Annotated in this window: 84 protein-coding genes, 1 tRNA gene and 2 pseudogenes (1 of these 87 running past the window's edge); 42 read left to right on the forward strand and 45 right to left on the reverse strand. The window is 34.4% G+C overall.

Translation table 11 applies throughout. The features are described from left to right. Nucleotides 1-101: 101 nt before the first annotated feature. From H600_RS0117300 to H600_RS0117320, 5 genes are all read right to left on the reverse strand, one after another. Nucleotides 102-1,637 (reverse strand): sialate O-acetylesterase, encoded by a 1,536-nt coding sequence (locus tag H600_RS0117300; RefSeq protein ID WP_026729967.1) that lies wholly within the window; start codon nucleotides 1,635-1,637, stop codon nucleotides 102-104. Nucleotides 1,638-1,949: 312 nt separating this feature from the next. Then, nucleotides 1,950-3,893: a RagB/SusD family nutrient uptake outer membrane protein gene (locus tag H600_RS0117305; protein WP_026729968.1), complete on the reverse strand. Its 1,944-nt coding sequence runs from the start codon at nucleotides 3,891-3,893 to the stop codon at nucleotides 1,950-1,952. A gap of 19 nt (nucleotides 3,894-3,912) precedes the next feature. Then, nucleotides 3,913-7,050, reverse strand: coding sequence for a SusC/RagA family TonB-linked outer membrane protein (locus H600_RS0117310; RefSeq protein WP_026729969.1), 3,138 nt, complete (start codon nucleotides 7,048-7,050; stop codon nucleotides 3,913-3,915). 449 nt (nucleotides 7,051-7,499) lie between these two features. Beyond that, the gene (locus H600_RS0117315; RefSeq protein ID WP_026729970.1) at nucleotides 7,500-9,599 is read right to left on the reverse strand and encodes a RagB/SusD family nutrient uptake outer membrane protein; all 2,100 of its coding nucleotides are present in this window, start codon (nucleotides 9,597-9,599) and stop codon (nucleotides 7,500-7,502) included. A 41-nt stretch (nucleotides 9,600-9,640) separates the two neighbouring features. After that, entirely contained in the window at nucleotides 9,641-12,796 is a 3,156-nt protein-coding gene (locus H600_RS0117320; protein ID WP_026729971.1) for a SusC/RagA family TonB-linked outer membrane protein, read from the reverse strand. A gap of 450 nt (nucleotides 12,797-13,246) precedes the next feature. Between H600_RS0117320 and H600_RS0117325 the strand changes: the two genes are divergently transcribed. From H600_RS0117325 to H600_RS0117340, 4 genes are read left to right on the forward strand one after another with little or no spacing between them, the layout of a single operon-like run. Further along, nucleotides 13,247-16,045: a glycosyl hydrolase gene (locus H600_RS0117325; RefSeq protein WP_026729972.1), complete on the forward strand. Its 2,799-nt coding sequence runs from the start codon at nucleotides 13,247-13,249 to the stop codon at nucleotides 16,043-16,045. A gap of 22 nt (nucleotides 16,046-16,067) precedes the next feature. Continuing rightward, complete coding sequence (locus H600_RS0117330) at nucleotides 16,068-17,192, forward strand: glycoside hydrolase family 88/105 protein (protein ID WP_026729973.1); 1,125 nt, start codon at nucleotides 16,068-16,070, stop codon at nucleotides 17,190-17,192. Next, a complete protein-coding gene (locus H600_RS0117335) occupies nucleotides 17,192-20,158 on the forward strand; it encodes a glycoside hydrolase family 2 protein (RefSeq protein ID WP_026729974.1) in 2,967 nt (988 codons plus the stop codon). Before H600_RS0117330 ends, H600_RS0117335 begins: the two co-directional genes overlap by 1 nt. Next, nucleotides 20,142-21,947, forward strand: coding sequence for an alpha/beta hydrolase fold domain-containing protein (locus tag H600_RS0117340; protein WP_026729975.1), 1,806 nt, complete (start codon nucleotides 20,142-20,144; stop codon nucleotides 21,945-21,947). The genes H600_RS0117335 and H600_RS0117340 overlap by 17 nt, the downstream gene beginning before the upstream one ends. Nucleotides 21,948-22,445: 498 nt before the next feature. Here H600_RS0117340 and H600_RS0117345 read toward each other — a convergent pair whose 3' ends face one another. The 9 genes from H600_RS0117345 to H600_RS0117385 all read right to left on the reverse strand — a co-directional run bounded on the left by H600_RS0117345 (nucleotide 22,446) and on the right by H600_RS0117385 (nucleotide 34,705). Further along, nucleotides 22,446-23,360: a PorP/SprF family type IX secretion system membrane protein gene (locus H600_RS0117345; RefSeq protein ID WP_035108737.1), complete on the reverse strand. Its 915-nt coding sequence runs from the start codon at nucleotides 23,358-23,360 to the stop codon at nucleotides 22,446-22,448. A 397-nt stretch (nucleotides 23,361-23,757) separates the two neighbouring features. After that, complete coding sequence (locus tag H600_RS0117350) at nucleotides 23,758-24,501, reverse strand: rhamnogalacturonan acetylesterase (RefSeq protein WP_035108738.1); 744 nt, start codon at nucleotides 24,499-24,501, stop codon at nucleotides 23,758-23,760. Between the two features lie 104 nt (nucleotides 24,502-24,605). Further along, entirely contained in the window at nucleotides 24,606-25,955 is a 1,350-nt protein-coding gene (locus H600_RS0117355) for a glycoside hydrolase family 28 protein (RefSeq protein WP_245176594.1), read from the reverse strand. Between the two features lie 22 nt (nucleotides 25,956-25,977). Next, nucleotides 25,978-27,978, reverse strand: coding sequence for a pectate lyase (pelA, locus tag H600_RS0117360; protein WP_026729979.1), 2,001 nt, complete (start codon nucleotides 27,976-27,978; stop codon nucleotides 25,978-25,980). Between the two features lie 213 nt (nucleotides 27,979-28,191). Beyond that, nucleotides 28,192-29,790 carry a glycoside hydrolase family 43 protein gene (locus tag H600_RS0117365; RefSeq protein WP_026729980.1) on the reverse strand — a complete coding sequence of 533 codons (1,599 nt, stop codon included), beginning with the start codon at nucleotides 29,788-29,790 and terminating at the stop codon, nucleotides 28,192-28,194. Nucleotides 29,791-29,867: 77 nt separating this feature from the next. Beyond that, the gene (locus H600_RS0117370; protein ID WP_425337379.1) at nucleotides 29,868-31,025 is read right to left on the reverse strand and encodes a glycoside hydrolase family 88/105 protein; all 1,158 of its coding nucleotides are present in this window, start codon (nucleotides 31,023-31,025) and stop codon (nucleotides 29,868-29,870) included. Nucleotides 31,026-31,147: 122 nt separating this feature from the next. Next, nucleotides 31,148-32,113: a DUF4861 family protein gene (locus H600_RS0117375; RefSeq protein WP_026729982.1), complete on the reverse strand. Its 966-nt coding sequence runs from the start codon at nucleotides 32,111-32,113 to the stop codon at nucleotides 31,148-31,150. A gap of 8 nt (nucleotides 32,114-32,121) precedes the next feature. Next, nucleotides 32,122-33,057, reverse strand: coding sequence for an alpha/beta hydrolase (locus tag H600_RS0117380; RefSeq protein ID WP_026729983.1), 936 nt, complete (start codon nucleotides 33,055-33,057; stop codon nucleotides 32,122-32,124). Between the two features lie 208 nt (nucleotides 33,058-33,265). Continuing rightward, nucleotides 33,266-34,705: a glycoside hydrolase family 28 protein gene (locus H600_RS0117385; RefSeq protein WP_026729984.1), complete on the reverse strand. Its 1,440-nt coding sequence runs from the start codon at nucleotides 34,703-34,705 to the stop codon at nucleotides 33,266-33,268. Between the two features lie 287 nt (nucleotides 34,706-34,992). On the opposite strand from H600_RS0117385, the gene H600_RS0117390 reads away from it, so the two are divergent. Next, on the forward strand, nucleotides 34,993-36,021 hold the full coding sequence (locus tag H600_RS0117390; protein ID WP_026729985.1) for a LacI family DNA-binding transcriptional regulator: 1,029 nt from the start codon (nucleotides 34,993-34,995) through the stop codon (nucleotides 36,019-36,021). Nucleotides 36,022-36,235: 214 nt separating this feature from the next. Here the strand turns inward: H600_RS0117390 and H600_RS0117395 are convergent, their stop codons facing one another. The 9 genes from H600_RS0117395 to H600_RS0117435 form a co-directional block, all read right to left on the reverse strand. After that, on the reverse strand, nucleotides 36,236-37,855 hold the full coding sequence (locus H600_RS0117395) for a UxaA family hydrolase (RefSeq protein ID WP_026729986.1): 1,620 nt from the start codon (nucleotides 37,853-37,855) through the stop codon (nucleotides 36,236-36,238). Nucleotides 37,856-37,873: 18 nt separating this feature from the next. Then, the gene (locus H600_RS0117400; protein WP_026729987.1) at nucleotides 37,874-39,322 is read right to left on the reverse strand and encodes a tagaturonate reductase; all 1,449 of its coding nucleotides are present in this window, start codon (nucleotides 39,320-39,322) and stop codon (nucleotides 37,874-37,876) included. 214 nt (nucleotides 39,323-39,536) lie between these two features. Continuing rightward, nucleotides 39,537-40,208, reverse strand: a complete 672-nt coding sequence (locus tag H600_RS0117405; RefSeq protein WP_026729988.1) for a bifunctional 4-hydroxy-2-oxoglutarate aldolase/2-dehydro-3-deoxy-phosphogluconate aldolase — start codon at nucleotides 40,206-40,208, stop codon at nucleotides 39,537-39,539. Nucleotides 40,209-40,216: 8 nt separating this feature from the next. Beyond that, on the reverse strand, nucleotides 40,217-41,239 hold the full coding sequence (locus tag H600_RS0117410; protein ID WP_026729989.1) for a sugar kinase: 1,023 nt from the start codon (nucleotides 41,237-41,239) through the stop codon (nucleotides 40,217-40,219). A gap of 175 nt (nucleotides 41,240-41,414) precedes the next feature. Beyond that, a complete protein-coding gene (gene uxaC / locus H600_RS0117415; RefSeq protein ID WP_026729990.1) occupies nucleotides 41,415-42,818 on the reverse strand; it encodes a glucuronate isomerase in 1,404 nt (467 codons plus the stop codon). Nucleotides 42,819-42,843: 25 nt separating this feature from the next. Then, nucleotides 42,844-43,635, reverse strand: a complete 792-nt coding sequence (locus tag H600_RS0117420; protein ID WP_026729991.1) for a gluconate 5-dehydrogenase — start codon at nucleotides 43,633-43,635, stop codon at nucleotides 42,844-42,846. A gap of 4 nt (nucleotides 43,636-43,639) precedes the next feature. Further along, nucleotides 43,640-44,479 (reverse strand): 5-dehydro-4-deoxy-D-glucuronate isomerase, encoded by an 840-nt coding sequence (gene kduI, locus H600_RS0117425; protein WP_026729992.1) that lies wholly within the window; start codon nucleotides 44,477-44,479, stop codon nucleotides 43,640-43,642. Nucleotides 44,480-44,578: 99 nt separating this feature from the next. Beyond that, entirely contained in the window at nucleotides 44,579-45,898 is a 1,320-nt protein-coding gene (locus H600_RS0117430) for an MFS transporter (RefSeq protein WP_245176595.1), read from the reverse strand. A 44-nt stretch (nucleotides 45,899-45,942) separates the two neighbouring features. Next, nucleotides 45,943-47,535 (reverse strand): MFS transporter, encoded by a 1,593-nt coding sequence (locus H600_RS0117435; RefSeq protein ID WP_026729994.1) that lies wholly within the window; start codon nucleotides 47,533-47,535, stop codon nucleotides 45,943-45,945. A 383-nt stretch (nucleotides 47,536-47,918) separates the two neighbouring features. On the opposite strand from H600_RS0117435, the gene H600_RS0117440 reads away from it, so the two are divergent. The 5 genes from H600_RS0117440 (at nucleotide 47,919) to H600_RS0117460 (ending at nucleotide 52,438) form a co-directional block, all read left to right on the forward strand. Continuing rightward, nucleotides 47,919-48,851: an alpha/beta hydrolase gene (locus H600_RS0117440; protein WP_026729995.1), complete on the forward strand. Its 933-nt coding sequence runs from the start codon at nucleotides 47,919-47,921 to the stop codon at nucleotides 48,849-48,851. Nucleotides 48,852-49,325: 474 nt separating this feature from the next. Continuing rightward, a complete protein-coding gene (locus H600_RS0117445) occupies nucleotides 49,326-49,640 on the forward strand; it encodes a response regulator (protein ID WP_026729996.1) in 315 nt (104 codons plus the stop codon). A gap of 25 nt (nucleotides 49,641-49,665) precedes the next feature. Beyond that, the gene (locus H600_RS22245; RefSeq protein WP_026729997.1) at nucleotides 49,666-50,226 is read left to right on the forward strand and encodes a 2'-5' RNA ligase family protein; all 561 of its coding nucleotides are present in this window, start codon (nucleotides 49,666-49,668) and stop codon (nucleotides 50,224-50,226) included. Nucleotides 50,227-50,506: 280 nt separating this feature from the next. Next, nucleotides 50,507-51,430: a helix-turn-helix domain-containing protein gene (locus tag H600_RS0117455; protein WP_026729998.1), complete on the forward strand. Its 924-nt coding sequence runs from the start codon at nucleotides 50,507-50,509 to the stop codon at nucleotides 51,428-51,430. Between the two features lie 243 nt (nucleotides 51,431-51,673). Next, on the forward strand, nucleotides 51,674-52,438 hold the full coding sequence (locus H600_RS0117460; RefSeq protein ID WP_026729999.1) for an SDR family oxidoreductase: 765 nt from the start codon (nucleotides 51,674-51,676) through the stop codon (nucleotides 52,436-52,438). Nucleotides 52,439-52,533: 95 nt separating this feature from the next. On the opposite strand, the gene H600_RS0117465 is transcribed toward H600_RS0117460, so the two are convergent. The 3 genes from H600_RS0117465 to H600_RS0117475 all read right to left on the reverse strand — a co-directional run bounded on the left by H600_RS0117465 (nucleotide 52,534) and on the right by H600_RS0117475 (nucleotide 54,845). Further along, complete coding sequence (locus tag H600_RS0117465) at nucleotides 52,534-53,007, reverse strand: hypothetical protein (protein WP_026730000.1); 474 nt, start codon at nucleotides 53,005-53,007, stop codon at nucleotides 52,534-52,536. Between the two features lie 102 nt (nucleotides 53,008-53,109). Further along, nucleotides 53,110-53,808, reverse strand: a complete 699-nt coding sequence (locus tag H600_RS0117470) for a LytR/AlgR family response regulator transcription factor (protein WP_026730001.1) — start codon at nucleotides 53,806-53,808, stop codon at nucleotides 53,110-53,112. Next, entirely contained in the window at nucleotides 53,808-54,845 is a 1,038-nt protein-coding gene (locus H600_RS0117475) for a sensor histidine kinase (RefSeq protein ID WP_026730002.1), read from the reverse strand. The genes H600_RS0117470 and H600_RS0117475 overlap by 1 nt, the downstream gene beginning before the upstream one ends. A gap of 163 nt (nucleotides 54,846-55,008) precedes the next feature. On the opposite strand from H600_RS0117475, the gene H600_RS0117480 reads away from it, so the two are divergent. The 4 genes from H600_RS0117480 (at nucleotide 55,009) to H600_RS0117495 (ending at nucleotide 62,409) form a co-directional block, all read left to right on the forward strand. Then, nucleotides 55,009-56,394: a TolC family protein gene (locus H600_RS0117480; protein ID WP_026730003.1), complete on the forward strand. Its 1,386-nt coding sequence runs from the start codon at nucleotides 55,009-55,011 to the stop codon at nucleotides 56,392-56,394. An 11-nt stretch (nucleotides 56,395-56,405) separates the two neighbouring features. Continuing rightward, on the forward strand, nucleotides 56,406-59,696 hold the full coding sequence (locus H600_RS0117485) for an efflux RND transporter permease subunit (protein ID WP_026730004.1): 3,291 nt from the start codon (nucleotides 56,406-56,408) through the stop codon (nucleotides 59,694-59,696). 176 nt (nucleotides 59,697-59,872) lie between these two features. After that, nucleotides 59,873-60,958 (forward strand): efflux RND transporter periplasmic adaptor subunit, encoded by a 1,086-nt coding sequence (locus H600_RS0117490; RefSeq protein ID WP_026730005.1) that lies wholly within the window; start codon nucleotides 59,873-59,875, stop codon nucleotides 60,956-60,958. Nucleotides 60,959-61,548: 590 nt separating this feature from the next. Next, nucleotides 61,549-62,409 (forward strand): hypothetical protein, encoded by an 861-nt coding sequence (locus H600_RS0117495; protein ID WP_026730006.1) that lies wholly within the window; start codon nucleotides 61,549-61,551, stop codon nucleotides 62,407-62,409. A gap of 24 nt (nucleotides 62,410-62,433) precedes the next feature. Here H600_RS0117495 and H600_RS0117500 read toward each other — a convergent pair whose 3' ends face one another. Beyond that, a complete protein-coding gene (locus H600_RS0117500; RefSeq protein WP_026730007.1) occupies nucleotides 62,434-62,874 on the reverse strand; it encodes a cupin domain-containing protein in 441 nt (146 codons plus the stop codon). A 216-nt stretch (nucleotides 62,875-63,090) separates the two neighbouring features. Here H600_RS0117500 and H600_RS0117505 point away from each other — a divergent pair, with 216 nt between their 5' ends. The 11 genes from H600_RS0117505 (at nucleotide 63,091) to H600_RS0117565 (ending at nucleotide 75,465) form a co-directional block, all read left to right on the forward strand. Continuing rightward, nucleotides 63,091-64,017, forward strand: a complete 927-nt coding sequence (locus tag H600_RS0117505; RefSeq protein WP_245176596.1) for an SMP-30/gluconolactonase/LRE family protein — start codon at nucleotides 63,091-63,093, stop codon at nucleotides 64,015-64,017. Between the two features lie 314 nt (nucleotides 64,018-64,331). After that, entirely contained in the window at nucleotides 64,332-64,925 is a 594-nt protein-coding gene (locus tag H600_RS0117510) for a TetR/AcrR family transcriptional regulator (RefSeq protein WP_026730009.1), read from the forward strand. Nucleotides 64,926-65,170: 245 nt separating this feature from the next. Beyond that, nucleotides 65,171-66,388 carry an efflux RND transporter periplasmic adaptor subunit gene (locus H600_RS0117515; RefSeq protein WP_026730010.1) on the forward strand — a complete coding sequence of 406 codons (1,218 nt, stop codon included), beginning with the start codon at nucleotides 65,171-65,173 and terminating at the stop codon, nucleotides 66,386-66,388. A gap of 11 nt (nucleotides 66,389-66,399) precedes the next feature. After that, the gene (locus H600_RS0117520; RefSeq protein ID WP_026730011.1) at nucleotides 66,400-69,564 is read left to right on the forward strand and encodes an efflux RND transporter permease subunit; all 3,165 of its coding nucleotides are present in this window, start codon (nucleotides 66,400-66,402) and stop codon (nucleotides 69,562-69,564) included. A 323-nt stretch (nucleotides 69,565-69,887) separates the two neighbouring features. Continuing rightward, nucleotides 69,888-71,306 carry a TolC family protein gene (locus tag H600_RS0117525; RefSeq protein ID WP_026730012.1) on the forward strand — a complete coding sequence of 473 codons (1,419 nt, stop codon included), beginning with the start codon at nucleotides 69,888-69,890 and terminating at the stop codon, nucleotides 71,304-71,306. 354 nt (nucleotides 71,307-71,660) lie between these two features. Then, entirely contained in the window at nucleotides 71,661-72,266 is a 606-nt protein-coding gene (locus tag H600_RS0117535) for a Crp/Fnr family transcriptional regulator (protein WP_026730014.1), read from the forward strand. A 65-nt stretch (nucleotides 72,267-72,331) separates the two neighbouring features. Next, nucleotides 72,332-73,063: a GNAT family N-acetyltransferase gene (locus tag H600_RS0117540; RefSeq protein ID WP_026730015.1), complete on the forward strand. Its 732-nt coding sequence runs from the start codon at nucleotides 72,332-72,334 to the stop codon at nucleotides 73,061-73,063. A 312-nt stretch (nucleotides 73,064-73,375) separates the two neighbouring features. Next, nucleotides 73,376-73,756 carry a DoxX family protein gene (locus H600_RS0117545; protein WP_026730016.1) on the forward strand — a complete coding sequence of 127 codons (381 nt, stop codon included), beginning with the start codon at nucleotides 73,376-73,378 and terminating at the stop codon, nucleotides 73,754-73,756. 298 nt (nucleotides 73,757-74,054) lie between these two features. Continuing rightward, nucleotides 74,055-74,426, forward strand: coding sequence for a VOC family protein (locus H600_RS0117555; RefSeq protein WP_026730018.1), 372 nt, complete (start codon nucleotides 74,055-74,057; stop codon nucleotides 74,424-74,426). Between the two features lie 27 nt (nucleotides 74,427-74,453). After that, complete coding sequence (locus H600_RS0117560; protein ID WP_026730019.1) at nucleotides 74,454-74,963, forward strand: DinB family protein; 510 nt, start codon at nucleotides 74,454-74,456, stop codon at nucleotides 74,961-74,963. Nucleotides 74,964-74,997: 34 nt separating this feature from the next. After that, nucleotides 74,998-75,465, forward strand: a complete 468-nt coding sequence (locus H600_RS0117565) for a hypothetical protein (RefSeq protein ID WP_026730020.1) — start codon at nucleotides 74,998-75,000, stop codon at nucleotides 75,463-75,465. 86 nt (nucleotides 75,466-75,551) lie between these two features. On the opposite strand, the gene H600_RS22765 is transcribed toward H600_RS0117565, so the two are convergent. After that, nucleotides 75,552-75,719, reverse strand: a complete 168-nt coding sequence (locus H600_RS22765) for a DUF1328 domain-containing protein (RefSeq protein WP_026730021.1) — start codon at nucleotides 75,717-75,719, stop codon at nucleotides 75,552-75,554. A 388-nt stretch (nucleotides 75,720-76,107) separates the two neighbouring features. On the opposite strand from H600_RS22765, the pseudogene H600_RS22250 reads away from it, so the two are divergent. The 8 genes and pseudogenes from H600_RS22250 to H600_RS0117610 all read left to right on the forward strand — a co-directional run bounded on the left by H600_RS22250 (nucleotide 76,108) and on the right by H600_RS0117610 (nucleotide 86,590). Further along, nucleotides 76,108-77,057: pseudogene (locus H600_RS22250) on the forward strand (glycoside hydrolase family 130 protein). After that, nucleotides 77,038-79,308: a glycosyltransferase gene (locus tag H600_RS0117580; protein WP_026730022.1), complete on the forward strand. Its 2,271-nt coding sequence runs from the start codon at nucleotides 77,038-77,040 to the stop codon at nucleotides 79,306-79,308. Before H600_RS22250 ends, H600_RS0117580 begins: the two are co-directional and overlap by 20 nt. 256 nt (nucleotides 79,309-79,564) lie before the next feature. Continuing rightward, on the forward strand, nucleotides 79,565-80,323 hold the full coding sequence (locus H600_RS0117585; protein WP_026730023.1) for an MlaE family ABC transporter permease: 759 nt from the start codon (nucleotides 79,565-79,567) through the stop codon (nucleotides 80,321-80,323). A 2-nt stretch (nucleotides 80,324-80,325) separates the two neighbouring features. Then, nucleotides 80,326-81,117, forward strand: coding sequence for an ABC transporter ATP-binding protein (locus H600_RS0117590; RefSeq protein ID WP_026730024.1), 792 nt, complete (start codon nucleotides 80,326-80,328; stop codon nucleotides 81,115-81,117). Between the two features lie 52 nt (nucleotides 81,118-81,169). Further along, entirely contained in the window at nucleotides 81,170-82,021 is an 852-nt protein-coding gene (locus H600_RS0117595; RefSeq protein WP_026730025.1) for an MlaD family protein, read from the forward strand. 12 nt (nucleotides 82,022-82,033) lie between these two features. Continuing rightward, complete coding sequence (locus H600_RS22255; RefSeq protein WP_035108740.1) at nucleotides 82,034-84,889, forward strand: AsmA family protein; 2,856 nt, start codon at nucleotides 82,034-82,036, stop codon at nucleotides 84,887-84,889. Then, complete coding sequence (locus H600_RS22260) at nucleotides 84,861-85,394, forward strand: low affinity iron permease family protein (RefSeq protein WP_035108741.1); 534 nt, start codon at nucleotides 84,861-84,863, stop codon at nucleotides 85,392-85,394. Before H600_RS22255 ends, H600_RS22260 begins: the two co-directional genes overlap by 29 nt. Further along, complete coding sequence (locus tag H600_RS0117610; protein WP_026730026.1) at nucleotides 85,391-86,590, forward strand: NAD(P)/FAD-dependent oxidoreductase; 1,200 nt, start codon at nucleotides 85,391-85,393, stop codon at nucleotides 86,588-86,590. Before H600_RS22260 ends, H600_RS0117610 begins: the two co-directional genes overlap by 4 nt. 55 nt (nucleotides 86,591-86,645) lie before the next feature. Here the strand turns inward: H600_RS0117610 and H600_RS0117615 are convergent, their stop codons facing one another. After that, nucleotides 86,646-87,656 (reverse strand): helix-turn-helix domain-containing protein, encoded by a 1,011-nt coding sequence (locus H600_RS0117615; RefSeq protein WP_026730027.1) that lies wholly within the window; start codon nucleotides 87,654-87,656, stop codon nucleotides 86,646-86,648. A gap of 193 nt (nucleotides 87,657-87,849) precedes the next feature. Here H600_RS0117615 and H600_RS0117620 point away from each other — a divergent pair, with 193 nt between their 5' ends. The 3 genes from H600_RS0117620 to H600_RS0117630 all read left to right on the forward strand — a co-directional run bounded on the left by H600_RS0117620 (nucleotide 87,850) and on the right by H600_RS0117630 (nucleotide 90,342). Continuing rightward, nucleotides 87,850-88,344, forward strand: coding sequence for a DNA-deoxyinosine glycosylase (locus tag H600_RS0117620; protein WP_026730028.1), 495 nt, complete (start codon nucleotides 87,850-87,852; stop codon nucleotides 88,342-88,344). Nucleotides 88,345-88,601: 257 nt separating this feature from the next. After that, entirely contained in the window at nucleotides 88,602-89,036 is a 435-nt protein-coding gene (locus H600_RS0117625) for a DUF6526 family protein (protein WP_026730029.1), read from the forward strand. Between the two features lie 385 nt (nucleotides 89,037-89,421). Further along, nucleotides 89,422-90,342 (forward strand): hypothetical protein, encoded by a 921-nt coding sequence (locus tag H600_RS0117630; protein WP_026730030.1) that lies wholly within the window; start codon nucleotides 89,422-89,424, stop codon nucleotides 90,340-90,342. 287 nt (nucleotides 90,343-90,629) lie between these two features. Here the strand turns inward: H600_RS0117630 and H600_RS0117635 are convergent, their stop codons facing one another. The 6 genes from H600_RS0117635 to H600_RS0117660 form a co-directional block, all read right to left on the reverse strand. Beyond that, entirely contained in the window at nucleotides 90,630-92,648 is a 2,019-nt protein-coding gene (locus tag H600_RS0117635) for a glycoside hydrolase family 97 protein (RefSeq protein WP_026730031.1), read from the reverse strand. A 26-nt stretch (nucleotides 92,649-92,674) separates the two neighbouring features. Continuing rightward, entirely contained in the window at nucleotides 92,675-93,919 is a 1,245-nt protein-coding gene (locus H600_RS0117640) for a glycoside hydrolase family 99 protein (protein ID WP_026730032.1), read from the reverse strand. A 173-nt stretch (nucleotides 93,920-94,092) separates the two neighbouring features. Then, nucleotides 94,093-95,595: a RagB/SusD family nutrient uptake outer membrane protein gene (locus H600_RS0117645; RefSeq protein ID WP_026730033.1), complete on the reverse strand. Its 1,503-nt coding sequence runs from the start codon at nucleotides 95,593-95,595 to the stop codon at nucleotides 94,093-94,095. A 24-nt stretch (nucleotides 95,596-95,619) separates the two neighbouring features. After that, nucleotides 95,620-98,619, reverse strand: a complete 3,000-nt coding sequence (locus tag H600_RS0117650; RefSeq protein WP_209320128.1) for a SusC/RagA family TonB-linked outer membrane protein — start codon at nucleotides 98,617-98,619, stop codon at nucleotides 95,620-95,622. Between the two features lie 123 nt (nucleotides 98,620-98,742). Next, nucleotides 98,743-99,825: a hypothetical protein gene (locus tag H600_RS0117655; RefSeq protein ID WP_026730035.1), complete on the reverse strand. Its 1,083-nt coding sequence runs from the start codon at nucleotides 99,823-99,825 to the stop codon at nucleotides 98,743-98,745. Between the two features lie 8 nt (nucleotides 99,826-99,833). Next, entirely contained in the window at nucleotides 99,834-100,355 is a 522-nt protein-coding gene (locus H600_RS0117660; protein WP_026730036.1) for a DUF5004 domain-containing protein, read from the reverse strand. Between the two features lie 483 nt (nucleotides 100,356-100,838). Between H600_RS0117660 and H600_RS0117665 the strand changes: the two genes are divergently transcribed. Then, nucleotides 100,839-102,437 (forward strand): DUF6377 domain-containing protein, encoded by a 1,599-nt coding sequence (locus tag H600_RS0117665; protein ID WP_026730037.1) that lies wholly within the window; start codon nucleotides 100,839-100,841, stop codon nucleotides 102,435-102,437. A gap of 320 nt (nucleotides 102,438-102,757) precedes the next feature. Here the strand turns inward: H600_RS0117665 and H600_RS0117670 are convergent, their stop codons facing one another. The 9 genes from H600_RS0117670 to H600_RS0117710 form a co-directional block, all read right to left on the reverse strand. Next, complete coding sequence (locus H600_RS0117670) at nucleotides 102,758-103,981, reverse strand: sterol desaturase family protein (RefSeq protein ID WP_026730038.1); 1,224 nt, start codon at nucleotides 103,979-103,981, stop codon at nucleotides 102,758-102,760. A 140-nt stretch (nucleotides 103,982-104,121) separates the two neighbouring features. Further along, entirely contained in the window at nucleotides 104,122-105,408 is a 1,287-nt protein-coding gene (locus H600_RS0117675) for a Glu/Leu/Phe/Val family dehydrogenase (protein WP_026730039.1), read from the reverse strand. A gap of 444 nt (nucleotides 105,409-105,852) precedes the next feature. Continuing rightward, nucleotides 105,853-106,707 (reverse strand): DMT family transporter, encoded by an 855-nt coding sequence (locus tag H600_RS0117680; protein WP_026730040.1) that lies wholly within the window; start codon nucleotides 106,705-106,707, stop codon nucleotides 105,853-105,855. Between the two features lie 129 nt (nucleotides 106,708-106,836). Beyond that, on the reverse strand, nucleotides 106,837-108,300 hold the full coding sequence (locus tag H600_RS0117685) for a sigma 54-interacting transcriptional regulator (RefSeq protein WP_026730041.1): 1,464 nt from the start codon (nucleotides 108,298-108,300) through the stop codon (nucleotides 106,837-106,839). A gap of 171 nt (nucleotides 108,301-108,471) precedes the next feature. Beyond that, nucleotides 108,472-109,590 carry a vWA domain-containing protein gene (locus H600_RS0117690; RefSeq protein WP_026730042.1) on the reverse strand — a complete coding sequence of 373 codons (1,119 nt, stop codon included), beginning with the start codon at nucleotides 109,588-109,590 and terminating at the stop codon, nucleotides 108,472-108,474. A 106-nt stretch (nucleotides 109,591-109,696) separates the two neighbouring features. Continuing rightward, entirely contained in the window at nucleotides 109,697-110,077 is a 381-nt protein-coding gene (locus tag H600_RS0117695; RefSeq protein ID WP_026730043.1) for a YchJ family protein, read from the reverse strand. Continuing rightward, on the reverse strand, nucleotides 110,064-110,300 hold the full coding sequence (locus H600_RS0117700) for a hypothetical protein (protein ID WP_026730044.1): 237 nt from the start codon (nucleotides 110,298-110,300) through the stop codon (nucleotides 110,064-110,066). Before H600_RS0117700 ends, H600_RS0117695 begins: the two co-directional genes overlap by 14 nt. 119 nt (nucleotides 110,301-110,419) lie before the next feature. Next, nucleotides 110,420-110,566 carry a hypothetical protein gene (locus H600_RS23060; RefSeq protein WP_167330310.1) on the reverse strand — a complete coding sequence of 49 codons (147 nt, stop codon included), beginning with the start codon at nucleotides 110,564-110,566 and terminating at the stop codon, nucleotides 110,420-110,422. Next, entirely contained in the window at nucleotides 110,553-111,119 is a 567-nt protein-coding gene (locus tag H600_RS0117710; protein ID WP_026730045.1) for a hypothetical protein, read from the reverse strand. Before H600_RS0117710 ends, H600_RS23060 begins: the two co-directional genes overlap by 14 nt. 85 nt (nucleotides 111,120-111,204) lie before the next feature. On the opposite strand from H600_RS0117710, the gene H600_RS0117715 reads away from it, so the two are divergent. From H600_RS0117715 to H600_RS0117735, 5 genes and pseudogenes are all read left to right on the forward strand, one after another. Further along, the gene (locus tag H600_RS0117715) at nucleotides 111,205-111,453 is read left to right on the forward strand and encodes a hypothetical protein (protein ID WP_026730046.1); all 249 of its coding nucleotides are present in this window, start codon (nucleotides 111,205-111,207) and stop codon (nucleotides 111,451-111,453) included. 247 nt (nucleotides 111,454-111,700) lie between these two features. Beyond that, on the forward strand, nucleotides 111,701-112,141 hold the full coding sequence (locus H600_RS0117720; RefSeq protein WP_026730047.1) for a KTSC domain-containing protein: 441 nt from the start codon (nucleotides 111,701-111,703) through the stop codon (nucleotides 112,139-112,141). A 260-nt stretch (nucleotides 112,142-112,401) separates the two neighbouring features. Continuing rightward, nucleotides 112,402-113,163 (forward strand): DUF4369 domain-containing protein, encoded by a 762-nt coding sequence (locus H600_RS0117725; protein ID WP_026730048.1) that lies wholly within the window; start codon nucleotides 112,402-112,404, stop codon nucleotides 113,161-113,163. A gap of 18 nt (nucleotides 113,164-113,181) precedes the next feature. Then, nucleotides 113,182-113,568 (forward strand): annotated as a pseudogene (locus tag H600_RS0117730) (peroxiredoxin family protein); the annotation flags it as partial. 387 nt (nucleotides 113,569-113,955) lie between these two features. Further along, nucleotides 113,956-114,036, forward strand: a tRNA-Tyr gene (locus H600_RS0117735). A gap of 144 nt (nucleotides 114,037-114,180) precedes the next feature. Here the strand turns inward: H600_RS0117735 and H600_RS0117740 are convergent. Next, nucleotides 114,181-115,343 carry the final stretch of a sensor histidine kinase gene (locus tag H600_RS0117740; RefSeq protein WP_026730050.1) on the reverse strand. The gene runs 1,285 nt beyond the window's last position, so only the last 1,163 of its 2,448 coding nucleotides appear in the window; the start codon falls outside the window, past its right edge — the gene reads right to left on this strand; it ends in the stop codon at nucleotides 114,181-114,183.

Here is a 115,343-nt window from a genome sequence, read left to right on the forward strand (position 1 = left end):
ACTAGAAACTCCGTATAGATTGTCGCAATTCTTTGTCGAATCCCGAGTGTGATTCCTCGTTCCTCGGAATGACAAACTATGCTTCTAATTCTATTACTAAATTAATTTTTCTTTCCATTTTCTGTTGACCAGTCATCTGTCCTGAAAGGCGATGCAGGCAAATTTTCGGCGTTGAATAAATTCGGTTCTGGAACGGCTTTCCATGCAAAACGAACTGCAATAGGCTCTTTTACTTTTTCAGAAGAAACTACAATTGTTTTGCCCTCAATTTTTGCTGTTGCAGGATAAAACACTTTGTCATTTCCTGCGATTTCAAATTCTTTCAAAGCTTCGTTGCTCTTTTTAAATCCGTTTTGAACATCATCAAAAAACAATTTGATTCGCTGTTTTTTGATTTCCATGTGATTGTACGTTGGTCCAGAAAATATCAATTTGCTTTCTCCATATGTTTTTGCTTTTGCCAGCAAAGCCAAACGATAACCAACAGTTTGTTTGTCAATTGGATGAATATTTGTAGCATTACCAACATCCGTTGTTACGACCATTCCCGAATTCGGAATCACTTTAGAAGCCATCAATTGTGCTTCTCGAATATCAGGATTTTGGCCTTTGTGCGGTGTAATCTGAACGTAATAAAATGGAAAATCACCTTGATTCCATTCGCTTCTCCAACTTTTTACCATTGCTGGAAAAAGACTTCTATATAAAAATGCTTTTTCCGCATTGCTTTCTCCTTGGTACCAAATTACACCTTTCATCGTATAATTTGTTACAGGGTGCAACATCGCATTGTACAATACATACGACGTTTTGTTTTCTTCTTTTTTAGGTTTTTTCAGTTGACTTTTAGAAATATCACCATTATTTGCAAGACGTTCTTTTGCTAAATCAGCATAATAATTTTCTAATTTTTCTTGAAACAATTTTTCATTTTTTGCATCCTGTTCCAAAATCGGAAGGAAATCCGTGTTTTGCTCTAAAATGGTTTGCGAAGTCCAAGCTTCAGCTTTTGTTCCGCCCCATGACGTCGAAATCAATCCAATTGGAACTTTTAAATTTTGATACAAATCTCTTCCAAAGAAATAAGCAACTGCCGAAAATGTTTTAATCGTCGATGGTGAACATTCAGCCCAATTTCCTGTTACATCTTCTAGTGGTTTTTGAGACGCTTTTGTCAATACGGTAAATAATCTGATAGCTGGAAAATTCGCATTTTGAACTTCTTCTTCGTAATTTTTAACGCCTGTTTTCCAAGTCCCTTCTTCTTTCCCAACAGGAAAATACATATTAGATTGTCCGGAACAAATCCAAACCTCACCAATCAAAATATTTTTAAGAACGATTTTATTTGAGGCTTCAATTACTATATCATAATTTTTTTCGCTTCCCGTAGGTGTACTAACTGCAGTTTTCCAAGTTCCATCAGTATTTGCAGTGACTTCTACGGGGAAATTTTGCCAACCTAATTGCAGTTTTATTTTTTCATTTGGAGAAGCCCATCCCCACAAATTTACTTTTGAATTTTGTTGCAAAACCATATTACTTCCAACCAAAGCAGGGAGTTTTACTTGAGCACTGGCCGTCAGTTTTAATCCTAAAACAATGAAAAATAACAACAGTTTCTTTAAATAAATCATGCGGAATATAATTATAATACCAAAACTTTAAAGATAAAGCACTAAAACGATATCGGTATCCTGTGCTTCCCTGTTTTACTAAAAATATAGAAAACAAAAAAGGCAGCAACAAGAGTTACTGCCTTCGTAAAATCAAAACCACTTAATTTTACCATTACCATATTAACGAAAACCAATATCCTTAAAATGATAATCAAATATATTTATTAAATAACTGAGAACTATCCTGTTGTACCCTGCTTGAACATAAAAAAAACCGTCTCAAAAATTGAGACGGTTTTTAACGTAAAAAAACAAAAAAATAAGTTTTTATTAGTACCCTGGATTTTGCATTGCATCTTTTTCTGCAGCAGTCAAAGGTCTTCCGTTTGCGTAAACTCCATCAAGGAAAGTTTGTGGAATAGGACGCAAATTATGAAACTCCTGAATGTTTGCCGCGGCTTCAATATTATACGCTTTTGCTCTTGCAACTAATGTTTTTGTACGGCTTAGATCTTCCCAACGGTGAAACTCTCCACACAATTCTCTAGTACGCTCATTCAATACCAAACATAACATTCTGTCATAATCTGTTCCATATCCTAATTTTGCAATTACTGCCATGTCTTCTGCAGGCAATGCATTAATACTGCTTATTGCCAAGCTTGTTGCTGTTGTTGTAACCGCAATATTATTTGACTCATAATAGGAGTTTTCAGGAATATATGAAATTGGAATTCCGGCCTGACCTGTTGTTGTATAAGCCGCTGAACCATCTGCGTAAGCTGCACGATTTTCACCCGATTTATACGCCGCACGCGCACGAACCGTATTAATATATGGCAATGCATCTGCAAATGTTGCTCCACCCGCTTTTGCTAAACGAATTTTAGCTTCAGCCGCCATTAAGTACGTTTCTCCAGAACGCGCTAATGTTATGTCACGAGATCCTTTTATATTACTCAAATCGATTCTGTTTCCGTCCATGTATTTGCTTAAAGAAGGGAATCTTACATCGGCCATTAAGCCCACTTTATCTGCGGCATATGCTACAAAAACACTTGGAATTGTTTTTCCTGTTTTTGGATAAATAATTACATCTGTATTTTTAGTTTTAGCAAAACGAGTATCGCTTGGACTATTCACTACATACATAATACCTAAATCACCATTTTTGTAAACAGCTCCAGATGCATTATTTACAATACTTTTTGTCTGGAAGCTTTTCCAGAATCGAGAATCGTTTATATGGTCAAAGGCATCATATACAAAGTATGTCGGTGCCAAACGGCTGAATGGTCTACCACCTGCAAGGTTACGTCTCATTTGGGGCAATTGATCGTAAGTTGAAAGGAAATACAAATGCTGCTGATTTCCTCCTGTAGTTAATGGACTTGCGTTGAACTGCGCTGACAAAATTAGCTCAGGAAGTTTTTCGTTAGCACCATCTGCAGTTGTATATGACCATAAATTATCATAATTAGCTGCTAATGGGTGGCGTGAAATTACTTCATCAGACAAAGCAACAACTTGCTGCAAATCGGCAGTTTTTGTTGTTCCGTTCCAACTATCATTAATTTCACTTGCACGTGTCAAATAAGCCTTTGCCAAATAATGAGCAGCGGCGTCTTTCGTGATTTTTGCAGGAGCTCCAGCGTTTCCAAGTAAATTGTAAGCTTGTTTAAAGTCTTCAATTACCTGATTTAAAACTTCCTGAGGAGACGCTCTTGTAAACTCTAATTCAACTGTAGAACTAGTTTTCAATTTTAACGGAACAGCTCCATATTGCCTAACCAGCTGCAGGTAACTAAAAGCTCTTAAAAAATATCCTTCGCCCAAAGCAGTCTTCTTGATTGCATCATTTGTTGAAACAATATTGGTTGCAGATTCAATTAATGTATTGGCATTTCCAATTCCGATATACAAATTATCCCAATGCGTATTTGCTGCAACAGTATTAGCATTAGAAACGGTTACAAACGCATTAAAACCAGAAGCATAAGAGTTCCAAACCCAGTTTGAAGGGTCGCCTCCCGCGTGAAATTCATCAGTTCCAGATTCGGTAGAACACAAAGGTACTTCACCTTGAAATTCTGCCGCAAATACTTGATAATAAGTTCCTACTGCCAAAGCCTGAATTCCAGCCTCGGTTTTGTAATACTCTTGACTGTATGCTGTTGTCAACTCTTCGTCTAGATAATCCTTACTGCATGAACTTCCTAAGGTCAGCGCCGCAACAAGCATTAAGTTGATATATAGTTTTTTATAATTTTTCATAATGATGTTTTTAAATTATTTAGAATTCTACATTTAACCCTAAAGTTATACCTCTGTTTGAAGCCGTTGTCTGCGTATCTAAATCAGTCCATTTTACTTTTGTGAAAATCATTCCAGGATTATTTGCCTGACAGTATAATCTCAATTTAGAAAGTCCTAAGCTTTGTACTAAATCTTTATCAAAACGGTATCCTAGTGAAATATTTCTCATTTTCAAGAATGAACCATTGCGATACCCTAAAATAGGGAAATAAGGATCAGCTGTACCAGCAGAATAAATAGGCTTTTGATATTCTGAATTTGTATTATTATCTGTATAATAATTGATTGATCTTTGGCTTCCTTTTGCACCTTCATTTTCTCCTCCTGTATCATATAAATACCCCATACGACCATACACGAAGAATGATAATTCGAAATTTTTGTAGCTGAAAGTATTGGTCATACCAAAAATATATTTTGGATCTTTTGAACCAATGATTACACGGTCATTAGTAGCATCAATTTTATAATCGCCATTTTGGTCAACAGGTCTTGCGTTACCAAAAGAGAAAATATTTGAACCCGCTGCAGCATTAAATTTAGCCATTTCAGCAGCATCTTCTGGTTTCCAGATTCCGTTTGATTCAAAACCATAAATTACGTTTTGAGAATCTCCAATAAACAAGTTATTATTGATGTCGTCAAATTTTCCGTTTTGAAGCGATACAATTTTATTTTGCTGATAGGAAGCACTGATAGTAGTACTCCACTCAAAATCTTTGGTTGTCACGTTAACTGTATTCAAAGTAAGCTCGACCCCTTTTCCTTCAGTTTCTCCAACGTTTTGGTAGGTATCTTTAACCCCAATAACGGTTGGCACACTGCTTTTTAATAATAAATCAGTCGTTTTGCTTGTAAAATAATCTAAAGCACCTGAAACTCTGTTGCTGAACAACGCAAAATCAATACCATAGTTAAACTGTGCTGTTTGCTCCCAACCTAAATCAACATTTCCTAAAGAAGTATTATTTACAACACCAGATCCGTTAGGATAAACAATACCAACTAATGGTGGTTGCGTTGCATAAGCAGGAACAGCAGCGTTCCCTGTCTCACCATAACCAACTCTTACTTTTAATTGATTGATCCAAGAAACATTTTCTAAGAATTTTTCTTTGTTTAAAACCCATGCAGCTGAAGCACTAGGGAAAAATGCCCATCTGTTTTCTGATGCTAATTGTGATGCTCCATCATAACGTCCTGAAGCGGTAAACAAATATTTATCAGCATAAGTATAATTTACTCTACCCATGTAAGACAACAAACCTGTATCTGTCAATCCAGAAGAATATCCAGCTAAAGTAACATTTGCAGGATTCAATGCATTCCATTTGTTTTCAGGATTTTTTATATCATTGGCAGACATTGAACTACTCTCATTATGATATTCAGTCTGGCTCATTAACAAGGTACCACCAATACTGTGATTCCCCCATGTTTTATTATAGAGAAGCAAGTTATCTAATGTATATGAAATAGTTTGTTCTTTAGCTAGAGAAGCAAAACTAGTTCCTGAACGTATAGCCGATTTACCATCTAAATAAACACCATCTCGGAATGATGTAAGATCAGGACCAAAATTAATACGGTATTTTAAACCATCCAGTTTTGATGAAATTGCTCCTAAATCAAATTGAGCATACAAGCTACCAAAAGCACGTAAAGTTATACGCTGATCTTGTGATAATTTATATTCATCAACCGGAGTTCTGATCGTTGAATCTCCACCAGGATTATCAATTCTGTTTCCATTAGCATCATAAGGAACTGCATAAGGAAGGTTTGTACGAGCTGTAGCATAAATTCCTGTTGAACTTGTTACCGCTGTTCTTCCAACGTTTGACTGTCCATATTCGTTTACTCCATAACTTGTATTAAGACTTACACCCATTGAAAACCATTTTGTTGGCGTAATATCAACATTTGCAGTACCGCTGTAACGCACAAAACTTTGACCAAATAAAGTTCCTGTATTATCTAAATATCCAAAAGAACCATAAGCTTTCATTTTTTCAGTACCACCGCTTACGCCAATTGTGTGTTGTTGCGTAATTCCGGTACGAGTTACAAATTTTGTCCAATCTGTAGTTGCAACTTTAGAGCCATCCCAAGTTGTAGTAAGATTACCATTTGCATCTCTCCATCCTTTTTCAACATTTGCCCAAGCGGATGGATCAGCAGAAGCTAGGAAAATCAACTTATCATTATCAATATTTGGAGCATCTCCTTTAGGGAAGGCAGATGGATTAGAGTAATATCTTCCCCAACGGCGAAATTCAATATATTCGCCAGCGGTCATCATCGGTGCATTTTCATGAATAGTTTCGGTCATTAACGAAGTATCATAGTTTAATGTAAATCTTCCGTTTTTACCTTTTTTAGTTGTTACGATAATAACTCCGTTTGCTCCGCGAGAACCATAAATAGCGGTTGCAGAAGCATCTTTTAAAACGTCGATTGTTTCAATATCAGTTGGATTCAAGAAATCGATACCTCCAGAATTCGGATCAGCACTAATTCTACCTGTAGTAGCATCTGTTACTAATCTTGTATTTAATGGAATACCATCAACAACATAAAGAGGAGCATTTGAAGCAGAAATAGAACGAGCTCCACGAATGGTAACATTCCCTACAGTTCCCGGACGCTCATTTGAACTAATATCAACACCTGCCGCTTTTCCTTGCATAGCCTGCACAGCATTAACAACCGGACGAGATCCAATTTCCTCAGCATTTACACTCACAATTGATCCGGTAAGATCCTTTTTCTTTTTGGTACCGTAACCTACTACGACTACCTCCTCAAGAGAATTATCCTCTTCTTTCAGTACTACATTGTAAACAGTAGCTGCGCCAACTGTGACTTCTTGTTTTTTAAAGCCTATAAAGCTATAAACAAGAACGTTTCCAGAAGCCGCATTAATGGAGTAACTTCCATCTAGATCTGTACTTACACCATTCTGGCTTCCTTTGATGAGTACATTGACACCAGGAATTGGCAATCCTGCTGCGTCTTTAATAGTACCTTTGACTACTTTGCTCTGTGCGTAACCAGATGCATGCATTAAAGCAAGCATGGCTATCAGCAACAGCACACTCAATTTGTTTTTCATAAAAGTTAAATTTGGTTAATTAATTAGTTACTCAAATTTATTTAGAAGAAAATTCGGCACTATCCTGTAGTGTCCTGTAAAGTAATTTAGTACCATTCTAATTTACAGAGTTTTACAAAATAGTTTTAAGTTTTTTTTAACCATAAAATCCTTCAAATGGTTGATTTTCAAAGGAAAATAAAGAATCACCTTCTAAATATGGATATCTGAATTAAACAATATTTTTTTTTCAGATACCCTAATTTTATTCAAAATTTTTTATCGAATATAAAACAAATATCTGAAATTTATGACAATTTGAATTAAAAAATGTAATCGATTGCATTTTTATTTTACAAAAACAAGCTGACACATACTTTTGACGACTATCATTTCTATCGTTTTGTGCTGAAAACAAAAAAAAACCGCCCCAAAAATGGGACGGCTTTCAAAAACAAAAATTAAAAAGTTTAGTAACCTGGATTCTGCCAAGCTGCTTTTTGTGCTGGCGATAAATTAGAACCATCGTCATTCAACAATCCATCAATAAATGTTTGAGGAATTGGGCGAAGCTCATGTTTATTTGCTTTAATATTCGTAGCTGCTTCAGCATTGAATGCTTTAGCACGTTTGATAAGCATTCCAGTACGAGAAAGCGTTTCCCAACGTTGCCATTCTCCTAAAAGTTCACGAGTAGACTCGTTAAGAATAAAGTTTATAGCGCGCTCTTTATCTGATGCAGCTCCGACTTTAGCAATAACAGCTTCGTCTTCTGCTGGTAAATTATTAGGGAAAGAAGTTAATCTTAAATCAGAAGCCGCAGTTGTAACCGCAAGTGTTGGATTAGACAAATAATAAGTATTCATATCTAAATTAGAAGCAGTGAAGGCTGTAGCTGAAGTTCCAGTATTCAAAGGATTAACTTTAAATGCTTGCGAACCATCATTATAGTAAGATCTGTTTTCTCCAGCTTTCCATTGTGCTCTCGCTCTTACTACGTTGATATCCTGCATTGCATTTCCATATTGGCTAAGACGAACATAGCATTCCGCACGTATTAAATACGTTTCAGCAAGACGAGCCATAATTACATCACGATGTGAATCACCTCTTTCAGCAGTACGAGATCCACAATCTGTTTTGTTGATACCCGCAAAGAAGTTACAAATTGGCTGATTCTTGAATGTAGGAGCTACATAAGTTCCGTTTTGATAAAGCACTAAAGAGTTTGGAACAAATTGTCCTTTTTTAACTGCCAAAGTACCTGAAGTAGGAGTTTGTCTTGCTCCTGTATTCCATTCTGGCAAACGTCCAGCAGCATCAGTCCATGTTGGAGCCTGAACACTAGCACCAAATTTTGCACCGTTATAAGTATTATCGTTTTTTGTATTTAAGATCATTACAATACCCGGATCTCCAACTTTTACTCCTGCATTTGCATTTACAACAGTATTAGCACCGTAAACAGTTCTAAAAGTTTTCCACATACGAGCATCATTTACGTGATCAAACACAGCATAAGTATATTCTGTAGGACGGCAACGTTGAAAATCCATACTTCCAATCCAAACACCACGTCTTACCCATCCTCCAGAGAAACTAGAAAATTGAGGAGCGAAATAGTTGTAAGTACGGTTCCCGAAACGACCTACCGTAGCCGCATCTCCATTATGGCCAGCAGCCATTAAGATTTCGTTTAACTGCTCATTTGGACAATCAATTCCAGTCCAGTTAGCATATAAATCGCTATAGTTAGCAGTCAAAGGACCACGAGCTGTAATTGCATAAGAACAAGCATCGATTGCTTCCTTAAGGTCTGCATCTTTGTAAGAAGCATTCCAAGCATCATTACGTTCAGAAGCACGGAACAATAAAGATTTCGCCAAAAAGTGTGCAGCAGTAGCTTTTGTCCAAGTAACCCCTTTTCCATAAGTAAAAACTTCACCTTCAAAAAGGCTGTAAGCACTACGGAAATCAGCTATTACTTGTTCCCAACATTTCTCTTCTGTGGCACGCTCATAGTTACGAACAACTCCTTCGATTGGTTTAGTTTGAAGAACAACACCTCCGTATTGCGCAACCAATTTATAATAGTTGAATCCTCTTAAAAAGTGAGCATGAGCCAAAATACGATTTCTAGTTTTTAGATCTGGAATTACTTTTTCAGCTTTAGCAATAATTGTATTTGCAGATGCAATACCATAGTACATTTCATCCCAAAGTGCATTTGGGTTTGTTGCATTTCCATTTGCCGCACCAGTTGCAGTTGATGCTCCTACTGGGCCAAAACGGTTATCATAGGTATTCCACATTTCATTCGTAAGGTCATTTGCATTTGTAAACTCATCTGTACCATACAATGTAGTTCCATAAGACCATTCAAAACCAAAATGCCAACGAATATTACCATAAAGAGATACTGTTAATGCCTCAAGACCTTCAGGCGTATCAAAATATGCTGTCGAATATGCATTTGTTTGTTCTTCGTCTAAGAAATCTTTCGAACATGATGAAAAGGTTACCCCTGCCATTATCAAAAGACCGATTCCGATATTTTTTATATTATTCATTTTGTTACTTTTAATGTTATAATTCAATTCGCCATAATTTATTAGAAACCAACCTCAACGCCCATTACAAAACTGCGATTGAAATATGTTCTCTCAGTATCAAAATCATACCAATTCAAAGATTGATAGATACTTCCTGGATTTACAGCTTGAACATAAAATTTCATGTTTGCCAATCCAATATTATTTGCAACATCTTTAGATAAATTGTACCCCAAAGAAATATTACGAATTTTTACGAAAGATGCTTTTTGGAAACCAAGAAGTCCAGAGAAAGGATCTTGTGAACCTGAAGTTGCCTGCCCCATAATTGGTTTTTGGAATTCTGCATCTGGATTATCTGGAGTCCAGTAATCAGTTTCACGTTGGTTAGCATGAGCTGTTAAAGCCTCGCCTCCTAAAGACGCAGTATATCCTGTACGCCCGATAATATTTATTCCTAAATCAAATCCTTTATAAGTAAAACTGTTGTTCCAACCTCCGGTCCAACGAGGATTATTATTTCCTACAACTACACGATCAGTACCGTCCATTCTGTAATCACCATTTTGATCTTTAGGTCTTACGTTACCAGGTGTAAATTTATAACCATTAGCATTCCATTTTGCCATCTCAGCAAGATCTTCTGGCGTATTTTGCCACAGACCATCATTATCATAACCGTAACGTACAGCAATAGATTGTCCAATAAACCATGAGTTACTTACCATGTCTTGTGCACCATTTGCTAATGAAACAATTTCATCTTTTTGGAATGCACCGTTTAAATTTGTCTCCCATGTAAATCCAGAAGCCGTTTGAATTGGAATAAGATTAAGCGTTACCTCAACACCATGGTTTTTTGTTTGACCAATATTCGAAACAATATATGGATAACCTGATACTGGCGGAATATCTACTCTCAGTAACAAATCTTTAGTATCTGATTTATAAGTATCGATAGTACCACTAATTCTGTTATTCAAGAAACTAAAATCAAGACCAAGGTTGTATTGAGTAGTTTTTTCCCATCCTAAGTTTTTATTAGGCATTCCAGTTTGATTAGCTGTATAATAAGGCTCATTTGTAGTAAAACCAATTGTATTGCTCATTCCATTAAAAGGAAGGAATATCTGGCTGATATTTCCTAAAGTTCCATAAGGATCAACAGAAGAGTTACCAGAAGTACCAAAACCTAAACGAAGTTTTAAGTTTTTAATCCAATCAACATCTTTCAAGAATGCCTCGTTGTTGATACGCCAAGCTAATGCAGCAGAAGGGAAAAAATCCCATTTGTGACCTTCAGATAATTGTGTAACTCCGTCCCAACGTCCTGATACTGTCAATAAATAACGATTATCATAACCATAATTTGCACGAGCCATATAAGAACTAATAGCACGTTCAGTTAGACCTGAACTCATACGAGCATTGTTAGCTGCATTTGTAACATCTACAGATCCCATTGCATTCCATAAAAATGAAGGTTTAGGGATATTATTAGCACTCATTGAAGAGTTTTCAATATTCCAAGATGATGCAGTCTGCAATAAAGTCATACCTACTTTATGCTTAGCAGCAAATGTACGATCGTAATTAATGATATTATCAACAGTCCATGAGAAATCACGACGGTTTTGAAGACGTGCAAAATTAACACCTGCACTACCATTTGAATTCACTTTTAGTGATGATGTTCCATCAATATAAGCACCTTCTCTCCAATGACGGAAATCAGGACCAAAATTCAGTTTATAAGTAAGTCCCTCTAATGATTTTGTCATTTTTCCAAAATCTAAATTAGCAGTAAAATTACCTAATATACGCATTGTTTGAGATTGCTGCGTACTTTTATTCCACTCATCCATGATCGTGTAAACACCTGATTCACCACCTGGATTAATAATCAAGTTACCGTTAGCATCATACGGAACAGCAATATTATAAATTTGTTTCGCAGCACCATAAATTGCATCTGGAGATGTACCACTTCTTGCACTTAAAGTTGACATACCGTAATCTTGCTCACTCCATGAAACATTGAAAGAGGCAGTCATTTTAAACCAATCTACTGGTGTAATATTAGAAGTCAATTTTGCAGTATATCGTTTGTACCATTGCCCTTTTTGAGTACCTTGATTATCTAAATAACCTACAGAACCATATGTGTTCACTTTTTCAGAACCTCCACTTGCGCTAATAACATGCTCTGTACTTACACCTCCTTGAGTTACATAATCAGTCCAGTCTGTGTTAGTTACTTTAGAAGCATCCCATGTACCACTAGCCCATCCTTTCAATACATTATCTCTTGAAGTTTGACCATCTAATGCACTGTCAAAAATCAATTTATCATTTGCTAGCGTAGGTGTTGCTGGATTAGCATATTTAGTTGGATCAAGATTGTATGCTGCCCAACGTCTGAAAGTAATGAAATCTGCTGCACTCATTGATGGTGATCTATCCACAATTTCAGAAGTACTTACTGTACCAGTATAATTCAAAGTAAATCTACCTGATTTTCCTTGTTTAGTTGTTACAATAATAACCCCGTTTGCTCCACGAGATCCGTAAATAGCTGTCGCTGAAGCATCTTTAAGAATATCCATAGATTCAATATCTCTTGGATTTAAAGTTTCAATGGCAGAAGCAGACATTAATGGCACACCATCAACAACATATAAAGGATCATTACTTGCAGTCAAAGATCGATTACCACGAATACGCACGGTACCAACACTTCCTGGACGCTCGTTTGTCGTTACATCAACCCCGGCAATTTTTCCTTGTAAAGCTTCAGTTGCGCTTGCAACAGGTCTATTCATTAATTTCTCAGCAGATATTGTTGAAACTGACCCCGTTACATCAGATTTTTTCTGAGTACCATAACCAACTACTACAATCTCATTAAGCTGAGATACTTCTTCTGCAAGCTTAACATTGATTTCTAATGACTGGCCAACTGTCTTTTCAACAGTTTTAGAACCGGTTGATGAGAAAACCAATACTTGTCCAGTATTAGCGCTGATAGAGTATTTTCCATCAAAATCAGTGCTAGTTCCCTGCTTTGTTCCTTTAATAAGTACATTTGCTCCTGGAATAGGTAACCCAGACGCATCAGTGATTGTACCTTTAACCACTTTGTTTTGCGCATAACCTGTTGTATGCAATAATGCAAACAAAGCGAAAATTAGCAAAAGACTAAGTCTATTTTTCATAAAAGTTAAATTTGGTTAATTAATTAGTTTATCCCAAATTTATTTAGAAGCAGGTGGCACAGCATCCTGTAGTATCCTGTTAACTTTCAGGTTCTTATACCGTATTTTATATTTTCTTTAACTCAAAAAAGCGCTCAACTCCTTGATTTACAAGGCCGAATAAGTGTAAAATTAACAAATATTATATCAAGAATTTTATTGAAATATTTTTTTGTAATTCATAGTAATTTAGACTTAAAAATACGAATTGAGAAAAAAATACGACAAATTATTACTCTTTTGATTTTTAATAAAATGACACAAAACAGGACGCTACAGGATAGCAAATTGAGATTCTGCCCTTACTTTTACCTTATTACAATTAGTAAAAAGTTACTATTATCTGTTTCCATAGTTATTATGAAGTAAGTAATTTAGTAACCGCTTTATAAAACTCACGAACTTTAACCAATGAAAATAACCAAATCAAATTGTCTTATTATATTATCCCTTTGCTGGATTTTTAGTTCTACGGCTCAGGAAAAAAATTCGCCTTGGCCAAAATCAAGTAATGCAAATCAGCCTTGGGCACGCTGGTGGTGGATGGGTAGCGCTGTTGACAAACCCAACCTAAAAAAAAGCCTGACTGATTTTCATAAAGCAGGAATTGGTGGTGTAGAAATTACTCCCATATATGGTGTAAAAGGTCAAGAAGCTAATTTCATCGATTACCTTTCTCCAAAATGGATGGATATGCTAGATTATACCATTCATGTGGCAGACAGTCTTCATATGCAGGTTGACATGGTTTTAGGAACAGGATGGCCTTATGGTGGATCTCATGTTACTGTCGCAAATGCTGCAACAAAACTGATTATTGAAAAATATCCGCTGAAAAGAGACGAAATATTTGACCGAAATATTTCTCTTGAAAACAAAAAGGAAAAAAATCCTGCTGAACTATTATATGTAGTAGCATATGGAAAAGATGGCTCGTACATCAATTTAACTGATCAACTTAAAAAAAATCAAACCAAAATAAAAGATAAAGGTATTGATGGAAACGCGGTTGAGATTCCAAACCAAACGGAACCGAATAAATTAAAATGGAAAGCCAAGAAAACTGATTATACCTTATATGCTGTTTTTAGTGGCAAAACTGGACAACAAGTAAAAAGAGCAGCGCCTGGCGGAAGCGGTTTTACATTAGACCACTATTCACAAGATGCTTTTAATGCTTATGTTGTACCATTTAACAATGCATTTAAAGGTCGCGAAGGAAAAATAAGAGCTGTTTTTAATGACAGTTATGAAGTTTACGGAACCGATTTTACACCAAAATTCTTCGAAGAATTTCAGAAATTAAGAGGATACGACTTAAAAAAAGAACTTCCCATATTATTGAATGAAACTGACGGCGAAATTGGCAATCGTATCAGAAGTGATTACCGCCAGACAATTGGTGATTTACTATTAAACAAATTTGATAAGCCATGGACGGAATGGGCGCATTCAAAAAACTTTAAAACTAAGCTTCAAGCACATGGTTCACCAGGAAATTTAATTGATTTGTATGCGGCGGCTGATATTCCAGAATGTGAAACTTTTGGTTCTATGCCATTTGCAATCCCAGGTTTTAGAAGAGAAAAAGAAGACATTCGCGAAGGCGATGCCGATCCAGTGATGCTGAAATTTTCATCTTCTGCTGCTCATATTTCTGGAAAAAATCTCGTTTCGTCTGAGACTTTTACTTGGTTGAGAGAACATTTCAAAACAGCACTTTCGCAATGTAAACCAGAAGCTGAAGATTTGATGCTAAGCGGAATAAATCATATTTTCTTGCATGGATCGACTTATTCTCCGGACAGGGCTGTGTGGCCTGGATGGCAATTTTATGCGTCAGTAAATTTTAATGCAAATAATAATATTTGGGAAGATGCCCCTTCTCTATTCTCTTATATTTCAAATTGTCAATCTTTATTGCAACAAGGAAAATCGGACAATGAACTTTTGCTTTATTGGCCAATTTTTGACACTTGGGACAAATACCAAAAAGGAACCTTATTTTTTGAATTCAAAATACACTCACTTCAAGAGTGGCTTCACCCGACAACTTTTTATGCTTCGACTAAAAACTTGATGAACAAAGGCTATGGTGTAGATTTTATCTCAGATAATTTTATTTATGAAGCTAAAGTTGTAAACGGAAGAATTAATCTTAACGGTACAACATTCAAAGCTTTGGTAATTCCGCCGGTAAAAAAAATGCCTCTTGCCACAATTCAAAAACTGATTGAATTGCAAAAATCGGGCGCTAAAATTATCTTTGAAGGACTTCCAGAGTCTGTTCCTGGTTTTAATGATTATAAAAAACAAGAACAAGAACTTCAAAATATTTTAACTGCAAATAGTGATTTGGTTAAGCCAACTTCGGATATTTTCAAAACTTTAGAAAATGCCCAAATTTATCCTGAAACACTGGTAAATACAGGTTTAAAATTTATTAGAAGAAATGTCGATGGAGAAAAAATATATTATCTAGTAAATCATACTCCTAAAACAATTGATGAATTTATTCCGATAGAAATTGGAAACAAAGAAGTTGTGATTTTAAATCCGCTGAATAGAGAATTTGGAAATGCAATTGTAAAAAAAGAAGCTAATAGAACCTTAGTTAAAGTTAAAATTGCACCGGGAGAATCTTATTTTCTAAAAACAGAAAATATCGCTTCGCAAAAAAAATGGAATTATTACGAACCAATTGCTGAAGCTGTTTCATTAAAAGGAAACTGGAAAATAAATTTTGATAAAGGAGGACCACAATTGCCACCAAGCGCAACAGTTTCTACTTTAGAATCTTGGACAAAACTAGGGCCAGAAGCCGAAGCTTTTTCAGGATCAGCGACTTATACCTTACAATTTGACAATCCAAATTCAAAAATTGAAAATTGGAGTTTAAACTTGGGCGATGTTCGCGAAAGCGCAAAAGTTTGGCTTAATGACGAGTTTATTGGTACGGCTTGGTCAGTTCCATATCAATTAAATCTTGGAAAATTAAAATCTGGAAAAAACACATTAAAAATTCAAGTAACCAATCTTTCTGCTAACCGCATTCGAAACAAAGAATTAAAAGGCGAAGAATGGAAGATTTTTTATGAAATCAATATGGTCGATAAAGATTATAAAAAATTCGACGCAACAAAATGGGCTCCAATGCCTTCTGGACTTTTAGGGCCAATCACGATTACACCATTAAAACAGCAAAACTAACTATTAACTAAGAATACAAAAAATGAAAAAATTATCTTTATTCTTCTCAATATGCTTTTTGTACACCTGTACAATCATCGCACAACAGCCATTTGACAAAAAATTAGTCTTAAAACAAATGATTTTGGCTAATGATTATTTCATGCAAAAATGGCCAGAAACAGGCAAAACAATCATTACGAATAAAGAACGCCCAAGCAACATTTGGACAAGAGGAGTTTATTATGAAGGATTAATGGCATTACACGAAATTTTTCCAAAAGAAGCGTATTATGACTATGCTTATTCTTGGTCAGAATTCCATAAATGGGGATTCAATGGAGGAAACACAACTCGCAATGCTGATAATTACTGTGCCGCTCAAACCTATATTGATTTGTACAATTTAGAACCAGATGCTAAAAAACTAAAAAACACAAAAGCAAACATAAATATGCTTTTGAATACGCCTCAATTAGACGATTGGTCTTGGATTGATGCTATTCAAATGGGAATGCCGGTTTTTGCCAAATTAGGTGTTTTAGAAAAAGACAATCGCTATTTCGAAAAAATGTATGAAATGTACATGTACTCAAGAAACAAACACGGCGACAATGGACTTTTCAATCCAAAAGAAGGTTTATGGTGGCGAGATGCTGATTTTGATCCACCTTACAAAGAGCCAAATGGAAAAAATTGCTATTGGAGCCGTGGAAATGGATGGGTTATTGGCGCTTTAGCAAAAGTTCTGACTATTATTCCTGAAAATGCACCACACAGAGAGCAATATGTAAAAGATTTAAAAGCAATGGCTGCGGCATTAGTTCCAATTCAAAGACCTGACGGATTCTGGAATGTAAGCTTGCATGATCCAACAAACTTTGGCGAAAAAGAAGCTTCTGGTACAGCATTATTCGTTTATGGAATGGCTTACGGAATCAATAGTGGTATTTTGAAAAAAGAAACCTATTTACCAGTTGTTCAAAAAGCATGGAACGCGCTAACTACTGAAAGTCTTCATGCTAATGGATTTTTAGGATTTTTACAATCAACTGGAAAAGAACCTAAAGATGGACAGCCATTATCTTACGACAAAATCCCTGATTTTGAAGACTATGGCTTAGGTTGCTTCTTATTGGCTGGTTCAGAAATCTATAAAATGAAATAATGAAAAAAGCACTCTTGTTCCTTGTTTTAATCCTCTTTAAAACGACAATATTTTCTCAGGAATTTAAGAGAGAAAAATACAATTTCAATTCCGATTGGAAACTAAAAACCGGAGACTCTCAAAATGCAGAGTCTCTTGGTTTTAATGACAATTCCTGGAAAAAAATCACGCTTCCACACGCCTACAATCAAGAAGAAGCTTTCGAAAAAGATATTGAACATCTCACTACTGGAATTGTTTGGTATCGCAAGAAATTCAAACTTCCAAAAGGAATTAAAGACAAAAAAATATTCTTAGAATTTGAAGGAATTCGACAAGCCGGAACTATCTATATCAACGGACAAAAAGTTGGATTGCATGAAAATGGGGTTATGGCTTTTGGTTTTGATATTTCAAATTTACTTAAGCCTTTTCCGCAAGAAAATATTGTTGCACTCAGAATCGACAACGACTGGAAATACAAAGAACTAGCAACCGGAGCTCCTTATCAATGGAATAACATTAACTTCAATGCCAATTATGGCGGTATTCCAAAAAATGTTTTTCTACATATTACCGATAAATTATACCAAACACTTCCACTCTATTCCAATCTAAAAACGACTGGAGTCTACATCTATCCTTCAAAAATTGATATTCAAGCAGAAAGTGCAGTGATAAATGCTGAATCCGAAATTCGCAATGAATTCGATACTCAAAAAACAATCCAATATAGTGTGATAATTGAAGATTTGGAAGGCAAAACAGTCGCCCTTTTTTCTGGAGAAAAAATCACAATTGCGCCCAATGAAACCAAGATCTTAAAAGCTAATGCTTTAGTAAACAAGCTACATTTTTGGAGCTGGGGTTATGGTTACTTATACACTGTAAAAACCATTTTAAAAGTTGATGGAAAAATCGTGGACGAAGTTTCAACTAAAACTGGTTTTAGAAAAACAGCTTTCGCCGAAGGTCAATTTTGGCTGAATGACAGAGTTTTACAAGTAAAAGGTTATGCACAAAGAACCAGCAACGAATGGCCAGCAATCGGCATGTCAGTTCCTGCGTGGTTAAGTGATTTCAGCAATAAATTAATTGTTGAAGGAAATGGAAATTTAGTTCGATGGATGCATGTTACGCCTTGGAAACAAGACATTGAATCCTGTGATCGAGTTGGATTATTACAAGCAATGCCAGCCGGGGATGCTGAAAAAGATGCACAGGGTGATACTTGGAAACAACGTGTAAACTTAATGCGTGATGCCATTATTTACAATAGAAATAATCCGAGTATTATTTTTTATGAAAGCGGCAACGAATCCATCAGCGAAGCGCACATGCACGAAATGAAAAGCCTAAGAGATACTTACGATCCTTTTGGCGGACGTGCAATTGGTTCTCGCGAAATGCTGGACAGCCAAGAGGCTGAATACGGTGGAGAAATGCTTTACATCAATAAAAGTGCACGAAAACCATTGTGGGCAACAGAATATTCCAGAGATGAAGGAATGCGTAAATACTGGGACGAATTTTCACCACCATTCCATAAAGAAGGTGACGGTCCGTTATACCGAGGAAATCCAGCATCTGACTACAATCATAATCAAGATCGACATGCCATTGAAAATATAGTTCGCTGGTACGATTATTATAGAGAAAGACCCGGAACTGGAAAACGAGTAAATTCTGGTGGCGTAAACATTATTTTTTCCGATTCAAACACACATCATCGAGGCGAATCAAATTACAGAACCAGCGGTGAAGTCGATGCTATGCGTATTCCAAAAGATGGTTATTGGTCCCATCAAGTAATGTGGGACGGCTGGGTTGATGTCGAAAAGCATCGCACGCATATTATGGGGCATTGGAACTATAATGACAAAGTTGTAAAAAATATTTATGTTGTTTCTACAGCCTCAAAAGTAGAACTTTTTGTCAACGGAATTTCGCAAGGTTTTGGAAAACAAAGCAACGAGTTTTTATTTACTTTTGAAAATATTGCTTGGAAATCAGGTACAATAAAAGCAATTGGATATAATAAAAACGGAACTATTTTAAGCCAAGATGAAAAAGCAACAACTGGAGATCCGTCTCAAATCAAACTCAAATTAATTTCACAACCACAAGGAATGCTTGCTGATGGTGCTGATGTAGCCTTAATTGAAGCTGAAGTATTGGATAAAAACGGTAATCGCTGTCCAATCAGTAATAACATGATTACGTTTTCTTTAAACGGCCCTGCAACTTGGCTGGGTGGTATTGCCCAAGGTCCAAAAAATTATATTCTTTCAAAAGAAATTCCAGTCGAAAATGGCATTAACCGAGTGATGATTCAATCTTTGGCAAAAGCTGATAAAATTACTGTTTCAGCTCACTCACAAGGATTAAAATCAGCTGAATTATCGTTTGAAACTAAGACTGTAAATACAATAAACGGTCTCTCTGAAGAGCTTCCAGGAAATAACCTTCCTTCTAATCTAGAACGCGGATCAACTCCGAAAACACCTTCTTATACACAAAAAAGAATTCCAGTAAATATTTTAAATTCAGTTTCACCATCAAACAATAATGATACGTACAAAAGTTACGACGACAACGAATTAACAGAATGGCGAAATGATGGCAATATCAATACAGGATCAATAACGTATACACTTTCTAAACCATCAATCGTTAACGAAACAGTTGTTAAATTTACAGGTTGGAGAACCAAGATTTATCCAATCAGAATTTTAGCTGACGGAAAAGAAGTTTTTAAAGGAAACACTACTCAGAGTTTAGGCTATGTCACGATTCCGCTAGAACCTGTTATGGCCGAAAAAATCACAATTGAATTAGTTGGTACTAATACAGAAAAAGATGGATTTTCAAAAATTGTTGAAGTAGATCCAACAAAAGAATTAGATTTATATAAAGATAAAACCTCGGTTGATGCAACCGGTCAATTACGCATCGTTGAAATAGAATTTTATGAAAAAATCAAATAATTCAAACCACTTAAAAGCGCTACTGCTTTTAATGTTTATAGTGACAACTCCAGCGCTTTCGCAGAAAAAAGAATTTCCGTTATGGGATAAAATTCCAGACGAAATTGTTTCTAAAGAATATTTAGAATTGGTTGAAAAAGACATAAATGGTGTTGCAGATGGAGTTCGAAAAGTAACTTTACCAACACTTACCGCTTATTTAGCAGCTCCAGAAAAATCAAACGGAACATCAGTGATCATTTGTCCTGGAGGTGGTTACGGAATGCTGGCTATCAATAAAGAAGGTTTTAAAGTTGCTGATTGGCTTAATAGTTTAGGAATAAACGCTTTTGTCTTAAAATACAGACTCCCTAGTGATTTAATCATGAAAAACAAAACTGTAGCACCTTTGCAGGATGCTCAGGAAGCTATGCGAGTAGTGAGAAGAAACGCCTTAAAATGGAAATTAAATCCAAACAAAATTGGAATAATGGGTTTCTCGGCTGGAGGACATTTGGCTTCTACTTTATCAACTCATTACAATGATAAAGTCTACACACCTTCTGATACAACAAGCGCTAAACCAAATTTTTCAATTTTGATTTATCCTGTAATTTCAATGCAGGAAGGCGTTACACATCAGGGTTCTAAAGACAATTTATTAGGCAAAAATGCTGGAAATGAATTAGTCGATAAATATTCCAATGAACAACAAATAACTTCTTCCACACCAAAAGCGTTTTTAGTTCACGCAACAGATGACAAAGCAGTTCCAGTTGAAAACAGCATCAACTATTATTTAGCTTTGAAAAAAGAAAAAGTTTCAGCAGAAATGCATTTATATGAAAACGGAGGACACGGTTTTGGATTAGGCCTAAAAGGAACAAATGCCAACTGGCCAAAAGACTGCGAAAAATGGCTTACTGCAAACAATTACACTTTAAAACCAGACGGTTATGTATTTACTTATTTTAAAGGAAATGGCGAAGACGGACTGCATTTAGCTTGCAGCGAAGATGGCTACAAATGGATAACGCTAAAAAACGACACTTCATTTTTAACTCCTGAAGTTGGAAAAGATAAACTGATGCGTGACCCATGTGTTATCAAAGGCGGAGATGGCTTGTATCACATGGTTTGGACTGTTAGTTGGACAGACAAAGGAATTGGTTACGCTTCATCAAAAGATCTGATTCATTGGTCAAAACAAGAATTTATTCCGGTAATGGCGCATGAAGAAAAAGCGAGAAATACATGGGCACCCGAAATCACTTATGACGAAAAATCAAAAAACTATATGATTTACTGGGCATCGACAATTGATGGCAAGTTTCTGGAAACAAAATCGGATGAAGAAAAGGGATATAATCATCGTATTTATTACACGACCACTAAAGATTTTAAAAAATTTGCCAAAACAAAATTGTTGTATGAACCAGGATTCAATGTAATAGATGCTTCGATCGTAAAGGAAGATCAACAGTATGTCATGTATTTAAAAGATGAAACTCGAAATCCGGTTCAGAAAAATTTAAAAGTTGCTTATAGTAAAAATTTAACTGGTCCTTACAGTGCTGCAAGCAAAGCCATCACTGGCGATTATTGGGCAGAAGGTCCAACAGCTATAAAAATAGATGGAAACTGGATTGTATATTTTGATAAATACACACAGAAAAAATACGGAGCTGTAAAACAAACTTCTAAAGGCTGGGAAGACATTTCTGGCCAAGTTAGTTTTCCAATCGGAACTCGCCATGGAACAGTTATAAAAGTCTCTGCAGATGAAATTAATGCATTGAAAAAACAATAAAGCTCTATTAAAAATCAAAAAGCAGGATATTGAGCAACCTATATCCTGCTTTTACAAAATGAATTAATACAATTTTTTAAACCTAATTTATTATTTTTCAAACCACATTAAGAATAAGAGCCCTTAATAAAAGTGCTTTATTTGGAGTCAAAGCCCCACACCAACCTCTGAATAAACTAAAATAGATCCTAAGACAAGAAATAAAGGAAGTAATCTATTTTTCATAACTATAATTATTAAGTCTTAAATTATTTATAAGGACCTAAAATTCAATTATCTAAATTTGAAAGTTCAAAGTTCCTCTGAAAATAGATTTATTTTTACCTGCAAAAGTTTTAAAACTTGCAGATTAAGGCAGATGTGAGTCTTAAAACATAATTTACTCAAAATCAAGCCTTAAAACCCTAAAAAAAGAAAATGAATTCTGTATTGACGCTTATCAAAACAACATTATTGCTAATTTTTCAGTAAAATCAGTAACTCAGAATATAAATTATCCTAGAAAAAACGAGGTGTGGTTATTCTGTATTGTCGTTTAGTGAACAAATCAAATCGGAGGAAAATTTCATGCGAACCGCCATTATAATTCCCAATGTTAGTTACATCATAATCATAAGCGTATCCAATATTGAGACTTGAATTAATTTGAAATCCTGCCATTCCGCTTACTGTGGCGTCCCATCGGTACGCAAGTCCAAGTGTTAATTTATCCATAAAAAGAAAATTAGCAGACAAATCTACTGCCAATGGTGCACCGTTTATTGCCTTTATCATTGCGGCAGGCTTAAAATGAATATTTTCATTCAATTTAAATACATACCCCCCCATTGCATAAAAATGCATTTTTTGTGAAGCAACAGATATCTTCACATCATCATAAAATTGTGTTTCTAAAATTTGTGGAACTGACACTCCTAAATACCATTTGTCTGAATAAAAATAAACACCTGCTCCGATATTAGGAGAAACTTCACTCAACACACCCGTAAGCAAAGGATCATCGGGATCATAAACATTGAGTTTATTAAAATCTACCTGCAGGAAATCAATTGAAAAACTTACACCTAAAGACATTGTAAGTGATTCTGAGAGTTGTATGGGACGTGAATAACCTATTGATAAGACTGTTTCTGAAGATGGACCTATCTTGTCATTAATGATTGATAAGCCTACACCTTGCCCATTTGCAGTAATTGGACTTTGGATTGAAAAATTTGCGGTCTCTGGCGCTCCGTCCAATCCTACCCATTGTGCTCTATACATTCCAAACACACTTGGCACTCCGCGCGTACCTATATACCCCGGATTGATGCTCATGGTATTGTACATGTATTGTGTGTACTGTGATTGTTGTTGGGGAAAACAAGGAGAAAAACACAATGAGATCAAAAATAAAAGTATTTTTTTATTCATAATTGCGATTTAGTATTATAAAATATCAAATCTTACTCAATAAGCTTTTTTAAGCTTATTGATTCTGCAACGAAGATCTTCAACAATTTGAATAATTAAATACAATTAAAAATACTGTGATCCAGACCTTTAAAAATCAACAATTAAACTATAACATAGTCTAATTATGCTAAATATATCAGATAAAAAATAAAGGCAATGAGTTAAGAAAAATAAGTATTTCAATGTGAATACTTTACTTCTTGAAAATTTGAAATCAATAGGCTGATAAAAAAGATATAGCCAACAGCTATTTTATAAAACAACTTTATACGAGTAGATAGAAACTGTAATGTATAAATAAACCAATACTGTTTCTTTTAAACAGTAACCAAAATTACTAAAAAAAAATGGAATATTACTTTATTCCATTTTGAAGTTTGTTAAGAGTAGAATCATTTAAAATTTTAAGCTGATTTATTACAATCTGAGCAATTTTATTTGCTCCCAATAAAGAGAGATGAGTATCATCTTTTTTGTCATCCTTATAATAGGGAACTTCTCCAGCTTTAAAATGCAAATGAAGCTGTTTCGATTTTTCGGGGCCATAAGATTGCTCCAACAATTCTGTATAATATTCTAAATCTATAAAAGGAACTTTATATTCCTGAGCTACCAATCGAGTTTCTAATGGATAATCGCCATGTGTAGGCACCAAGACACCTTTTTCATTAAAATTGCGTCTCGCAATTGACGTTAATAAAATAGGTACAGCGCCTTTTTCCCTACTTTCGTTTATAAACTTAATCAAGTTGTATCTATACGCTGTATGCGGGTTCGTATATCGTGTGGAATCCTCAATTTTTTCATCATTGTGCCCAAATTCTATAAAAACATAATCGCCTTTTTTAAGTTTTTTATAAATTGAATCCCAACGTTTTTCGTTAATAAAACTTTTGGTGCTTCTGCCATTAACAGCTTTATTTACCACGACAATATCATCTTTAAAAAAAGATTGCATAACTTGAGCCCAGCCGTGTTCTGGATTACGATCTGGATCTTTTTTATTCGCCATTGTTGAATCACCAATACAGTATAATGTTGCATTTTGAGCAAAAGATGCTGATGTGATTAAAAATGCTATAAGAAGATATTTTTTCATTTTCGTTATTTTGAAATTGTTATTTATTTTTGAAATCCTATCATAAATAGGCGCAATCCAAACGCATATAAAGTAATTGTTAGGATCTAAAAATCTTTAAAAAATTATTTAGCTGCCGTTGGAACTGTCGCTTTTTTTCCAATAAAAACATCTGTCATTAAGACATTTTCGGCGTTTTCGTTTGACAGTGCATTCTTTGCTGATTTTATTTCAATATTCTTTAAAGATATATTCTTAATTTTTTTATTTGGAAACCCTTGAATTACAATCCCGCTTTCTGATGCTTTATTACATGTAATGTCTGAAAAACATACATTTGAAATATCCGATTGAAAACCACTTCCCTCACCATGATAATTGGCTGTGATATATAGACAATCTTCTACATCATCTAATTGAATATTTCTAACGAAAATATTTTTAATAAAACCTCCTCTGTCTGCATTGGTTTTCAAATAAATACCACGTTTTAAATAACCAACTGTTTTACAATTTTCTACGAATACATTTTGAACTCCAGCCGACATTTCACTACCTATTACAACACCATGAAGTCCTTTAAAATTACAGTTTCTAATGATAATATTTTCACTTGGTGTTAATGTATTGGCACGCCCTTCATGATCTCTTCCTGCTTTGATAGCTACATTATCATCACCATTATTAAAAGTCACATTTTCGATTAAAACATCTCGCGAGTATTCTGGGTCAATACCATCATTGTTATAATTTAAAGATTTGTAACTAATGCCACGAATGGTAATACTTTGTGACTTTAATAAGTGCAGGCACCAAAATGGAGAATTCTCAATTCTGATATTTTCAACTAAAATATTCTTGCAGTTGAAGAATTGAATCATCTGGGGACGCAAAAAATAACCTTCTCCAAATTTTCTATCGTTTAAAGGAACACTATTGTGATTCATTTCACGACTTCTGTTTTTCCCAGCTTCCTCTTTTGCTTTAAAACTTTTCCAAATTTTTCCTCCTTCGCCATCAATTGTCCCATCACCAGATATTGCAATATTAGAACAATTGTAAGCATAAATAAGTGGACTGTAATTGTAAAGCATTGTGCCTTCCCAGCTCGTAAAAACCATTGGATAATCTTGTGGATTATCGCTGAATTTTAATTTTGCTCCTTTCTCAATTTTCAGATTGACATTACTCACAAAATGAATTGGTCCATTGATTTTATAAACCCCTTTAGGCACAATTATAGTGCCTCCGTTTTTCTTTTTGCATAATGCCATCGCCTTATCAAAAACAAATTTATTATTTGAAATTGAATCGCCTTTTGCACCTAATTGCAATATATTAATTTCATAAGACGGAATAATTGGAAGCTGAATTCTTTTTACAATCGAATCTACTTTCTCCGTTGGAAATTCGCCCTTTTGTGCAAAAGAAACCATTGAAATTAATAGAAATAAAAAATAATTAAATTTCATCATAAGTGTAATTTAAAATCAGGATTTATTTTGAATACCAATTTGAGAATTCGTCTTTCAAAATATTATCCAATGTATATTTTTCCGCTTCTGCCTTTTTCAGCTGATGCGACCATGATACTCTTTTTGAGGGCTGAAATCCTTCGCCAGTACAATTGTATTCTGCATAAAAAGTTTTTTTTTCAGCTTCTGGTTTTGACCAGTTTTCCCAACCTTCGGGCTTAATATGTTTGCCTAATTCACAATTCAAAAAAACCGTTTTGGCATAAACACGCCAAGGTCTTCCTAAATAAACTGCATTGACAGAAGCTTCAGCAGTTAATTTGCAATTCTTAAAAACGAATCCGAATTGAATTCCTTCAGGTGTTGAGGCAGCAGTCACATACGAATTTTTAATGCTGTAAATTTCACAATTTTCAAACAAGGCTGTAGCACTTCCAAAGACAAAATCGGTTGTACCTTCTATATAACAATTTACAAAATATTGTTTTGCTTCTTTTCCTGAAAGATACAAGGTATCCTGATTTCCAAGAATATTACAGTTCGAAACTTTGGCGCGATTCGATACAATTGATAGTGCAATTCCTTGTCCATTATCTCCGGAAGCATTTTTGATTGTTAGATTAGATGCTGAAAAATCATCTCCTTCTACCAAAACGGTATACGTATAAAAAGTGCTGTTTCTTCCAAGATTGATTTTTGAAAAATTATCATCAAAAGTTATAATGGTTTTTTCTTTGCTTTCACCTTGCAAAACGACATTTGTATTCCACTCAGGAATACGAACCTTTTCATTATAAATTCCATTTTTTATAGAAATGGTAACTTTTTCGTAAGGAAAAGCAGGACATGCATAAACTGCATCTTGGATTTTTGTAAAATCACCAGAACCATCTTGAGCAACAGTAATTAAGGTTACATTTTTTTTATCTGCCGATGAAACTTTAGTTCCGTTTTTAATGGCCCATGCCGAATATTTTTTCAGCACTTCCTTTGGCGCGTCTGAATACCATGAGTATCCATTTCGTCTTTCAGAACCTATTTGGTCTATGGATTTTTTCTTAATTCCGTCACGATCACAAAAAAATGGTTCATTGGTTTCCAAATCCATAAATCTCGCCCATATTGGCCCTGCATTCGTGGCTGGAATCATTTTTTTGTCAATAATTTTACCTTCGCCGTTCAGAACTCTTTTTTCTTCCAAATTGGTAATTTTTGTTTTTTCAAACCAAGCTTCGGCACTTTTTACAGCTGTAACAATATCTCGTGAAGGCTTTTCAATTGACATTAATAGCAATACAATTTTAGCCGATTCATAACCACTTAAAGAAGCCAATTCAAAAGCTCTTGCATTTGCAGGCAAAAGCGTAACTTCATCATGCTGTGCGCACCATGCTGTAAGCACACCGTTTTGTTTGTATTGTGTTTTCAAAATACAATCAATTCCTTTTTCAAATGCTTTTTTACATTTTTTAACAACTTCTTTTGATGGCTTAATGCTATAAAAATCAGACTCTTCACTGATTTGCCTCATAACACTCAAAATGTTTACCATTGAGTCGTCATTGTACGTGATATGCGTGTAATATCCTTTTTTTAATGGATAAAACTGAGGCCAGCCTCCATTTGCATACTGAGCTTCTAATAAATAATTTATGCCTTTTAAAAATGATTCTTTATATCTTTCATCTTTCACTTGAGCATACATTTTGGACATAAAAAGCATTTCTTGACAAGTTGCTCCATTATCAGTTGTAGCTTCTACAGCTGTATTTTTAAGTGCAGTCAAATCCTTTTTTTGTGCTGGAGTCAATTCATGCTGCATTTGAATATTTTTTGGCCAACCGCCAATGTTTCGCTGATAAAGTAAAACATTTTCAGCAATCTTTTTTGCTTCTTCTGAGCCAAACCAAGATGATTCATTTTTTCGAATAATATCTGGCCAGTTTTTAAACGTATTTTGCGCATTCAGTCCAATGCTGAACGAGACCACTAAAAACAAAACTATTTTTTTTAATTGAATCATTGTAATCTGTTTTAACCCTAAATTATTTATTAGCAAAGCTGAAATATTAATTTTTGAAGAACAACAAAAATCTAAAAATCATTTTAAACGCATTAAAAACAACCTTTTACCTACAAAGTGTATTCTGCTATTATTTTTTTAAGTTCTTTTCTTAAAAACAATTAATAGAAGTCATATTTTTAGAAAATCTGAAAAAAATAGATTTATGATTTTTTACTTCGTTATTCTAAACCAATCAACCGCTACATTTCCAGAATCATTTGTAATTTTTTCGCTCAAGGCAAAAAGTCCAAGTTTCGCGCCAATCCATTTCCCTTCTTTTGAAACAAAATCATTTCCTATTGCCAAGTATTTTTTATCATCTAAACTATAAAAGAAACTGCAGATTCCACCTTTCTTGACTTTTACTCTCAAATAAATGGTATTATGCGAAATTGAAATTGGATTAGTTTCTGTTTCTTCGATTTTCTTATCAAAAGTTCCTGTTTTCTGATTTAGGTATAATTTACCATTATCACTTTTCAGATTTAAACAACTGTAATCCAACCCCATAATGATTAAACCAGTAGTTTCCCCATTTAATCGGGCGTTAAAAGTTATTTTTGCCGTTGCAGTAAATTCTTCTGCAGGAAATTTTTGAAGAAGCAAATTTGGCGCTTCAAAGATTTTCTTACTGTCTTTAATTGTTGGCAAACAATATAAACTGAAATAACCCAAGCTAGTTGGAAATCCCCAATTGTTTTGCGCATTTGCTTGCCATTGCCATTGCAAACCTAATTTCGGAGAATTAAACTCATCAGATTCAGCTGGAGTTTCAATTGGGTATTTTTTGCCAACGTTTGGTTTTTTAAAAGTAGTTACCGGTTCTCCAATTCCATTTTTATCAAAATCCTGCCCCATAACCGGCCAATCGTTTTCCCATTTCATTGGCTGTAAATGAACAATTCGGCCGTAAGCTCCCTTGTCCTGAAAATGTATAAACCAATCTTCACCCATTTGAGTTTGCACCCAAGCACCTTGATGTGGGCCATTGATAGTCGTTTTTCCTTGTTCTAAAACTTTTTTCTTTTCATAAGGACCAAAAACATTTTTTGACCTTAGAACTGTCTGCCAACCTGTAGAAACTCCACCAGCTGGAGCAAAAATGTAATAGTAATTATTTCGCTTATAAAACTTTGGACCTTCAATCGTTCCTTCTCCGTCATGGCCATCAATTACCATAACTTCATCATTGTTTGTAGCTGTGCCTTCAGCATTCATACTACAAACCACCAATAAGCTTTTAATTTTTGCACGACTTCCTGCAAAAGCGTGAACTAAATATACTTTCCCGTCATCATCCCACAAAGGACTCGGATCAATAAGTCCGCTTCCTGCTTTTACCAAAATGGGTTCTGACCAAGGTCCTTCAGGCTTTTGGGCTTTAATCATATAAATTCCAAAATCTGGATCTGGGTAATAAATATAAAATTCATTATTATGAAAATTGATGCTTGGCGCCCAAACTCCATTTCCGTGTTGCACTTTATCAAAACTTTCTGTTGGAGTTTGCTTGATCATCGCATGTCCGATTATTTTCCAATTCACTAAATCTTTAGAATGCAAAATTGGTAATCCTGGAATACAGTTAAACGACGAAGCCGTCATATAAAAATCATCTCCTGCCCTTACAACATCTGGATCTGAATAATCTGCGTGAATAATTGGATTTGTGTAAGTTCCATCACCATTGTCTGGCACCCAAACCTGCGAAAAATTTTTCTGAGCACAAAATGCAGACCATAAAAGGAAGAGGTATTTTATTTTTTTCATTTTAAAACAATTAATTTTTCAAATTAAACCCGACAGGTTTTAAAAACATGTCGGGTTTCTTTATGAATTAATTTATCTTATCTATTTAATTCTAAAGCTGCCAAAATAAATGGTCCAGTAGCTTTTGGATCATTGTCTTTCTTTTTCTCATTCACGTAATATTCATACGAACCATCTCTGTAAGGAGTTCCCCCTAAACCTGCAACTTGGCATGCTTGAGTTAATGTAATCGTTCCATCGGCATCGACTTTCATTAATTTTGTTGTTAATCCGTCAAAAGCTTTATTAGCGATTTTTTTATATTTAGCAGGCAAATATCCTTTGTTGGCACCTTTTGCAAAAGCATAAGCAAACATCGAAGATCCGGAAGCTTCTAAATAATTACCTTCTTTCCCCATTTTATCAGTCACTTGGTACCACAAACCAGATTTATCCTGAAATTTTGAAATACTTTCTGAAGCATTGTTTAAATACTTCACTAATTCTTTTTGTTTTGGATGGTCTTTTGGAAAATAATCTAAAGCATCTACAAGCGCCATTACGTACCACCCCAGAGCTCTTGACCAGAAATTAGGCGAATTTCCAGTTTCTTTGTTTGCCCAAGGCATTTGTTTGCTTGAATCCCAACCATGGTATAATAAACCTGTTTTTGGATCGGTAGCATGCAATTGAATCTCTTCAAATTGTTTGGCTACATCATCTAAACTCTTACCGTTTTCGAATTTAACTGTGTACTCTGCATAAAAGGGCTCTCCCATATATAAACCATCCAACCACATTTGGTTTGGATAGATTTTTTTATGCCAAAATCCACCTTCAGGAGTTCGTGGTTGCTCTGATAATTGCTTGCGCAACAACTGCATTGCTTTTAAATATTTTTCTTCTTTTGTTTTTGCATAAATGTCAAAAAGCAAACGGCCGGCAACAATCATGTCAATATTGTATTTTTCAAGTTCATACGTCTTGATTGTACCATCGTTTTGAACCAAAGCATCAACATAACCTTTTACATAAACAGGGTATCTTGGATCAGGATTTTTCTTGTATAATTCTTCAAAACCATGCAAAACCAAGCCATGAACATAATCCCATTTTGGCGCTTTTGAATCATCAATCATGTACGCTTCAGGATGGCGTTTCATCAAAGTCAAGGCCATTTTGTCTGACCATTTTGAATTCTTTGCAATAACGATATCTTTAGCTGTTTCTTGTGCACCGGCACTTGTAAAAACCATTAGGCAAGCCATTACAGCTGATGTAAAATATCCAAGTTTTCTATTTTTTTTCATTTTAAAATATATTTTAAATTTTACTTTTATCTCGAAAATTAATTCCAAAAACTGATTCCTGACGGTAATTACATTTTACCTTTTTTGTTCAAAATTTCTAATTTTTCATTCAAATATTTCACAAAATCCGCCTGAGATTTAATTCCGTTTACTTCTTGTTCCCAAGCGCCTAAAAGATAAAACGAAGTCGATTTTGTACTTGGCTTAAAAACCAAAAGATAATCCAACTCTGTATCTGCAATATTTTCAATTGTGCTAACTTCATAAAAAATAGCCATACCTAATTTATCTGGCACCAAAGATTGTTGTCCATAAGTTGCCAAATAAGCCCATTTTTTGTTTTTGCTTTCTTTTTTAAGCAATTCTGTATTTTTTTGTTTTACGATTCCAGTACAAATTCCTTTAATTTCTTTTGATGCCTGAATCGTGTGTTTTGTGTAAAGATCATTTGGCTTGATAGTCAAAATCGAAGTAAAATCAATTTTGTCTGAAGCCGTTTTCCATCCGTAATAATTCACTTTTACAGACGATTCATTAGCTTTGTTCGAAACAGTAGCTATTGTCGAATCGACTTCTCTAAAATGCAATTTTTCATTATTCAAATAACGATCGATAGAACCAATTCCGATTCCTTTACCCGCTTTCAAAATATCAGCTCCCCAATCGCTCATTTCGTGGTAGGAATCAAAATTATCCTGTCCTACTTTTGGCAAAATAATCTCTGAAGTTTTCTTTCCAAAAATATCAATAGCATTTCTCCAATCTAAATACAAACGGTAACCAATTCGATTGTTCTCCCATCCTGGTCCTTCATAACGAATATCAAAAGAATGATCGGTATGTTCTGGAGCTAATTTTAATCGATCAACATTTTTAAAAACGGTTCCACCAATATATTTTCTTCCTTCCCATTTACCATCTGTTTTTGATGATATTTCAGCATAAGTTTTTGCTGTTTTAGTATCTACTTTTTGAGCGTTTACAGCTGAAAAGCCAAGCAGAAATAATGCTGCTATTTTAATTTTTGCTTTCATTCTTGTTGTTATTTGAATATTTTATCTAAAAATTGTACTGTACATTCTATGATTTCGTCAAACCAAGGTTGAAAAAACCAAAATGAATGTGGTGAATCTTTTATCGTCTTTACTTCGTTGTAAATTTTATTCTGACTCAAAATCGCAATCATATCATCTCTTCCAGCATGAAACCTATCAAAACTGCTATTTATAAAAAGAACAGGTGGCGTATTTTTATCCGTATGGCTTAAAGCCGATGCATTATGCCAATTTTCAGGATTTTCTTCATAAGAACCTTGCAACCAAAAAGATGCCATTTCTCCTTCTTGCGATTCTGGATGCTTGAATGCTAGAATTCCATCGATGTTAATTATAGCATTTACTTTTGATGACGATTTGCTTTTAAACTTAGGATCTTCAAAAGTCACATCGTTATTTGTTGTACCAATGAGAGCCGCCATCTGTCCTCCTGCGGAACATCCTAAAACTACTATTTTATTTGGATCAACGTTGAACTTTTTCGCATTGTCTTTTATAAACTTAATTGCATTTTTAACATCAAAAATTGCATTCGGATATTTTGCTTCCAATGATAATCTGTACTCAATTGGAAAACACGAAAAACCTTTTGAAGCAATTTCTTGCGCCATAACTTGCATATGACTTTTATTTCCAGATCTCCAGCCTCCTCCATGAATCATAATTACTGCTGGGTTCTTTTTTTTCTCAGTATAAAAATAAGCGTCTAAATGTAATTCTCTATCAGCTATTTTATTATAAACCAAATCATTAAACTGATTTACATTCTTGTCTTTTTTTTCCTTTACAATCGTTATAAAAGGATATTTTTTGATCAATCTATCATAAGTACTTTTAACTGTATAGGAAGTATCAATGCTGTATTGGCCGTGAATTGTACCAACATTTAAAAGCAACAAAAAAAAGAATGCTATTTTTTTCATTTCAGAACTTCAAATTTTAGTTAAGAAAGGAGTTCGACAACAAGGTCAAACTCCTTTTTTAACAACTTCAAAAAACAACTTTCTAAAAAATCATCAAATATTACTAACCAAGATTTTTGAAAAATAAAACGCTATTTTGCTTTTTACTCTCATTTTGATAATTATTGAAAGTGCACAATTGGTTTGGTTAAAAGTATAGTTAAGTGGTTTAATTTTTGATGGATTCCATTTTCTTTCCGTTGATATAGGTATTGATGAAATTTACCTTTTTCACGTTTTTCAACGAATAAACAGAATCGACTTTTGCGATTGTCACATTTTTGAATGTAATGTTTTCAATAGGAGATTGTTGGTAGCCATCAGCCAAAATCCCAAATTTTCCTCCATTTTTAACTTTGACATTCTCAAGGCTGATATTTTTAATCGCCGGTATGTAATTTCCAACTTGGCTTCCATAAATATCATAAAACATAGTCACTCTCAAAACACATTCTTTTACAGTTCCAACTTCAATATTTCGAACAAAAATATCCTCAGTCGTTCCACCTCGTTTTGAATTTGTTTTGATTCTGATGGCACGATCTAGTTCTGGACTGTCCATCACACAATTTTCAACATACACATTATTTACTCCGGCAGTAATTTCGCTTCCCATTACAACACCACCGTGACCGTCAATCATTTTGCAGTTTTGGACAACGATGTTTTTACTTGGGATTCCGACTCTTCTTCCATCTGCATCTCTTCCTGATTTAATCGCAATGCAATCATCTCCTGTATTGAAAGTACAATTTCTGATAATTACATTTTGAGAATACTCCGGATCACAGCCATCATTATTCGGGCCGTGGCTGTTTACAGTCACACCATCAATAATTACATTATTTGATTTTAATGGATGCAAGATCCAAAATGGTGCGTTAATTACTGTTATATCTTTTACCAAAACCGTATTGCATTCAAAAAACTCAATAAAATTAGGACGCAAATAATGTCCTTCGCCAAAAATACGTTCGGCAACTGGCACGCCTTTTTCAGCCATTTCAACCAAATTATCACGATTTAACGGATCGTGCTGTGATGGCTTTCCTTTTTCCCAGCCATATCTTTTGCTTCCGCACCAATACCACCAGTTTGCATTATTTGCTTGTCCGTTTAAAGTTCCTTTTCCTGTTATAGCGACATTGGTTTTATTTTTAGCATAAATCAGCGGTGAATGATTCATTAATTCTGTTCCTTCCCATGAAGTATGAAGCAAAGGATAATCTTTAGAATTTGTGCTAAAAAGAATTTCTGCTTGATCTTCCAAATGCAAATTGACATTGCTTTCCAAATGAATTGGACCAGTTAAATATTTTCCATTTGGAACTAAAACTCTTCCACCGCCTTTTGCAGCACATTCTTTGATTGCTTTTTCAAAAGCCATCGTATTCATTGTTTTCCCATCTCCTACCGCACCAAAATCATTTATATTATAGGTTTTGTTTGCAAAATGTGTTTCAGGAATACTTTTTACAATTAACTCCATCTTTTTCCAAGGATCTGCTTCAGAAACTCCTGAAACTTGTTTTCCGCAAGATAAAATCATGACAGAAAAGATACCAGAAAACAAGATTGATTTTAACGCTAAAGACTTATTTGTAATCATTTACGCAGTTTTATATGGTTTGAGCCAATAAATTGACGATAATTATGTAATCGATTACACGAAAGTATAAAATTTGTTTCTACGGAACAAATTTATTTAGAAATAATTTATATATTTAATTTTTATTTGCAATTATATTTACAGTTATTATAAAAAAATACATAATTTTTTATCATTGTAGAACTGCAAACGATTTAGTTAGTAATTATGTAATCGATAACAAAAAATATTGACATATATAAAAAAAATGTATTTTTGTTTAAAATTTAAACCTGAAACCTTTATTAATGAGCGAGAAAATAACCATTTATGATATTGCCAAGAAATTGAATATCACTGCTGCCACTGTTTCCAGAGCTTTAAATAACAATCCGAAAATCAAGGAAAGTACTCGAGAACTGGTAATCAAAACCGCTGCCTCAATGAACTACAAGCAAAACAAACTTGCTTTAGCACTAAAAAGCGGTCGAAGCAACAATATTGGCGTTATTGTTCCTCGTATTGACAGTAACTTTTTCGCCTCTGTTATTAGAGGAATTGAAGAAGAACTTCATCCACATGGTTATCAGGTAATTATTTGCCAAACTCATGAAAGCGCAAAAAGAGAAAACGAGAACCTATATACTTTAATAGATGCTCAAGTAGATGGCATCATTATGTCGGTTACTGATGTTACCGACGAGAATGACGGCGCTTTTCGTTATGTATTAGAAAAAAATGTACCGCTTATCTTTTTTGACAGAAGCAAACATATTGATGGCGTGAGCTCAGTTACTATTAACGATTTTAAGGGAGGGTATCTTGCCACAAAACACCTTATTAATGAAGGATGTCAGACCATTGCACATTTTTCTGGAGATCAATCTTTTGACATCTTCAAAAACAGATTTCTAGGGTACAAGCAAGCATTATTGGATAGTGGCATGACATTTAAAGAAGAATATGTCATCCATACTAAAAGTAGCGTTGAAGCCGGCAAAGAAGCTGTTGACAAATTATTGCAGATGAAAACGCCACCAGATGCTATTTTCTCCTCAAGTGATTTTGCTGCATTGGGCGCTATACAAGAACTAAAAGAAAGAAACATAAGTATTCCTAAAGAATTTTGTGTGGCTGGTTTTAGTAATGAGCCATTCACAAAATTCATGGAATTATCTATTACATCAGTTGACCAATCGTCTCTTGAAATGGGGAAAATGTCAGCTCGCGTTTTCTTAGAACAAGTTGATAAAACCGATACCATCAAAATTGAAAAGAAAGTAGTTCTTGCACCAGAATTGCATATTCGCAAGTCATCTTCAAGAACAAACTTTTAATTTTATTTTCAACATATAAGTTATATAAGTTCAATTTAATTACAACTACAGTTTAGCAAAAAAGCAGTTCTTTTGGAACTGCTTTTTTGCTAAGTACATCTAAAATGAACTTATATAACTTATATGGTTTCAAAAAAAAAAAAAAGACGCACAGCTGTGCGTCTCTACCTATAACTTTGTCACTTTGTATCTCTGTAACTTTTAACCTAAAAAACTATAATGAAACTCCTCTTTTCCAAGGAATAAATACATCTTGTTTCAACTGGTCTGCTTTTGTTTCCACGTTTCCGCTCGCCAATTCTATAATGTAATCTACTATTTCTGCTCCAACCTCGTTAATGGTTTTTTCACCAGTAATCACCGTTCCGGCATTTACATCGATAATATCAGACATTCTATTAATTAATGCCGTGTTCGAAGAAATTTTTACAACAGGTGCAATCGGATTTCCCATCGGATTTCCTAAACCTGTTGTAAATAAAACAACTGTTGCGCCCGATCCAACCAATCCTGTGGTACATTCTGCATCATTTCCTGGCGTATTTAAAAGACTTAATCCTGGTTTTGAAATATATTCTCCGTAATCTAAAACATCTACAACAGGCGAAGTTCCACCTTTTTTAGCCGCGCCAGCAGATTTCATTGCATCTGTAATTAATCCGTCTTTAATGTTTCCCGGAGATGGATTCATATCAAACCCTGAACCTGCATCTACAACTGATTTTTCAAAAGCTTTCATTAAAGTTAAAAACTTATCTGCTTTTTCTTCGTCCACACATCTATTCATCAATTCTTGCTCAACGCCACATAATTCTGGAAACTCTGCCAAAATTGTTTTCCCTCCCAAAGCTGCAAAAATATCTGAAACAACTCCTAATGCCGGATTTGCAGAAATTCCGGAAAATCCGTCAGACCCTCCACATTCTAAACCAATACTTAGCTTTGAAAGAGGAGCAGGTTTGCGTTCAATTTTGTTGGCTCTTTTAATGGCTTCATAAGAATCTTTAATCACCATTTGAAACATTTGATCAGTAGTTCCAATTTGTTGTTGCTCATAGATCAAAATTTCTTTATCACTATTCGGACTCATTTCTTTCAATGCCTTTTTAAAAATATCAACTTGCAAATTTTGGCAACCTAAACTTAAAACGGTTGCACCTGCAACATTTGGATTGTTCACATATCCTGCAAGCAGTTTTGCCAACAATTCTGAATCTTGTCGAATCCCTCCACAACCACCTTGATGATTGATAAATTTTACTTCAACATTATCTAAAAGATTTTCATTTAAATTTTTAGCCGAAACTTCTTCTACGCTTTTTTCTTCAATTAAAGAGCGCAACAAATTTTTATAAGAAACTTCTTTTTTAGGCATTAATTCGTTTTCAAAAATATCTTTCAGTTTTTCGATATTTTTGTTTTCGCAAAAAACCAATGGAAAAAACAACCAAACGTTTTTGGTTCCAACCTGTCCATCAGTACGGTGATATCCGTTGAAAGTTTTGTCTTTCCAACGATCTACATTTGGTGGAGTCCAACCTAAATTTCCGTTTTTACCAAAAACTTTTTCACTTTGATGTTTTACATTTTCGGTTGTAATTACTTCTCCTTTTTTTATAGGTTTAGCAGCTTTTCCAACCAAAACACCATACATTATAATATCATCACCAATTGAAAAATCTTTCTCTGTGATTTTATGTTTTGCTTTAACATCAGTTGTTGGTGAGACAGTGGTTCCTTCAAACATAATTTGTTCGTTTTGTACCAAATCGGTTAAAGCGACAATTACGTTATCTGCTGGGTTGACTTTTATTAATTTTTTTTGCGTTGCCATAACTACCGTATGTAATTCTTAATTTAATTGTTTTTGAAAATTGATGAAGCCTTGCTCTACGCCGTTTGCATCAATTTCTTCTAAAGCTTTTGCAATTGAATCTGTTAATGAAGGAATTTCAGTTAAATCTTCATCCCAGAAGTTTTTATTCTGCAAAGTAAGTCTTGCTATTTTATTGTAATCATCTGATGTCCAAAGTCCATTGAAAAACGAAACAATATCCTCACTGTCTTGAACTGGAAGATTTTCACCTTTCCAAGTTCCTTTGTAAAAACGAATCAAACATGCAAATGCAAAAGTCAAATGCACTGGAAGCTTTTTATGAACATCAACATATCCTGTCAAACTTGGCAATACACGAACTTTGAATTTAGAAATCGAGTTCAAAGCAATTGAAGACAATAAATGCTTGATAAATGGATTTCTGAAACGATCTAAAATTTCTTCAGCGAAACTTGTCAGTTCTGCTCTGTCCATGTTTAAAGTTTCATTGATTTCATCAAAAACCGCTTTATTTACAAATTCTCCTGTAAAAGCATTATCAACAGTTTCTTTTACAGTTTCGTTTCCGTAAAGCAATGAAAACGGCACCATTGCAGTATGTGCACCATTCAGGATTCTTACTTTACGTGTACGATACGGTTGCATGTCTGCAACAATTTTTACATCTAAATCTGTTTTTTCAAAAGGAAGTTTTGCCTTTAGTTTATCATCACCTTCAATCACCCATAAAAAGAAACTTTCAGCGCTTACAATCAAGTCGTCTTTGTAAAGCAACTGGCTGTTGTATTCTTCGATTTGATCTTTTGGATACCCCGGAACAATTCGATCCACCAAAGTATTATGAAAAGAACAATCGTTTGTTAGCCATGATTTAAAATCTTCTCCAAGATTCCAGTCATTACTGTATTTCAAAACAATTTCCTTTAAAGTATCTGAATTATAATTAATTAATTCACAAGGAATAATTGTCAAAGCCTTTGATTTATCGCCATTAAAATGCTTAAATCTTTCATGCAAAAGTACAGTTAATTTTGCAGGAAAAGAAACTGGAGGCGTCATTGAAGGACCATCAGAAGCAATGTATTCAATTCCAGCTTCAGTTGTATTTGAAATGATGAATTCTAATTCTTCTTCTTTGGCTAAAGCCAAAAATTCTTGAAAAGAAGCATAAGGATCCACTGCTTTTACAATATTTGTAATCAATTCTTTTTCCTGAATTTCCTCACCTTTTTTAACCCCTTTCATGAATAAAGTATAGAGACCATCCTGATCATTAATCATGTTCACTAATCCTCTGTCAATAGGCTGTACAACTGCAATTCCAGCATTAAAATCTGCTTTTTTATTTAATTCCTGAAAAGCATATTCTACAAAAGCTCTCAAGAAATTTCCCTCTCCAAACTGCACTATTTTTATCGGAAGTCTATGTGAAAACTCCGTATTTGATCTGTTAATTTTTTCCATTATAAATTCATTTGAGCGTTATAAATAACCACCATAATACCTTATTCTTTTTTTTTGGATTTCATATTGTAAAAGAAACATTACACCTGAAAGAGTAAAATAAATCCTGCTGTGAGGAGTGACAAGATTTATTTTGCAAGCGTAATGTTCAATTACAACATCTAAAACTCTAAAAAAAACCGCATGCCAAATAAGGAACTGGTATGATTATTCCCTATTTATTTTTAATATTTTTAATGATCTCCAAAACCTGACTTACTTTAGCCTGTAAACCGTCAAAATCTTGTTTGTCCAATATATCTTTTGAAATTAACTGCGAACCCAATCCAACACAAGTTGCTCCTGCATTTAGCCAAGAACTTAAGCTTTCAACTGTCGGGTAAACACCACCTGTAGGCATAATGTTTGTCCATGGGCATGGGCCTTTTATTGCTTTTATGAACTCTGGTCCATATATATCAGCTGGAAATAATTTTACAATTTCACAGCCCAATTCTTCCGCTCTTGCGATTTCAGTAAGTGTTCCGCAACCTGGCGACCACAATACTTTACGGCGATTACAAGCAATTGCAATATCTTCTCTAAAAACCGGAGTTACAATAAAATTTGCTCCTAAACTCATGTAAAGTGAAGCTGAAGCAGCATCTGTTATCGAACCTACTCCTAGCATCATTCCTGGCAATTCTGCCAATGCATATTTGTTTAGTTCTCCAAAAACTTCATGAGCAAAATCACCTCTGCTCGTAAACTCCATCAAACGTGAACCCCCGTCGTAGCAAGCTTTTAAAACTTTTTTGCTTAATTCTATATCAGAGTGAAAAAACAACGGAACCATCCCGTTTTCTTTCATTTGTTGTGCTACTTCAATTCTTGAATACTTTGCCATTTCCTTTTTTATCTTGAAACTAATGCCGAACCATCGCCATCAATCATATTTTCTACTTCTTTCAATGTCACCAAGTTGTAATCACCTGCGATTGTATGTTTTAAGCAACAAGCCGCAACTGCAAAATCCAAGGCTCTTTGATTATTATTTTTATACTGAAGCAAACCGTAAATCAAACCGCCCATAAAAGCATCACCGCTTCCTACTCGGTCAACTACAGGTGTAACTTCTTTTACTGCTGCTTGATAAATAGCTTTTCCATCAAATAAAATTCCACCAATTCTTTGGTGTGAAGCACTTACAGAATAACGCAATGTTGTCGCAACCGTTTTTAAATTAGGCATCAATTCAAACAGTTTTGTATACAAAACTGGCAATGATTTTTCGTCTTGATAATTCGGATTCACTTTTGGAATTCCCAACATAAAATACGCTGTGTCAATGTCTCCTAAAATAACATTGCTGTATTTCAACATTTCAGGCATTACTTCGCTAGACGTTTTTCCGTATTGCCATAATTTCGAACGATAATTCAAATCGCATGAAATTGTGATTCCTTTTTTATGCGCTATCTTAATTGCTTCTAGACAAGCTTCAGCTGCACTTTCAGAAATTGCTGGTGTAATACCACTCCAATGAAACCACTCTGCTCCTTCTAAAACCTTATCCCAATCAATACTTCCTTTTTGAATAGTTGCCATCGAACTGTGTGCACGATCATAAACTACATTACTTCCACGTGTTCCTGCACCAGTTTCCAGAAAATAAATTCCTAAACGTTCACCTCCAAAAACAATATTTTTAGTTTCGACGTTCATTTTTCGCATTTCTTTTAATGCAGATCCGCCGATTTCATTTTCTGGCAATCTTGTAACAAACTCAGCGTTTATGCCATAATTTGCTAAAGAAACAGCTACGTTAAATTCTCCGCCTCCATACGTAGCACCAAATGCTGTAGATTGCGAAAAACGTAAGTGTCTTTCTGTCGAAAGACGAAGCATAATTTCTCCAAATGAAACTACTCTACTCATTTTTTTTATTTTTAATTTTACCATTAAGGCATTAAGAAAATTAAGCTTTGCTTTATGTTCTCTTTGCGATTAAAGGTTAAGTTTATTAAGCCTACTCGCTTAATTATCTTTGTATTATTAAGTAACTATTTTAACCCAAAACTTAATTTTCTTAATGCCTTAATAGTTAAAAAAATTAAAATTTGAAATATTCTTTAGCGTTGTTGTATGAAATATCAGAAACCAATTTTCCGATCCATTCCATATCATTTGGAAGTTCTCCACGTTTGATTTCATCTCCTAGAAGATTACATAAAATACGTCTGAAATATTCATGTCTAGGGAAAGACAAGAAACTTCTTGAGTCAGTCAACATTCCAACGAAACAACTAATTAAGCCCATGTTTGAAAGCGCATTCAATTGTTTTGTCATTCCATCTTTTTGATCTAAAAACCACCATCCTGAGCCAAATTGAACTTTTCCTCTAACACTGCCGTCGTTGAAATTTCCAATCATAGTTGCCATAACTTCGTTATCAGCAGGATTTAAGTTGTATATAATCGTTTTAGACAATTTATCTTTGCTGTCTAAAGCATTTAAAAAGCTTGATAATTTTTGCCCCTGTGGATAATCTCCAATAGAATCCCATCCTGTATCTGGACCTAAGATCCTGTGCATACGCGCATTGTTGTTTCTTAAAGCACCTAAGTGAAATTGCTGCACCCATCCAAATTCATGATACGTTTCACACAAGAACAATAAAATCGCGCTTTGAAATTTTAATGCTTCTTCTGGAGATAAAACGCTGTTTTCTCTTTTCTTTTTGAAAATAGCGCTTACTTCATTTTCAGTGAAATTTTCAAAATAAATTTGATCCAAACCGTGGTCACTTAATTTACATCCGTTTGCATTAAAGAATTCGATTCTTTTTCTTAACGCCGATTGTAAATCTGCATATGTATTGATTGATATACCCGACACTTCTCCTAAAGTATCAACATATGCATTATATCCATCATTAGAAATCAAAATCGCTTTATCAGGCCTAAAAGCCGTACTCATTTTGATTCCTGTTGAATTGTTTGCGAATTTTTGATGATATTCCAAAGAATCAATTGGATCTTCTGTAGTGCAAACCAATTCAGCGTTTACTTTTTTAAGAAGATTTTGCGTGCTATATGCTTGCGAATTTATTTTTTCAGAAGTTTCGATATAAATTTTCTCAGCCGATTTTTCATTCAACAAATCATAAATATCAAAATAACGAGCCAATTCTAAATGCGTCCAGTGGTACAAAGGATTACGCATTGTGTACGGAACTGTTTTTGCCCAATTCAAGAATTTATCTTTATCTGAACCATTTCCTGTTACAAATTGCTCATTGATTCCAAGTGTACGCATTGCACGCCATTTGTAATGATCACCATTAATCCAAACTTGAGTAATATTATCGAAGATTTTATCCTCGGCAATAAACTGTGGATTTAAATGATTATGATAATCAATAATTGGCTGATTTTTAGAATAATTATGGTATAATTCTTCAGCAAATTTATTTTCTAATAAAAAATTATCGTTTATGAATGTATTCGCGCTCATGTCTTCTTTTAATAAAAATTGAGAATTATTCTTCGTTTGATGGTTTCCCGATAGTTGCTAAAATACCGCCATCAACATATAAAATGTGACCGTTTACAAAATCACTAGCTTTTGAAGATAAAAATATTGCTGCTCCAGCTAAATCACTCGGATCACCCCATTTCGCCGCCGGAGTTCTGCTGATGATAAAATCATTAAACGGATGTCCGTCAACTCTGATAGGTTTTGTTTGTTCTGTTGCAAAATAACCTGGTCCAATTCCGTTGATTTGAACATTATATTTTGCCCATTCTGTTGCCATATTTTTAGTCAGCATTTTCAAGCCTCCTTTTGCAGCAGCATAAGCCGAAACTGTATTTCTACCCAATTCACTCATCATTGAGCAAATGTTGATTATCTTTCCTTGTCTTCTTTCGATCATGCCTTTTGCAACATGCTTCGAAACAATAAACGGACTTACTAAATCAATATCGATTACTTCTCTAAAATCAGCAACTTCCATTTCTAGAAGCGGAATTCTTTTAATGATTCCGGCGTTGTTAATTAAAATAGCGATTGGACCAACTTCCTTTTCAATTTTTTGAACTGCTTCTGCAACTTCTTTTTCTTCAGTTACATTAAATTTATATCCGACAGCATTTATTCCTTCACTTTTTAATTCTGCTACAGCAACATCAATCTTTTCTTGAGACGAATTTCCGTTTACTACAATTGTTGCACCCGCTTGACCTAATCCTTTTGCCATTGCCATTCCCAGTCCGTGTGTACTTCCTGTAATAAGAGCAACTTTTCCTTGTATATCAAATAAATTTGTCATTTTCTTATCTTAAATCAGTGATTTTACAAACATCCATATCTCCGTAATCTAAGTTTTCACCAGCCATTCCCCAGATAAAAGTATAATTACTAGTTCCAGAACCCGAGTGAATTGACCAAGGCGGAGAAATTACTGCTTGGTGATTGTTCATCCAGATATGTCTTGTTTCTTGTGGTTGTCCCATAAAATGACATACCGCTTGATTTTCTGGAATATCTAAGTAGAAATACACTTCCATTCTACGGTCGTGCACGTGAGCTGGCATTGTATTCCAAACACTTCCCGGATTTAATTCCGTCATTCCCATTTGCAATTGACAAGTTGTAACTACACTTCCAATAATCATTTGATTAACGGTACGGTGATTTGCCGTTTCCATTGCTCCTAAGTTTAATTTATTTGCTTCAGCCAAACTTACTTTTACCGTCGGATAAGATGTATGAGCTGGTGCCGAATTGATATAGAATTTAGCAGGATTAGAAGCATCAACACTTTTGAAAATCACTTCTTTATTACCGCTTCCAATATATAGAGCATCTTTAAAACCTAATTCATAAGTAGTTCCTTCAACAACAACAGAACCGCTTCCGCCAACATTGATTATACCTAATTCTCTTCTTTCCAAAAAATAAGGTGCTTTTAGCGGATCAATTGTTTCCAAAACTAAATCACCTTTAACCGGCACTGCAGATCCTGCAATGTATCTGTCATAATGAGAATAAACCAAAACGATTTCATCTTCCTGCATTAAATCATCAATTAAGAATTCTTCTCTTAATTGTTGTGTATCATATTTTTTTACTGCTTCGGGGCTTGATGCGTATCTTGAACTATATTTTGTCATAATTTCTAAATTAATGTAATCGATTGCACAAATTTATTTTTTTATATTGAAATACCATAATTGAAACCAAAAATTATTTCACTGACAACCACTTTTTCTTTACAATTCTACTTTTTTCATTTTTGGAACTAGAATGTGCATAATCAGCCAAGCCAATAAATACGAAGCTCCACAGATGCAAAACATGATAAAATAGCCTGTTTCAATTTTGCCTAACTTCGTATAATATACAAACATGTTTTTCTGAACCACCAAAGTCAACAAGATTCCGCCAAGCGCTCCAAACATCCCACCTAATCCTGTAACCGAAGCAGTGGCTTTTTTAGGAAACATATCAGAAACAGTTGTAAAGATATTTGCACTCCAAGCTTGGTGTGCTGAAACTGCCAAACCTATAACTAAAATTGCCCACCACATATTTATACTTCCTAGATATTGTGAAAACAAAACCGGCAAAACTGCAAACGCATAGAGCAACATACTTGTTTTACGAGCTTTATAAGCCGGCCAATTGTTATTTATTAATTTTAATGGAAGCCAGCCTCCTCCAATACTGCCCACACTTCCAATCATATATACCAACGCACAAGGCCAGATAATTTCTGTTGCCGTCAATTTATATTGTTTCATCAAGAAATCTGGCAACCAGAATAAATAAAACCACCAAACCGGGTCGGTCAATAATTTTCCTATTGCAAAAGCCCAAGTTTGACGAAACGACAGTAACTTAAACCAAGAAACTTTTTCTTTTGAATCTTCTTCAGCAACAACCACTTGATCTGAAGTAATATATTCTAATTCTGCTTGAGACAAACGTTTTTGTTTCTGCGGTACTTCATACAATAAAAACCACAAGAAAAGCCAAATAAACCCAACAATACCTGTTAAGATAAATGCCCACTGCCAACCATAATTTTCAGCAATGTAAGGAACGGTCAACGGCACTATAATTGCGCCGATGTTGCTCCCGGAGTTAAATATCCCAGTAGCTAAAGCCCTTTCCTTTTGAGGAAACCATTCAGCTGTTGCTTTTATTGCCGCTGGGAAATTCCCTGCCTCAGTTATTCCTAAAAAGATGCGGGCAATTACGAATCCCCCGGTACCTGTTGCAAGCGCATGACCAATTGCAGCCAAACTCCATAACCCAGTAGAAATGGCATAACCTAATTTAGTTCCTAATTTGTCAATAATTCCACCCGCAACCAACATTCCAAGCGCATAAGCGATTTTAAATGCAATCTCAATATTCGAATAGTCAATAACTTCTTGTTCCGGTGTCCAATGAAAAGCTTCTGCAAGAAAAGGTCGAAGGTAACTTATTACATTTCTGTCTAAATAATTAACAGTCGTTGCAAAAAAAACTAAACTACAAATAGTCCAGCGATACTTTCCTATTGCTGCATTGGCTTGGTTCATCATTGAATTTGGTTTAAGGTTGGTTGGTTAGTTAGCTTAAAATCCTTTTACAAATCAGTAATCGGACTATATTTTGGAACCAAAGTTTTCATCACAACCCAGCCTGTCAAATAACAAACTGCGCAGATAGAAAAGATGATCATATATCCTGAGTTAATCCCGTTTACTACATTTTCACCAGCAGTTGTAAGTGATTTTAAAAATTCTTCCAAATTCCCCACTCCTTTTTCAGCCAGAAAAGCCTTTTCTGTTACTGCATTTTGAAATTGCGGGTATTTATCTAGCAAAGGCTGACCATTTATTGTGCTCCAATTTCTTTGCGTGAAATCAAATAACATACCTGAGCCTTTATTTATAAGTGTCGAACCAATTCCTCCTGCTAAGCCTCCAATACCTGTAATCGTTGCAATTGCTTTCTTTGGAAACATATCTCCAACCGTAGTAAAAATATTTGCCGACCAAGACTGATGCGCTGCACCTGCGATTCCTATAATGATAACCGGAACCCAGTAACTAATATATCCTAAAGGCTGAGCCGCTAAAGCTAATAATGGGAAAAATGCAAAAATAAGCATCGCTCTCATGCGTCCTTCGTACGGATTCATTCCTTTTTTCTCCACAAAATAAGTAGGCAGCCATCCTCCAATAATCGACAATAAAGTAATCATATAAAGAACAAATAATGGTAATGCTGCTTGTGTAGAATCCATTCCATAAACCGAACTCAAATAAGCTGGAGTCCAGAACAAAAAGAACCACCAAACACCATCAGTCATGAATTTACCAAATGCAAAAGCCCAAGTTTGCTTGTATTTAAAACAATCTGCTAATGAAACTTTTGAACTAGCTTCTGCAACATACCCTAAATTACTGTCTGCAACATCATCTTGCTGAATATAAGCCAACTCTTCTGGAGTTACTTTAGCATGTCTTTCTGGCTTATCATACATAAACATCCAGAATCCCATCCAAATAAATCCTAAAGCCCCAATAATGATAAAAGACATTTCCCAACCAAAAGATTTAGCGATAAACGGAATTGTAACTGGCGCTGCTAATGCCCCAACTGTAGCTCCTGCATTGAAAATACTAGTTGCAAAAGCCCTGTCTTTTTTAGGGAAATATTCTGCTGTAGTTTTAATAGCTGCAGGAAAGTTTCCTGCTTCTCCAACAGCTAAAACAAAACGTGCAAAAATGAACAAAGCCACACTTACATTAATTACTAAAGCAGTATCTTGAACAGTACTGATTATTTCCTTTGATCCGTGGAAGCCTACCAACCAGTCTCCAGTAATTATTCCCGAAGTAGCAATACCACAGAAAGCATGAAGACAAGCTCCTATAGACCAAATTCCAATTGCCCAAAGAAATCCTTTTTTTGTATCTAACCAATCTACAAATCGACCAGCAAACAATAATGAAACCGCATAAAATATCGAAAACAAAGCCGTTATGTCTCCATAATCACTGTTTGTCCAATGAAATTCTGGAGCAATAAAATCTTTCCATGTTAAAGAAAGTACTTGTCTGTCTAAATAATTAATTGTTGTTGCAAAAAAAAGCAAAGCACAAATGCTCCAACGATATTTTCCTGCTGATTTCATGCTTTGGCTGGTAGTAACTGAATTTTCTTGGGTCATGGTTAGTATATTGTAAAAGTTATGTTTTTAGATCCTTTTCTTTTTATCATTCAAATCGAATTAGAAAGCACTAAAAAACAATGATTTAACACAAATAAAACGAAATAATGTAATCGATTGCACAAATATAGTTTTTAATCTTTATATTCCAAATAAATTATATAAAAAATTATTTTTGCACTCAAAATAAACATATCAAACAAAAAAAATAGTACAATATTACACATTAAACAATATATTTGTTAAATAGCAAAGTGTCAAAATCATCCGTTATTAGTATTAAAATTGTACGGAAATCCAAGACTGAAAAGCTAATTTATCTTCTACTATTTTTCGCGTTTTTCACATTGATTATTATAATTTCAACAATCCTATTTAAATAAATGAAAACTGTTATTCCTTCAAAATTACTTAATTACTTTGCATTATTTACACTGACTATCAATCAATTGCAAGCACAAGACAAAATCATTCCATTATGGAATAAAATTCCGGATGAAATAACTGCTCCAGATTATAACGAAAAAGAAACCGTAAAAGAGGGAATAATCATCAATAGCAGTTTTGTATCTGTCCCAACATTAAGCATTTTTATTCCAAAAGAAATTAAGCCAAATCAAACTGCCATTATTATTTTTCCGGGTGGAGGCTATTCACATCTTTCCATGGACAAGGAAGGGACTAAAGTGGCAAATTGGCTAAATAGTTTAGGAATTACTGCTTTTGTTTTAAAATATCGCTTGCCGAATGATTTGATTATGAAAAACAAGAATATTGGTCCTTTGCAAGATGCTCAGGAAGCCATGAGGTATGTAAGAGCAAATGCATCAAAGTGGAATATCGACATCAATAAAATTGGCACTATAGGCTTTTCAGCGGGCGGGCATTTGGCTTCGACCCTAGCAACGCATTACGAGGACAAGACATACCAATCAGCATCAAACACTAGCGCGCGCCCAGATTTTTCGCTTTTAATTTATCCTGTGATATCTATGGAAAACAACATCACACACAAAGGTTCTCAAACTAATTTATTAGGAAACAATCCCTCGAAAGACTTAATTGATTCTTTTTCGAATGACAAAAAAGTCACCTCGCAAACTCCTCCGACATTCTTGATACATGCAACCGATGATACAGCCGTATTGCCTGAAAACAGCATCAACTATTACTTGGCTCTTAAAAAAAATGGAGTTACATGTGAATTACATCTTTATGAAAATGGCGGGCACGGTTTTGGTCTTGGTGTTAAAGATACCAGCAAAAATTGGACGAAAGACTGCGAAGAATGGCTTAAAAACCACGGTTATTATTAAGTTTAAAACATAAAAAAAGGGTTTTTAAATTGGCTAACGTGTAACCTAATTTAAAAACCCGATAAAAATTTTGACTTCTTGTATTTAATCTTGCAAATTTATACAAGTACCCACGATCAATGAATATGTCCAAATTTCTACAAAACTTGTTTCTCCAAAAACTAGTATTAATTCCATAGAAACTTTTTGATGATGTTAAAAAGGCAAAACATCTTAGATTTCTATTTCATTGATGCAAATTTACCTACCAGTTTTACGAATACATTACGGTTTTCCGCATTCTAACAAAAGTTTTATATTTTTTTATAAAATACGAAGCATAAAACACTGAAAACAAACCATTAAACAAATTAACGCTTCAAAGAAAAAAAATAAAAAAACTAAAACTTAACTTTAGCTTTACATTATTTCTTATTCTAGATTAAGTTGGAATTGGTCTTTATCTAATAAATTTGCTTTCAAAATTAGAATATTATGAAAATGCTTGAATTTTTATTACTTGGAAAAAACGAAGCAATTTTAGCCATTTTGCTTCGCTTGGTTAATGCCGATGAAAATTGGAATGCAGTTGCTTTCAATAATGAAAAAGAAGCTCAAGAATATTTTAGCAATCATAAAATAGATATTGTTCTGTTGAGCTCTGCAATTGAAGATCATATCGAAAAAGAGTTTGCTTCTTTTTGCTTGAAACAACAACCGGATGTAGAAGTTATTGAACATTTTGGAGGTGGAAGCGGTTTGTTGAAATCGGAAATTATGCATCGATTGTATTTAAAGGGAAAGCTTTAAATTTGTATTATCTAAATGCTTAAAAATGCAAAAAAGATATTCCGTTGTATTTCATCCTTCATCAGAAGTTATTGCCACTATCAAAGCAATGAAGGATTTTTTAAAAAGCAAAATCAACTGGTACAACAGTTGCAATTCTGTGGCGCATATAACGATTTGTGAAATCGAAATTAACGAATCACAACTTGAAAATTTCAAGAAGAAGCTTGCAAAAATCTGCGACGCTTTTGCTCCTTTTATGGTTCATTTAAATGATTTTGGTGCTTATGAAAATAGCGGTGCTTTTTTTATAAAACCAAATAAAGAATCTAAAGATAGTTTAAAACCAATCATGAAAAAGATTCAAGAAACTTTAAAACCCTTAAAGATAAAAAGTGATGATCCGCACATTTCTATTGGTCGAAGATTAACTCCAGAAAATCTTGAAATTGCCTCACAGCTTTTCACTACCATTGATGTGGAATTTTTATGCGACGCTATTATTTTGCGTGAATTTGATCCGAAAGTAAAACAGTTTTTCGTGATTGAGACGATACCGTTTGGCAGTAATCCAGAACCGGAGTTTGTACAAGCAAGTTTGTTTTAATTTTTTTATACAAAGGCAATAAGGCTCAAAGTTTATTTTTTTACAAATATTCCAAGGTTTCAACCTTGGGACGCAATTTATTCACCAAACATCTTCCAAGGTTGAAACCTTGGGCTATGGTTGCATTGATTATGCAAAAAACTTTGCGACTCTGCTCCCGATAGTTATCGGGATTTCGAGATCATCCACAACAACATTAAAAAACTTTGCCCTTTAGTGCCTTAGCGGCCATAACCCACAACATCATTTTTTCCGTATATTTGAATTTTACAATTCAGATATGAAATCCCTAGATTCATTTTATAAAGAAATCACCGAAGGTTCCACTATTGAACCCAATTCCTTGCTTCCAAATGACATTCAAAAAGAAATTGGTCATTTTAATGTTTTTAGTATCAAAGAACTTCTGGAACGACTGCAAGGAAAATCGGCTATGCCTTATGACAGAAGGGCTTACTATAAAATAAGTTTGATAAAAGGCCACAACAAAGCCGAATATGCCGATAAGGTAATCGAAATTGAAAAACAGGGATTGTTATTTGCAACACCAAAAATCCCATACAACTACATTCCACAAGACACCAATCAAGGTGGGCAATTTTGTGTTTTTACAAGCGAATTTTTATCGAAAAACAAAAGTGGAATTGACTTAGATAATCTTCCAATTTTTGCTTCAGATGGTTATCCAATTTTTCAATTATCAAATGAAGAAGTTTCTGAAGTTGAATTGATTTTCAACAAAATACAAAAAGAAATCAACTCTGACTATATCTACAAATATGATTTAATCCGAAATTATGTTGCCGAATTAATTCACTTTGGGCAAAAATTGCAACCTATTACAGCATTGTATTCCAAACATAATTCGGCGGCGAGAGTTTCGTCATTATTTGCTGAATTATTAGAAAGGCAATTCCCAATAGAATCTCCAAATCAGAAATTAGAATTAAGAACGGCAAAGGATTTTGCGGAAAGATTATCCGTTCATGTTAATCATTTAAATAAAGTTTTAAAAGAAAGCACCGGAAAAACGACCACCGAATTAATCAGTTCAAGACTAACAAACGAAGCAAAAATCCTTTTAAAACAAACCGATTGGAACATTTCTGAAATTGCTTATTCTCTTGGTTTTGAAGAATTGGCACATTTTTCTAATTTCTTTAAAAAACAAACGTCGTTTACACCGTTGGCTTTTAGGAGTTAGTGGTTTCAGGTTTCTTAGAACTTTGTCAAAGTTTAAAACTTTGACAAAGTTGAACGTATAGTTTTGGAATTTAATTATTGTGACTTCACAAGTGATTTGAATTTTGCAAACATCAGTTTGATATTTACAATTCCCTACAACTACTTCGCTCCTACCTTTGTCTTATCAATTTAAAAAATCGAAAAGATGAATTTATCATTTTACATTCTACAATTCCCAATTCACAATTAACAATTAAAAAAGATGGCAGTAAATACGAAAATAGCTCTCGTTACAGGCGGAAGCAGAGGTTTAGGAAAAAACATGGCAATGGCAATTGCTAAAAAAGGACTTGATGTAATTATTACTTACAACAGCAAAAAAGACGAAGCAGATTCATTAGTAAAAGAAATTGAAAATTTGGGTCAAAGAGCCGCTTCAATTCAATTGAATGTTGGGAATTCTGGAACTTTTGATTCTTTTTTTGAAGAAGTAAAAACAGTTTTAAAAAACACTTTTAAAACGGATAAATTTGATTTTATCGTAAACAATGCCGGAATTGGAATTCACAATTCTTTTGAAGGAACTACAGAAGAAGAATTTGATTTACTAACCAATATTCAGTTTAAAGGTCCATTTTTCTTGACTCAAAAAGCATTAAAAGTCATGAACGACGGAGGCGGAGTTATAAACATTTCAACAGGTTTAGCGCGATTTTCAACTCCAGGTTATGTTGCTTATGCTTCGATGAAAGGCGCAATCGAAACTTTGACAAAATACCAAGCAAAAGAATTAGGAGCGCGAAACATTAAAGCCAATGTTGTTGCTCCAGGAGCAATTGAAACCGATTTTGGTGGCGGCGTTGTTCGTGATAATCAACAACTAAACAAAATGCTAGCATCAATCACAGCTTTGGGAAGAGTTGGTTTACCAGACGATATTGGCGGTGTTGTTGCCTTTTTATGTACCGAAGACGCGCGTTGGGTAAATGCTCAAAGAATTGAAGTTTCAGGAGGAATGAATTTGTAATCTTGAAAAATACCCCAATAAAAAAACAAAACCCGATAGTCCTAAAACTATCGGGTTTGCCTTTTAAATATATTGAATTAGTAAGCAAGTATATTTCAATTTTTCTCGATAGAGACATCAAAATCTCCATCTTTATCAAAAACAACATCATAAAATTTGGAGTTTTTTTTAACCCCAACTTCATAAGTCGTTTTATTTTTATCATCCACTACAACCGCAATTTCTGTAATAGATTTTGGCGGATAATTCTTTTTCAAATAAGCTTGTGCGCTTAAAGGCAATTTGCTTAGCGGAATTTGCTGCTCAAATGCTTTCAAAACTCCCAAATTGTTATAAACGGCAACCGCTTTTGTATTTTTGTCTTTATTGAATTTTGCCTCATAACGAACTTCGTCATCGTCGTCTCCCACATATTCTTCAGACCAAACTGCCGTTTTACCGGGATATTCTTTTTCAAAAGTAAATTTTACCTTATCTGGAGGTATTATTACTTTTCTCATATTTGTACCTTCTTGTGCAAAAAGAAAACCATTGCATAAAAAAACAACAATCAGTAAAAGATTTCTCATAATTCCTCATTTACAAATTAATATCTTTAAAATATCGTATTAAAATTACTACTTTTAAATGAAGATTAAACGAAGTGCCTCTAAAATATTATCAACAATTTCTTATCTTTTTAATCGGTCAGACAATTCTCTTTTGTATGTAATTCCTATTGGTAATTTTTCATGTTTTATGACTACAAAATCTTTTTCAGTTTCTTCAATTTTATCGAGCGCCACGATATACGATTTATGAATTCGCATAAAACTTTTTTCTGGAAGACACTTTTCTAATTCGGTTGTCGTTATTGACGCCAAATAAGTTCGTTTTATCGTGTGAAGCTTTACGTAATTCCCAAAACTCTGCGCATACAAAAGCTGATCTAATTCTATATCGATAAAATAACCGTCAACTTTAACGCTTATTGAATTTACAACTGTTTCTTCTTCTTTGATTTTCAATGATTCCGTTGAAAAAAAACGGTCAACAGCTTTTAAGAATCTTGGAAAATAAATGGGTTTGAGCAAATAGTCGATTACGCCATAATCGTAACTTTCTAACGCAAATTCGGAATACGCTGTCGTTAAAATTGTTTTAGGATGATTCGGAATGATTTTCAACAATTCCATTCCAGAGATTTCGGGCATATTGATATCTAAAAACATCAAATCAACATGATTTTCACGCAGATAATCCATTGCTTCAATTCCGTTATAGCCTTGAAAAACAAGTTCTAATTGCGGATTCTGTTTGATATAATTCGCTAAAACATAATGGGCGGCCGGCTCATCATCAACAATAATGCATTTTTTAGGCTCTTTCATTATACAAACTTTTTTAGTTGCAATTTCAAATCAACTATATAGGTATTTTTTTCATCCTGAATATCTAATTTATAGTTTTTTCCATAAATCAAATTCAGTCTTTCAATAGTGTTTTTCAATCCAATTTTAGTCGAAACAACATCTGTTTTTTTCGTCGGAATTGAATTGATTACATGCAAATGAAGATCACCATCTTCAACCGTAATAAAAATTCGGACATAACATTTTTCGATTGCGCAAGTTCCATGCTTAAAGGCATTTTCAATAAAAGCAATCAAAAGCATTGGCGAAATTTTATACGCATTTTCGTTGTCAATTTTAGAGTCAAAAGTAATATCGCAACGGTACCCTACTCTTTCTTTTTCAAGCTGCACATAACTGTTAATAAACTCCAATTCGTCTTCTAAAGACACACATTGTTTGTTATTGCTTTCGAGCTGATAACGCATTAATTGCGAAACTTTCATAATCAAATCTGGCGTTCTTTCTGGAAATTCCAAACTGATTCCGTAAAGCGTATTAAAAGTATTGAATAAAAAATGCGGATTCAATTGCCCTTTCAACGAATTCAATTGCATTTGGTTAAACAAAAGCGCTTCGTCTGTTTGTTTTCTGTGAATTCTGTAGAATTTAAAAACAATAATCGGGCTTAAAATACAAACCAAAGTTCCTAAAACGCTAGCCAATTGGTACACATAACTTCGTTGATGCGAGTTTTGATACAAACGACAATTACTGAACATGTCCAGCATTGTGATTTCATATAAAATGACCGAGAACACAAAGACTCCAAAAAGAGTCAAGAAAACATACGTTAAAGGGCGTTGGGTTTTGAATAAAATTGGCAAAAGAAAAAAACGATTAAACTGGGCGTGCAAATACAAAATGAAATAGAAAAAAATGCCCATAAAAATGGAAGTCACAGAACTGAACAGCATCCAATCGTTCTTTAAAGTATAGATTGTAAATGAAAAAAGAACAACAGCAATTTCCTGCCACCATTTGTTGTCCAGTATATTATCAAACTTTTTATTCATTTTTAAAACATAATAGTGTGCAAAGTTCGCACAAATATTTAATTCTTTTTTCCAAAAAATGACAAATTCAATTGGTCATTTATCAGTGCAGTACATCACTTAACCTGACTTTTATCGATATAAGAGAAATAAATTTGCGGCATAATTTCACATTTTGAGTTTTATGTATTTCAAAAAAATTACCTTATTATTTTTCTTGATTATTACCTCAATTGGTTATTCACAAACCTTGTCTTTAAAAGAAGCACTAAAAACAGGTCTTGAAAACTACGGTTCAATCAAAGCAAAAAACAATTACGCCAGCGCCTCAAAAGAGACTTTAAAACAATCTCGCCGTGATTATCTTCCAAATTTAAATTTATCTGCACAGCAGGATTACGGGACGGTCAACGGTCAGAATGGGCCACTTTACGGTTTTGGAGGTTTAGGAGTTGCTTCGTCTGGTTTGCCTCTTCCTGAACAAAACTGGAATTCGGCATTTGGAGCGCTTTATTTAGTCAACATGAACTGGGATTTTTTCACTTTCGGAAAAACTCAGGAAAAAATCAATTTGGCTAAAGTTGATGTTCAAGCAAAAGAAAATGATTTGAAACAGGAAATGTTTCAGCAAGAAATTAAAATTTCAGCCGCTTATTTGAATTTATTGGCAAGCCAAAGGTTACTGATTTCGCAGCAAAAGAATTTAACCCGCGCAGAAGTTTTCAAAAAGACAGCTGTTGCCCGAGTTAAAAACGGATTATTAGCTGGAGTAGATTCCACCTTGGCAACTGCAGAAGTTTCAAAAGCAAAAATCGCCTTGAATCTTGCGCGAAATTTTGTCAAAGAACAAAACAACAAATTAGTTGATTTAATGGGAGTTGCGCCTCAGGATTTTATTGCTGATACTTTATTTGTAAATCAAATTCCGAAAGAGGTTTTAAGATCAACAGCTTCAACTGACAGTTTGCATCCTCTATTGCAGTTTTACAAAACCAAAATTGATTACAGCAATCAACAAGTTAAATTATACAAACGCTTTTATTACCCAACAATGAGTGCTTTTGGTATTTTGCAAACCAGAGCTTCAGGTTTTGAAGCTGGTTATGCAGCAGATCAATCGGCTTTTAGCAGAAATTATTGGGATGGTGTAAATCCGGATCGCTCTAATTATTTAGTTGGAGTTGGAATCACTTGGAATTTGACAACACCTTTTAGAGCAAACAAACAAGTTACTTCGCAAAAATTTGTTTCGCAGGCTTTGCAAGAAGAATACAACCAAGCCAGCAGAGAATTGCAATCGCAACTAACATTTGCCGAAGATAAAATCAGAATCACTTTAGAGAATTATGCCGAAGCGCCAATTCAAGTCAATGCCGCACAACGCGCTTATATTCAAAAATCGACTTTATACAAAAACGGTTTGACCGATTTAACCGATTTGACTCAAACCATGTTTACGCTAAATCGCGCTGAAATTGACCGCGATATCGTCAACAATAATGTATGGCAATCGTTTTTGCTGAAAGTTGCTGCAACGGGCAATTTCGACTTATTTATAAATGAATTTTAATTAAAAGCCAAATGAATTTAATACGTTTTGCACTCCGCAAGCCCATTTCCATCTTAGTATTGGTTGCGGGTCTATTTTTCTTCGGAATTGGTGCCATCAAAGACATTAAGGTAGATATTTTGCCAAAAATGAATTTGCCGGTAATTTATATTGCGCATCCGTTTGGAGGCTACACACCAGACCAAATGGAAGCTTATTTTGCAAAAAACTACGTCAACGTTTTGCCTTTCTCAAATGGTATAAAATCAGTTGAGACTAAAAATATTCAGGGGTTAATGATTATGAAATTAACCTATTATGAAGGAACAAATATGGCTCAGGCCGCTGCCGAATTGAGTGCACTTTCAAACCGAATCCAAGCGGTTTTTCCTCCGGGAACTCAGCCACCGTTTATTATTCGTTTTGATGCTTCTTCTCTTCCAATTGGGCAATTGGTTTTGAGCAGTAAAATCAGATCAAACAATGAATTGCAGGATTTAGCCAACGTTTATGTTCGTGCTTCATTTACTTCAATTCCTGGTTTATTGTCTCCAGCTCCTTTTGGCGGAAGTCCAAGAACAATTGAGGTAAATATTGATCCAGATTTAATGCGTTCGCACAATATGACGCCAGATCAAGTTGTAGAAGCAATTCGTTTGAACAATCAAACTGCGCCTTCTGGAAACGTGCGTATAGGCGACAAAAATTATATTACGCCAACAAATAATACTATTAAAGAAGTTAAAGATTTTGCAGAAATTCCTTTATTCAAAGGAGGCGTTCAAAACTTAAAATTAGGAGATATTGCAAATGTAAAAGATGGTGCCGATATCACGCAGGGTTATGCATTAGTAAATGGGAAACGATCGGTTTATATCAGTATTGCAAAAGCGGGAGACGCTTCGACTTGGGATGTAGTTCAGAAATTGAAAGCTGAACTTCCAAAAATTCAAAGTACACTTCCTGAAGACGTAAACATTACATACGAATTTGACCAGTCGGTTTATGTAATCAACTCGGTGAAAAGTTTGATTACTGAAGGAATTATCGGAGCGGTTTTAACGGGATTAATGGTATTGTTATTCTTGGGTGACCGACGTGCGGCTTTGATCGTAATTATGACGATTCCAATTTCGATTATTTCTGGTGTTTTGTTCCTAAAATTATTTGGACAAACCATCAATTTAATGTCTTTATCAGGATTGGCTTTAGCAATCGGAATTTTAGTGGATGAAAGTACCGTAACGATTGAAAATATTCACCAGCATCTCGATATGGGAAAACCAAAAGCGCTCGCTATTTGGGATGCCTGTCAGGAAATTGCTTTGCCTAAATTATTGATCTTGCTTTGTATTCTAGCCGTATTTGCTCCAGCATTTACAATGGTCGGAATTCCGGGAGCGTTGTTTTTGCCACTGGCTTTAGCAATTGGTTTCTCTATGATTATTTCATTCATTTTATCACAAACTTTTGTGCCTGTTATGGCAAACTGGATGATGAAAGGACATGCAAAACATGAACATACACCCGAAATTACAGACGACGAAGCAGAATTTAATGCTTGTGGATTAACACCTGAATCTGAACAAAATCTAATTGGTCAGAAAAAAGAAATGGTGGAAAGAGAGGACTTTAATAATGATAAAAAAATAAGTGCTTTTGAAAGGTTTAGAAATCGTTTCATGCGAACTTTAGACCGCTTGTTTGTCCATAAAAAAATAACAACCGTTGTTTACTTGGTTGGAGCAACCGTTCTGGCAATTGTCTTTATTAATTTTATTGGAAAAGATGTTTTCCCGAGAACAAATTCAAGTCAGTTTCAGCTAAGAATGCGCGCTGTTGATGGAACGCGTTTAGAAAGAACGGAAGAACAAGCCAGAATCGTTTTAAAACAAATCGAGGAAAAAGTGGGCAAAGAACACATCGGAATCAGTTCTGTGTATGTTGGTCAACACCCGTCTCTATTCTCAATCAATCCAATTTATCTTTTCATGGCAGGATCACATGAAGCAGTTTTTCAGGTGAGTTTAAAAGATTACCACGCCAATATGGATGAGTTTAAAGATGACTTGAGAGCAAGAATTAAAAAAGTATTGCCAGACACAAAAGTTTCGTTTGAACCAATTGAATTGACAGACAAAGTTTTGAGCCAAGGTTCTCCTACTCCAATTGAAATTAGAATTGCAGGAAAAGACAAAAAGCGAAATGAATTATATGCGACTCAAATTGTAGATAAACTAAAAGCAATTTCGTATTTCAGAGATGTACAAATTGGCCAGCCAATTCATTATCCAGCTATGAACATTGATATTGACAGAACGCGTGCTGCAGAATTAGGCGTTGACATGAATGATATTTCACGTTCGCTTGTGGCTTCGACTTCATCATCAAGATATACCGAAAAAAACAACTGGGTAGATGAAAAAGCAGGATTATCATATTCTGTTCAAGTTCAGGTGCCGCTGAACCAAATGAAAAGCAAAACCGATATTGGTGAAATTCCGGTTTTAAAAAATTCTCTACGTCCTGTTTTGAGTGACGTTGCTAAAATAACACCCGGATTTGTAAGTGGTGAAAATGACAATTTAGGGGCTATGCCATACATTACAGTTACAGCAAACATCAACCAGACCGATTTGGGGACCGCGTCTAAAGATGTTGCTGCAACTTTAAATTCACTAGGAGAATTGCCACGTGGTTTGTTCATCACTCCTATTGGATTAAGTAAAGTATTGGAGGAAACATTAAGCAGTTTGCAAGTTGGATTATTGGTTGCCGTTTTTGTAATCTTCTTAATGTTGGCCGCTAATTTCCAGTCATTCAAAGTTTCGCTGGTAATTTTGACAACCGTTCCAGCGGTAGTTTTAGGCGCCTTGATTATGTTGACACTCACAGGCTCAACTTTAAATCTGCAATCGTATATGGGAATTATCATGTCGGTTGGGGTGTCGATTGCAAATGCCGTTTTATTGGTTACCAATGCCGAACAATTGTGCAAAATAAATGGCAATGCATTAGAATCAGCACGTGAAGCTGCGGCCTTGCGTTTGCGTCCAATTATCATGACTTCGGTTGCGATGATTGCGGGAATGCTTCCAATGGCAATTGGGCATGGCGAAGGAGGCGAACAAGTTTCTCCGTTAGGAAGAGCGGTTATCGGCGGATTGTTATTTTCTACTTTTGCCGTATTATTGATCCTGCCACAAATATTTGCTTGGGCACAGGAAAAAACATCAACGCAATCTGTTTCTTTAGATCCTGAAGACGAAGAAAGCATCCATTATATCTCATCAATAGGTAAGTCGAAAGTTGGAAAGTCATAAAGTCATAAAGTCGAAAGTCCAAAGTCCAAAGTCCAAAGTCGAAAGTCCAAAGTCCAAAGTCCAAAGTCGAAAGTCGAAATTCTAAAGTCTAAAGTCGAATCATCTTGAAATACTTTGCTAAACTTTTATACTTTCCTCCTATTTAGTAAAACATATTTATTTTATAAAACCAAAAAATGAAAAATAATATAAAATCAATCGCAATCTTGTTCACCGCTTTAGTGGCACTAAGCAGCTGTGAAAAGAAAAAAAAAGAAACAGCGACACCAGAAATCGAACCAAAAGTTGAAACTTTTTTGTTACAAAAAGAAAAACTGACTACTGAATTACGTTTGCCAGCCGAATTAACAGGTTTTCAACAAGTTGATTTGTATGCAAAAGTGAGCAGTTTCGTAAAAACTTTAAAAGTAGATATTGGTTCTAAAGTAAAAAAAGGACAGCTTTTGATTGTTTTAGAAGCTCCAGAAATCAGCTCACAAGTAGCAGCCGCCGAATCAAGATTAAGATCGATGGAAGCAATTTACGCCACCAGCAAAAGCACTTACAACCGTTTGTACGAAACAAGCAAAGTAGAAGGAACGATTTCTAAAAATGATTTAGAAATGGCAAACGGAAAGAAAAATTCTGATTACGCACAATACCAAGCAGCGATTGCGGCACACAAAGAAATTTCGATCATGAGAGGTTATCTTGAAATTCGTGCGCCATTTGACGGTGTTGTAGCGGCAAGAAATGTGAATTTAGGAACATTTGTTGGTCCGGCAGGAAAAGGTTCTGATTTGCCTTTATTGACGATTCAAGAGCAATCAAAATTGCGTTTGGCGGTTTCTGTGCCAGAATTGTACACAGGCTATCTGCACCAAGGCGACAATATGAGTTTTAATGTAAAATCATTGCCAGATACTTTTACGGCGACAATTCAGAGAATGTCTGGCGCATTGGACTTAAAATTGCGTTCTGAAAGAGTTGAAATGGACGTGCACAACACCAAAGGAAATTTATTGCCTGGAATGGTTGCCGAAGTTTTATTGCCGCTTAATGCTAAAGACAGCACATTTGTAGTTCCCAAATCAGCGGTTGTAAATGCTGCAGAAGGAATTTTCGTAATCAAAGTGGTAAACCACAAAGCAACACGAGTTGATGTTAAAAAAGGAAGAGAAATCGACGATAAAATCGAAATTTTTGGTGATTTGACTCCAAACGATAAACTGGTAAAAATTGCCAGTGAAGAAACTAAGGAAGGCGATACAATAAACGAATAACCTGCGTTTACGTCTTCTTTTTAGTAGATTACCCAAAAACTGTACGCATTATTTAATGCGAGCATTTTAAAATTTGATTTGGTTTTAAAATGCAAAATTAAATTTATTTTGAAAAGGGAGCGGTGCTATTTTTTAGTGCCGTTCTTTTTTTGTTTTTGCCACTAAGACGCTAAGTCACAAAGTTTTTTTTTTATTTTTTGTCATTTCGACCGAAGGGAGAAATCACACTAGAAACTCCGCAAAGTATGTCGCCAATCTTTGTCGATCAACTTGTGTGATTTCTCCCTTCGATCAGAAATGACAAACTGTGCAAATGATCTATTGTGTGAGATGACCAGCTAAATAAAAAAACTTTATTTCTAAAACTTTGCGAAATACTAAACCTTCCTAATCAAAAAATCTTAGCTCTCGATAGCTATCGGGATTTCAGTAAAACTTATAGACAAAGCCTATCAACCTAAAACCTAAAACCTGAAACCTGAAACTTGAAACCTGAAACTTTAAAAAACATCCCCGTATCAAAAAAAAAATATAACTTTACACGCAACTATTTGACAATTAACTCATCTATTTAATAAAACCAATAGAAAATGAGCAAAATTTTAACCTTAAGTATCGTTGTATTCTTCCTTTTTAGCTGTTCAAGTGAAAATGCAGAAACCACTCCCCCGCCAACTGATAAAACTAAAAATTCAGAAAAAGTAAATCTTGCTATAGGAATCAAGAAAGACGCCGATATACGTGAGGTTTTTAAAGTGTTAAATGAATTGAAGTTTGATATTCTGCAAATGAACGGTTTCTTTTTCAAATCGGATATACCTAAAAGTGGTGTTGAGGATTTGATCAATACTTTAAATGAAAAACCTTATATAAAAACTGGCGCTTGGGCTGCGACGCCTGGCAGTGTTTACTATATAGAGTCAGAAAACAAAACTTTTATCGGAAATATTTTTTTTGACATGAACGTTGCCAATCAAAATGATTTGCTTGACTTAATTGCATCATTAAAATTGCAAGATGGATCAATTGATACCAAAAACATTTATCTCGGTATTCCAGAAGGAACGCAAACCTATTGGAAAACTAAAATGAAAGAGTACTCCTTTGTAAAATGGACCGAAACCTTTGATCAAGTTTGCCTATCGTATCAACACACTTCTGTAATTTCAGCAGATGTTCCCGCCAGCGGTCAGGTCAATCAAACCATTCCAATTAAAATCAAGTATATTGCTCTTAATGGCTGTGGCACTTTTGGAGGCGTTTCTGAAACAAATCTAGGAAATATCAAAACCATTACTGTAAAAGCGAAATATGAAGGCTGTTTCTGCACTATGAATATTCTGAATCTTGAAACCACCTATAATTTTGTAGCGACATCAACCGGAAACAAAACTATTAGATTTTTACAACCAGACGGAAAATATCTGACTTATACGATAGCGATTAAATAGAGAAATTGGGAGTTAAAAGCAATTTTATCTCAAATCTTTCTTGATCACTAAATATTTCAAATCGGTAGTTCCGGCGTTGCTTATTCCGTGTTCTGCATTTGGCGGACAATATAAGCTTGTATTGGGACCTACGACAACAGTTTTACCATCCAAGAAAAAAGAAGCAGAACCTTCTAAGATGTAAAAAAACTCTTCTTCTGGATGATGGTGAGGCGCATGCGTTGATTTTCCTGGTTCGACAATACTCATTTTTAAAGTATTTTCTTCGGTGAAGTTTTTGTCGGCGAACCAGTATTGATAGCCTACTTTGGTTTTTGTGGCTTTATTTAAATCGAAATGATTCACGCAATTTTCAATCGTATGCTTCACTTCTGCTGGAGTCTCTTTTTTGGTTTCTTGCGAAAATGCAATCTGTTGGAAAAACAGGACTGCAAATGTGGTTTTTATGGTTGTTAGTGCGTTCATTGTTTTTTTTGTAATAATACTAAAAAATGTTTTTGATAAATTGAAATTAAAATAAAATTCTATTTTTTGTTGCTGTACTATTATTTGCTTTTTTTGTCTTTAAAATCATATCCTCAAAAGAAATTATTCAACTACGAGCAAATTTGAGCCTGACTTTGCAGAATATCAGAAATAAAAACTACTTTTAAAAACTTCAAAAGCAATTTTTAAACCTTTATGATGAACCAATTCCAGCTTAAAATAAAACCATACTTTCTATTTGCTATTACCTTAACTTTTACAAATTTTATAGCCGCTCAGACATTAAATGAAAAAAGCCATACCATAATAGCAAAAGGTGCAGTTCTCACAATGCTATCCGATCAATTCAGTTTTACAGAAGGGCCTGCTTCAGATAAGAAAGGAAATGTTTATTTTACGGATCAGCCCAATAATCGAATCATGAAATGGTCGGTTAATGGCGAACTTTCTGTTTTTATGGAAAATGCAGGAAGAGCCAATGGTTTGTATATTGATCACGAAGGCAACCTTTTGGCTTGCGCCGATGAAAAAAATGAGCTTTGGAAAATAGACATGAACAAAAATTATACTGTAATGCTAAACAACTTCGAAGGAAAGAGACTGAATGGTCCCAATGATCTTTGGGTTGATCCAAAAGGCGGTATTTACTTTACAGATCCTTATTACCAAAGGGATTATTGGAAACATACTTCTAAAGAAATAGAAAAAGAATGTGTTTACTATTTATCTCCAGATAAATCTAAAATCATCAATGTTGGGAATGACCTTGTAAAACCGAATGGCATTATTGGAACTTCGGATGGGAAAACGTTATATGTAGCAGATATAGGCGCAAATAAAACCTACTCTTATACCATCGAAAGCAACGGTTCTTTAGGAAAAAAAACACTTTTTACAGAATCAGGTTCAGATGGAATGACAATAGACGAATCTGGAAATATTTATTTATGCGGAAAAGGAGTTACCGTATTCAATCCAAAAGGAGAAAAAATAGCCCATATTGATGTTCCTGAACCTTGGACGGCTAATGTTTGTTTTGGAGGGAAAAAATTTAAAACGTTATTTATTACTGCCAGCAAAAGTGTTTATACGATTGAAATGAATGTTCGAGGAATGAAATAATCTGTACATTATTCGTTCCTATTTTCCTTTGTTTATTTTTATTTTGACCGAAATTTTATTCGTTAGTGAGAAAATCATACTTTTTTCAGAATCAAAAAACTTCAAAATCCTCTTAATTTGATTTGAATTTGGTTTGAATTTTGCTTAAAATGAAATTTTACAAAAACATAAAACCTTTCGAAAGGCTTTATTTTAAAAGCATTTTAGTTCTCTCTATGATTCAATAAGAAAATATTATGATAAAAATATTTCATAATTCGAAAAACCGCCATACATTTGCCTAACAGTGTTAAACAATTTAATACTTAATCAAAATGGCTAGTAAAGATCGAATTTTAAGACAAAAAGAAGAGACAAGAAGTAACATTCTTGGGGCTGCTTATGACATCGTGAAAGAAGACGGCTGGAATGGTTTGAGTATGCGCAAAATTGCTGACAGAATTGAATATACTGCTCCAATTATTTATGAATACTTTTCTAATAAAGATGCGATATTGACCGAATTGACTGGTCAAGGGTTTATTAAACTGGCAAAAGAATTAGAAAAAGCGAAAGCAAAATTTGAAAAACCAGAAGAACAATTAGAAGCCATGTGGATGGCGTATTGGGATTTTGCCTTTACAGATACCGAAATGTATCAGGTAATGTTTGGAGTTCAGATGAACTGCTGTTCACAACAATGTTCGCTTTCAGATTCGCCGTATATGATGTTTACGGCAGTTATCGCTGAAGTCATGAAAAACAGCAATCCTGATCCGGAAATTATTAAACAAAAGTATTTTACTTTCTTTTCTATTATTCATGGTTTGATTGCAATCAACATCATCAACAGAAATGGAGCTTTGGAAAGTATCAACAATCAAATTTTGAAAGACGCTATCGGCGGTATTATCAAATCAATACAATAAAAAAAATTTTCAATTTCACTTAACAGTGTAAAATAATTTAAGGACCATATAAAATCCTTTTTTTTTAGAAGTTTTACTTAACACTGTTAGAAAATTTAATTAACGTAATTAGAGCTTTTTTTTACTCTTTTACTTAACGGTGATAAATAATTTAATACCGATTTAAAGCAGAATTAAAAACAGCTTAAAAAAGCAAATTTGCGCACATGAACTTAACAACGTTAGATAATTTAATTAAATTAATTATGAATCCTGAGAATGTCAGAATGCAAAAGATTTTAAAACAAATGAATGTCCAACAAATTAAAACCAATATGAAAATGAAAAATGTAATTATAACCACCTTTATTCTGGCATTAGTACTAAGCAGCTGTGCTGATAAAAATCAGACGCCTGCTGCTCCGCCTCCACCGGTTTTACCTGTGGCAGCAATCACAAGCGCTAACACAACTACTGACGCTGAATATCCTGCTTCTATACAAGGTACTGTTGACGTTGAAATTCGTCCACAAGTTAGTGGAAATCTTGAAAAAGTTTATGTTGACGAAGGTGCTTACGTAACAAAAGGTCAAACTTTATTCAAAATAAACGAACGTCCTTTCCGTGAACAATTGAACAACGCTTTAGCGAATCTTCACGCAGCAGAAGCAGCCTTGATCAACGCTAATTTAGAAGTTGATAAATTGACTCCACTAGTTCAAAATAAAGTAGTTTCAGACTATCAATTAAAAACGGCTAAAGCTTCGCAAAAAATTGCTGCTGCAAATATCGAACAAGCAAAAGCAATGGTTGGTTCTGCTAGAATCAATTTAGGATATACTACTGTAACAGCTCCAGTTAGCGGTTACATTGGAAGATTGCCTAAAAAACAAGGAAGTTTAGTTTCGGCTACAGATGTTGAGCCATTAACAAACCTTTCAGATGTTCACGAAGTTTTTGCTTATTTCTCTCTTGGTGAAACAGATTTCATCAACTTCAAAGCGCAATATGCAGGAAGCACAATTGGTGATAAAATCAAAAAACTGCCTCCTGTAACTTTAGTTTTGGCAGATAATAATGCCTATCCTCAAACTGGGAAAATTGATATGGTTGACGGCCAATTTGACAAAACTACTGGAGCGATTACGGTAAGAGCAACTTTCCCAAATGCAAACGGAATTTTACGTTCTGGAAATACAGGAAGAATCCGTTTAGGCGTTCAGCACGACGATGCGATTTTAGTGCCGCAATCGGCGACAGTTGAAATGCAAGATAAAGTATTTGTCTTCACTGTAGGCAAAGACAACAAAGTAAGCAAAATGCCCATTACCATTGCTGGTAAAAGCGGTGTTAACTATCTAATTAAAGATGGCGTAAAATCGGGTGACCAAATCGTATTAAGCGGTATTGACAAACTTCAGGAAGGACAGGTTATTCAACCTGAAAAATCAACAAAAGTTGCCCAAGTAATTAATCAAAAATAATAAAAACGACAATGTTCAAAATATTTATACAAAGGCCTGTACTGGCGACCGTTATTTCCATTTTATTGGTAATTCTGGGAGTACTTGGCTTGACTAAATTGCCTTTACAGCAATTTCCTGATATTGCGCCACCATCGGTTTTGGTAACGGCGGTATATCCTGGAGCAAACGCAGAAACGGTTTTGCGTTCGGTTGCTCCTTCTTTGGAAGAATCTATAAATGGTGTAGAAAACATGACTTACATGAGTTCTACCGCGAGTAATGACGGTAGTTTGGCTATCACAGTGTTCTTTAAATTAGGAACAGATGCCGACCAAGCTGCGGTCAACGTTCAAAACAGAGTTGCACAAGCAACAAGTCAGCTTCCTGCGGAGGTTGTACAACAAGGTGTAATCACGGCGAAACAACAAAACAGTTTCATCATGGCCATTGGTATGTACACCGAAGATGAATCAAAATACGATCAGACTTTTGTTGCCAATTATGCACAAATCAATATTATTCCAGAATTAAAACGTATTTCAGGTGTTGGTTCTGCCAGTATTTTTGGTGGTGTAAAAGACTACTCTATGCGTGTTTGGTTGAATCCAACGCAAATGTCAACTTACAAAATCACGCCAAACGAAATCATGAGTGCGATTCAAGACAAAAGTTTGGAAGCGGCTCCAGGTAAATTTGGTGAACGAAGCAAAGAAGTTTTTGAATATGTAATCAAATACAAAGGAAAACTAACCAAACCCGAGGATTATGAAAATATAGCAATTCGCTCTAATCCTGACGGTTCTGTTCTTCACTTAAAAGATGTTGCAAGAGTCGAACTTGGCGCTTATTCATATAACAGTTTAACGCGTTTAAATGGTAAAAAAGGAGTTGTAATTGGAGTTATTCAGTTAGCAGGTTCTAACTCAAATGATATTCAGATTGCCATCAATAAAATGATGGAAAAAGCCTCTAAAGATTTCCCAAAAGGAATAAAACATAATATTTTCTATAGTACAAAAATATCGCTGGATCAATCCATTGAACAGGTTGAGCACACTTTGTTAGAAGCTTTTATACTAGTATTTATTGTGGTATTTATTTTCCTTCAGGATTTTAGATCAACATTAATTCCGGCTATTGCTGTACCTGTAGCAATTTTAGGAACGTTCTTCTTCATGCAGTTATTCGGATTCTCGATCAACCTTCTAACGCTTTTCGCATTAATTCTTGCGATTGGTATTGTGGTGGATGACGCGATTGTCGTCGTAGAAGCCGTGCATGCGAAAATGGAGCACAAACATTTGTCTCCAAAAGTAGCCACACATGAAGCAATGCACGAAATAACGGGTGCTATTATCTCGATTACGCTGGTAATGGCTGCTGTATTCCTGCCGGTTGGTTTTATGGAAGGCTCTACAGGGGTTTTCTATCGTCAGTTTGCCTTTACTATGGCAATTGCAATTGTAATTTCGGCTGTTAATGCCTTGACATTGTCTCCTGCACTTGCTGCATTATTTTTGAAAGATAATCACGGTGCTCACGATGCAAATGTGCCTTATGCAAAAAAAGGATTTAAGGAAAAATTCTTTACCGCTTTCAACAGCAGTTTTGAATCGCTTACAAATCGTTATGTAGGCGGAATTAAATTCTTAATCAGAAAAAAATGGTTGAGTTTAGGCGGATTAGCAGCTATTACTTTGGCAACTGTTTTATTAGTAAAAACAACTCCAGCAGGATTTATTCCAACAGAAGATCAGGGATTTATTGCGATTGCAGTAAACACGCCATCTGGAACATCGCTTGACGGAACTCAAAAAGTAATGACGGAAGCTGAAAATACTTTAAGAGGTTTAGATGCATCACGATTTGTAACCGCAATTTCAGGTTTCAACTTGTTGACAAATTCTACTAGTCCGTCTTCCGCAGTTGTTTTCGTATTGCTTAAACCAAATGAAGAAAGAGGCGAAGTGAAAAATATCGAGGAAATCATGAATCAAGTTCGTGGCAAATTGGGTTCAATTTCAGGAGGAAGTTTCTTTGTTTTCAGTTTCCCAACTGTTCCAGGATTTAGTAATGTTGAAGCTTTAGATTTAGTGCTTCAGGATAAAACTGGAGGAAAACTGGATAAATTCAGCGGAATTTCTCAAAATTTCATTGGAGAATTGATGAAACGCCCAGAAATTGCTGTAGCCTTTACGAGTTTCAAAGCCGATTATCCACAATTGCAATTGGATATTAATGATGAAAAAGCAAATCAATTAGGCGTGAATGTAAAAGACATTTTGCAAACGATGCAGACTTATTTTGGTAGTGCTCAGGCTTCCGATTTTAATAGATTTGGAAAATATTACCGAGTTGTAGTTCAGGCTGATATTGCCGACAGAGCTGATCCATCATCAATTGACCGTGTTTTTGTGAAAAATAAAACAGGCGAAATGGTTCCGATAAACACTTTAGTAAAACTGACTCGTGTTTATGGTTCTGAAACCGCTTCACGTTACAACTTATTTAATTCAATTTCGATTAATGCGATTCCGAAACCTGGATTTAGTTCTGGAGACGCTATTAAAGCAATTGAAGAAGTTGCAGCACAACAACTTCCTGCAGGTTATGGTTATGAATTTTCAGGACAAACTCGCGAAGAGATTTCTTCTGGAGGGCAGTCGGCAACGATTTTCTTACTGTGTTTGATATTCGTCTATTTCTTACTTGCCGCACAGTATGAAAGTTATATTCTGCCATTGGCTGTAATCTTATCAATCCCTGCAGGTATTTTCGGAGTATTTGTGGCAATCGGCTTGACCGGAATCGAAAACAACATTTACGTTCAGGTTGCACTTGTCATGCTGATTGGACTTCTCGCTAAAAATGCCATCTTGATTGTGGAGTTTGCGGTACAGAAACGAAAATCAGGACAAGCTTTAGTTAGAGCTTCAATCGATGCTGCAAAATTACGTTTGCGACCTATTATCATGACTTCCCTAGCCTTTGTGGTTGGTTTAGTGCCAATGATGAGCGCCAAAGGACCATCGGCTCAAGGAAATCATTCAATCAGTATTGGAGCAGCGGGCGGAATGCTTTCTGGAGTAATTCTCGGATTATTTATTATTCCGGTTTTATTCATCGTATTCCAACATTTACAAGAAAAAGTTACTGGAAAACCAGTAGCAGTAATTCATAACGAAGAAAAATAAATGGAAAACTATATAACGACAATCTTGGTGACCATAATAATTGGCATCGCATATATATCGTACAGAATCTCAAAAGATCTTGAAACGAAAAAAGATATTTGCACAGAAATTTAATCTGTTAATGAGGTTAAAAAAAATATTTTAACACATAGAGACATAGGATAATATGTAAAGAAATTAGAAGAAACTAGTTTCAACACATAGAAAACTATGTGAATTTAAAATAAATGAAACGCCTTTTTCAAATTCCCAAAAAACTATGTCTCTATGCGTTTAAAAAAAATTACACCCAAACGGGTTAAAGGAATTTTAATAAAAAAACAATGAAAAATCATATAACCAAAATCGTGGTCTTCGCCATTCTGATCACGACCTTAATATCCTGTAAGGTATCAAAGGATATTGAAACACCAAAAGATGCATTTCCTGAGAATTTCAGGAATGCAGCTGTTTCAAAAGATACAACGAGTATTGGCGATTTGGAGTGGAAAAATTTCTATACCGAAAAAGATATCGTACAATTGATTGACAGCGCCATCGCAAGAAACAACGATTTGCAGATTGCTACTAAAAATCTCGAAATTGCACAATACCGTTTTACACAATCAAAATGGGGAAATGTGCCTCAGGTTAACTTGGGTATAACTGCAAGTTCAAGCAATCCGTCAGATAATAGTTTTACTGGGATGAATTTGAATCAAGCATTGGGTGCAAAACATATTGACGATTTCTCTGCAGGAGCGACACTTTCTTGGGAAGCTGATATTTGGGGAAAAATCAAAAACCAGAAAAAAGGCGCTTTTGCAGCATATCTTCAATCTGAAGAAGTGAAAAAAGCGTTGCAGACTAATATTGTTGCCAATGTTTCAAGAGGATATTACAATCTTTTGATGTTGGACGCTCAGCTTGATATTGCGAGACAAAATGTGAAATTGAACGATAGTACAACCAATATCATCAAATTAAAATATGCTGCTGGACAAACCACGTCATTGGCAATTCAACAATCGGAAGCACAGAAACTAAATTCGGAACAATTGATTCCGTTATTGGAACAAAATATTGCAATTCAGGAAAATGCTTTGAGTGTTTTGACGGGTTCATTTCCTTCTTCAAAACAAAGAACAGCTTTATTAAATTCAGTTGCAGTTAAAAACAACAATACGGTAGGAATTCCGGCTTCATTAGTAAGCAGAAGACCTGATGTTAAAAGTGCCGAATTAGAATTAAAAATCGCCAATGCGAATGTCGGAATCACAAAAGCCGATTTATATCCAACTTTAAGAATTACTGCCCAAAGTGGCGTAAATTCTTTTGAAACTAGCACTTGGTTCAATATTCCGGCTTCTCTTTTTGGAACTGTGGCCGGAGGTTTGACACAGCCATTATTGAACAATAAAAGACTAAAAACACAATATAATATTGCTGTTGCTGAAAGAGAAAAAGCAGTTATCAATTTCAGGCAATCGGTTTTGATTGCGGTGAGCGAAGTTGCTGATGCTTTGGTTGTAACAGAAAAATTGCAACAACAGGAAAATTTCCTTCAGCAAAAAGTACAAACGTTGCAACAAGCTATTAAAAATGCTAACCTGCTTTTCAAAAACGGAATGGCCGAATATCTTGAAGTTTTAACTGCACAAGCCAATTTATTGCAAAGCGAATTAGAATTGGCAGACATAAAAAGACAACAATTAACAGCCAATACAGAATTGTATCGCGCACTTGGAGGTGGCTGGAAATAATACCCGTACCCGTTAATTATTTATTTTTTGAGATGAAAACGCTATGAGACTTTTATGGTTTCATGGCGTTTTTTTATTTAAACGCAAAGGGCGCAATCCCGATAACTATCGGGATACGCAAAAGACATAAAAGCTTTTTGGAATTTCTCGCAAAGTCGCGAAGTCGCAAAGTTATTAAGTATTTATTTCACGCAGATTTAAAAAAAATTATCTGCGCAAATTCGCTTAAATCTTTTTTAAATCTGCGTGAAAAATAAATCTTCGCGTCTTTGCGACTTTGCGAGAGCTATTAATCCCGCTTGCATCAAACAAAAAACTTATCTAATTTTAATCTTTCGCAAAAGCAAAAATAAAATGACCACTGACCAACAGAATTACCTCAACAATCTAAAACTATATTTCGAAAGTTATGCTCCAATTTCTGAAAAATCATGGAAATTAATTGAAAACCTGACGCATTTCCAGACCATCAAAAAAGGAGAAATATTGCTAGAACACGGGGAAATCTGTAAAAATCTTTATTTTATTGCAAAAGGAATTCTGCGAACTTTTATTACAGACGAACAAGGAAATTTCTATAACAAAAATCTTTTTCTCGAAAACAAACTTGCCTGTTCTAAAGTATCATCAATACTGCAAACTCCTTCCAGTTTTACGATCGAAGCTTTGGAAGATTGTATTTTAATCGCTCTTGATTACAAGAAATATACAAAGTTGATTAACGAAAATGATGATCTTAAAACCTTCTATATTGCCTATTTGGAAAAAAACTGGATTATTGAAAAAGAACAAAGAGAGATTGCTCTGGTTATGCAAAATGCAACTGAAAGATACTTAAATTTCTTAGAGAAACATCCCAATATAGCAGATCGAATTCCGTTACTACATATTGCTTCACATTTAGGCATTACACCAACTCAGTTAAGCCGAATTCGAAAAAATCTTGAAAAAGTTTCATAAATCAACATATGTAAAGGCTTTCCTAAAATTGCTCATTTATCTTTGTTTTAAAATTCGACATTAAAATGAACAATATAAACCTCATCAAAGATAATATTGACAATCTTACCTCGCTTTGGAAAACTGTTGCAACTCCTCTTCTTTCTTATCATAAAAACGATCCATTTCAATTCAGTCAAATAAAAAATTCCGGCTGGCCAAACCGATTGTGGTTCCGCGAAGATATTACCGAAGAAAATCTGCCACAAATTCTTGAAATTATAGAAAAGAATCCCGGTTTGATCATTCCGTATTGGGATATTTTTGGAAGCAATTCAAATGAAATCTTCGAGAAAAACGGATTTAAAATAAGAATTCAACTCATGGCGATGGCTTTAAAACTAGGCGAGAAATTTCCAGTTGAAAACAGCCTTACTTTTAAAAGAGTTTTAAATGAAAATGATGCCAAAACTTGGTCTGACATTTACCCTTTATCTTTTAGCTACGTCATCAGCAAGGAAACGCTAGTTCATAATTACGAAAATGTGAAGTTTTATCTGGTTCATTTTGACGAAAAACCAATAGGAACACTTACCCTTTTTCAAACTGGAAAAACTATGGGAATTCATGGTGTCGGCGTAATTCCCGAAATGCGCAAAAGAGGTTTCGCCGAAGAAATCATGAAATTCGCCATCAACGAAGCTATTGATGCAGATTGCGAATATGCACAGTTGCAAGCTTCTCCTCTAGGGAAAGGCATTTATACCAGATTAGGGTTTGAAGATTTGTTTTTAATTACGAATTATGAACTTACATAAATCTCTCACAAAGACGCGAAGTTCCGAAGTTTTTTCAGCTCTCGCAGATTTGGCAGATTAAGTCGATTATATTTTAAAGTAAATAAATAATCTGCTCAATCTGCCAAATCTGCGAGAAACAAATCTTTTAATCTTTTTAATCTGTGGCATAAAAATAAATCCTCTGAGCCTTTGCCACTTTGGCCCTTTGAACCTAAAAAGAAATCTTGTCTCAAATGCCCCTAAAATAGTCGGAAATAAGTATTTAAATAAAAAAGTAAGAATATTACATTTGTAATACATTAACTGATAACTATTTAAAAACAAAACCACATGAAAAAAGCAAAAATTATTTTTTGGACAACGACAATTCTAATTTTCTTATTTGAAGGCGTTATGCCAGCATTGACATCTCAAACAGAATTGGCGAAAGAAGGAATCAGGCATTTAGGTTATCCTGAGTATTTTGGAAATGCATTAGTCGTTTTCAAAGTATTGGGAGTGTTGGCGTTAGTAATTCCGCAAGTTCCAAAAAATGTAAAAGAATGGGCTTATGCCGGATTCGGATTTGATTTTATATTTGCTTCAATTAGTCATTTTGCAGTTGACGGAATGAATTTTCAAAGCTTCTTTCCACTGATTATTTTACTGATCTTAGCCATTTCCTATATCTATTATCATAAAATTGAACGCTATAAAAATATAGCCTTATAATCTTTTGAAGTGATGATCGAGGTTTTCAAAACAAATGTTCAGGAAGTAGAGCAATCTCATTTGATTGTTGGGAAACTTCTTGAACATTTTCCCAACAGCATTATCAATTTTGATTTGGAAGATTGTGATAAAATTTTGCGCATTCATGCGTCCTCAATTTGCAATCAAAGTGTAATTGAGCTTCTAAATTCCTGTGGATATTATTGCGAAGTGCTTTTGTAATTCATAAATTATTGATTTACAAAATATTAAAAATAAAATTGTAATTTTAGAATACTGAATTTTAAATCACAGAAAAATGAATATTCCAGCTGAACATCAAACGATCATGCCCTATTTGATTTTACAAGGCGCATCAAAATTTATAGATTTTACAAAAAATGTTTTTGGTGCAACAGAAACTAATACAAAATCACTTCGTGAAGACGGAACCATTATGCATGCCGAAATTACACTAAACGGAAGCACAATAATGATTACTGATGAAATAACAGATTGGGCGAAACAAAATGCAAACTTGTTTGTTTATGTTCCAAATGCCGATGAAACGTATAAAAAAGCATTAGAAAACGGAGCCACTTCATTAATGGAATTAAGCGATCAAGATTATGGCAGAACTTGCGGCGTAACAGATCCGTTTGGGAATGTCTGGTGGATTACATCCGTATAAATCGATAAAACTTTAAAAATCAATAATATGAAAACCGAAGTTCAAAAAAATATTGTTGAAACATTCAAAAAATTAAATGATACTCTTTCCTCTTTTTCTGAAGACGAATTAAATACAATTCCGTATAAAGACAGCTGGACTGCAGGACAAACTGCACAGCATATTATTTTAGCCTGCTCGGGCTATCCCGAATTATTCGCTGGCAATACTCAAAAAACGATTAGGAAACATAATGAATTTGTGCCTTTACTTGACGGAATTTTTCTTGACTTTAATTCCAAAATGAATTCACCTGAGTTTCTTGTGCCAGAAAAAAAAGATTACAATAAAAATTCATTAACTTTATCCATCTTGAAAATAGAATCTGATTTGCTTCAGGCAACTGAAAAGTATGATTTAACCTTGACTTGTCTGGATTTTCATGTCCCAGGGTTTGAAAATTTCACCATTTTTGAATGGATTCATTTTGGACTAATACATACACAACGACACACGAATCAATTAAATTCTATTTTTAAAATGCTGACCAAAATATAATTCTAAAGCTTCAAATCGACCAAAACCTATTTATATGAAATCAAAAAGCGGAGCCATTTTTATTGCGGGATTAATAGCCGGAACCTTAGATATTGTTGCTGCAATAACCATTTACGCAGGCATTCTGAATAAAACTACTGGTGTCAAAATTTTGCAGTCCATTGCCAGTGGTATCTTCAAAAAAGAAGCCTATACAGGTGGCTCACAAATGGCGTTATACGGACTGTTATTACATTATTTTATAGCATTTACATTTGCTTGGTTTTACTTTACGGTTTATCCTTATTTTTCATTTTTGAAAAAAAACACATTATTATCTGGAATTGTTTATGGCATTTTAGTCTGGATTGTAATGAATTTGGTTGTGTTACCAGTTGTGTTTCCGGTCTTGCCTGAAAAACATTTAGATTTTCCGCTATTTCTTTCTATTATCATTCTGATTTTCTGCATCGGAATTCCGATAGCATTTATCCACAAAAAATATCTATCATTGAGACCATAGGGGGACAAATAAAATATGAAATGAAAAAAGCGAAACCAAGATTTACTTGATTTCGCTTTTTGGTTTTTGGTTTTTAAGAATACTTTTTAGTGCGACACTTTTATCTTTCCAATTATTACTGTTATAAAAGTTAAAATCAAAAATACAACGAAAAAAGCCTGTCCAATATAGGAAGACGCGCTTCCAATTTCTCCAAAACCTAAAATTCCAGCAATAATTGCTAGAACAATAAAAGTAATAGTCCAATGTGTCATACTACATTTTTTAATGTTAATAAAATTTGATAGCCTTTTGATTATCGCCAAATTTCGTACTCTAATGTTAATTAGATTGACTCTAAAAATTATTTTTATAGCACATTAGGTCAAATATCAAAGGAATCTCTTAATTTTTAGAATTCATTTTTTACTCTTACAAAATTCCCATGCAAATGTTATTGAGTTAATTTTTTGATCGATTGGATTAATAGCCGCTTTATTCCTAAAGTAATTTTAGATAAAATTTTTTAGCAAGATGGAAATAGAGGCAGTTCAAAGCATTACAGCTACCAAACATGGCATTATTTTAGAAAAAACAGAGCGCCCTTTTGAAGAATTAGGAGTTTTAAATCCGGCAATTTACCAAGACGGAAATAATATTCATATGCTTTACAGAGCAGCAAAAAGAGGAAATTTTTCAACTATTGGCTATGCCAGATTTGAGGGGCCAAAAACATTAGTCGAACGACGACCAGAACCTATTTTCGCTCCTGAATATATTTATGAAATTCATGGCGTCGAAGATCCCAGAATACAAAAATTGATGATACGTTTTATATGACGTATGTAACGTATGACGGAATAAACGCTTGTGGAGCTTTGGCAACATCAAAAGATTTGATTTCATTCAAAAAAAAGGGAATCATTACACCAAAATTTATTTTAAATGAATTTACAAATCTGATTAGAAAGCACTTACAAAATTCGAGTATTGCAAGAATTTTGGCTTTCAATACCGAACGAAATTATCCGCTGACGGAAACAATGAAAGAAAATTTGTTTGTTTGGGATAAAAATGTTGTGCTTTTCCCCAAGAAAATTGACGGAAAATTCATAGCTTTACATAGATTGTTTCCATCAATTCAGATTTACTCTTTTGAGAAAAAAAGTGAATTAACCGTTGAATTCTGGAAGGAATATATCAAAAACTTACCAGACCATATTATTCTGGAACCAAAATTTGACCACGAAACCAGTCATATTGGTCCAGGCGCCCCGCCAATTGAAACTAAAGATGGATGGCTGCTGATTTATCATGCGGCTGAAAGACGAGAAAAAGGTTTGGTATATCATGCCTGCGCTGCTTTATTAGATCTCAATAATCCAGCAAAAGTATTGTTCCGATTAAAAAAGCCTATTATCACACCGTCTGAACATTATGAACGACACGGTTATGTCAATTATGTAGTTTTTCCAACAGGAACAGCCATTTTTGATGACCAACTCTATATTTATTACGGTGCCGCCGATGACAAAATTGCGGTGGCTTCATTGAACTTGAACGACTTATTAACTGAATTAAAACAGAATCCCCATGAAGACGATATCAAATAAATCGAAAATAGTTTTTCTTTCTACTTTTCCTCCAACACAATGCGGAATAGCAACTTATACACAAGATACCATTAAAGGAATTACTAATGTTTTTGGAAAATCTATTAAATGCGAAATTTGTGAATTGGTTGACAAACCAAAAGAAAATCCTACGCAGGCTTATACTTTGAATACTAAAAACAGAGATGAATACAGAACGGTAGCCGAGGAAATCAATAAAGACGAAAACGTAAAATTAGTTCATATTCAGCATGAATTTGGTTTATTTGCCGGTAATTATGGAGATCATTTACTTGATTTTTTGAATGCTATTAAAAAACCAGTAACCTTTACTTTTCACAGTGTTATTCCAAATCCAAATAACGAATTGAAAACTTTTGTAAAATTGCTTTTGACTTATAGCAATTCGGTTTTTGTAATGACAAATCAATCAAGAGAAATTTTGATGAATGACTATGAAATTCCGGAAGCAGTAATTACAACAATGCATCACGGAACGCATATTGTAGTTTATGAAACACCTCATCAAGCAAAGGCAAAATTCAATATTCAGGATCGATTGGTGTTATCAACTTTCGGGCTTTTAGGCGAAGGGAAAAATATCGAAACCGGTTTGCAGGCATTGGCAAAAATCATCAAAAAAGAACCGAATGTACTTTATTTGATCATTGGTAAAACACATCCAAACCTGATTATTGATGGAGTTGATGCTTATCGAGATAAATTAGAAGCAATGGTTGAAGATTTGAATCTGAAAAACAATGTTCGATTTATAAATGAATATTTAGACACAGAAGAACTTTTAGATTACTTAAAAGCAACTGATATTTATTTGTTTACATCAAAAGATCCAAATCAGGCGGTAAGCGGCACTTTCTCTTATGCTATGAGCTGTGCCTGTCCAATGGTAGCTTCAAAAATTCCTCATACTCGAGAAGTTTTAACTCCAGAATTAGGAATTTTAGTAGACATTGGAAATGTGGACCAATTTGCTGAAGCTGCTTTAAAACTGATTTCAGATGAAGATTTAAGACACGAAATGGGAATTCAAGCGTTTTCAAAAACCCGAGCATCGTCTTGGGAGAATTGCGCCATTACACATATGAATACCTATAAAAAACTGTTTAAAAATACTGCAGATATCAAATTCAGTTATCCAGATATTCAATTAAGGCATATCAAAAAATTGACAACTGATTTGGGCATTATTCAATTCAGCAAAATTTCAATTCCAGATTTAGATTCTGGTTATACATTAGATGACAATGCCCGCGCATTGATTGCTTTTTGCATGCATTATCAACTAACGCAAGACAAAGAAGATCTACCTTATATTTTGATTTACTTGGATTTCATTGAAAGATGTCAAAAACCAAACGGCAGTTTTATCAATTATGTCGATAAAGAATATCGCGAACATATTGAACAGAATGCCGAAGTAAATTTAGAAGATTCAAATGCAAGAGCGATTTGGGCTTTAGGAATTGTGATTTCAAATGCGAATATACTTCCAGAAAATATTTCCAAAAAAGCCGAAAGATGTCTGTTAAACTCTTTGAAATGGGCCGAAACAATACAATCGCCTCGTTCAATTGGTTTCGCTACAAAAGGTCTGTATCACTATCACAATGCCGTACCTAATTTATATGTCGCGGCAATTATCAATAAACTGAATGCAAAATTACTTGCAAACTATGAAGATCACGCTTCAGAAAACTGGAAATGGTTTGAGAATTATTTGACATATGCAAATGGAATTCTGCCAGAATCAATGCTGTATGCCTATTTGATTACCAACAAACCTATTTACAAGAAAGTGGCAATGGATTCACTAGATTTCTTGATGTCAAAAATGTTTGTTGATAAGGAATTCAGAGTAATTTCAAACCAAGGATGGCTTCAAAAAAATTCGGTTCCGAAACAATACGGAGAACAGCCAATTGACGTATCATACACAATTCAGACTTTAAATGCTTTTTACAACGCATTTGAAATTCCAGAATACAAACATAAAATGAAGGCCGCCTTTAATTGGTTTTTAGGAAAAAATCATTTAAACCAAATTATGTATAACCCTGTAAGCGGTGGCGGTTACGACGGACTTGAAAAAGAAAATGTAAACTTGAATCAAGGCGCTGAATCGACTATTTGCTTCTTAACTGCCCGCTTATTGATGGAAAATTTTGTTCACGCAGAAAGCAAAGTAATTCCGCTAATAAAAACGCGACGAGGCATTGCCATAAATTCATAAAAATCCAGCATAGCTAACCAACTCGATTAAACCCTTAAAATCCCTTTCTTAATGAAAGGGATTTTTTGTTTTAAGAAATGAGAAAACGTCAATTTGATTAAATTATTGCATTGAAATGAAAATTATATAAGCTTCAAAAAAAGTTGTGTAAAAGATTTTAACAAGTATTAGGGTAACTTTCATCTATAATTATAAAAGGAGCACAAAACTGTTAAAAAACTGATTTACAATTGTTTTAAACTTTCAAAAAGACGTTATGATTCTCAGCTTAAAAAATACATTCTCACAAATAGGAAGTGCAACTTTGTTTGCATCACGTTTTTTTAAGGAAATTATAATGCCTCCTTATGAAACAAAAGAATTCCTGAAGCAATGTTATGCCATTGGTTATAAATCTTTTCCCTTGGTCGCTATAACCGGCTTTATTATGGGATTAGTTTTGACCATTCAGTCGCGACCTACATTAGTGACTTTTGGTGCCGAAAGCTGGTTACCAGGAATGGTCGCACTTTCGCTCATTCGTGAAATAGCTCCCGTAATTACAGCTCTAATCTGTGCCGGAAAAATTTCATCGGGAATTGGTGCAGAATTAGGTTCTATGAAAGTCACTGAACAAATTGACGCAATGGAGGTTTCGGCTATAAATCCATATAAATATTTGGTTGTAACGCGCATTTTAGCTTGTACTTTAATGGTACCCATTTTAGTCTTTTTTGCAGATGCAATAGGGATTTTAGGTGGCTATGCCGGAATTAATATTCATGGCGACGTTAATTTCCGTCGTTATTTAACGCAAATTATTCAGTCATTAGAATTTTTAGATGTTATTCCCGCAACGATCAAAACTTTCTTTTTTGGCTTTTTCATTGGAATGATTGGTTGTTTTAAAGGCTTTAATGCTTCAAACGGAACTGAAAGCGTTGGGAAAGCGGCCAACTCAGCAGTTGTGACAGCCTCTTTGAGCATATTTATTATTGATATGGTAGCAGTACAGATAACCGATTTATTTTTTTAAAGATGATTAAGGAAAAGAAAAATAGCGACCCAAAATCTAAAGATAAAAATCAGACTCCAATTATCGAGATAAAGAATCTGCATAAAACTTTTGGTGGCGATAACGAAGTATTAAAAGGCATAAATCTGACAGTTAATAAAGGCGAAGATTTAGTCATTTTAGGGCGTTCAGGTTCAGGAAAATCGGTTACCATAAAATGTATTGTTGGATTGATCGAACCCGATCAAGGCGAAATAAAAGTTTTTGATGAAAATGTTCTTAACCTTTCCAAAGAAGAGCTCAATAAAATAAGAGTCAAAATTGGCTTTTTGTTCCAAAGCGCCGCTTTGTATGATTCGATGTCCGTTCGAGAAAATTTAGCTTTGACACTTACTGCTCACAAGAGAGATTTAAGTCCTAATGAAGTTGAAAATGAAGTTATGGAAGCACTTGAAAATGTTGGCTTGAGTGATGCTATTGATAAAATGCCTTCGGAATTATCGGGCGGAATGCGAAAAAGAATCGGCTTAGCAAGAACATTAATACTAAAACCAGAAATCATTTTATATGATGAGCCAACAACAGGATTGGACACGATTACATCGCGAGAAATCAGCGAATTGATTTTGGATATAAAACACAAACAAAAAACCTCATCAATAATTATTACGCATGATATGGCTTGCGCCAAAATGACTGCCGACCGAATTATGGTTTTGAAAGATGGCGTAATCCATACCGAAGGAACTTATGAAGAATTAGAAAAAGATGAAGACGAATGGGTGCGCTCATTTTTTGAAAGCGTTAAGCTTTAGGAAATACGCGATAAGCAAAGCAAACTCATAATTTATAATTTAATTAGAAATCATGGAAAAGGAATCTGGATATACTTGGAAATTAGGAATGTTTGTATCAGTTGGACTGCTGCTTTTCATTATGGCCATTTATTTTATTGGAAAACAAAAAAACCTATTTGGCCAAACTTTTCACATTAGCTCAAAATTTAAAACTGTAAGCGGTTTAGAAGTTGGGAACAATGTTCGTTTTTCTGGAATCAACATTGGAACCGTTGAAGAAATAAGAATCATAAACGACTCTTCTGTAATTGTTTCAATGGTTATAAAAGACGAAATACGCAAATTCATAAAAACCGATGCTCGCGCCAGCATTGGCTCAGACGGATTAATGGGCGACAAAGTCCTTACAATTTCTCCAGGTCCGAAATCAACAAAAATCATTGAGGACAATGGCGCCATTGCATCTATTGATGGTATTGAAATGAACGATATCATGAAAAGCGTCAAAAAAAGCGTGGATAATGTAGGTGTGATTTCTGAAGAATTAGCCATTTTCAGCCAAAGCATGAACAACGGAAATGGAGCTTTAGCACGATTGGTACGCGACGATAAAATGGCAAATAGCGTTTCTAACACTCTTTCAAATTTAGAATCCGGTACAAAAGGTTTTAGCGAAAATATGGAAGCGGCAAAAAGCAATTTCCTTTTTAGAGGCTATTTCAAGAAAAAAGAAAAGGAGAAAGAAAAAAAACAAGAAGAGCTGAAAGATAAAAAAGAAGAACAGCAGGAAAAAGAAGTTAAAGAAAAAGCGGCCAAAGAAAAGGAAGAAAAAGCCAAAGAAGAAAAAGCTAAAGAAGAAAAAGAAAAACAGGAAAAACAAAAAGCAGAAGATGCCAAAAAAGAGCCTGAAAAAAAACAATAAAAATTCTACGCCATGAAAACTTCGTATAAAAATATAAGCCTTAAAATTCTAAAATGGTCCGGAATAACAGTTGCAGGAATCTTATTATTACTTTTTTTGCTTCCGCTATTATTCCCAGGAAAAGTAGCCTCCGAAGTTAAAAAAATCGCCAATGAACGTCTAGACACCAAGTTGGATTTTTCAAAATCAAAACTTTCCTTTTTTACGCATTTCCCTTCATTAACAGTATCATTAGATGATTTGTCGATGACGGGTTCTGCGCCTTTTAGCAATGATACTTTGTTGAAAGCAGAACAAGTTGCATTTGGAATCAACTTGAAAAGATTGATTTTTGACAACGAAGTAAAAATCAACAAATTATACGTTTCTGATGCTTTAATAAACATAATGGTAAATGAAAAAGGACAAGCCAATTACAATAATTATGTTGCGCCAGAAGATTGGAAAGAAGATAAAAAAGACCCAAACGCACCTGAAGAGGGAACTGCAATTCGGTTAGAACGAATAGATCTTGAAAATTGCCATGTAAAATACAATGATCGTTCTGCCAAAGTATTAGTCGATGCAAAAGGTTTCAATTATATTGGAAAAGGCAACTTGAGCCAAGATATTTTTGATTTGAGCACCAATGCGAAAATTGACAATCTCGACTTTTTTTACGACCGAACTGGTTATTTAAGAAGAAAAAATGTGAGCGCCGATTTAATCACCCGAATCAATACACACGCGTTGTCATTCATTCTGCAGAAAAACGAATTACATATCAATAAACTGCCCTTAAAATTCACAGGGCTTTTTACTATTTTAAGAGATGGTTATAAAATCAATATTAAGGCCGCTTCAGAAAATACGACCGTAAAAGACTTATTATCAGTAATGCCACCAGAATATTTAACTTGGCTCGAAAAAACTGATATTTCGGGTCGAAGCGATTTGCTTTTTACTTTTAAAGGAAATTACAATGTTGCCAAAAAGCAAAAACCAAACTTAGCTTTCAATTTAAAAATTGATAAAGGTGCTGTCAATTATAAAGATGCTCCCGTTCCGTTGACTGATTTTCAAATGGATTTAAATGCCATTTTGCCTGAATTAGACATGGAACAATTATTGATAAACTTAAGAACTTTCAAATTTAAAGTTGGCAAAAAAGATTATCTCAACGCTTATCTCCACAGTAAGGGTTATAATGAAATGACAATTGATGCGAGCGTAAAAGGCGCGCTGGATCTTGCTGTTGTTGATGCTGCATTAGGATTGAATTCTTTAGAATTGAAAGGGATTTTGAAGACAAATATTCAAGCAAAAGGGCTTTTTAGTACATCCAAAAAATTATTTCCAAAAACTATCGGCGGTATTTCGCTTCGAAATGGCTGGCTCAAAACCGACTCCTATCCTAACCCAATTACCAATATTACTTTTGTCGCCAATGTACTCAACAAAGCGGGAACTTATGAAGATTTAATTGTTGCTGTAGCGCCAGCATCATTTGTTTTTGAAGGAAATCCAATGTACATAAACGCTACACTTTCTGATTTTAATGATTTGGCTTATAATGCTAAAATCAAAGGAGAATTGAATGTTGGCCGAATTTACCAAGTTTTCTCTCAAAAAGGAGTTGACGTAACTGGCTACGCAAAAGCAGATCTTTCGCTTAAAGGAAAACAAAGTTATGCTGCGACAGGACAATATGATAAATTGGATAATCGAGGGACAATTTTACTAAAAAATATCAAAGCAACATCAGAACTTTTCCCGAAAGCATTTTTTATCAAACAAGGGAATTTCCGTTTTCAGAACGAAAAAATGTGGTTTGAAAAATTCAATGCTTCTTACGGAAAATCTGATTTTGACATTAACGGATATCTTTTAAATACCATCAATTACTTTTTGGAATCACACGGAACTTTAAGTGGCAATTTCAACATGAAATCAAAATTGATCAATGTGGATGAATTTATGGCGCTCGAAAAAGGTGAAAATAAAGACCGAAATATAGAAGTAGAATATGCAAAAGAAGATCACCCGAAAATGAGTGGTGTTGTTATCGTTCCAAAAAACTTAAATGTTTCACTTAATGCAAATGCCGATAAGGTCGAATACAACGGATTAATTTTGAATAAACTTTCTGGAAAAGTTGGTATTGCAAAAGAAGGTTTTTATTTAGAAAAAACCACCTTCAATCTTATCGACTGCATACTTGGAATTGATGCTTCATATAAAGACGAATCGCCAACTTCGGCACATTTCGACGCACATTTTACGGCAAAAGATTTTAGCGTACAAAGAGCCTATAAAGAAATTCCGATGTTTCATGACATGGTAACGGTTGCCGAAAAAGCGCAGGGAATTATTTCAGTCGATTATAAAGTGAAAGGCGATGTAGATGGAAATATGAGTCCGATTTATGAATCATTAGAAGGTGGTGGAACAATAAATCTGCGCGATGTTCAAGTAAAAGGCTTAAAATTATTTGACGGAATCAGTTCAAAAACGGGACAAAAAGGCCTTAATAATCCAGACATGAAAGGAATAGAAATCAAATCAACGATTGATAATAACTTAATTTTTGTAGAGCCATTTACCTTCTCTGTAGCCAGTTTTAAACCCACAATTAAAGGAACGACCAGTTTTGATGGATTATTGGATTTACGAATGCGTTTAGGTCTTCCTCCTTTTGGAATTATTGGATTTCCAATTGTAATCACTGGAACGCATGAGGATCCCAAAATAAAAATTTTCAGCAAAACAGGTCAAAAAATTGATGAAGCCGTTTATGATGAAAAACATAATAAAGTGATTCGGGAAGAAAAAGTAAGCAAACCCAAAAAATCAAATTCAAATGAAAACAAAAAATCAAAACAAAAATAAAAATAGCGCTTTTGAAAAATTTGCAAGTGCAGTTTGCAAAGCAACAGGAAGTACGCCCGTATTTATCAGTGCTTTTTTACTGGTTGTGGTATGGGCAATTTCTGGTCCATTTTTCGATTACTCTGAAACCTGGCAATTGGTCATCAATACAGGAACAACGATTATCACTTTTTTAATGGTTTTCTTGATTCAGAAAGCGCAAAATAAAGATTCATTGGCTATTCAGCTAAAGCTTAACGAATTGGTAGCTTCTAGCGAATTTTCAAGCAACAGTCTTGTAGATATTGAAAGTATGACCGAAGAGGAAATGGTTATTATTCAAAAATATTATCACAGACTGAGTGAATTGGCAAAAAAAGATGAAACGATAAGAACATCACATTCAATCGCTGAAGCTCATGAACAGCATGCGCGAAAAGACAAAAAAAGAATGCAAATCAAAACGAAGAATAAAACAGCTGCGAAACCAAATTCTACAACTTCCTCAAAAACCGCAAAAAAATGAAACTACGCTCAACAGAAACTTTCTGGCCTTTAAAACATGAAATGCAATCAAGTTATCCATCATTGGATGCAGATATCGACACCCCTATTTTAATTATTGGAGGAGGCATTACAGGCGCTTTAATTGCTTATAAATTAATAACCGAAGGGAAGAAGGCAGTTGTAGTAGACCGACGCGATATTTGTAACGGAAGCACGGCTGCAAGTACAGCTTTGCTTCAATATGAAATTGATATTGCTTTACATAAACTGATAAAAATTCGGGGAGCTGACTGCGCCGTAAATAGTTATATAAACGGCAAAAAAGCCATCTTTGATCTTCGAACAATTATTGACACGATACAGAGCAATTGTGAGTTTGAATTCAAAAAAAGCATTTATTTCTGTACGCTAAAAAAAGATATTACTTTTCTAAAAAATGAATTCAAGACCAGAAAACAGCATGGATTTGATGTCAACTGGCTGGGAAAATCTGATTTAGAAACAATGGGATTAAAGGCAATTGCTGCTATAGAATCTAAAACCGCTGCTGTTGTCGATCCTTACCATCTGGCACAGGATTTATTTGCTTACTGCAAAGATAAAGGAATGGAAATTTTTGACCGTACCAACATTGCATCTATAAAAAGTCAAGGTGGAAAACTTATTGCGCAAACTGAAAATGGAAACACTATAACTGCAAGTCACATAATACACTGCTCTGGATATGAAAGCATAGAAACCCTAAAAGAAAAGGTGGTCGATTTAAAAAGCACTTTTGTCATTGCATCTGAAAGCATGCCAGAGTTGCCCGCTGTTTTCAAAAACTCTATTTTATGGGATACTTCAAATCCGTATTTGTATTTTAGGTCGACTTCTGATAATAGACTGATTGTAGGCGGAGGCGATGAAGATTTTGTAGATGCCAAAAAACGCGATAAGCTAATTCCTAAAAAAGAGCAGTTTTTAATGCGTTCCTTCAAAAGAAAATTCCCGAATATCAATTTTAAATTAGATTATTCCTGGGCAGGGACTTTTGGCGAAACAAAAGATGGGCTTCCCTATTTTGGAAAACCTGATCCTAAAAAAAATGAACATTATGTTTTAGGTTTTGGAGGCAACGGAATCACTTTCAGCGTCATCGGAATGAATTCAATTTTGGATTCTATCAATAATAAAGCCAATATGGATTTAGAGTATTACCGCTTCGGACGTTAAAAAAAGATGCTAAGATGCTAAGGTTCTAAGCGAAAAAACTTAGCATCTTAGTAGCTTAGCAACTTAAATTAAACTTATACTCTTTAGGACTACAGTTGAATTTTTGTTTGAAGATTTTCGAGAAATAACTTCTGCTTGTGAATCCGATGCAGTAGACAATTTCAGAAATATTCAAATCAGAGGTGCGCATTAAGATTTCGGCTTTCAAAACTCTCATGTGCGTGATATAATCGTTAACTGTTCTGTCATGAATCATTTTGAATCCTTCCTGCAATTTATTTGGTGACAAGCCCGATTTTTTGCTCAGCGATTTTATTGTAAATGGTTCTTCTGGACTTGATTTTATAAATTCCGAAAGTTCTTTGATTTCTTCCATTTCTTTCAGCGTCAAACAATTTGATTCTTTTGAAAAAGCATTCAAGTCGTCGCTATGTTGTTGGATTTCCATTGCCAGAATAATTTTCAAAATTCCTTCTTTTAATAAATTTCTAACAATCCCGGTTTGTGTCACGGCGTTAAGCTGCTCGATTTTCTCCGCAATTTTCAAATTGTATGAGCCCATGTAAAAGAAATTCTGTGTCGCATTATTTTCAAAAAAGGTTTCTTTTACTTTTTGGTTTAATGATGGAATCATATAAGGCTGTTCAGATTGCGTACCAACAATTATCAGAGTCAGTTTTGTATTCACCTCTTTTTCAAAAAATAAAACATTGTCCTGGTTATGATTAGAAGCCAAAATTGCAGTTTGAAAAGTCTTAAATTTTCGTTCTTCGCCATTAATCCCAAAACTATGCGTCAGACCGCCCTTTGAACAATAAGCAAAATAAACCGGTGTTGACACCACATTCAAAAAGTCCATTCTAACCGGAGTTGAAAATGTCATATCAAATTGAACATACGAAATATTATCGTTGAAAGATGCTCCAGTAATTGTTCCGCGAGCAAAACTATTATTGATTTCCAATTTGTATTCGTCAAAATCAAAAGTTATTTCTCCGTCCAAATTAGCATTCAATTCTTCAAAAACATTTTGAATTTGTTCTGTATGTATTGCAACTATTTTCATTTTGCTTATATTTAGATTTGGTATTTCATTTCAGATATCAATCTTAAAATACAGTAGTATTGTTTTTAAAATCAACAATCCAAAGTTCGGTCAAGCTATCTCGAAAAATGTTATATAATTTTTGAGTTTTGTTTTATAATTACTTCAGGATTAAATTTTAACTCAAACAAAAAATTTCTTAATTCAAAAAAAAATGAAAAGCTTTTCGTTCGCTCCAATCTCCACAAATGATTCTGAAATTTTGATTCTCGGCACCATGCCTGGTACAAAATCATTAGAGTTGAATCAATATTATGGGCATAATCAGAACAATTTCTGGAAGTTTATGTTTGCCATTCTGAAAGAAGATTTCTCAAATGATTATGAAACGCGAAAAGCATTATTACAAAAAAACAAAATAGCCCTTTGGGATGTTCTGCAATATTGTGACCGCATAGGAAGTTTGGACAGCGCGATTAAAAATGAAATAGCAAATGATTTTGAAGCTTTTTTAAAACATCATCCAAATATTAAAGCCATTCTCTTTAACGGACAAAAAGCGCACACCTTTTTCAAAAAATATGTTCGTCTAGAAAAAACATATCAACTAGTAACGCTTCCATCTACAAGTCCGGCAAACGCAGGAAAATCGTTTGATTCCAAACTATCTGAATGGAAAATTATTGCCGCTTTACTAAACCGCAGTTGAAATCATATAACAAATTAAACGTAAAGTATAACAAAAAAAAATCCCACGTATAGTAATTTTACTATCACGAAACAAAAGTCATATAATAAAATTTAAGAGCCGAGGATAAGGGCTTTTTTCAAATAAATAGAATTACAAACTTTAAAAAGTTTAAGTATAAAGGGAACATTGGTTATGTTAGTTTATTTTGAGAAATAAAGCTATTCTAATTTTTAGGGTAGCTTTGTTTTTTTGATTAATACCTAAAAATAATAATTATGAAAATTCAAACCTACTACAATCACATACGGTTTTACATACCTCATCATTTCATATATTACCCAGTTCTGATATTTTTTCTAATCTGCAGTATTTATTTTGCCTGTACTACAAGTGATACCTTAATTTGGTCATTTATAGGTGTTGGTTTTATTTTCCTTTTTTGTCTTGCCTTCATGCTCCGCCAGCATTATGCCTTGATATTGCAAAACCGAATTGTACGCTTAGAACTTCGCTACCGTTATTTTACTCTAACTGGAAAAAGATTAGAAGAGTTTGAACACAAACTTACTGATGATCAAATTTTTGCACTTCGCTTTGCGCCAGACAGTGAATTTTTGCCACTGCTTGAAGATGCTCTAAAAAACAATCTCTCAGGCGACGCCATCAAAAAAGCAATCATACACTGGAAAGCTGATTATAATAGGGTGTAGATTAGTCAAAAGTCGAAAGTCAAAAGTTGAAAGTTGAAAGTTGAAAGTTGAAAGTTGAAAGTCAAAAGTCAAAAGTCAAAAGTCAAAAGTCAAAAGTCAAAAGTCAAAAGTCAAAAGTCAAAAGTCGAAAGTTGAAAGTCGAAATCTATAATCTATAATCTAAAATCTATAATCTAAAATCTAAAATCTATAATCTATAATCTAAAATTAGCCGGGTGCAACACTCGTTTCCAAAAGATCTTTTACAGATTTCCAAACCCTGAAACCGTATTAAACTGATACTTAACTGAATTATCCAAATATTAAACGAGAAAAATTTAATTGAATGATTTTTTTTGTTAACTTTAAGTGTTAAAATTCAACAGTAAACCTAAACATCAACCAAATGAAAAAATTAGTTTATTATTTGATAATACCACTTTCTTTTTTCTCGGCAAATGCACAAACTACAACAAGCGAACTGCCTGAAGAAAAAACACTAACCGCCGTACAAAGTGATAATGAGGAAGATCTTCAAGATTATAATCCAGAAGATTTACCTTGGCACAACAGAAAATTTAAATTTACTGCTGGTGGTTTTTTTCCTGTTAATAATACTGTGGTTAAAGTTGAAGGCAACAATGGAAATATAGGAACTGAAATTGATCTTGAAAATGATTTAGGATTCAATAAATCATCTGCATCATTCTTAGGAACGTTTGACTGGCGTATATCTCGAAGATCTAGATTAGGTTTTGAATATTTTGTACTAGACAGAACTGCTACAAAAACACTGCAAAGAGATATTAACTTTGGAGACAATACTTATGAAGTAAATGGACGAGTTCAGGGTACCTTTAATGTACAAATCATGCGAGTTGCTTATGGCTATGCTATTCTATCAAAACCTAAATACCAAGCAGGTTTATTAGTTGGAGCGCATGTCCTTTTTGCGGATTTGGGCTTAAGATTAGAAGGAGATACACAAAGTATAGAAAAACATGATAGCTTTGACTTTACTGCGCCGCTGCCTGATATTGGAATTTGGGGAGAATTTGTTCTAGGAAGACGCTGGGGTTTATATGCCAACGTAAATTATCTTGCCTTAAAAATTAATGATACAGATGGCCGAATCATAAGCTACAATTTGTCTGTTTTATATAATGTCGCTAATAACTTTAGTCTTACTGCAGGTTATACCGGTTTAAACTTTAGAGTAGATACAGTTCAAGAACGTTTAAACGGTTTCCTAAAATGGGGCTATAACGGGCCAACAATTACGGCAGTTTATACTTTTGGAAAACATGTATCGAATTCGAAAAAATAGAGTTCTAAAGTACTGAGATGCTTAGGCTCTAAGTTTTTATTTGGAACGTATATTTCAAACGTAAAAATCTTTAAGACTTATAAAGTCGTTAAAATAAAAAGTCGGCAAAGCTTTATCAAATAAGCTGTGCTGGCTTTTCTTTTAGAGATCCTAAAAATGGGAGCACCCATTGCGTAAATTTTTGCGTTCTTTTTGGTTAAACAAAAAAACAAGCCCGATATCTTCTAAAGATTTCGGGCTTGTCTGCTCAAACTTAAACTTAACTAAAATAAACGAAACTAATTCAATTAATTTAATAGAGTGAATTTTATAGCTGTCCCTCCTCCAGCTGCCAATTTCATATTTATTACACTTTTACTATTTACTTTTTGTTTTGAAATCGTAACCGGATATGGATTCGTCTTATAATTTGCCCCTTCTCCGTCAGCATAAACTGTAGCTTCATATTCTTTTCCAGCATCTAAAAATGATAAATCAACTTTTAAGTCTCTTGCATTTTTATTGGTAATAGATCCTAAATACCAGTTTTTTTCGTCCCAATCTTTACGGACAATTGTCGTGTATTCACCAATTTTTGAATCCAAAACCTTAGTATATGACCAAGTGCATGGAACCTCTTTTATGAATTGAAATTCTGGTTTTCCAACATAATTCTCAGGCAAATCAGAAGCCATTTGCAACGGACTGAAAATAATCACATACAAAGCCAATTGATTTGCCAAAGTGGTTTGAACTCTAGCGCCAGAAGGCGTTTTATAATCAAAGTTGAAATTCCCAGGCGTGTAATCAAAAGGCCCCGAAAGCATTCTTGTAAAAGGCAAAGTCGTTAAATGTTGTGGTGTATTGCCACCGTCAACCGACCATGCATTGTATTCCTGCCCTCTTCCGCCTTCTTGCGACATAAAATTTGGATACGTACGCTGAATTCCAGTTCCCTTCATTGGTTCGTGGTTATCAATCATAATATGATATTTGGCAGCTGTTTCGATTACTTTTCTGTAATGACGCGCTCCATACTGACTGTCGTGCCATTCTTTTTTGTCCAAATATTTGTTTACGTAACCTGTTTTAACCGAGTTCACGCCCATTTTTTGATACAATTTAAAGGCATCTTCAAGCTGGCTTTCATAATGTTTAGAAGCACCTGCTGTTTCATGATGTCCAATTAATCGAACATTTTTCATGGCCGCATATTTTGTAATTTCTTCCAAATTAAAATCAGGATACGCTTTTACAAAACTAAACGCAGATCCATCGGCAGTCCAGTCACCGTCCCAGCCTTCGTTCCAACCTTCTACTAGAACGCCATCAAAATTATTTTTCGCTGCAAAATCAATGTATTCTTTTGTGTTTTTTGTTGTTGCGCCATGTTTTGGTCCTTGCCCCCAAGTGAATTTTTCTAAATGCATTCCCCACCAAACTCCAATATATTTTGATGGCGTAATCCAAGAAAGATCTTCAATTTTTGAAGGCTCATTTAAATTCAGCATAATGGTTGACGTAGCAACATCACCAGGCGTTTTTCCAACAACAATTGTTCTCCAAGGTGTTACAAAAGGAGCTTCAGCATATACTTTTACACCATCGGCCCAAGGCACTAAATCACTTTTATATTGTTTGTCGCTTGTTTTTAAAAGTGTCATTGAGGCAAAATCTGTCAAATTAGCTTCATGAATGGCAACATACAATTTCTCCTTGGTTTCAAAAGTAGCCGGCGTGTTGATCGTATCAGTTTGACTGATTGGTGTTTTGCGGTATTCACTTTCATAATAACTGTTTTCACGATGAACCGGAATCCACCAAACATCATTATTAGATTTAAAAGTGAATTGTGTAACTTCATTCAAAATCTTCACCTTGTCCAAATGTTGCTGTTTTGGAAAAGAATAGCGAAATCCTACACCGTCGTCAAAAACTCTAAAAATAATATCAACCAAACGCTCTTCGCCTTTTGATTCTTTCAAATGAACAATTAATTCATTGTGATGATCGCGCACTTTTTTGAATTCTCCCCAAGGCTGTTCCCAAGTTTCATCAAAAGTTTTTTCTTCGGTTGAAACCACTTCAAAACCATCTGTCATTTTTTGGATTCCTTGAAATTCAAAACCCAACAATGATGGTTCAATAACTGATTTTCCTTCGGAAGTAAAGCTGTATTGAGGCTGACCAGAAGGCGTTAATTCAAAAACTAATTCGGTGTTTTTTCCAGGAGAACTGATTTTGTATGTCATTTTTTTAGTACCGCAGGCATAGAGCATTATTGCTACAAAAGCAATCAGGCAGTATCTATATCTTATGTTTTTCATTATTTAATTGTATTAATTACAGCTCCTTATTTAATTTCGCTCAGTGACTGTTTTGCTTTTGCAGGTTGCATGGAAACAAAATAATTAAAAGCCTGATCCAATTTTTTCTGAGCATCGGCATTTCCTTTCTTCTCCACTCTTAGATTATAAAGCTTGCTGATATCTGCAAAAAATGATTCAGTGTTTTTTACGCCGGCAAAAGTTTTTACTTTCTCAATGTAATTGTATCCAAATTCAACTGTTGGCTCAAACATGGTTCCTTCGCCAAAGTCATTCCAAGTAATCAATTGCAAGTAGCTTAGGTTTGCATTTTTGGCTAAAGAAAGTGTTTCGTCAAGTGTTGCTCCATTATTGTGTTCAATAGTCCAGCCAATTGCCGCTCCTCCACCGCCTTCAGCATAAAAATCTTTAAAACCGGGATAAGCACTTCCCATTGCTACTGAAAGTTTTGGTTTTGTGTTCGTATAAAAATTAGTCAAATACGTGCTGTTTTTGTAAACCCAGGCATACTCACCAGAAGCATTTTCACCCGCCTCTACAGATTGATCCCAAAGTGTCAAGAAAGTGGGTTTTGTGGTTAAAGTGTTAAAAACATTTGTCCATTCTGCCGGCGTTTGCAATACAATTGGTCCGAAATTCAGCAATAACGGTTTTCCGTTTATTTTGATGTAGTTTGCATCGCTAAAACAATTCGTCTGCAAATAACTTAAATCGGTTTTTGCTGCGCTGGTTACTGAAATTGCTTTCCCTGCATTTACAACATTTGTCGTTACTCTGTCTTCATACACAATCGCATATTCAAGACCAACTTTGTCCAACATAGCAATCAATTGCTCCGTATTTTCTTTTACCATTCGGTAATCATTTACGTCATATGTGCCGTACCAATCGATCAAAAGACCATCAATTCCTGAATATTTCATCAATAATAAATGATTTTCGATCACATTTTTGTCGCCTGAATGATATGGACCAATCAGCGGATAATAATACGATGCAATTTCTCTGTGGTTGTTTGCCCCGATAGTATTAGGATTTTTATTTGCCATTGTCCAGTGATATCCCCATTTTTTATCGGCACTGCTTTCATTGGTTTCAAACCAAGGCATGTAATGAACGAAAATTTTGGTGCTGTTTGTTTTTTCAATCGCAACTGGCGCAATTGTTTCCGGTTCTACTGGTTTCTCTGAGCCTTTGTCATCGCTGCTGCATCCAGCAACCATCACAATACTCATCAAACCGAAAACCAATGATGTAATATATTTTTTCATACTGATGTACTTTTAATATTATATTTTTTGCCACAGATTAAGAGATTAAAAAGGATTAATAATCTGTGAAAATCCTTTAATCTGTGGCTAAAAAATTAGCCATGAGGATATTCGTTTTAAAAATATGTCAGCCTTCCACGACTAACCAACATGGAAGACTGACATTCAATAACCTAATACCCAGGATTCTGTTTTAGGTTTTTATTTGTGGTTAAAACGGTACTTGGAATTGGGAAAATCGCTCTGTACTTTTCAGTTGTTCCTTTTTCCCACCAAGGCAAGAAGAATGTTCCAAAACGGATGTTATCTGTTCTTCTTCTTCCTTCAAAAGTAAATTCCTTAAGCAATTCTTGATCAATGAAATGAAGATCAATTGTTGTAGGCATTTCTTCGCCAGCACGTGCAGTAACTTGCTGTAAAAATGGTTTTGCCAAATCTGGAGAGCCTAAACGAACATAACATTCCGCTTGCATCATCAAGATTTCAGCGTAACGAATGACAACTAAATCATGATCACGCTCCCAAGTTTCTCCAGCTTTCATTTCATATTTTCCTAAACGAACTCCTTGATTGTCTTTTGCATCTGCAACACTGTTTACTTCTTCGGTATAGGTCAACGGTTCTCCGTTATCCATAATAATTACAGTTCCTGTTGCTAAATTGATTTGATCACCGGCAACCATACATTTTTTTCGTTTGTCTGTATCAGCAAAAGCTGAATAAACTCCTGGCTGTGCACACATTCCGTTTGCGCTCCAAGGATAATCTCCTGTTGCAGAAACTGTCAATTTATGCAAATAATGACAAGACATCGAATTCATATAATTCCCTACAGTTCCTGCTTTTGAATCATATGGAATTGCAAAAATGATTTCCGGCGACTTTTGATTTTCTGTCGCGAAATTGGCAAAGAAATCTGGCGTCAAGGAATAACCAGAAACTTTTTGGCACATGTTAAGACAATCCTGCCAACGTGCTGTCCCAATAAAAGCTTCTGAGTTAAGATATAATCTAGCCAATAACGAATACGCTACATTTTTTGTCATTTTAGAATACACCACATTTGAGTTCAAATGCGGAAGAGCGTCTGTCAGCTCTTTTTCAACAAAATCGTAAACTTGTTTTCTTGTAGAATTTGATGGCAATGATGTATCTTCAAAATTGGTTACAATAGGCACATTTCCGAACAAATCCAAAAGATTATAGTAATAATACGCTCTCAAGGCTTTTAATTCGGCATAAATCGGCGCTTTTGCAGTATCGCTCAAAGACGATTTATCGATTTGATAAATGATTGAATTGATTTTTGCAATTCCGGTATAATTGTAACGCCAAGCCGAAAGAATCATACGGTTATCTGCTTTCCAAGTATGTTTTTGAGCATCTTGATATTGTCCGCCATCGTACCAGTTTGTGCCTCTAGTTGGAATTGTAGCTTCATCAGAAACCGTTTCATTTAAAAAGAATACATATTCGCAAGTTGGGTAATTGTTTGATATTCCGTCAGCGAATCCTCTTAAAGAAGAATAAGCCCCTCCTACCAATGCATCAATTTCCTTTGAGGTATTTCCAAAATTTCCATCCTCTACTTTATCGTACAAATCCTCGCTTAAGTCAGTACATGATATCGTAAAAAGCATGCTCATTAATATTGCTGCTGTTATTTTGATTTTCATTTGTTCTATTTTTGAGTTAATTCGCTAGTTATTCAGCGTAAAATTTAATCCAACAGAAATTGTTGTTGGTCTAGGATAGTTGTTGTATCGGTCAATTCCTGGAGCTGCCAAACCTGTTTGATCAGCGCCATCCTGAGCATTTAATCCAATCTCTGGATCAACACCTTTATAACCTGTTATTACAAAAAGATTTTCTCCCATCAAATAAATTCTAAGTTTTGAACTTTTGAAACCTATTGGCATTGTGTAGCCAAAAGAAAGTGTTTGAAGTCTGAAGAAAGAAGCATCTTCGATCCAATAATCAGAATACTTTGGCGCAGAAGTAATGCCGCTACCAAGAAAATCATCTGGCACATTATAAAAAGGCAAACGGTTTGGATCGTTAAGCATCATGTTTGTAGCATTTAAAGCTTTTTGTCCAAACATTCCGTAACCTGTCACTCCTAGATCAAAATTTCCGTAAGTAAAATTCATTCCGATTCCTAAAGTCAAATCTGGCTGAATATTTCCCAAATCTGTTTTATCAGCATCAACTAAAGCACTTTCTGCTACAACAGTGCCTGCTGCGTTATAATACTGTATTTTCCCGTTTTCATCAAGTCCTGCATTTCTGAAACCCCAAAAAGTTCCAACTGGATACCCTTCAGCAATAATTTGAGAATATTGTCCTGACATACCTTGCAAACCATGTAGTGACCCGCTGTAAATCACATCAGTTTTATAGGTTGGATTTGAAAGCTTTTCGATTTTTTGAACGTTGTGTCCTAAAGTCAAATTAGCATTCCAAGAAAATTTATCTCCTTTGATGATGTCTGCATTCAAAGCAAGCTCAACTCCTTTATTTGACATTTCACCAACGTTTGCCAACATTGTTCCAACTAAATATGGAGGCTGAGGCACTTCGTATGTATATAACAAATCGTTTGTTTTTTTAGAATACCATTCAAATGACCCCGTAATTCTGTTGAAAAGTGTAAAATCAAAACCAATGTTTAATTGTTCTGTAGATTCCCATTTCAGATCTGGATTTGGATTTTGTTTTGGAGAATAAGCCAAACTCCAAGTTCCTGTAACAGGATCATAGTAACTGTCGTTTCCAACTCCTAAAATAGAAAGTGATTTGTATTCACCAATTCCGTCTTGATTTCCTGTCACACCATAACCAACTCTCAGTTTTAAATTATCAAGCCAACCTTTTGTAGAACTCATGAAATCCTCATTGGAAATTTTCCAAGCCACAGATGCCGATGGAAAAGTTCCCCATTTATTGTTTTCTCCAAAACGGCTTGAACCATCTCGTCGCACTGTTGCTGTCAACAAATATTTTCCGTCATAAGAATAATTTGCACGAGCATAAAATGAAACCAAGTTTGATTTTCCTTTATACGAATAAACATCCCCTAAACGATATCTGTAACCAGCCCCTAAATTATTATAGCCAAAAGCATCGGTTACGAAACCGCTTCTTTGTGCGCCAAAACCTTCGTAAATATTCTCTAAATAAGAATATCCAGCCAATGCACTAATGTTATGTTTGTCAATTACTTTATTGTAATTCACATAAAGTTCACCCTGTGCATTTGTATATTCGCCGTATGTTCTTTGTGCATAACCACCCTCAGTAGTTCCTTCTAAAACGGCATAACTTGGTTTATAAGTTCCACCTGCAACTGCATTATGTTCCAATGAAATATTAGCTACAGCCAAGAAATCTCTTAAAAATTTAACCTCAGTTTTGAAATATCCTAAAAGTCGGTGTCTTTCATTATCAACTGTTCTGTTAGTCAAAATTTCAACTGGATTGTAGTATATATTGCCGCTTACTGAAGAAAATTCCCCAGTTGGTGTATAAACCGGAATTGTTGGATTTAAGTTGTATGCGTTTTCAAAAATTCTGTAATCAACTGGATGCCATTTATCAATATTTGCAAACAATCCCATGTCGAATTTCACATCTTTATTATCGCCCAGATATTGGTAAGCGCTAATATTTCCGCTAAGCCTTTCCAAACCAGAATTTTTAATAACTCCCTCGTTATTTAAATAAGAAAGTGAAGTTCTAAAACCACTATCTGTTTTACCAGAATTGATAGTCAAAGTATGTGACTGAGAAATAGCCGTTTGCTCAATTGCTTTTTGCCAATCAGTATTTGCACCATAATCAACTGCATCTTTATTTCCTGTAGTACGAACATAATTTCTCCATTGATTTGCAGACAAAATGTCTAAATTATCATTTACATACCCCACACTTGATAATCCGCTGTAGGTTACTGAGACGCCTTTTGTACCTGATTTTGTTGTAATAATTATTACTCCATTTGCTCCTCTAGAACCATAAATTGCCGTTGCCGAAGCATCTTTTAAAACATCTACACTTTTAATATCTGAAGGCTGAACCACATTGATGTCAACACCCGCAATTCCGTCAACTACAATCAAAGGATTGTTGCTTGCTGTCAACGACGTTCCTCCACGCAAACGTAATGTAGAACCCGCTGCAGGATCACCCGAAGGACGAATAACATTTAATCCCGCAACTTTTCCTTGCAAAACTTGTTCCGTTGATGAAATCGTCCCTTTTACCAAATCGTCAGCTTTTACAGTTGAAATTGCTCCTGTCAAATCCGATTTCTTTTGTGTTCCGTAACCAACGGCTACAACTTGAACTTCAGCCAATTGATAACCATCATTTTGCAAACGAACATCAACATTTTTAGTTGCAGATGTTATTTGGATTTTCTGCGTTGCTGATCCAATAAATGAAACTTCGATCGAACCTCCTACGGCTACCGTCAAAGTAAATTTTCCGTCAAAATCTGTTGTGGTTGCATTTTTTGTTCCCACTTCAATTACAGATGCGCCTGGCAATACAGTTCCTGCATTGTCATACACAGTTCCTGATACCTGCTTTTTTTCCTGAGCAAACATTCCTGCCGAAAGAAAAAGCATGAAAATCATGAATACTGCAGTTTTAGTAGTCCACATTTGATGCAGGACTATTTTTTTATTTTTACTATTCATATGTCGTTATTTATTGTTTTTTTTTATCAGTCATATGTAATTCGCACAGCCATTATTGGTTCAATGACTAATTTTGGGATTATGCTCATTTCATTAGAATTGATGTTTTAATTTGATAGTGAATTATTTGTCTAAAGTTTTCAGAGGTATTGACGTATCAGAGATTGTTTTGTCTTTGTTGTCTTTTACCAACACATGAATCTCTGTTAGACCTTGAACACCGTTTAACTCTGAAACTAGATTGACAAAACCTTTTATCTCAGCTGTTCCTCCAGAAAACTCGCCCGAAAATGTTTTGCTTCCGGCAGTTATTGTATAAAGCAGTTTGTTTACACCTGGTTCATTATTTTTTCTTGACATCCCAAGGAAATCTTTTTGGCTGATAACCGTTGGAAAAAAACTGAAACTTGGCGGTGGTGGCGGAATAAATTCCCCTGCATAAATAATTTGATCGCCAGAATTAGTTGTCCAATCTTTTGCGACCATCAGAAAAGTGATATTCTCCATCACAAAACCTGCTGGCGGATTATAATATTGTTGCGGAATCAAATCCATTCTATAAAAACCGTTTCCTAGATCTTTCAATTTTGTTTTCTCCGATACTTCCGGAATCCAAGCTTGATATTCTTGCAAAACTGCCCAATTATTTAAACCGCTATGAAAATGAACGCTTGGAACACCTGCAAAACCATCTTTCAAATTCGAATTAAATAAAATACTTACCGGTTTATCGATCAAAGGTTTTGTTGGATAGGATCTGATTAGCTCATTTGCTGTATAAAATGATGAAAAATCAGTGTAGGGCATGTTCGCAACATCTGTTTGTTTTGATCCGTTTTTGTTTTTCAAACGAAACCAAAATCCAGCACTCGCCGCAATTTCTTCTGGAGTTTTAGAGAAATATAATGTTGGAGTTAAAGTAAAACTCCAAACTTTATTTCCTTCATATTTTAATTTGGCAAAATCAGATGAGTTTTCCCAATTACCAGCATCTGGTTCAGATGGTGACCAAATCCAGATATAAACATCTTCAGTTTCTGCAAACGTAGTTCCCGAAAGATCAAAGTACCACGTTACTTTTTCATCATACTTGTAAACAACAGGAAATGACGACATACTGCCTACAGCTCCAGCGGCTTCTTGTGCCTGAATAAAATTAGGAGCCATCAAAAGGGCAAGTAAAATTGTATATATAAATTTTTTCATATTACTTTTTAATTAATAGCATTTAATTTAAACACATAAGAAACAAACGGAGATCCTCCAGAGGAATGAATTAATTGGAATTCCATTTCATCACTGCTTCCTGGGACTGATGACAATTTTAGCTCATCTGTTTTTTGAGTTTTCTGAGCATCACTGTACAAATAGATTTTTGTTACGCCCAAATTAGTTGGCTGGAAATCTGAGCTTAATGCCCAGTATCCTTTTGGTGCGAATAATGGAGGCACATTTCCTGTAACTTCGTAGCTTGTTGGCTGGTTCTTTTCATCTACGCTGAATTTAATTTTAAAGTCTTCGTAATTAAAATACGTACTCAAGTTTTCTTCATTTGGTTCGACCTTATTTGCTTTCGCAACTTCGTCAACCATTTTCAAATTTGTCAATCCCCAATTTCCTTGTACTTTCTCATAAAGGGTAATCGGATCAACGTAGCTTCCGTCGTCGGTATTATCACAGCCAGTGGCCATTAAACCCATAACAACAGCTAACCAATAAATACTTTTACATCTCATAAATTTGTGGTTTGTTTGTTAGTTTTTCTGCCTCATAAAAGACAGAACGAAGCTAGATGTTAAATAAATCTAAAAAAAAATGTCTGAGAAAAATCAAGATAAAATCCAAACATTTTTAACCACAAATAACTAATAATCAATAATTTGATTTATTTTTACATTTCAAAAAATCAAGATGTTGTTTAGATGAAATTGTGCTAATAAATGATGGTAAATATGACAATATGGAAATTAAAGCGTATATTTTTTTCACTATGCATATATATAATTGGTTTTTATTGTATAATTGCAAATAATTTGACATCTTTTAACATTTATATCTTATTTTTGAATGCTTAACCTGATTTTAAATCTTTGTATTTGCAAAGTTTTAAAAAGCTGAAAGTTGTTTCATAAGCCCGCTCAAGCTTATCCCGAATTAAAAAACGAATTAACTCGAACAAACCAAAAAAGATTTTTTTTACCCTAAACCAACTCAAAACCATGCAAAGAATATTAATTCTATGTTTTCTTATTGCGGGTTTTTCTCTAACTGCGAAAGAGACAAATCCTGTTTTAGAAGAATTAGATAAAACGCTTCTTAAAAAAGACGTTTATTTAAAGCAGAAGTATCGAAAGATTGAAGCTTTAAAAAGAAATGTTTCAAAATATACCGTAAGCCAAAATAACGAAGAGCTTTACAATAGCTATATGTCATTATTTGATGAATATAAATCGTTTAAATATGATTCTGCTTATTATTATTTAGAAGAAGCAAAAATCAAGGCGATAGTTTTAAAAGATCCGAAATTTTTGGCCAAAAGCCGAATCAAGGAAGGTTTCGTTCTTCTTTCATCTGGATTATTCAAAGAAGCAATTGACACTTTGAATGTTGTTGATGATCAAAAATTGGATAAAAAAAACAAGTTTGAGTATTACAACATCAAAGCCCGCGCATACTACGATTTAGCCGATTACAATAAAGACCAGCGTTTTAACATTCATTATGTACAGCAGGGAAATCATTTCTTAAAAAAAGCACTAGAATTAATTGGAACTAATACAAACGAATATTGGGCCGCCGAAAGCTTGAAAAGGCTTAAACAGCAAGATTGGCGAGGTGCCGAATTCGCTTTCAGTTATTGGATCAACAATTACAATCTTCCGCCAGATTATTACGGAATTGCGACTTCAAGTCTTGGCTATATTTATTCAGAAAGAGGTTATACAAAAAAAGCAATTGAATATTTGGCTTTAGCCGCAATCGCCGATGTAAAAAATGCCACAAAAGAGACTGTCGCACTTAGAAATCTAGCCAATGAACTCTTTAAAATGGGGTATTTGGACAAAGCCAATGAATACATCAATATTGCAATGGACGACGCGACTTTCTACAATGCAAGACATCGTAAAATTGAAATTTCGTCGATTTTGCCAATTATCGAAAAAGCGCAATTAAATAATGTAAAGGAGAAAAATGACAAGCTAGAACGAATCATTATTTTACTTACCATATTGACTTTTATAATTGTATTGTTTTCAATTATCATTTTCAAACAATTAAAAGAAAGAAACAAAGCCCGTAAAATAATGGCTTCATCGTATGCACAACTTCAAGAAATGAACATTAGCCTAAGCGAAGCAAATGCTATTAAAGAAGAATACATTACGTATTTCATTAAAGCGACTTCGGCGTTCATTAATAAAATTGATCACATTCAGAAAAGCACTTTGCATAAAATCATTACCAAAAAAACGGATGAAGTTATTGCGAGTTTAAAACGTTATAACGTAAAAGAAGAACGTGAAAACTTGTTCCATCAATTTGATGAAATTTTCTTAAAACTGTTCCCTACTTTCGTGAGCGATTTTAATAATTTGTTTCCAAATGATCATAAATGCATCGTCAAAAAAGGCGAGCTTTTGAATACCGAATTAAGGATTTTTGCTTTGTATAGATTAGGAATTCAGGACAGCAATCAAATGGCAGAATTCTTGGAACTTTCTGTAGCTACCATTTATACTTATAAAACCCGAATCAAAAGCAAATCAGATTTTAAAGATACTTTTGAAGAAAAGATTATGGCAATTAAGACAATTTAAGTTGCTAAGATTCTGAGACACTAAGTTTTTTTCACTACCAAAACGACAACAAATTAGCAAGCTAAATCAGCAATTATACAAATATTTATCAGAGCTCCAGAGGAGCAAAATATTTATAGCACAATTAAAATGAAGTTAATTAAAGCTCCATCGGAGCGAAATATTTAATAAGAACTTTGGGTAAATTATGTCGCTCCGATGGAGCTCTTTTGGATAATGAACGTTTTTCTATAAATATTTCGTCCCTCTGGGACTATTTTTCAATAAAAAAGCGACATCTAAAGTGTCGCTTTCTTTTATCTTGATTCTTTGCTCTAACTTTATTCTGAAGATTCCAACTGCAAAATCATATTTTGATAATATCTGCTGAGCGAAAATAACTGCTCCACAAAAATCATTACTGCGAGCGGAATAAAGAAAAATACCATCAGATTTTCTTCATACAAAAAGAAAGTTGTGATCATTAGAATTCTAGCGTATTCTAAATAATAAATCCATTTGCGCTGTTCTAACAAAGCACCGCAATTTATTAATGTGATTATGATAACCGACAAAACAAAAATTTTATCGAGTGTATTCAATAAATCAAAATAATACGTGAAAGCAGTCAAAATTAATGTACATATTCCGAGTTGGATATAAAGATAATTTCGAAATCGAAGTCGCTGATTGGGATTGCTTTTGTCTTGCAGAAAACGCTTTTCTAATATCGGGCGAATGTCTTGATCCATATGTGCTGGACTTCCAAAAACAGCTTTCCATCTTGCTTTAAAGCCTTTTGAGCGTTTCCACAATTCATAAATTTCAAAATAATAATGAAAATGCTGCCAAAGAAAACTATAGCTTTTTAAGGGATGCGTCAAACCGTATTTCGGTTTTTCTTCCTCTTCCTGAAAAGTCCCAAAAAGCCGATCCCAAAACGTGAACATATCACCATAATTTTTGTCCAAATATTTTTCGTCAGAAGCATGATGAACACCATGAACAGAAGGCGTAACAAAAACATACTCCAGCCATTTTATGCTGCCAATTACCTGCGTATGCGTAAAAAAAGAATATGCGCCATGAACAATTAACATCGTAATGACCATTGCCGGATGAAAACCTATAAAAGGAAGCACGCACCAAAATCCGGTTCGGATTATCGCCTGAAAAGTAGTAATTCTAGCAGCAGCGGTAAAATTGAATTCCTCACTATGATGATGAACAATATGTGCAGCCCAGAAAAAATTGACTTCATGTCCTAATCGATGGTACCAATACCAAACAAAATCGGTTGCAAGAATCAGTGCAAACCAAACAAAAATGTTGCTTGGAATATCAAAAAGCCTATAATTATTATAAATGAAATAATACAGCTGATAAAAACTTGCTGCTATAAAGAGATTAATTAAACGCTCTGCAATACCAATACTGATATTAGAAACCGAACTTTCATAATTAAAAATTTCTGGCTTTTTTTTATGTTGTGCGAGTTTATATTCTAAAAACAAAAACAGAAAAAAAGCAGGCATTGCAAAAGCAAGAAAATTAATGTGTTCCATTGTTTAAAATTTCTTTTTATACTTAAAAAACTAAAATACAATTCGTTATAAAACTAAAAGATAAAGACGTTTTCATCTGTCAATTCATTTTTTCAAATGTATCAACTATTGAAAACGACCTTTATCTTTACAACCAAACTTTAATTTTGTTTAAATTTTGGAGCCTCAAGAGCCACTTCTTTTACAGATTGCGTTTCGGCAACTTTTTGCAAAGCAAGAATGTAAGCCGCGATTCTTGGCGTAACATTATGTTTTATTGCTGTTCTGAAAACCGTTTCAAAACCTTTTTCTAGAATATCTTCAAGACGTGTATTGATTTGGTGAATTCTCCAAGATTCTAAAAGTGAATTCTGAAGCCATTCAAAATACGAAACCGTCACACCGCCAGCATTTGCTAAAATATCTGGAACGACCAAAACATTATTTTCATGCAGAATTTTATCAGCATCAGATGAAATTGGACCATTAGCACCTTCCACAATAATTTTGGCACGAATGTCTTTCGCATTATTTTGTGTAATTACATCTTCTTTTGCGGCCGGAATCAAAACATCTACATCCAACAACAACAATTCTTCATGCTTAATCGCAACCGAATTTGGATATCCTTTTATGCTTTTGTTATTCAGATTGTAATATAAAATCAATTCCGGAATATTAATTCCGTCTGGGTTATAAAAAGCTTCATTTACATCACTTACAGCCACAATTTTCAATCCTTTTTCAAATAAAAATAAAGCCGAATGCAGTCCAACATTTCCAAAACCTTGAATGGCAACTGTCGATCTAGCTGGTCTCAATTTTAATTTTTGAAGCGCCAATAAAGTGATAATGCTCACGCCTCTTCCCGTTGCTTCTACTCTGCCCAATGATCCGCCAGAATGCAAATGTTTTCCAGTAACTACGGCATGAATCGTTTTGCCGTGAACTATTGAAAATTCATCCATCAACCAGCCCATTTCGTCTGGACCTGTTCCCATATCTGGCGCTGGAACATCTTTTTCTGGTCCAAAAATATCAGACAACGCTTTAGTATAAGCTCTTGTAATTCTTTCCAATTCGGTTTTAGAAAGCGATTTTGGATCACAAATAATACCGCCTTTTGCTCCTCCAAAAGGAATTCCCGTAACAGCCGATTTCCAAGTCATCCAAGCGGCTAAGGCTTTCACTTCATCAAGATTTACGGCGGTATCATATCGAATTCCTCCTTTTGAAGGTCCTAATGCCGTATTATGAATTACGCGGTATCCCTCAAAATTCTGCTCTTTTCCATTATCTAAAGTAATCGAAAAATTCACCACAATTTGTTTTTCAGGACGCTGCAGTTTCAACCTTATTGATTCTTCTAGATTAAGAATATCGGCTGCTATATTAAAACGATCAATCATCGATTGAAACGGATTCTGTTTTATAATTTCTGAACTCATCTTTTTAAGTTTTAAAATGTTAGTTTTTGATTTGGGGCATCAAATTAAATTCTCGTGAAATAAAATCGGCAGTAACTGCAAGTACAACACGGAATTTTCATCAAGCAACAGTGCATCATAATATTAGTGTTTCGATTTGATCTCATATTTCATGGTTATTACTAGTTCTAAAAAAAAGCCTTTCATTGGTGCATGAAAGGCTAAAAAAAAAAAATAACTAACAAGTACTTTCTCTATTAACGCCATTTCATCTCATGGTTTGACATGCAGCACATCGTCAAGCTGCACATAAACGGGATGATATTTAGACTATAGTTTTTCATTGTTGAAGCAAATTTATAAATATATTTTATAAATTCTATCGAATTAGTAGAGTTAATTTTAAAAACTTTTGAAAATATTTTTAAAACACTTGTAAATTAAGGATTTACGGATTTAGAAAAATTAGCTTAATTGCGAAAAAACAATAAAAACAATCGCAATTAAGGCCAAAGTGATGCCTAAAAAGTTGATTTTTGATAATTTTTCTTTGAAAAAAAGCAAGCCAACAACGCTTCCCAAAACTATTACCCCCATATTCATTCCGGCAAAAACGGTAGATGGATTTTCTGCGAAAGCTTTATGAGCCTTCAAATAAAACAATATATTTCCGAAATTAAAGATTCCCACTAAAACTCCAAAAAGAAGGTTTTTGGATTGAAGTTTTACTTTTTTCACGACAACATCATAAACTACAATCAGCAAAGAAACTGCCAAAGAAATATCAAAAACCATAAACAAAGAAGTGGTGTATGGCAAAGCTGTATAAAGAGCAATTTGCTTAAAAAGTATATCGATTATTCCGAAACCTAGAAACACAGCAGCGGGATAAATCCACTTATTTTGATCGTTTGAGGTTTGTTTTTTTAAGATCAATAAAAGTGCTACAAATCCTATTACTAATCCAATAACTTTATAAAAATTAAACTCTTCTTTGAAAATAAGCCAAGCCGCAATTATCGGAATAAAAAGAGACAAACGCTGTGCTGCATCCGTCTTTACGATTCCCATATGTTTTATTGACGAAAACAAAAACAAAAAAACAACTGGAAGCAAAATTCCAACTAATGCATAAATACTCCACGGTACATCTGCAGGGATTGTGGTTAAATCTGGACTAAAAGTAAAGTAGCAGAGTAATAATGCTATTACGTAATTGAAAGTAATGATTTGAATAGCATTTGTATTGTATTTACGAGTGATTTTGAAGATTACGCCAACTGTTACACTGCACAAAATGCTTAAAATAAGAAACAACATAACTTAAATTTTGATTGCAAAAATAAGTTTTAAAACAATAGCAATAAACCCGACAGGTTTTAAAAACCTATCGGGTTTAATAGTTTTCGAAAATCAACTAATAATTTATAATTAACAATTTACAATTATTTATAATTTACTGATATAACTTCCGTACATATCTTTGAATTGATGTCCGGTTGCAAAACGATCTTTGCTCAATTTTTTATATTCTACCAAAGCCCATAAAACGAACTCTTTTACAAAATACTGATCTTTTTTATCCAATTGTGGCTGGTATTTTTTTAGTAAAATATCTAAGGGACTTACCTCGTCTAAGATTTCTTTATATGCTGCATCTGATGCATCATCAAGCAATTCAAAACCGCTTTCTGCAAAAAACCATTCTATCAAATCAGAATAAGGCGTTTTTTCTCCAGGTTTTTCTAATTTCTCAATTTTAGGGAAATATGTCGGAAATAAGGTTCGGATTGCCGAGCCTATTAAATATTGTGCCACAACTGCAGCTCCCTCCTGCTCACCTTCATAAACCAATTCTACTTTCCCTGTAATCGCCGGAATAATTCCCATAAAGTCCGATAAACGTAAAACCGTCTTATCTGATCCCGATTTTAAAGCACGGCGTTCTGCTGTACTTATTAAGTTTTCAAAAGCCGTAATGCTCATTCTGGCACTTACACCGCTTTTATTGTCAATATATTCACTTTCGCGCGCTTCAAAACTGATTTGTTCTAAAATGTCTCTGGCTAAACTTGGCACATAAACTACTTCACTTTGGTTTTCGTCCAATTTTGCTTCTTGTTCGGTAATCGTTCTGGCAATTTCTACAGTTTCTGGATAATGCGTCAAAATTTGTGAACCAATTCTGTCTTTCAAAGGCGTTACAATACTTCCACGATTGGTATAATCTTCTGGATTTGCTGTAAAAACAAACTGCATATCCAATGGCATTCTTAATTTGAATCCGCGAATTTGAATGTCACCTTCTTGCAGAATATTAAACAAGGCAACTTGAATTCTGGCTTGTAAATCAGGTAATTCATTAATCACAAAAATACTGCGGTTTGCTCTCGGAATCATTCCGAAATGAATTACGCGGTCATCAGCATATGATAATTTTAAATTTGCCGCTTTTATTGGGTCAACATCTCCAATTAAATCGGCAACAGTAACATCTGGCGTTGCTAATTTTTCGAAGAAACGCTCGCTTCTGTGCAACCATGAAATTGGAGTTTCATCTCCTTTTTCATCAATTAAATCTTTAGCAAAACGAGAAATTGGATTTAACGGATCATCATTGATTTCTGAACCCGTCACAAACGGAATATATTCATCTAATAATTCCACCATTTTGCGCGCCAAACGCGTTTTCGCTTGTCCGCGAAGGCCTAATAAATTGATATTGTGACGAGAAAGAATTGCACGTTCTAATTCGGGAATTACGGTGTTTTCAAAACCGTGAACGCCTTCAAAAACAGGTTTTCCTGATTTTATTTTTTCACGAAGATTGTTTCGTAGTTCGTCTTTAATACTTGTGCTTTTATACCCAGAGGCTTTTAATTCGCCTAATGTCTTTATATTTTTTATTTCCATTGTATTGAAATATCGAATTTGTTATTGTTTGTTTTTTTTTGGATGATCACATTGTTTCATTCCTTTATGTTAGACGCATTAAAATGCGTCTCTACAATATACATTGTGTTTATAATTTATTTTTTAAAAAACCTTAGCACCTTAGAATCTTAGTATCTCAGAACCTAAAAATTAGCGTACGCGTTTTTTCCTATTCGTTTCATAATCTTCAAAAATCATTTCACCAAGACCTTTCAATCCGGTATAAAATGCTTTTCCTTGATTTGCTTCTGTAAAATGATTCACAAATCGTTGTAAATAAGGATCATTTGCGATCATGAAAGTAGTAATCGGAATATGCAATTTTCTGGCTTGTTGCGCCTGTGTATAACATTTGTCAACAATATATTCATCAAGACCGTTGCTGTTCATATAATAGGAACCATCGCGCTCACGAACACAACTTGGTTTTCCATCGGTAATCATGAAAATCTGTTTGTTGGTATTCCGTTTTCTGCGCAAAATATCCATTGCCAATTGGAGTCCGGCAACAGTATTAGTGTGATAAGGTCCAACTTGCAGATAAGGCAAATCTTTAATAGGAATTGTCCAAGCGTCATTCCCAAAAACCAAAATATCAAGCGTATCTTTTGGATAGCGTGTCGTAATTAATTCCGCCAAAGCCATTGCTACTTTTTTGGCTGGAGTAATTCGGTCTTCGCCGTATAAAATCATACTATGACTGATGTCAATCATCAAAACGGTACTCATTTGCGCTTTGTATTGCGTTTCTTCGACAACCAAATCATTTTCGGTCAGCATGAAACTTTCTACGCCATTGTTGATTTGAGCATTTCGAAGACTTTCTGTCAATGAAATTCGTTCTAAACCATCTCCAAAATTAAACTCGCGGAATTCGCCTGTGTGTTCATCACCATTCCCGGCATGTTTTGTTTTGTGATTCCCGTTTCCGGAACGTTTTAGATTTCCAAAAATCTGGTCTAAAGCCTGTTGACGAATCGCACGTTCTGTTTTTGCAGTAATGCCAAAACCATTTGAACCGTCTTCTTTAACTTCGTCTTTTATATAACCTTTCTTTTTTAAATCTTCGATAAAATCTTCGATAGTGTAGTTTTCGTCGGTCAGTTTATATTCTTTGTCCAACTCTCGAAGCCAGCTGATTGCTTCATCAAAATCCCCAGAAGTATGGGTGATCAGCTCTTTAAAAATGCCAAAAAGTTTCTCAAACGGAGACTGAAATGGGGCTTCGTACGACTTAAAATAAAAACCTTTTTTAAATTCGTTTTTCATAATTTTAAAATTACGGTTTTTTAGAATTACGAAAAACGAAATGTTTATTAATTTTTAGTTAAAATATTCAACCAAAACCAAGTGCTAACAGTGTTAGATGTAATAATTATTCAAACTTTCCGTCAACATAAAACCATGCATCATTTTCAAATTTAAAAGTCGAAAATTCGTAATGCGTCTGCGGTTTTTGATTGGTATCTAAAAAGTAAGCTTTGAATTCTACTGTATTTTCCGTCAAACTCAGAATTTCCAGTTTTTGCCATTTATTTGCTGTCGCCCATTTCAAAATATCCGCTTTTGAATAATATTTTCTTTCAGAAATATAAGTGGTTTCCAAAAGATAATCCGCATTATGGGTAGCGTACGCTGAATATCGCGAACGCATCAAAGCCAATGCTGATGGAGCTTTTTGATTTTGCTGAAGATATAATCCACAACAATTTTCAAATAATAATCCGGTGTCGCAAAAACATTTATGCGTCGCCATCAACTTGTTCCTCTCCGTTAATTTTTACATGAAGTTGATTTAGCAAAACTTGGTAACGACTGATTTCCCTCACTTCTTCATCTTCTTCAGCAAAGTCAATCATTTCGTCTAATGTTTCGCTAACTTCAAGCAATTTATTATTTGCTTCTCTGTCGTTTTTTGCAGCGATCAAATCAATGATTTCTTGAACGTTTGCTTTTAATGTTTCAAATTTACTATTCATTTGTTTTTTTGTTTGCTTCGCCCGTTCGACTTTCAGTCTCGGGTCAGGTTTCAGGTTTCAAGTTTCAGGTTTGTTGTGTTAACTTGCAACATGAAACCTGAAACTTGAAACTAAAATTTTTACTCTTCGTTTTTACTCTCGTTGAACTTTTTCATTATTTCTTTGAGCTTTTCTTTGCGTGAAATCTCAGCTTGTTTTGCTTTTGCTTGGGCTTTATGCAATTTATCATTGTGCTTTTTGATGTTTCTTTCATTATTGCGTCCCATAAATTTCTCTTTTAATTTCCTCTAAACTTTTCTCTGTAAAAATCAATTCGGTTATGATTTGCTTTCTTAAGTCATCAATATCATCATAATCAAAATGTTTTGCCCAAGATGTGAGTTGTTGCAGATTCCGAACTTGTTTTAGTCTTTTTGCGGTTTCAAAACTTGTTCTTAAAATCGCTTTTCCGTCATACTCCGGATTACTTTTATGCTGATAATTGGCAAGATTTTTATCGAAATCGGCATCAATATAATAGAGTTTTTCCTCTGCATTATCAGGATAAAATTCGCTCCATTTTGCAAAACCAATTTTCGTTTTCGATTCTCCCGAAGCTTCGGGATCAGGATCTCGGGCAATCAAACGCCATTTGCTGTTGGCTAATCTCCCCCAATGATTCGAAACACGATACATGCCTTCTTCAGTATAATAATAAGCACTTCCAGCTTTGCTTTCGAATTGCTTTTTCAATCCTTCAATTTTATCAGAAAGCACCTCATGAAAAGCACAAAATGTATTTTTAAAAGAATTTGGATGTGGCTTAAAATTTTTCTGCATGTGCAAATATACTCAGATTACGGCGAACTCCCTAAACCAAATCTAAAATGCTTACCTTTGCTTCTTCAATTTAAAATAAAAAATCATGTCTAAAGATGCACAACAAAAAATGCCGCAAAAAGGAGTTTTTACCGGTATTATCGAAAAAGATGAAAATAATAATTATTTCTGCGGAGAATATCTTTTAGACTATAAAATGGTTCATTCTAATTTTAATGTTGGCGATTGGGTTACTATCAAATCTGTAATCGAAAATCCAAGTGATATCAGCTACGATAAATATCCTAAGAAATCTAGAAACTTTGATAAGGCAAATCATAAGCCGGAAAACTAAAAAGTTAGAAGTTAGAAGTTATGAATTATGAGTTATGAGTTTTTCTTTGTGCATAACAAGATAATTCATAACTCATAACTCATAATTCATAATTCATAATTCATAATTCATAATTCATAATTCAAAAGGAATATTTTTTAGTTGAAAACAGAAAAGTTAAAAAAAAGTGTACCTTTGCAAAAAATTTGTCGATTTGAACTAATTAATATCGATTTCAAACTAATAGACAAGTAGTTACCTTTTATTTATGAAAAAAATAGTTGAATACCGTAAGTTACTAAACGTAGAGAAAACTGCAGAGTTAAAAGATTTAAAAACAATTTATCGCAACGCGATGAAAGAATCTCATCCTGATAAATTTGTTGGAAACGAGGCTGGTTTAAAAGAGGCAGAAGAAAAAAGCAAAACGATCATTGAAGCTTACCATTTTTTAGTAAGTATTCACCCTGATACTATCAAACTTAATTTACCTGAATACACAGAAACAATTACAACTTGCTCTATCACAGATTTCAAATTTGTTGAAGGCCGTTTAATTATCGATTTTTCTAACGGAAGTGTTTACGAATACATCAGTGTTCCAAAAGCAACTTACGTAAAAATGGTAAATGCTGATTCTCCAGCTAGATTTGCAAAAAGACATATCTTAAATGCATTTACTTGGAGAAAGAAAACAAACCAAGAATAGTTTTTGCATCAAAAATATACTCACAAGCACTCTTACAACAGAGTGCTTTTTTTATGCCCAAAAAATGCTAAATTGTTTATTTTCATTCAAAATAAAGAGACAATTAATAGTTTCAAATCACATAAAACCTTCAAAACACCTGATTTTAGGGACTTTAAGCTATAAAAAACTATAACAAAATTTTAGGTTACAAAATTCTTGATGTTCTATATTTTTAAATACTTTTGTTGCACAAATCAATTAACTAATTAATTTTTATAATGAAAAAAATATTTTTTTTACTTACAGCTTCTGTAGCTATTATTTCATGCAGCAAAGTTAAAGACGGAGAGTATCTAATTACAGGAACTGCAACAGGAATTGCAAACGGAAAAACAATCATTCTTCAAGGTCAAGATCCAGTTACTAAAATGACTGTTGCCCTTGATACAGTAAAAGTTGAAAACGGAAAATTCGAAATAAAAGGAAAAGTAGTTGAACCAGCTTTTCACACTTTAATTCTTCAAGATGCTAATGCTCCAATTCCATTTATCTTAGAAACAGGAGAAATTGCAATCGCGATTGATAAAGACAGTATCCACAAATCTAAAATTTCTGGAACTTACAACAACGAAGAGTTTGTAAAATTCCAAGAAGAGCTTAACAAAACTCAAAAAAGATTAATGGATTTCCAAAAAAACAATACTGCTAAAATGCAACAAGCTCAACAAGCTCAAGATACAGCAACTATCAATGGCTTGATGAAACAATACATGGAAATTCAAACAGAAGTTCAGAATGACACTAAAAAGAAGTATGTTACTTATGCTGAATCTCACCCAAAATCTTTCATTTCTGCATTAATTGTAAAAGGAATGTCTGAAGATCCAACTGCAGATGCTAAAAAAGTAGAAAGCATTTATAACTCTTTAGATGAGTCTGTAAAAAATACAACTCCTGGAAAAGAAGCTAAAACTAAAATTGGTCAAGCAAAATTACCTGCTGTAGGTGCATCAGCTCCTCCTGTTGGTAGCGCTAAATGAAGAGCAGATTTTTCAGCGCCTAATCCAGAAGGAAAAATGGTTTCGCTTAAAGAAAGTTTAGGCAAAGTAACCATAGTTGATTTTTGGGCTTCATGGTGTGGACCATGCAGAAAGGAAAACCCAAATGTAGTTGCAATTTATAAAGAATTACATTCAAAAGGATTAAACATTATTGGTGTTTCATTAGACAAAGAAGCTAGCAAGTGGAAAGAAGCTATCGCTAAAGATGGTTTAACTTGGACACATGTTTCTAACTTGAAATTTTGGGACGAGCCAATTGCAAAGCAATATAATGTTGAATCAATTCCAGCAACGTTTATTCTTGATGCATCAGGAAAAGTTGTAGCTCAGGATTTAAGGGGGCCAGAATTGAGAGCAAAAATTATAGAGCTTTTGGCGAAATAATATCAAATATTAAGAATAAAAAAATCTCCCTAGTGGAGATTTTTTTTTTTGCCAACATCTAAATTTTAAATGTAACATTTTTTAAGCTAAAGAAAATTGGATATAATTTCTTCAAAAGATTTATTTTCCATCAATAAAAGCAGTAGTTGACAACTTTTTCAAATCATAATCAGAGTTAAAATCAGCAAATTCAACAAAAGAATATTCTTATTTTAAAAAATAAATAAAAAAACTTCAAAATAGATATTTTTTATTTTATTCAATTCCAACGAATTAAAAAATAACTTTAAAATAACTTAAAATTAAGTGCTTTTTTTGTTTGGAAATGTAGAAAGAGTTCCTATCTTTGCCACCGCTTAGAACAACAAAGCACAACAAGCTGAGATCGGGGAGATACTCAAGCGGCCAACGAGGGCAGACTGTAAATCTGCTGTGTGAACTTCGCAGGTTCGAATCCTGCTCTCCCCACAAAACCTGTAAATTTTATAATTTGCAGGTTTTTTTGCTTTATGACGCTTTTTATTTTTTAAAAGCTCAAAATCTCTACAGCAAAATCCATCAATTCACTGTCAAAAATCATAACAGATAAAAGTAGTCCGAATATCAAAAATTCTAAATATTCACTGCATTATTATTACCATACTTTTTAGTGATTGGAAATTCCGCCTTAAAATCAATTTTCAAAATTGTTCCATTATTATTTTCCATAGTGAAATTGCCATCTATATCATCAGTCAGGCCTTTAATTAGACTCATGCCAAATGTATCAGCCTTCTTATTCGTGAAATCAGTATCAATACCAATTCCATTATCACAAATAATCAATTGATAATGGCCTTCTGCGAAACTCTGAAGTGAAACAGCTACTATTCCCGATTTCTCATCCGGAAAGGCATACTTCAGAGAATTGGTTATAGCTTCATTCAATATAAGGCCTATTGGGACTGCCTGCACCACATCAAGTTCCAGCGGATCTATTTTTATTTCGAAACGAACTCTTTGGCCAAATGAGAATGATTCTTTAAGATACGCAACAAGCTCTTTAATATAATTTTGCATGTTGATTGTCGATACATTATCGGCACTGTATAGCTTTTGGTGAATAAGCGACATGGAGTGTATCCTGTTTTGGCTGTTTTTAATGGCTGAGATTGCCTTATCATTATCCAGATAAGCGGATTGTGAATTCAAAAGGCTTATAACAGTCTGTAAATTGTTTTTTACACGGTGATGGATTTCTTTCAAAAGCCACTCTTTTTCATCCAGCAAATGGCTCAAATTGCTATTTTTCTGATTGATTTCCTTTTCTTTCTGTTCCAGCTTGATATTAGTTCTCTGTTTTACACGATATCTGTTAAATAAAAGACCAATTACAAGAAGCAGCAAAACTAGACTCCAAATCGATACTGTATTTAAAAGTTGTGATTTTTGCAGTTCCCTTTCTTGAAGTTTGGATTGATCACCTAGTAGTATGATTTTTTGTTCTTTATTTTTTGTTTCATACGCAATTTTAAGTTCTTCAATTTGTTTGTTTTGGGTGTTATTTGAAATTGAATCATTTATATTCTTATAATTTTGGAAATGAGCCAGGGCTTCCTTGTAGTTGCCTTTCAGGGAATCTGTTTTACACAGCAAAAGCTGAAGCATATCTGAATTATATTTTTTTTGATGGATCTTGCCAAGTAAGAAAACTTTATTTGTATAATACTCGGCAAGCCTAAGGCGATTTGTTTCGGCATAAAACAAAGCCATTTCCGTATATGCAATAGCAACGT

It is taken from the genome of Flavobacterium denitrificans DSM 15936, from assembly GCF_000425445.1.
Taxonomy (GTDB): Bacteria; Bacteroidota; Bacteroidia; order Flavobacteriales; family Flavobacteriaceae; genus Flavobacterium; species Flavobacterium denitrificans.

Coding starts and splice junctions, on each gene's coding strand:
- H600_RS0117300 (WP_026729967.1), bottom strand. CDS start 1,637: ATGATTTATTTAAAGAAACTGTTGTTATTTTTCATTGTTTTAGGATTA.
- H600_RS0117305 (WP_026729968.1), bottom strand. CDS start 3,893: ATGAAAAATTATAAAAAACTATATATCAACTTAATGCTTGTTGCGGCG.
- H600_RS0117310 (WP_026729969.1), bottom strand. CDS start 7,050: ATGAAAAACAAATTGAGTGTGCTGTTGCTGATAGCCATGCTTGCTTTA.
- H600_RS0117315 (WP_026729970.1), bottom strand. CDS start 9,599: ATGAATAATATAAAAAATATCGGAATCGGTCTTTTGATAATGGCAGGG.
- H600_RS0117320 (WP_026729971.1), bottom strand. CDS start 12,796: ATGAAAAATAGACTTAGTCTTTTGCTAATTTTCGCTTTGTTTGCATTA.
- H600_RS0117325 (WP_026729972.1), top strand. CDS start 13,247: ATGAAAATAACCAAATCAAATTGTCTTATTATATTATCCCTTTGCTGG.
- H600_RS0117330 (WP_026729973.1), top strand. CDS start 16,068: ATGAAAAAATTATCTTTATTCTTCTCAATATGCTTTTTGTACACCTGT.
- H600_RS0117335 (WP_026729974.1), top strand. CDS start 17,192: ATGAAAAAAGCACTCTTGTTCCTTGTTTTAATCCTCTTTAAAACGACA.
- H600_RS0117340 (WP_026729975.1), top strand. CDS start 20,142: ATGAAAAAATCAAATAATTCAAACCACTTAAAAGCGCTACTGCTTTTA.
- H600_RS0117345 (WP_035108737.1), bottom strand. CDS start 23,360: ATGAATAAAAAAATACTTTTATTTTTGATCTCATTGTGTTTTTCTCCT.
- H600_RS0117350 (WP_035108738.1), bottom strand. CDS start 24,501: ATGAAAAAATATCTTCTTATAGCATTTTTAATCACATCAGCATCTTTT.
- H600_RS0117355 (WP_245176594.1), bottom strand. CDS start 25,955: ATGATGAAATTTAATTATTTTTTATTTCTATTAATTTCAATGGTTTCT.
- pelA (WP_026729979.1), bottom strand. CDS start 27,978: ATGATTCAATTAAAAAAAATAGTTTTGTTTTTAGTGGTCTCGTTCAGC.
- H600_RS0117365 (WP_026729980.1), bottom strand. CDS start 29,790: ATGAAAAAAATAAAATACCTCTTCCTTTTATGGTCTGCATTTTGTGCT.
- H600_RS0117370 (WP_425337379.1), bottom strand. CDS start 31,025: ATGGTTTTTACAAGTGCCGGTGCACAAGAAACAGCTAAAGATATCGTT.
- H600_RS0117375 (WP_026729982.1), bottom strand. CDS start 32,113: ATGAAAGCAAAAATTAAAATAGCAGCATTATTTCTGCTTGGCTTTTCA.
- H600_RS0117380 (WP_026729983.1), bottom strand. CDS start 33,057: ATGAAAAAAATAGCATTCTTTTTTTTGTTGCTTTTAAATGTTGGTACA.
- H600_RS0117385 (WP_026729984.1), bottom strand. CDS start 34,705: ATGATTACAAATAAGTCTTTAGCGTTAAAATCAATCTTGTTTTCTGGT.
- H600_RS0117390 (WP_026729985.1), top strand. CDS start 34,993: ATGAGCGAGAAAATAACCATTTATGATATTGCCAAGAAATTGAATATC.
- H600_RS0117395 (WP_026729986.1), bottom strand. CDS start 37,855: ATGGCAACGCAAAAAAAATTAATAAAAGTCAACCCAGCAGATAACGTA.
- H600_RS0117400 (WP_026729987.1), bottom strand. CDS start 39,322: ATGGAAAAAATTAACAGATCAAATACGGAGTTTTCACATAGACTTCCG.
- H600_RS0117405 (WP_026729988.1), bottom strand. CDS start 40,208: ATGGCAAAGTATTCAAGAATTGAAGTAGCACAACAAATGAAAGAAAAC.
- H600_RS0117410 (WP_026729989.1), bottom strand. CDS start 41,239: ATGAGTAGAGTAGTTTCATTTGGAGAAATTATGCTTCGTCTTTCGACA.
- uxaC (WP_026729990.1), bottom strand. CDS start 42,818: ATGAGCGCGAATACATTCATAAACGATAATTTTTTATTAGAAAATAAA.
- H600_RS0117420 (WP_026729991.1), bottom strand. CDS start 43,635: ATGACAAATTTATTTGATATACAAGGAAAAGTTGCTCTTATTACAGGA.
- kduI (WP_026729992.1), bottom strand. CDS start 44,479: ATGACAAAATATAGTTCAAGATACGCATCAAGCCCCGAAGCAGTAAAA.
- H600_RS0117430 (WP_245176595.1), bottom strand. CDS start 45,898: ATGATGAACCAAGCCAATGCAGCAATAGGAAAGTATCGCTGGACTATT.
- H600_RS0117435 (WP_026729994.1), bottom strand. CDS start 47,535: ATGACCCAAGAAAATTCAGTTACTACCAGCCAAAGCATGAAATCAGCA.
- H600_RS0117440 (WP_026729995.1), top strand. CDS start 47,919: ATGAAAACTGTTATTCCTTCAAAATTACTTAATTACTTTGCATTATTT.
- H600_RS0117445 (WP_026729996.1), top strand. CDS start 49,326: ATGAAAATGCTTGAATTTTTATTACTTGGAAAAAACGAAGCAATTTTA.
- H600_RS22245 (WP_026729997.1), top strand. CDS start 49,666: ATGCAAAAAAGATATTCCGTTGTATTTCATCCTTCATCAGAAGTTATT.
- H600_RS0117455 (WP_026729998.1), top strand. CDS start 50,507: ATGAAATCCCTAGATTCATTTTATAAAGAAATCACCGAAGGTTCCACT.
- H600_RS0117460 (WP_026729999.1), top strand. CDS start 51,674: ATGGCAGTAAATACGAAAATAGCTCTCGTTACAGGCGGAAGCAGAGGT.
- H600_RS0117465 (WP_026730000.1), bottom strand. CDS start 53,007: ATGAGAAATCTTTTACTGATTGTTGTTTTTTTATGCAATGGTTTTCTT.
- H600_RS0117470 (WP_026730001.1), bottom strand. CDS start 53,808: ATGAAAGAGCCTAAAAAATGCATTATTGTTGATGATGAGCCGGCCGCC.
- H600_RS0117475 (WP_026730002.1), bottom strand. CDS start 54,845: ATGAATAAAAAGTTTGATAATATACTGGACAACAAATGGTGGCAGGAA.
- H600_RS0117480 (WP_026730003.1), top strand. CDS start 55,009: ATGTATTTCAAAAAAATTACCTTATTATTTTTCTTGATTATTACCTCA.
- H600_RS0117485 (WP_026730004.1), top strand. CDS start 56,406: ATGAATTTAATACGTTTTGCACTCCGCAAGCCCATTTCCATCTTAGTA.
- H600_RS0117490 (WP_026730005.1), top strand. CDS start 59,873: ATGAAAAATAATATAAAATCAATCGCAATCTTGTTCACCGCTTTAGTG.
- H600_RS0117495 (WP_026730006.1), top strand. CDS start 61,549: ATGAGCAAAATTTTAACCTTAAGTATCGTTGTATTCTTCCTTTTTAGC.
- H600_RS0117500 (WP_026730007.1), bottom strand. CDS start 62,874: ATGAACGCACTAACAACCATAAAAACCACATTTGCAGTCCTGTTTTTC.
- H600_RS0117505 (WP_245176596.1), top strand. CDS start 63,091: ATGATGAACCAATTCCAGCTTAAAATAAAACCATACTTTCTATTTGCT.
- H600_RS0117510 (WP_026730009.1), top strand. CDS start 64,332: ATGGCTAGTAAAGATCGAATTTTAAGACAAAAAGAAGAGACAAGAAGT.
- H600_RS0117515 (WP_026730010.1), top strand. CDS start 65,171: ATGAATCCTGAGAATGTCAGAATGCAAAAGATTTTAAAACAAATGAAT.
- H600_RS0117520 (WP_026730011.1), top strand. CDS start 66,400: ATGTTCAAAATATTTATACAAAGGCCTGTACTGGCGACCGTTATTTCC.
- H600_RS0117525 (WP_026730012.1), top strand. CDS start 69,888: ATGAAAAATCATATAACCAAAATCGTGGTCTTCGCCATTCTGATCACG.
- H600_RS0117535 (WP_026730014.1), top strand. CDS start 71,661: ATGACCACTGACCAACAGAATTACCTCAACAATCTAAAACTATATTTC.
- H600_RS0117540 (WP_026730015.1), top strand. CDS start 72,332: ATGAACAATATAAACCTCATCAAAGATAATATTGACAATCTTACCTCG.
- H600_RS0117545 (WP_026730016.1), top strand. CDS start 73,376: ATGAAAAAAGCAAAAATTATTTTTTGGACAACGACAATTCTAATTTTC.
- H600_RS0117555 (WP_026730018.1), top strand. CDS start 74,055: ATGAATATTCCAGCTGAACATCAAACGATCATGCCCTATTTGATTTTA.
- H600_RS0117560 (WP_026730019.1), top strand. CDS start 74,454: ATGAAAACCGAAGTTCAAAAAAATATTGTTGAAACATTCAAAAAATTA.
- H600_RS0117565 (WP_026730020.1), top strand. CDS start 74,998: ATGAAATCAAAAAGCGGAGCCATTTTTATTGCGGGATTAATAGCCGGA.
- H600_RS22765 (WP_026730021.1), bottom strand. CDS start 75,719: ATGACACATTGGACTATTACTTTTATTGTTCTAGCAATTATTGCTGGA.
- H600_RS0117580 (WP_026730022.1), top strand. CDS start 77,038: ATGAAGACGATATCAAATAAATCGAAAATAGTTTTTCTTTCTACTTTT.
- H600_RS0117585 (WP_026730023.1), top strand. CDS start 79,565: ATGATTCTCAGCTTAAAAAATACATTCTCACAAATAGGAAGTGCAACT.
- H600_RS0117590 (WP_026730024.1), top strand. CDS start 80,326: ATGATTAAGGAAAAGAAAAATAGCGACCCAAAATCTAAAGATAAAAAT.
- H600_RS0117595 (WP_026730025.1), top strand. CDS start 81,170: ATGGAAAAGGAATCTGGATATACTTGGAAATTAGGAATGTTTGTATCA.
- H600_RS22255 (WP_035108740.1), top strand. CDS start 82,034: ATGAAAACTTCGTATAAAAATATAAGCCTTAAAATTCTAAAATGGTCC.
- H600_RS22260 (WP_035108741.1), top strand. CDS start 84,861: ATGAAAACAAAAAATCAAAACAAAAATAAAAATAGCGCTTTTGAAAAA.
- H600_RS0117610 (WP_026730026.1), top strand. CDS start 85,391: ATGAAACTACGCTCAACAGAAACTTTCTGGCCTTTAAAACATGAAATG.
- H600_RS0117615 (WP_026730027.1), bottom strand. CDS start 87,656: ATGAAAATAGTTGCAATACATACAGAACAAATTCAAAATGTTTTTGAA.
- H600_RS0117620 (WP_026730028.1), top strand. CDS start 87,850: ATGAAAAGCTTTTCGTTCGCTCCAATCTCCACAAATGATTCTGAAATT.
- H600_RS0117625 (WP_026730029.1), top strand. CDS start 88,602: ATGAAAATTCAAACCTACTACAATCACATACGGTTTTACATACCTCAT.
- H600_RS0117630 (WP_026730030.1), top strand. CDS start 89,422: ATGAAAAAATTAGTTTATTATTTGATAATACCACTTTCTTTTTTCTCG.
- H600_RS0117635 (WP_026730031.1), bottom strand. CDS start 92,648: ATGAAAAACATAAGATATAGATACTGCCTGATTGCTTTTGTAGCAATA.
- H600_RS0117640 (WP_026730032.1), bottom strand. CDS start 93,919: ATGAAAAAATATATTACATCATTGGTTTTCGGTTTGATGAGTATTGTG.
- H600_RS0117645 (WP_026730033.1), bottom strand. CDS start 95,595: ATGAAAATCAAAATAACAGCAGCAATATTAATGAGCATGCTTTTTACG.
- H600_RS0117650 (WP_209320128.1), bottom strand. CDS start 98,619: ATGAATAGTAAAAATAAAAAAATAGTCCTGCATCAAATGTGGACTACT.
- H600_RS0117655 (WP_026730035.1), bottom strand. CDS start 99,825: ATGAAAAAATTTATATATACAATTTTACTTGCCCTTTTGATGGCTCCT.
- H600_RS0117660 (WP_026730036.1), bottom strand. CDS start 100,355: ATGAGATGTAAAAGTATTTATTGGTTAGCTGTTGTTATGGGTTTAATG.
- H600_RS0117665 (WP_026730037.1), top strand. CDS start 100,839: ATGCAAAGAATATTAATTCTATGTTTTCTTATTGCGGGTTTTTCTCTA.
- H600_RS0117670 (WP_026730038.1), bottom strand. CDS start 103,981: ATGGAACACATTAATTTTCTTGCTTTTGCAATGCCTGCTTTTTTTCTG.
- H600_RS0117675 (WP_026730039.1), bottom strand. CDS start 105,408: ATGAGTTCAGAAATTATAAAACAGAATCCGTTTCAATCGATGATTGAT.
- H600_RS0117680 (WP_026730040.1), bottom strand. CDS start 106,707: ATGTTGTTTCTTATTTTAAGCATTTTGTGCAGTGTAACAGTTGGCGTA.
- H600_RS0117685 (WP_026730041.1), bottom strand. CDS start 108,300: ATGGAAATAAAAAATATAAAGACATTAGGCGAATTAAAAGCCTCTGGG.
- H600_RS0117690 (WP_026730042.1), bottom strand. CDS start 109,590: ATGAAAAACGAATTTAAAAAAGGTTTTTATTTTAAGTCGTACGAAGCC.
- H600_RS0117695 (WP_026730043.1), bottom strand. CDS start 110,077: ATGGCGACGCATAAATGTTTTTGCGACACCGGATTATTATTTGAAAAT.
- H600_RS0117700 (WP_026730044.1), bottom strand. CDS start 110,300: ATGAATAGTAAATTTGAAACATTAAAAGCAAACGTTCAAGAAATCATT.
- H600_RS23060 (WP_167330310.1), bottom strand. CDS start 110,566: ATGGGACGCAATAATGAAAGAAACATCAAAAAGCACAATGATAAATTG.
- H600_RS0117710 (WP_026730045.1), bottom strand. CDS start 111,119: ATGCAGAAAAATTTTAAGCCACATCCAAATTCTTTTAAAAATACATTT.
- H600_RS0117715 (WP_026730046.1), top strand. CDS start 111,205: ATGTCTAAAGATGCACAACAAAAAATGCCGCAAAAAGGAGTTTTTACC.
- H600_RS0117720 (WP_026730047.1), top strand. CDS start 111,701: ATGAAAAAAATAGTTGAATACCGTAAGTTACTAAACGTAGAGAAAACT.
- H600_RS0117725 (WP_026730048.1), top strand. CDS start 112,402: ATGAAAAAAATATTTTTTTTACTTACAGCTTCTGTAGCTATTATTTCA.